This is a genomic window from Actinosynnema sp. CA-299493 (genome assembly GCF_050946825.1).
Classification (GTDB): Bacteria; Actinomycetota; Actinomycetes; order Mycobacteriales; family Pseudonocardiaceae; genus Actinosynnema.
In genome coordinates, this window is sequence record NZ_CP191993.1 from 8,749,999 (window position 1) to 8,861,761 (window position 111,763).

Sequence of the window (111,763 nt, forward strand, 5' to 3'; positions counted from 1 at the left end):
CTTCGGCTCGCTCTGCGGCGTGTCGACGGTGATCTGCACGTGGCCGTTCTCGTCCGGCTCGGTGATCTTGATCTCGTTGTCGCCGCTCTTGATGGTGACGGTCTCGGGCGGCTCTTCCTCGCCCTTCAGCCCGTCGGGCTTGCCGTCGCCGTCGAGGTCGTCCGGCTTGCCGTCGCCGTCGGTGTCGCCGGGCACCTGGAGCGCGTCCGGCTTGCCGTCGCCGTCCTTGTCCAGCGGGTTCTCGGGCTTCGGCATCTCCGGCATGGGAGGCGTGCCGCCACCACCACCGGAACCGCTGCCGCCACCGCCCGTACCGCCGCCACCGCCGCCGTTGTCGTCCCCGCGACGACCGTCGTCGCCACGACGACCGTCGTCGCCGCCCTTGTCACTGGCGGGCGCGGGGAACGGGTTGTCGAACTCCGCCATGTACTTGGCGAGCGTCTCCCACTTGGCGTCCACGGAGGACTTGGTCTCCGTGCAGCACGACTTGAACTGCTGGTAGAGCCCCCAGAACTCGCGGTTGAACGAGTCGCGGATCCACTTCTTGCACTGGTTGATCGCGTAGTCGCGGTTCTCGTCGTTGAGGCTGCAGTCGTCGGAGTTGATGCGGTCCGCGATGTTGCTGCCGGTCTTCGAGTCCACCCAGCCGGCGATCTCCGAGACGCGGTCCTTGGAGTAGTCGCCCTCGCCGCGCGCGAACGACACGACCTTCTCGGCCATGAACGTGTCCGCCTGGCCGATCTGCTCCCGGTACATGCCGAGGACCTCGTCGGCCTTGCTCTTGCACAGCGCGTACACGCCCTGGACCGCGGTGCGGGTCAGCTTGGCCGCGCCGTCGAACGCGTCGGCCAGCTCGGTGATCTTCGGTGAGATCTTGCCGGTGTAGTGCTCGTGGGACTTGGTGGCCGCCTGGCCCTCCCACTCGCCGTACAGGGCCTTGAGCTGCCCGGCCACGTCCGACTTCATCTCGTCGATCTTGGACTTGGCGGTGCTGAACTCGTCGGCTTCCATCAGCAGCTTGTGGAAGTTGATCCCGCGCTGCTCGTCGTACGGCTTCTGGATGTGCTCGGCGAAGTTGAGCGCGGTGGTGTTGCCGATGCAGTCGCCGGGCCGGTTGTTCCAGATGCCCTCGAACTTCTGGAACACCTTCAGCCCGGCCTGGCCCGCGTCGAACAGCTCGTCGGACAGCTTCACGCCCGCGCCGGAGGAGGTCGGCGGCCGGGTCGCGTCGAGCTGCGACTGGCCGTCGTCGACGGCCTTGGTCTGCTCCTGCGAGTTGTAGCTGTTGGACTCGCCCTCGGCCTTGGCCTCGTCGTAGCGGTTCTTCAGGCCGTCGTCACGGGACGCGCCGTCACCCCAGTTCCACAGGCTGGAGGTGTCGTAGCGGTCCTTGTAGGTGTTCGCCTCGTCGGGGATGTTCCACGGCGCGGTCTCGGACACGTAGGCGTGCATGAGCTCCGCCTTCTTGTCCTCCGACACGTTCGGGTCGTCGAGAACGGTCTTGATGTCGTTCCAGCCCGGATCGGCCATCAGTACTGGCTCCCCAGGTCGGCGGCGTTGGTGGATTCGACATCGCCGTAGGTCGAGGCGCCGGAAGCGATCTTCCCGGCGAATCCGCCGAGGACGCTCGTCATGTTCGCGATGCCCTTGCCGAAGTTGTCGATCCCCGTCTTGTAATTGGTGAAGTGCTGCTGGTGCGCTTCACCGAAATCACGAGCGATCGTCTGGGTCTGGCCGACGTCCTTCAACCCGTCGGCGGTCTCCTTCGCCGCATCGGAAATGCCCTTCGAGGCTTTTTGCATCGCCTCGGTACTGGTGCCGTAACCGGCCACGGCGCTCCACTCCCCTCCGCGGCCCGGGGGCCACGACCCAACTCGACGACTCGCCCCTTTTCGACGCGACGCTTCGGCGTGCGGTTCCATCGTGGCAGGCCGACGGGCCGCCGGGCGGCGGTTCCGGCCTGGTCCTTGCAGGTGTAAACGCCGACGTGCGGACTTCAGCCCTGCGGCGGCGGACCGGTCGGCGGCTGAGGCGGCTGAGGCGGCTGAGGCGGCTGGTGACCGTGGGGAGGGTACTGGCCGGGCGGCGGCCCACCCGGCTGACCGGGGAACTGCTGACCGGGATACGGCTGACCTGGGTAGGGCTGACCAGGCTGCGGCTGCCCTGGGTGCGGCTGACCGGGGTATGGCTGGCCCGGCTGCGGCCGGCCCGGGTAGGGCTGACCGGGATACGGCTGACCGGGAGGTTGGCCCTGGTAGGGGCGGGAGGCCTGCTTGCCGCCGCTCTTCTTCACCAGCACCACGATCCCCACGACGACGCCGATCACCACCACCGCGATGATCGCCATCTGGACGAAGCCGATGCCACCCATCCCCGAACCCCCGAACGACTCGCGCGTCAGTGGACCGAGGAAACCACACCGGCGAGCCGCTGGGCAGCGGACTCCGCGAGTTCGGGCGTGGCCGCCTCGACCATGACCCGGACCAGCTGCTCGGTGCCGGAGGGTCGCAGCAGCACCCGGCCGGTGTCGCCGAGCTCGGCCGTCACGGCGGCGACCGCCTCGCTGACGGCCGTGTCCTTCGCCACCGCCGCCTTGTCGCCGACGACCACGTTGATCAGCACCTGCGGCAGCCTGCGCATCACGTTCGCGAGCTCGGCCAGCGGCTTGCCGGTCTCCGCCATCCGCGACATCAGCCGCAACGCGGTCAGCAGGCCGTCACCGGTGGTGGCGTGCGCCGGGAGGATCACGTGCCCGGACTGCTCACCGCCCAGCGCGAACCCGCCCGCGCGCAGCTCCTCCAGCACGTAGCGGTCGCCGACCGCGGTGGTCTTGAGGGCGATGCCGTGCTCGCGCATCGCCAGGTGCAGGCCGAGGTTGCTCATCACGGTCGCGACCAGCGTGTTGTCGGTCAGCTCGCCGGCTTCCTTCATGCCGAGCGCCAGCACCGCCATGACCTGGTCGCCGTCGAGGTCGTTGCCGTCGGCGTCGACCGCGACGCAGCGGTCCGCGTCGCCGTCGTGCGCGATGCCGAGGTGCGCGCCGTGCTCGACCACCGCGGCGCACAGCTTCGCGACGTGGTTGGAGCCGCAGTCGTCGTTGATGTTCAGCCCGTCGGGCGCGGTGTGGATCTCCACGACCTCGGCGCCCGCGCGGCGGTAGGCGTCCGGCGCGGCCACGGACGCGGCGCCGTTCGCGCAGTCCACCACGACCTTGAGGCCCTCCAGGCGGTGCGGCGTCACCTTCAGCAGGTGCTGCACGTACTGGCCCTCGGCGTCCTCGATGTCGCGGACGCGGCCGATGCCCGCGCCGGTCGGGCGGTGGTCGCGGACGCCGAGCTTCTGCTCGATCTCGTCCTCGACCGAGTCGGGCAGCTTGTGCCCGCCCGCGGCGAACAGCTTGATGCCGTTGTCCGGCATGGGGTTGTGCGAGGCGGAGATCATCACGCCGACGTCCGCGCCGAGCGCCGACACCAGGTAGGCGACCGCCGGTGTCGGCAGCACGCCCGCGCGCAGCACGTCCGCGCCCGCCGATGTGAGGCCGGCCACCACGGCCGCCTCCAGCATCTCGCCGCTGGCCCGCGGGTCGCGGCCGACGACCGCGACCGGGCGGTGCGAGCGGTCGTGCTCGGCCAGCACCCGTGCCGCCGAGGCGGCGATGGACAGCGCGAGTTCCGGGGTCAGGTCCGCGTTGGCGAGACCGCGTACGCCGTCAGTGCCGAACAGCCGAGCCATGATCGCCGTGACCTCCATGCACACCGGGCAACAAGGGGAGAAAAAACACTGCGGGAGCAGCAGTTCGACGAAGAACTGACTGCTCCCGCAGGGTGGTGCTCGCTCGACCGGGAAAGGTCAGCGCTTGCTGTACTGAGGCGCCTTGCGGGCCTTCTTGAGGCCGTACTTCTTCCGCTCCTTGACCCGGGGGTCACGGGTGAGGAAGCCGGCCTTCTTCAGCACCGGGCGGTCCTCGGAGTCGACGGCGATCAGCGCACGCGCGATCGCGAGGCGCAGCGCGCCCGCCTGGCCGGTGGTGCCGCCGCCACGCAGGGTCGCGATGACGTCGAACGTCTCCGGCTTCTCCGTCGTCACCAGGGGCTCGCGGATGAGCTGCTGGTGCACCTTGTTCGGGAAGTAGTCGTCCATCGACTTCCCGTTCAGGGTGAACTTGCCGGTGCCGGGGAGGAGCCGCACGCGGACGATGGCCTGCTTGCGCCGGCCGACCGTCTGCGCGAGGTGGTGCGCACCCGCGTTGAGGGTGTGCCGCACGACGGGCGTGCCCTCGACCTCGGCGTCCTCGGTGGCGTCGGCCTCGTCGGCGTCGGCCTCCGGGGTCTCGGCTTCGGTGGCCTCGGCTTCAGGAGCCTCGGCTTCGGTGGCCTCCGCCTCCGGGGCCTCGGCCTCGGTGGCCTCCGCCTCGGCGGCTTCGGTCTCGACAACGTCGAGCTCGGCCTCAGGGGTCGTCACGTCGATGTCCTCGGTCTGGTGCTCGGTCACTGGGCGACCTTCTTGATCTCGAACGGCTGCGGCAGCTGCGCAGCGTGCGGGTGGTTCGGGCCCGTGTAGACCTTGAGCTTGCCCGCGATCGCGCGGCCGAGGCGGTTCTTGGGCAGCATGCCCTTGATCGCCTTCTCGACCAGCCGGTCGGCGCGGGTGTCGAGCACCTCGCCGAACGAGCGCTGGCTCAGGCCGCCCGGAAAACCGGAGTGCCGGTACACGAACTCCTGATCACGCTTCTTGCCGGTCAACGCCACCTTGTCCGCGTTGATGACGATGACGAAGTCACCGGTGTCAACGTGTGGGGCGTAAGTCGGCTTGTGCTTGCCGCGCAGCAGCGTCGCGGCCTGGGTGGCGAGCCGACCGAGCACCACGTCCTGGGCGTCGATCACGTGCCAGGTTCGGGTCACCTCGCCGGGCTTCGGGCTGTACGTGCGCACGGGTCTACCTCGTCGTCACTTGCGTCTGGGGTCATTGCGGCGGCTGCTCAGGCCAGAGACCCCAGGTGGGCAGAGGACCAGAACACGAGGTACGCACAGTACGCACCAGTTACCGCACAACAACGTAGGAAGATACCGGTTGGGGCCGGGGCGGGTCAAAACGGCCCCTCTTAAACCCTCCGGACCGGCCTCGACCGACCCGGATCACACCCTGGCGAACCGGTCGAAACACGGACGTGGGCCCCGGATCCTCGAGGATCCCGGGGCCCACTGGGGGTCGTGCGGCAGATCAGGCCCAGCGGCCCTGGTTCTTCTGCTCGGCGGCCTGGTAGGCGTCGGTCGCGGACTGGACGGCCGTACCGATCTGGGCCAGCACCTGCTGGAGACCCGCGGCGGACTCGTCCCACGCGCGCTGCGCCTCCTGGTAGCTGGCCGAGGCGCCACCGTCCCACTGCGCGATGACGGGCGCGAGGCGCGACTTGAGGTTGTCCAGCTCGGACTGGATCTTGCCGGCCTGCCCGCTGATGTCGCCCGCTGCGCTGCTCAGCTGCCCGAAGTCAACCTTGATGTTGTTGGCGTCGACCATGATCTCCCCTTGGAAGTGAAGTCAGAAAGAAGAAGGAAAGCGAAAGGAACGGAAACGCGACCTGAATTCGGATGGATCAGCCGCCGAGCCGGTTGGTGATGGCCGACATCTCCTGCGCCTGCTCCTCTTCCTGCTGGATGTAGGTCGCCGCGGAGCCGTCCATCTGCTCGGCGATGTCCATCAGGGCCTTCTGCAGCTTGTCGGCGTCCTCGCGGAAGCGCTCCATCAGCTTGTTGAAGGCGATGGCCGCCCCACCCTGCCACGCGCTGGACAGGCCGTCGATCGTGTTGCCGAGCTGCCCCAGGACGCCCTGGACGCTGCCGTTGGTGCTGACGATGTCCTTCGCTGCGCCGACGAGCTCTTCATGTCCGGTGGAGTAACCAGCCATTGGGTGCGACCCCCTTGGTCGAAGTGATCAGGCGTTCTTGGTTCGTACGCCTCTTACGACGCAGACCTTGCCATGTCCGGTTCCACGCTGTCGCGATTTCTTCGGAAGTAGTTGCGGTAGTAAACGCGACGGGCCCCCGAACGGGGTCAGTAGAGGATTCGCGCTTGCGAAAAGTCCTCGTCATCGCCTGTTTCGGGGGGAAGTTGCCCGCTCGGGCCCGCCACCGCGCGGGAACCGGTCACCGGGCGCGGCGGAACTGCATTTGCATTTGCGTCCGTTTGCTCTCGCGATTTCTCCGGCGTGAGCAGTTCCCGGCCCGAGGGCAGCTCCTCCACGGGCAGGCCGCGGTGGTGGCGGAAACCGGTGGCGACCCGTCGCACGTCCGGCGACGTCGGCGCGTGCCCGTCCGGCCGCACCTGCCGCGCCTTGGCCTGCTCGGCGAGCTGCCGGTTCCGGTCGCGCTGCGCCGCGTTCTTCGCGCCCGCGGCGTCCGCCGCGCGCCGGCCCCTGGTCACCGCCGCGTCGAGGTCCGCGCGGAACCGGGCGAAGGCCTCCGGGATGCCGGTCATCACATTTCCCCCACTCCGGTCAGCTGGTCACGGTCAGCGTGCGGACGACCTGCTCGCACGCGGGGCGGACCCGGTCGAGCCCGTCCTGCGGGTACTGGCAGCCCACGCTGACCTGCACGTCGTCCTGGAACAGCACGTACCAGTCGATGACGGCCGACTCCACCACTTCCCGGTAGTAAACGACATCCTTGGTGGCGAAGTCGGCGGAAGCGTCGAAATCGGACACGTTCGTCCGCTGGTCGTACTGGCCACGCAGCTCGGTCTCGGCCCGCGCGGGGTCTTCGGTGGCGTTGTAGTTGAGCCGCCGCTCCTCCACCGCGATGACGTCCAGGTCGGACTCGGGCGCCTCCGGCTTGATCAGCACCTTGCGGGTCTCGACCTGGCCGCCGGTCTGCTGCCAGCCGCCGGGCACGGTGAAGCTGTAGTCGTACTGCGCGATGATCCGGCCGTCGGGGGCGGCGGACGTGGCGGTGGACGTGCCGGGGGTGGTCGGCCCGCCGGTGGTGGCGTCCCCCTTGCTCAGCAGGTACGCCGTGGACGCGGCGACGACGGCGAGCACCGCGGCGGCGCCGACCACGAGCAGCGGCACGCGGCTGCGGCGCGGCGGGGCCGGCGCGGGCAAGGGGACGGGCGGCGGGAAGTACGCCGGCTGCGGGAACCCGGTGGGCGGCGACGGCGTGATCCGCCGGGTGATCTTGCGGGTCCGGTCGTCGGTGATCTTGCGGGTGACGTCGCCCTGGCCGGCGGGCAGCGCGCCGGTGCGCAGCGGGTCCACGCTCACCGCTCTCAGCGCGCCCCTGGCCACCACGGTCTCCGGCTGGTCGATGCTCGTCGGCACCACGCCGGACTGCTCCAGCACCAGGCGGGCCACCAGCGGGATGCGGCTGGACCCGCCGACGAGGAACACGCCGGCGAGGCCGCGCGGGTCGAGCCCGGCGTCGCGCACCGCCGTCACCACCAGCGCGGCGGCCCTCGTGAGCGAGGCGCCGACCAGGCGTTCCAGGTCGGTGCGGGTGACGTGGGCGTCGGGGAACGGCGGTGGCATCGGCACGTCGGTGTAGGCGTGCCGGGACAGGGTCTCCTTCGCGCCGCGCACGTCCTGGCGCAGCACCCGGCGCTTGCGGCGGTCCGCCAGCTCCCGGCCCTCCACGAGCTGCCGCCACGCGTCCGGGTCGCCGGGCGAGACCAGGGAGCCGATGTGCTCCAGCAGCGCCTGGTCGACGTCCGCGCCGCCGAAGCCGGGGTCGCCCTTGGTGGCCAGCACGCGGAACGTGCCGCCCTGGCGGGCCACCACGCTGGCGTCGACCGTGCCGCCGCCGAGGTCGAGCACGGCCAGCGCCGCGCCGTCCGGGATGGCGTGGGACGCCGAGTGGAACACCGCCGCCGCGACCGGCTCGGGCACCAGCCGCAGCTCCTGGCCGAGGCCCCGGGCGGCGTGCAGCAGCACCCTGGTGCGGATCGCGCCCCAGTCGGCCGGGTGGGTGAGCACGAGCAGGTCGACCCGCGCGCCACCGGCCACGTGCCGCGCCTCGTCGACGGCCCTGGTCAGCACGGCCCGCACGACGTCCACCACCGGCAGCACGCTGGAGCCGAGCAGCAGCTCGCCCTCGTCGACGCGGCGCTTGGGGTGCGGTTCGTAGCGGGACGGGTCCACCGCCGCCTGGCGTTCGGCCTCCTGACCGACGAACAGCGTGCCGTCGGCCGCGGCGAACACGGCGGAGGGCACGATCGGCTGGCCGTCGACCACCACGACCTGCGGTTCGCGGCCGTGCAGGGACATGGCGACGCAGGTGCTGGACGTGCCGAAGTCCACCGCCACGCGCAAGCTCATCCGTCATCCCCCTCGTCGGCCGGGGCGGGCCTGCATATGCATACCTCACGGGACCGACGGTCCGCTTCGGGGTCGGGTCACCCGCGTCGGTCACCGCCCGGGGTCGGCCGCCGTCCTCCGCCCGGGTCCGGAGTTCCGCCGCACCCGGTCGACCAAGGTGCTCGCCGGTCCGCGAGCTCCCCCGGTGGCCCGCGGCTCACGACCAGGTCAGGAGAGCAGCGCGCGTGCTTCGTCCGCCTCCGGCATCCCCATCTCCTCGGCCAGCTCCAGCGCGCGTTCCAGCGACGCCCTGTCCCCGGTGAGCCCGCCGAGCAGGAGCCACGTCCGCGCCTCGTCCGGCCGGTAGCCGTACTGCCGCTGGGTCACCAACGCCGACTCGGCCGCCGAGCGCGCCGCGGCCAGGTCGCCGTGCGCCCGGTGCACCGCGGCGGACACCGTCCTGGCCCGCGCGCCGACCATCCGCGCGCCCATGGTCGAGGCCAGCGCCACGGCCCGGCCGACGGTCGACGGGGCCGCCTCGTCCCCGGGGTCCACCGCGGCCACGCCGAGGAGCGCCTGCACCTCCCCGAGCCGGTAGCCGCTCGCCGTCGCGGCGCGCAGGGCGACGCGGTACCGCCGCGAGGCCGTGAGGTGCTCCCCCAGCCGGTGCTCGACGCCGGCCAGCGTGTTCAGCGCGTCGACCACGTTCCAGTTGTCGTCGGTCTCCTCGGCGACGGCCAGCGACTCGCGCGCGTGCTCCACCGCCGCCGGGTAGTCGCCGAGGTGGCTCGCGATCACCGCCAGGTTGTCCAGCGCCGCCGCTTGGCCCCGGCGCGCGCCGGCGTCGCGGAACAGCCCCAGCGCGCGTTCGCGGAGCTCGCGCGACCGGTGCGGGTCGCCCTCGGCCAGCTTGACCCCGCCCAGCACGTTGAGCACCACGGCCTGGCCGATCGGCGAGCCCGCCCGCACGAGCAGGTCGAGCGCCTCGCACAGGACCGCCCTCGCCTCGACCAGGTCGCCGCAGTCGTACAGGGCCGTGCCCAGGTTGGACAGGCTGACCGCCTCGCCCCTCCTCGGCCCGATCGCCCGGTCGGCGGCGTGCGCCTGCCGGTACGTCCGCGCGGCCCGGACCAGCCGCCCCTGCTGGTGGTGGACGCTGCCGAGACCACCGAGGGCGATCGCCCGGCCCTTGGGCCAGACGCCCCGGTCGCCGAGGGCGATCACCCGCTGGTAGTGCTCGGCCGCCTCCTGGGTCTGGCCCACCGAGTAGGCGTGGACCGCGAGGCACAGGCCCACGGCCATCTGCCCGACCTCGTCCGACGCCGACCGCGCGGCGGCCGAGGCGGCGCGGCCCGCGTCCGCCCAACCGTCGAAGTGCCTGCGCGCCCAGGTGAACACCCGCATCCCGAACAGCAGGCGCCAGGACAGCTCGCGGGGCCCGTGCTCGGCCGCGTCGGCGATCACGGCCACCACGTTCTGCCGCTCGGCCGCCAACCACCGCGCCGCCGCCTCGCCGTCGGTGAACGGACCCGGGTCGACCTCCGCCTCGTCCGCGGTGTGCGACGCGTGCGGGTACAGCAGCGCCGACGCCGACACGACCCGGCGGAGGTAGCCCCGGAACAGCCGCGACCGGCCCTCGGCCGCCTCCGCCTCGCCGACGAGCCCGCGCGCGTACTCGCGGACCAGGTCGTGCAGCCCGTACCGGCCCTGCCCGTCGTGCTGCGCCAGGTTGGCCGCGACGAGCCGGTCCAGCGCCCGGCCCGCGCCGTCGCCCGCGCCGGTCAGGTCGGCGACCGCGTCCCGGTCGAAGTCCGCCCCCGGCACGACGCCGAGCAGCCGGAACACCCGCTGCGCCGGGCCGTCCAACGTCCGGTAGGACAGGTCGAACGCGGTGCGCACGGCGGCCTGCGGGTCGTCCTCGACCGCGAGCCGCGCCACGCGGTCGCCGCCGCGCAACGCCGCCAGGTAGGCGCCGAGGCCGTGCGCCGCCGCGTTCGCGACCGCGATGCGCAACGCGAGCGGCAGGTGACCGCACAGCCGCGCCAGCTCCGCCAGGTCCGCCGGGTCGGCCTCGGGCATCGCCGCGCGCAGCAGGCCGCCGGACTCCTCCGGCGTGAGCACGTCCAGCCGCAGCGGCCGCGCGCCGTCCAGGGCGGACAGCCCGCGCAGCTCGTTCCGGCTCGTGACGACGACCAGGCACGAGGCCGTGCCGGGCAGCAGCGGTCGCACCTGCTCGGCCGACGCCGCGTTGTCCAGCACCACCAGGAACCGCCGGTCCGCGACCAGCGAGCGGTACAGGGCGACCAGCTCGTCCAGGCCCTCGGGGACCTGCTCGGCGGCGACGTCCAGCGCGCGCAGGAACCGGGCCAGCACCTGCTCCGGCCGCACCGGGCCGGCCGGGTCGTAGCCGCGCAGGTTCGCGAACAGCTGGCCGTCCGGGAACACCGGCCGGGCCCGGTGCGCCCAGCGCACCGCCAGCGCGGTCTTCCCGATCCCCGCCGAGCCGGTGACGGCGACGACCACGACGGAACCGGCGGCGGAGGACACCGCCTCGTCCAGCTCCGACAACTGCGGCAGCCGCCCCGCGAACCCGGCCACGTCCGGCGGCAGCTGCCGCGGCGCCGGCGCCCGCGTGACCACGTCCTCGGCCCGCAGGATCCGGTTGAACAGGTCCTGCAGCTCGGCGGACGGGTCGACGCCGAGCTCGTCGGCCAGCGCCTCGCGGACCTCGCGGTAGGCGGCCAGCGCCTCCGCCTGCCTGCCCGACCGGTACAGCGCCCGCATCAGCCGCGCCCACAGCCGCTCGCTCAGCGGGTGCCGCCGGGTCAGCGACCGCAGCTCGGCCACCAGCCCGTCCGTGCGACCGGCGTCGAGGTCCGCGTCGATGCGGCGCACGACCACGTCGAGGCGTTCCTCCAGCAACGGCACGACGTGCTCCCGGTGCAGCCAGTCCGACTCGACGTCGGACAGCGGGTCGCCCCGCCACAGCGCCAGGGCCTCGGCCGACCGGCCCCGGTCGGCGAGCTCGCGGAACACGTGCAGGTCCAGCGCGCCCGGCGGGACCTCGGCGACGTAGCCCTTGGTGGTCGTGCGGACGACGTTCGCCTCGCCCAACGCCTGCCGCAGCCGCCGCACCACCATCTGCAACGTCGCCTTGGCCCGGTCCGGGTTGGGCGCGCCGCCGTCCCACATCCGGTCGACCAGCTCGTCGGCCGTCACCGGCTGGTTGGCCCGCAGCAGCAGGATCGCCAGCAGCACCCTCGCCCGACCGGCCGGGATCGGCACGAGCCCGTCGCCGTGCCGCACCTCCAGCGGTCCGAGGACCCCGAACCCGATCACCAGACCCCCTGGACCACTCGGCGGAGAATTCCCCTGGGACACGCTTCAGGCGGCTACCTGGTTGCCCCGGCCCGGGCCGACCGCACGAAGTCCTCCCGCGCGTGCCGCCCGGAGTCCGCGAGGGATCGGAACCGGCGCGGGTCCAGCCCGTCGGCCGGCACGTCGGCGAGGCAGCCGCCGGTGACCGGGCGCACCCCGAACCCGGTCGTCATCAGGCTCACCCGCACGGTGAAGAGTGTACCGACGTGATCACGGCCCGTGACGTGACGACGACGGTCGGCTGATCACCACGCGGCGGGTGAGCCGTCGTGAGAGGACTGTGAGGCCCTTCCGCCACAGTGGGGACCGTCACCGCCGCGACCCCCAGTGGGCGCGGGACCGGCGGTTCGCACCAGGGGGGAGGCCGGTCCCGGTGGCAGGTGCTCGTCGAGGGGGGCGACGCGCCCGCCCTGCCCTCGCGCGGTGACGACCGGACCCGCGGGCTCCTCCGCTTTCTCCGCCGAGGAGCCCGCGGTGCCGTCGCGGGTCGAAGCCCTCACGGCAGACCGGCCGCCTTCGCCCGCAGCGCCTCGGCCGTGCCGTGTCCCAGCTCGTCCAGGACGTCCAGCGCCGCCCGCCACACCTCGCGGGCCGCGTCGTGGTCGCCCGCCAGCACGTGCGCGTCGCCGAGCCGTTGCAACGTCGCGGCCTCCTCGTAGCGGTCGCCGCTCTCCCGGTACCGGGGCAGCGCCTCCCGGTAGCAGCGGACGGCCTCGGCCAGGTCGTGCAGGCGGTGGTGGACGTAGCCGAGGCTGTCCCACGTCGCCGCCTCCGCCAGCACGTCGTTGACCTCGCGGAACAGCACCAGCGCCCGACCGCAGTCGGCCAGCGCCCGGTGCAGGTCCTCGCCGAGCATCGCGCGGGCCCAGCCCACGGCGTTGAGCGCGCGGGCCGTGCCCGCCCGGTCGCCCAGCTCCTCGAACAGCGCCAACGCCCGCTCGGCGTGGTGCAGGGCTTCGCGCAGCCGGTCCCACGCCTCGTACAGCCCGGCCAGGTGGCGGTGGATGTGCGCCTGGCTCTGCCGGTCGCCCAGCTCGCGCGCCAGGTCGAGCGCGGCGGTGAGGTGGGTCTCCGACTCGGCGAACCGCCGCAGGGTGATCAGGATCCGGCCGAGGGCCCGGTTGGTCGAGGCGAGCGCGACCCGGTCGTCCAGCCTCCTGGCCGCGGCCAACGCCGTGTCGAGGCACCGCGCCTGCTCGTGCCAGAACGACCGCAGCCGGGCGAACGCCGTGGTCGTCCACGCCAGCTGCCAGGCGTGGGTGTCGAAACCGTGCGCGGCGGCGTGCCCGACCGCGGCGAACAGCGACGCCTGCTCCAGGTCGAACCAGGCCAGCGCGTCGGCCCGCTCGGTCGGCTCCGCGACCACCACGCCCGGCGCCGGCTCGGCGATCGGCACCTCCTCGCGCTGCGAGTACAGCAACCGGTCGGCCGTGTTCGCGGTGTGCAGGTAGTGGTCGAGCACCCGCCGCAGGGCTTCGCGCACACCGCCCTGGTCCTCGTGCGCCGCGACCAGGTCGCGCGCGCAGGCGTGCACCAGGTCGTGCAGCGTGAAGCGGCCCGGCACCGGCTCCGCGATCAGGTGCAGCCTGCTCAGCTCGCCCAGGGCCCGGCGGGCGGCGCGCGGCGGCACACCGGCCAGGCTCGCCGCCGCCGGGATCGACACCTCGGGGCCCGCGTGCACGCCCAGCAGCAGGAACATCCGGGCCGCGGCCGGGCTCAACCGCTCGTAGGACCAGGAGAACACCGTCTTGACGCTGGTCGTCGCCTCGCCCGTGTCGAGCGCCTCCAGCCTGGTCCGCTCGTCGGCCAGCTCGCCCGCCAACGCCCGCAGCGCGAAGTCCGGGTGCGCCGCCGCGCGCGCCGCGACCACCGACAACGCCAGCGGCAGCCCGGCGCAGTGCCCGATCAGCTCGCGCACCGCGTCCGGCTCGGCGCCGACCCGCTGCGCGCCCAGCTGCCGCACCAGCAGCGCGGTCGCCTCGGCGTCGGACAGCACGCCGAGCGGCAACGGCTGCGCGCCCTCGCGCACCACCAGCCCGTCGAGCTGGTTGCGGCTGGTCACCAGGGCCAGGCAGCGCGGACCGCTCGGCAGCAGCGGGCGCACCTGCTCGCTGTCCGCGGCGTTGTCCAGCACCACCAGCACCCGGCGCTCGGCCAGCAGGCTGCGGTACAGGCCCACCTGCTCGTCCAGCCCGGACGGGACGCGCTCCGGCGCCACGCCCAGCGCGCCGAGGAAACCGCGCAACGCCTCGTCCGGGCTCATCGGCACACCCGTCGGGTCGAAACCGCGCAGGTTCACGTAGAGCTGGCCGTCCGGGAAGCGGTGCGCGCTCTGGCTCGCCCAGTGCAGCGCCAACGCCGTCTTGCCGACGCCGGCGGCGCCGTTGACCGCCGCGATCACCACCGCGCCCGCCGCGGCCGAGTCGAGCAGCTCCCACAGCGCGGCCAGCTCACCGTCGCGGCCGACGAAGAACCGGTTGCGCACCGGCAGCTGCCGCGGCTTGTTCGAGGTGCCCCTGGTGTTCGCGCGCACCACGACCGGCGCGGCGGTGAGGATCCGGTGGTGCAGCTCCCGCAACCGCGGACCCGGGTCGACGCCGAGCTGCTCGGCCAGCAGCCCGCTCACCGACCGGTAGGCGGCCAGTGCCTCGGCCTGCCGGTCCGACCCGGCCAGCGCCTCCATCAGCTGGCCCCAGAACCGCTCGCGCAACGGGTGCTCGCGGGTCAGCGACCGCAGCTCGGGCACCACCTCCGCGGACCGGCCCGCCGCCAGGTCCACGTCGAGCCGCCGCTCCAGCGCGTCGAGGCGTTCCTCCAGCAGCGGTGCGACGTCCTCGCCGTGCAGGACGTCCGACGGCACGTCCGACAGCGGCGCGCCGCGCCACAGCTCCAAGGCCTCGCCCAGCCGGTCGCGGTCGACCAGCTCGCGGAACCGGTGCAGGTCCAGCGCGCCCGGCGGCACGTCCGCCGCGTACCCGCCGGTGGCGGTGCGGACCACGTTCGCCGCGCCGAGCGACTGGCGCAGCCGGGTCACCACCATGTGCAACGTCGCCCTGGTGCGGGCCGGGTTCACCGACCGGCCGTCCCAGAGCCGGTCGACCAGGAGGTCCATCGGCACCACGCTGCCCGCCCGCAGCAGCAGGCTGGCCAGCAGCACCCGCGCCTTGCCCGAGGGCAGCGCCACCTGCCTGCCGTCGTGCCAGACCTCCAGGGGCCCGAGCACCTTGAACTCAGTCTCCACGCAACCCCCTTACGTGCGGGGGGAAGCATAAGGCAACACACCGACACTGTCCGGACACGGTGCGTCAGGAGCGGGCGCCACGACCGACGGCGGCACGGCCCGGGAACGCGGAAGGCCCCGCCGCGGCGAGGCCTTCCCGTCGTTCGCGCGACCCGTCAGTCCGGGTCGATCCACGCCAGCTGGACGCGCTGCTGCCCCAGCTTGCGGGTGACCAGCGTGCCCCGGCCGGGAGGCTGCGGCGACGCCTTGAGGTTGCCCACGATCGCCCCTTCCTCCTTCGAGCCCGAACCCACCATGATCGGCGCCGAGATCTCCTTGAGCTTGCCCAGGATGGGGTCGTACATCGCCCGCGACGCGCCACCCATGCGCCGCACCGCGATGATGTGCAGGCCCACGTCCTTCGCCTGCGGGATGAACTCCGCCAGCGGCTGCAGGGGGTTCTGCGAACCCTGCGGCGCGACCAGGTCGTAGTCGTCCACGACCACGAACAGCTCCGGCCCCTTCCACCAGGACCTGTTCCTCAACTGGTCCTGGGTGACGTCCGGGCCGGGCAGTCGGTTGGCCATCGACCCCCGGACGTCCTTGATCATGTCCGTGAGCTGCGCCGACGACACCGCGTAGGACAGCAGGTGGTCGGTCTCGATGTAGCCCAGCATGGTGCGCCGGTAGTCGACCAGCATGATCAGCGCCTCGGACGAGGTGTAGCCGGTCATGATGCCGCGCACGATGGCGCGCAGCAGGTTGGTCTTGCCCGACTCGCCGTCGGCCAGCGCCATGAAGTGCGGGTCGGCGTCGAAGTCCAGGTACACCGGCGCCAGCTCGTCCTCGTTGACGCCGATCGGCACCAGGTGGCCCCGGTTCGGCCGCTGCTGCTGCACCTGGGCCATGAAGTCCTGGTACGGGAGCAGGTCGGGCAGCAGGCGGACCTGCGGCGCGCGCGGGCCGCGCCACGCGGCGCGCACCTTGGCGATCATGTCCTGCACGCCCGCCGCCACGTTCTCCGCGTCCGACGAGGCGTCGATGCGCGGCAACGCGGTCAGGAAGTGCAGCTTCTGCGGCGACAGGCCGCGACCCGGGCGGCCCGGCGGCACGTTGACCGCGACCTTGCGGTCCACCTCGGACTCGCTGACGTCACCGAGGCGCAGCTCGAACCGGGTGCCGAGCAGGTCCTTCATCGCGGGCCGGATCTCCGCCCACCGGTTCGCCGCCACCATCACGTGCACGCCGTAGGACAGGCCCTGCGCGGCCAGCGCCTGGACCGCCGGCTCCAGCGCCTCGAACTCCTGCCGGAAGTTCATCCAGCCGTCCACGACCAGGAACGCGTCGCCGAAGTCGTCGTCGCGGATCTCGCCGCGCCGCCTGCGGTTGCGGAACTCGACCATCGAGTCGATGCCGTGCGCCCGGAACCGCTGCTCGCGCTCGGCGATCAGGCCCGACAGCTCGGCCACCATCCGGCGCGCCTTGTCCACGTCCAACCGGCTGGCGAACCCGCCGACGTGCGGCAGGTTCTCCAGCGACGCCAGCGTGCCGCCGCCGAGGTCGAGGCAGTAGAACTGCACCTCCTGCGGCGTGTGCGTCAACGCCATGGACGTGATCAGCGTGCGCAGCATCATCGACTTGCCCGACTGCGGGCCGCCGACGATCGCGCCGTGGCCGGCCGCGCCGGAGAAGTCCGCCCACAGCAGGTCGCGCCGCTGCTCGAACGGCTTGTCGACCACGCCGAGCGGCACCTGGAGCTTGCCGTTGGAGAAGAAGCCGGGCGCGGTCAGGCCGCGGTCCTCGGTCGCCTGCAACGGCGGCAGCAGCGTGTCCAGCGACGGCGGCTCGTTCAGCGGCGGCAGCCACACCTCGTGCGCCGGCGGGCCCTGGCCCACCAGCCGCTCGACGATGACCTCGAGCTCCGAGGGCTCGTTCGAGTCCTCTTCCTTCTTCTGCTGCTTGACGGGCTCGACCGGCTTGATCGGCTCCTTGGGGATCTCGATGTAGTCCGGCACGAAGTAGCGTGGCCGCTTGTCGCTGGTCACCGGCGCGGACGGGCCCGCGACCTGCAACCCGGCCGGCCGGTACGGGCCGGACACGTACAGCGCCTTGAACCGGGTCAGCGGCGAGCCCTGCACGCCCAGGTACCCCGAACCCGGGATGGGCGGCAGCTCGTAGGCGTCCGGCACGCCGATCGCGGCGCGCGACTCGGCGGCGGAGAACGTCTTCAGACCGATCCGGTAGGACAGGAACGTGTCCAGGCCGCGCAGCTTGCCCTCTTCCAGCCGCTGCGACGCCAGGAGCATGTGCATCTGCAGCGACCGGCCGACGCGACCGATCTGGAGGAAGATGTCGATGAAGTCCGGCTTCGCCGTCAGCATCTCGGAGAACTCGTCGATGCAGATGAACAACGCCGGCAGCGGGTCGAGGTCGGCGCCGTTCTCGCGCGCCTTCTCGTAGTCCCACACGTTCTTGTAGTTGCCCTTGGCCAGCACTTCCTGGCGACGCGACACCTCGCCGGCGATGGCGTCCTTCATGCGGTCGACCAGGGTCAGGTCGCCGGCCAGGTTGGTGATCGTCGCGGCGACGTGCGGCGCCTTGTCCAGGCCGAGGAACGTCGCGCCGCCCTTGAAGTCGACCAGGATCATGTTGAGCGAGGTCGACGAGTGCGTCGCCAGCATGCCCAGCACGAGCGTGCGCAGGAACTCGGACTTGCCGGAACCGGTCGCGCCGATGCACAGGCCGTGCGGGCCCATGCCCTCCATCGCCGCTTCCTTGATGTCCAGCTCGACCTGCTGACCGAACTCGCCGATGCCGAACGGCACCCGGTAGCGGTCGCGCACCGGCCGGGGCCGCCACGCCGCCTGCACGTCGAAGGTCATCGGGTCGCCCGGGATGCCCAGGAACTCCAGCAGCGGCGGGTTGTTGCTCATCGACAGCGGGTCCTCGTCGCTGCCGCCCACGTCCACGCCGCCGACCCGGTACGGCGACAACCGCCGGGCCAGCGCCTCGGCCTCGACCACGCTCAGCCAGTCCGGCGCGCCGAACCACTCCACGCCGCTCGCGCTGCGCGCGCCGAGCTTGCCGTCCTCGATCACCAGCCGCAGGCCGCGGCGGGCGGTGAGGTTGCCCAGGGACTCGGACAGGTCGAACAGCGTGACGCCGACCAGGCCCTCCTCCAGGATGATCTGCTCTTCCCGGGTGACGTCGCCGTCGTCGATCAGGATCACGATGTGCGGCTGGTCGGCGGGCGGCGGCGCGTTGCGGGTGAACCGCTGCCGGTCGCGCAGCTGCTCGTCCAGCATCTGCTCGACCTCGGCCAGCGAGCCCGCCATCATCCGCATCTGCCCGATGCCGTCGACGATCGCCGGGTGCTGCACGTGCGGCAGCCACTTCATCCACTCCCACTCGGCCTTGGTGCGGCCGGTGGTGACGACGGCGACCAGCAGGTCGTCCGGCGAGTGGAAGGTGACCATCTGGGCCAGCAGGGCGCGGGCCAGGCCGCGCTTCTCCTCGATCTCGCCGAGCAGGCCGACGGCGGCGAAGCCGCGCAGCGCGATGGAGATCGGCAGGTCGGGCACCAACGAGTGGGCGCGCACGAACCGGCGCAGCGCCAGCGTCGCGATCGGCTCCAGCTCCTCGACGGGGCCGGTCTGCGGCGGCACGAGCCGGGTGGCCAGCCGCTGCGAGCCGCGGCCCGCGCGCAGGTGGCAGAAGTCGGGGTCGTTCTGCCGGCGCTCCCACATGCGCCGGGTGGTGGCCAGCGACCACAGCATCTGCGGGTCGGGGTGGACCCACTCGCGCTCGGCGCGCTGCTCGTTGGCGGCCTCGCGGGCGCGGTCGCGCATCTGGCCGAGGTAGCGCAGGTAGTCCTTGCGGTCCTCGTTCATCTCGGCCTTCTTCTGGCCCTTGCCGCCGCCCATGCCGCCGGCCATCATGCCGATGGTCGAGACCAGCATCATGCCGGGCATGATCATCGCAGCGGGGCTGCGCCCGCTGTAGCTGAACATCAGCACCATCATGCCGACGGACGACACGATCATGACGACGGGCATCGCCTTCATCATGATGTTGCCGGGGATGACCCGCGGCACCTCGGGTGGCGGTTCGAGGTGGACCTCACCGCCGGGCGGGCGGGGAGCGGCGAGGCGTGCCGTGCGCTTGAACTGCAGCGTGCTCACCTGACAGGCACCTCTTCAGCGTCGATCCGTAAACGACCAGCCCGACTGCGCTCGAATCCGAATCCGGGCGTGTGGGCCCGCCACAGTCGCACCGACACTATGGCGCATCGGAACCCCGCACGACGGGGGGTCGGGCAAATCCGCGGCCAACGTGTTGTGACGTGTTGCGCGGAACAGCCCAGCGGCGACGCCCGCTGCCCCCATACTGGGTCCGCTCCTCTCCAGGGGCGGGCCGAAGCGCGTCCGACCGGACCAATAGGGTCGGCACGGACCACAGCACACACTCATCAGGACTTAGGGGGCGCTGGTGGCGACCGGGACGACGGTGTTCAGCCGGGTGACGGTGGTTGCGCCGCGAACGCGTATCGACGTCGCGCTGCCCGCCGACGTCGCGGTGGCCGACCTGCTGCCGATGCTGCTGGACATGGCCAAGGAGGCCACTCCGGACGGTGGCGTGCGGCACGGCGGTTGGGCGTTGGCCAAGCTGGGCGAGGGTCCGCTGGACCCCAGCCGCACGCTGGCCTCGCTCGGCGTGGTCGACGGCGAGCTGCTGCAGCTGCGCAAGCGCAACGAGAACCCGCCGCCCCCGCTGTACGACGACGTGGTCGACGCGATCGCCGAGTCGGACCCGGACAGCTTCCGCCCGTGGACCAAGGACACGGCACGCCGCTACGGCCACCTCGCGGGCGCGCTGGCGCTGATCACGGCCGCCATCGCGGTGCTGATGGCCGGTCCGCTCGCGGGCGGCGGCAACCTCGTGCCGGCGATCTGCGCGGGCGTGATCGCCATCGCCTCGCTCGTCGCGGGCGCGGTCATCGCGCGGTCCTACAACGCCACCGGCACGGGCGTGCTGGTGGCCGCGGCGGGCGGGCTCCCGATGGCCTACGTCGCGGGCCTCTACATCGTGCCCGGCGAGATCGGCCGGCCGAGCCTGCTGCTGGCCAGCGTGCTGGTGCTGATCTTCGCCTCGGCCGCGATCATGCTGATCGGCCGCGGCATCACGGTGTTCATCGCCGCCGCCACGGCGGGTGCGCTGAGCGGCCTCGCGTTCCTCATCGGCATCTTCGTGGACCACCCGGTGCAGGGCATCGCGGCGGCCACCGCGGCGGTCTCGCTCGCCGCCCTGTCCGTGCTGCCCCGGTTGACGATCCAGCTGGCCAAGCTGCCGCTGCCGACCGTGCCGGGCAGCGCCGAGGACCTCAAGGAGGACACCGGCTTCCCGGAGTACTCCGTGATCGAGCGGCGCACCGCCAACGCGCACGAGTACCTGACCGGCATGATCATCGGCTGCGGTGGCGTCGCCGCGCTGTTCGCCGTGATCGCGGCGGGCGACGGCTCCATCTGGGGCCCGCTGCTGGCGATCGTGGTGACGCTGGTGCTGCTGCTGCGCGGCCGGGCCTACGCCAACGGCGCGCAGGCGGTGGCGCTGCTGGCCAGCGGCATGGTCGCGGGCGCCGGCGTGCTGCTCGGGTGGCTGGTGCAGTCCACGCCCGGCGACCGGCTGCTGTACGTGTTCGGCACCCTCGTGGTGGTCGGTGCGGGCGCGCTGGTGCTCGGCGTGATCTTCCCCAACCAGAAGTTCTCCCCCGTGCTGCGCCGGACGGTCGACGTGCTGGAGGCCATCCTGATCGCCGCGGTGCTGCCGCTGGCGCTGGCGGTGATGGACCTCTACGTGGCCATGCGCCAGCTCATCCCCGCGTGAGGCCGTGATGCGCATCCGCAAGATCGCCGCGCTGGCCGCGGCAGCCCTCACCCTGGCGACCGCGCCCGGCGCGTACGCCCAGCCGGCGTCGACGACGACTCCGGCGGCCCCGAGCCGGCTGAACTCGCAGCCGCCGCCGGTGGACCGGGCGTTCCTGCGCGCGCCCGAACCGCCCGTCGAGGACGTCGACTACAAGCCGAAGAACCTGTGCATCAAGTCCGGCACCGACGACCGCCCCCTCCCGAACAAGCCGTGGGGCCAGATGCAGCTGCGGCTGGAGGAAGCGCACCGGTTCGCCACCGGCAAGGACGTCAAGCTCGCCATCATCGACACCGGTGTCAACAAGGACCACCCGCGACTGGCGGGACGGGTCGTGGCGGGCGGTGACTACGTGGAGACCGAGAAGCGCGGTGTCAGCGACTGCGACGGCCACGGCACCGAGGTCGCCGGTGTCGCGGCGGCCAGCCGGGACGACCAGACCGGGTTCATCGGCGCCGCGCCCGAGGCGACGGTGCTGGCGTTCCGCCAGACCAGCAACAGCTTCGAGTTCAAGGACCCGAAGGGGCAGGACAACCGACCGTCCGCGGGCAAGGTCGGCACCCTGGCGAAGGCCATCGTCTCGGCGGTGGACCAGGGCGCGAGGGTCATCAACATCTCGCTGACCGCGTGCGCCGCGCCGAGCGAGCCGAGCAACCAGGAACGCGAGCTCCAGGCCGCGATCGACTGGGCGGTGAACGACAAGAACGTCGTCATCGTGACCGCCGCGGGCAACATCGACCCGGACAGCGGCTGCCAGGGCCAGAACGACGGCCAGGACCCGAACCGGGTCAACGTGGTCGCGTCGCCGCCGTGGTACGCCGACAACGTGCTGTCCGTGGCGTCGATGAACGCGGAGGGCGGCGTGTCGCCGTTCTCGGTGTGGGGCCCGTGGGTCAGCGTGGCCGCGCCGGGCGAGAACATCGTCACGCTCGACCCGGCGGGCAACGGCCTGACCAACGCGAACTTCGAGAACGGCCGGCCCGTCGCGATCCAGGGCACCAGCTTCGCCTCGCCGTACGTGGCGGGCGTGGTCGCGCTGGTGCGCGAGCGGTTCCCCGACCTGACCGCGAAGCAGGTCATGAACCGCATCAAGTCGACCGCGCAGCACCCCGGCAACCCGAACGGCCGCGACCACAAGGTCGGCTACGGGATGATCAACCCGGTGGCCGCGCTGACTGCCGAGCTGCCGCTGGAGGAGCCGGGCGCGAAGCAGGAGACGCCGGACCAGCTGATCACCAACCTGGGTCCGCTGAACCCGCCCAGCAGCACGCCGATGATCGTGGCGCTGTCCGGCACGGGCGCGGGCGTGGGCCTGCTCCTGCTGACGCTGTTCATCGTCCACACCGTGAACCGTAACCGCGCCAGGCGCCTCCCGGCCCCGAAGCGCTCCGTGCTCTAGCCGCTCGCGCGAGTCCTACGTTCAGAACGCGTGAGTCCTACGTTCAGGACCCCCGAGTTGAACGCTCGGGACACGCGAGCGGCCCGTTGACCCGCTAGTCCTCGCCGAGCACCGGCGGGGCCGACTTCTTGGGCTTGCCGAAGACCTGCTCGGTCGAGCCGGCCAGCTGGACCTTCGACTTGTGCTCCTTGTCGCCGCCCTGCTGGCCGCCGGCGCCCATGCCGCCCATCATCCCCCCGCCCATCATCCCGGCGCCGCCCGCCGCCGGAGCGGACGGACCGCCCGCCGCGGCGGCTGCCGGACGAGGGCCGGGCTCCACCGAGTGCGGCTCGGCCACGGCCGTCGACCCACCCGGCTGCATCCGCTCCGCCGACTCACCGCCGGAGACCCCACCGCCACCGGGCACACCGCCGCCACCACCGGGCACACCACCACCGCCACCACCCGGCACGCCGCCGCCACCGGACCCGCCACCGGCACCCGCCGGCTTCGTCTCGGCGGGCGGTGCGGTCGGTGCGGGCGGTGCGGTCGGCGGCTCCGGCGCGGTCGGCTTCGCGGGCGCGGTGAACGACCAGTCCTGCTCGGGGTACTCGTGCTCCATCTTCACGTCGGCGAAGTCGTCCGAACCGGACACGCCGTCGCACAGCCGCAGGAACGCCTCCAGCACGTCCCGCACCGACTCGTGCAGCTCCTTCGCCGGGCCGTGCAGCTCGTCCAACGCCTCCACCACGCGCCGGTCGCCGTCCACCGGCAAGGCCGCCGCGGCGGACACCGCGTCGGCCGCCTCGGCGAACACCCGGGACATGTCCTCCACGATCCCGCGCACGCCCTCGGCGGTCTGGTCCAGCGCCTCGCCCATCGCGTGCATCGCGTCGGACATGTCGTGCCCGGCCAGGCCGACCTTCTGCATGTGGTCCACGAACGCGTCCGCGTCCTTGCCCTGCCACGCCGAGTCCAGCTTGCCGAGCGGCTTGGTCAGGTCACGCGTCACGTGCTCGGCGACGAGGCCGGCCTTGCGCCAGCGCTCCGCCTCCTCGGCCAGGTCGTTCCAGTCGCCCAGGACCGGCGCGAAGTAGTCCGCCACGAGGTCGCGCACGCCGAGCCGCCTGCTGATCCCGGACAGGTAGTCCAGCTCCGGCCCCACCTCGGCGGCGATCTGCCTGCCGTCCTTGCCGCGCATCAGCTCAGCCCCGCCCGCCGGTCGACCGCCTTGATCAACGCCACCGCGTCGTCGTCCTGGGCGCCGTAGTGCTCGGCCACGTCGTGCAGGCCCTTCGCCGCGGACGTCAGCACCTCGCACGCCCGGTCGAGCTGCCGGTGCAGCAGCCCGGCGGCCCGGCCGTAAGCCTCCGCGCTGCGCAACGTCCGCCCCAGCTCGCCGAAGCTCTGGGGACGCATCGGCGCCTCCCTGAGCTCGGACCGCGCGCGGGTCAGCTCCTCGGCCGCCTCTTCGACGCGCTTCGCGTACAGCTCCAGCCAGCGCGGGTCGACCGAAACCTGCCTGCCGCCCGACGGACCGCGTGTGACCTCGTTCACCCGGACACCTCCTGCACCCTCTGACGGGAACCGGCGCACGCCGGTTCCCCCAAAGGGCTCAGCAACACGGGCTCAGCCGCCCTGCTTCTGCGCCCTCTGCTCGGGCAGCAGGCCGTTGCCCTGGTCCACCTGGATGTGGTCCCAGCTGCGCGAGGCGTCGTTGCGGTTGAGCTGCGGCCCGTTGGGCAACAGCCGCAGGATCGACTCGGGTCCGGGCGTGAACCCGTCCGCGCCGAGGCCGAGCGCGCCACTGGTCGTCGTGTCCGGGACGCCGTACTTCACACCACGTCCGGTGATCAGGTGGATCGGACCGGTCTCGAAGTCCTCGGTGGAGGTCGCGCTGCGCACCACCGCCGCCTTGCCCGGCGCCATCACGAACTGGCTGACGACCTCGCCGGTCGCGCCGGCCTGGTTGATCTCCACCGGCACCGCGTTCGACGGGATCGGCAGCGACGGCGCGATGGTCACCTTGGTGTGCTGCGACTTGTTCTCCGACGACACGTTCTGCGCCTGCCAGCCGAGGCAGATCACCCGGTTGTTCGGGTTCGTGTCCACCGTCTCCGGCACGTCGGCCGGGTAGTCGGAGAAGTCGAGCAGGGTGACCTTCGCGGGCTCGTTCGTCTTCGCGATGTCGACCAGCTTCGGCTTGGCGCCCTGCGCGTAGCTGGCGCGGATGAGGTCGCCGGCGGCCTTGCTGACCTCCTGCAACCCCTCGTTGAGCACGACGTAGAAGACCGAAGGAGCACCCGTGCGCGTGACCTCGATGACGTCGCTGACCTTGAGCGCCTCGCCGGCCACGTAGCTCACGGCCTGCCCCTTGCCGGGGATGAGCGGCGCCTTGAGCTCCTTGGCCTCGGGGATCGCGTTGAGCAGGCCGGTGCTGACCGCGCGCGGGTTCTTGCCGCTCAGGTTGAGCGCGGTGAGCACGTTGGCGTCCTTCAGGTCGACCTTGGCCCGCACCGTGGACGTCGAGGTGACCTTCGAGTTCACCGGGGCCTTGTAGATCAGGTAGGCCTGCTTGTCGTCGGTGCCCGCCTGCACCAGCAGGGCGCGGTTGTCGTCGAGCGGCGCGCCGACACCGCTGAAGCCCGCCAGGACGGTGGTGGTGAACTTGCGCTCCGCCGTCGGGTCGTTCAGCGACGGGTCCAACGTCGTCGTGTCGCAGACCGACCAGTCCGCGCCGATCCGGTCGGCGGGCTTCGGCAGCACGTCCGGCCCGTCGGGGATCCCGGTCAGCCGGCCCTTGGGCAGCTTCGCCAGGGCCTTCTCGCTGACCAGCTTCGGGTCGCCGCCCGCGACCTGGGGTCCCGCGTTCACCTGGCCCGCCGCCGCGTCGGCACCCGCGACCGCCGCCTGGCCCTTGTCCGGGTTGGACCGCTGCAACAGCAGCAGCCGCGCGGAGGCGAGGTTCGTCATCGGGATCAGCGTCTTGGTCGTGCCCACCGTGTGCACGACGTAGACCTGGCCGGTCTCCTTGGAGATGGCGATCTGCGTCTGGTCGTCGACCTGGGGGTCCGGCGAGAAGAAGCCGAAGATGAGGAAGCCGAGCAGCCCGATGACGCCGAGCAGGACGCCCACCGCGGTGGCACGCGAGTGCGTGCGCATCGGGTCGTGCAGCATCACCGCGTCTCTGCGCACCAGGGCGGACTGCATCCTGCGCAGCACGAAGCGGTAGGCCTGGACCTGTGACTTGGTGGTGGGTGTTGATGCCATTCTCGGCTCGCTGCTCTCCCAGTCGCGGTACGGTCTGCACGATAGCCGGACGGCGGGTGGTCCGTGTGCGGGTTGGTCAGACCCGGTCGGCCCCACCCGGCGCACGCCGACGGAAAGAGAACCAGAGCGGATGTCCGTGACCACCCCACATCCGGGCCAGCCCAACCCCGCCGTGGCACGCGCGCAGGCAGCGGGCGGCGCCGTGCGCGCCGCGCTGCTCCGGGCGCGTCGCCGCACCGCGGGCGCGAGCCTGGGCTCCCTGCCGGTCGCCAACCTGGTCGTGCTCGAGGTCGGCGTCGCCATCGGCCTGGTCCTGCTGGCCGTCGGCGCCACCGGTGACACCGTCGCCCCCGCGCCCATGTACGTCGCGGGCGGCATCGTGCTGATCGCGTTGATCATCGCGTTCACCAGGTCGCGGGGTCGCTGGCTGACCCAGTGGATCGGCCTGGTGGTGCGCTACAGCTTCCGCTCGCACGGCCGCACGGCCAAGCGCACCGGCCCGGCGGAGATGAAGCCGCCGTCGGAGGAGGAGTCCTCGGTCATCGGCCCGGACGACCCGCGCGTGGCGTTGCTGCGCCTCGCGGTGCCAGACCTGGTGGTGGCCCGGGGGGTCGACCACGAGCGCCGCCCGCTGGGCATGGCCTGGCACCAGGGCGCGTGGACCGCGGTGCTGCTGGTCGACCCGGCGCCGGGTCTGATCACCGCCGTGGGCAGCGCGCCGTCGTTGCCGCTGGGCGCGCTCGCGCCGACGTTGGAGGACCGCGGTGTGGTGCTCGACGCGATCTCGGTGATCTGGCACTGCTACCCGGGCAGCGCGGCGCTGCCGTCGAACTCGCCCGCCCTCAGCTCGTACATGGAGGTGCTCGGCCCGCTGCCCGCGGCGGCCCGCCGGACCACGTGGATCGCGGTGCGGCTGGACCCGCGCCGGTGCGCGGCGGCGATCCGGGAACGCGGCGGCGGCGTCGTCGGCGCGCACCGGGCGCTGATCGGCGCGCTGTCCCGCGTGCGCAACGCGTTGGAGTCGACGGGTGTGTCGATCCGGCCGCTCGACCCCGACGAGCTGATCCGCGCGGGCATCTCGGCGGCCGAGCTGACCTCGGTGGCCGGGTCGAACAACTCGGTGTCGTTGCGGGAGAAGTGGTCCGGTGTGACGGCGGGCGGCGTCGGCCACGCCAGCTACGCGATCACCGGCTGGCCCTCCAAGGGCATGCGCAACAACCTGAACGCGCTGACCGGTGTCCGCGCCCTGTCCTCCACGCTGTCCATGACGATCTCGCCCAGCAGCGAGCAGGGTCAGGTCGGGCTGCGCGGCATGGTGCGGGTCAGCGCGCGCACGCCCACCGAGCTGAACCGCGCCGACGACCGGCTCAAGGCGCTGGCCGACAAGCTCGACATCACGCTGACCCCGTTGAACGGCCTGCAGGTCGCCGGGCTGGCCGCGACGCTGCCGCTCGGAGGTGTGGCGTGAGCAACTCCCGCTTGCTGGACTCGCAGAGCAAGGGCGTGGCGCCGGAGTTCCTGGTGTCGCCGCAGATGCTGGACGTGGTGAGCCCGTCCGGCGACCGCGGCGGCATGGTGCTCGGCTCGGGCCTCCAGGGCGAGCCGTTGACGATCTCGGTGCTGCGGTCCGCGCCCACCCGCATGGTCGTGGTCGGCGGGCTGTACCTGGCCCGGCAGATCGCGTTGCGGGCGATGGCGACGGGCGCGTGGATCACCATCGCGACGGGTCGCCCGGCGGCCTGGCAGCCGGTGGTGCGCGCGGCGGGCGCGGGCGCGGACGGCCGCCCCTCGCCGCTGGTGCAGCTGCGCCGGCTGAGCCCGGTCGAGCTGCCGCGCCCGTCGGAGGACAGCCCGCTGCTGGTCGTGCACGACGGCGGCCACGTGCCGCAGGAGCTGTTCCCGCCGCGGTCGCCGTGGCAGACCACGATGTACGTGCTGCCCTATTTGCACCCCCAGGCGGCGACCACCGCGAATTCCGCGGACCTCGTGCTGCTGCAACGGCTGCCGGTCGGGCAGGCCCAGCTGGCGTCGCAGATCTGGCGGCTGCCGCCGCAGATGGCGCACCAGCTCACCACGCTCAAGGACGACCAGGTGATCGCGCTCGGCACGAACCTGTGGCGGCCGTTGCGACTGGTCACCACCCCCGGTGAGCAGCAGATCCTCGGTGCGGTCCGCCGCGGCGACTGACCCGCGCGCAACACCCCCGTGCCCCCGGACGATTGTCCGGGGGCATATTTCTTGAGCGGGGTCCAGTGACTCTCCGCATCGATTCGTTCACAGCACGAATAAAACTGTGTACGAGCCGTTCGTCGGTTATTGCGGGCAAATTCTTGCGCCCCACCCGCGAGGCGAACTAGGAACAACCCACCGTGTCCGGTCGGTCTCGGGGGCGACACCGGCCGGACACCCACCCTGCGAAGAGGAGACCCCCTGCCATGGGAGACGTTCGCTCGTCCTGGACGAGACGGTTGGCCGGTGTCGGGCTGGCCACGGGCACGGCGTTCGCGGTCACGGCCGCGCTGACCACCTTCACCTCCGCCGCCGCCGAGGGCCAGATCATCGGGGTCGCCGCGCCCAACGCGGTCAAGGACAGCTACATCGTCGTGCTCAAGGACGTGAGCACGAGCAGCGTCGCCGCGTTGAGCGACAAGTACCGGGCGAACGTCAAGCACACGTACACGAGCGCGCTGCGCGGCTTCTCGGCGACGATGACCGAGTTGCAGGCCCGCAAGCTGGCCGCCGACCCGTCGGTGGCCTACGTGCAGCAGGACGGCGAGGTGTCGATCTCCGCCACGCAGGCACCGACCCCGTCGTGGGGCCTGGACCGGATCGACCAGGCCGCGCTGCCGCTGGACAACTCCTACACCTACCCGAACGAGGGTGAGGGCGTCACCGCCTACATCATCGACACGGGCATCCGGTTCTCGCACAGCGACTTCGGCGGGCGCGCCGTGACCGGTCGCGACACCGTCGACAACGACGCCGACGCCACCGACTGCAACGGCCACGGCACGCACGTCGCGGGCACGGTCGGCGGCACGAAGCACGGCATGGCGAAGAAGGCCAAGCTGGTCGGCGTGCGGGTGCTGAACTGCGCGGGCTCCGGCACGTACGCGGGCGTCATCGCGGGCATCGACTGGGTGACGGCGAACGCGGTCAAGCCGGCGGTCGCGAACATGTCGCTCGGCGGCGGCGCGGACGCCACGGTCGACCAGGCCGTGCGCAACTCCATCGCGTCGGGCGTGACCTACGGCCTCGCGGCGGGCAACGAGAACGGCGCGAACGCGTGCAACGTGACGCCGGCGCGCACGCTGGAGGCGATCACGGTCGGCTCCACGACCAACACCGACGCCCGGTCGTCGTTCTCGAACATCGGCACCTGCCTGGACATCTTCGCGCCGGGCTCGAACATCACCTCGGCCTGGTACAGCAACGACACGGCCACCAACACGATCAGCGGCACGTCCATGGCGACGCCGCACGTCGTCGGCGCGGCGGCCGTCTACCTGGCCGCGAACCCGACCGCGACGCCGGCGCAGGTGCGTGACGCCCTGGTCAACGGCGCGACGAACGGCGTGGTCGGCAACCCGGGCACCGGTTCGCCGAACAAGCTGCTGCGCCTGGTCGGCACGTCCACCCCGCCGCCCGGCGGCTGCCCGGCCAAGACCAACGCGACCGACGTGGCCGTGCCGGACCTGGGCACCGCGTCCAGCCCGATCGCGGTGACGGACTGCGGCGGCAAGGCCGGCGCGTCGGCCACCGTCGAGGTGCACGTCAAGCACACGTACCGGGGCGACGTGGTGGTCGACCTGATCACGCCGAGCGGCGCGGTCAAGCAGCTGAAGGTGCAGTCCGGTTCGGACAGCGCGGACAACGTCGACGCCACGTACACGGTGAACCTGTCGGCGGAGAACGCCAACGGCACCTGGCAGCTGCGCGTGCGTGACGCGTACAGCCAGGACACCGGCTACATCGACAGCTGGACCCTCGACCTGTAACCGGTCCACCCGCACCACCCGCACCACAGCGGCCCCTCACCACTCCCCCCGGTGAGGGGCCGCTCCGCGCCGCCACCGCTGTTCAACGTGGTCCTGGGCACCGAGTGGTACGTCGAGCGCAAACGATTGCGGGGCCGGTGAAGCCGTGAAGAGGTCCCTGCGCGTCACCGCGTCACCGCGTCACCGCGTCGCTGGCGTCACTCGGCCTGGCGGCGTGGCTGGTGGTCGCGCGGTGAGCAGGCTGCTCACGCTGGCTGTGGTCACGTCCGGCGGCGTCGGTGTCACCGAGAACGGCACCATCGCGCTGCTGATCGGCCTGGGCACGCCCGCCGCGCCGGCCGTCGCGGGCGTGCTGCTGTTCGCGTTCTTCACGTACCTGGCGGAGATACCGCTGGGCGTCGTGGCCTGGCTCAACTGGTCGGCACGCCGGGTGAACTCGCCGAACTCACCGAACCGCGCACGTTCCGCGTGACGGCGGCCCGCGCGGCGAGCTCGTCGTCGGCCGGGTAGTCGACCCGGACCAGCGACAGCCCGTGCGGCGGCGCGACCGTGACCTCGCTCGACCGCGCGGTCAGCGACAGCAGCGACGCGGGCCAGCCCACCGGCTTGCGCCCCTCGCCCACGGCCAGCAGCGCGCCGACCAGGCTGCGGACCATCGAGTGGCAGAACGCGTCCGCGGACACGTGCGCGGTCAGCACAGTGCCGTCCCGCACCCACTCCAGGCGTTGCAGCTCGCGGATCGTCGTCGCGCCCTCGCGCCGCTTGCAGAACGCGCAGAAGTCCCGCTCGCCCAACAACAACCGCGACGCGGTGTTCAACGCGTCCAGGTCCAGCGGGCGCGGCCAGGCCAACGTGTCCAGCCGGCGCAACGGGTGCGCCCCGAACGCGGCGTCGGTGACCCGGTACTCGTAGTGCCGGCGCAGCGCGGCGAACCGGGCGTCGAACTCGGCGGGCGCCACCCGCGCCGAGAACACCCGGACGTCAGCCGGCAGCGCGCGGGCCAGGCGCTTCGGCAGGCCCGCGACGTCCACCGCCGCCGGCAGGTCGACGTGCGCCACCTGCCCCGACGCGTGCACGCCCGCGTCCGTGCGACCGGCCACGGTCAGCTGCACGTCCTCGCGCAGCACCTTCGACAGGGTGTCCTCCAGGACACCGCACACCGTGCGGCGGTCGGGCTGCCGCGCCCACCCGGAGAACTCCGTGCCGTCGTAGGCCAGGTCGAGTCGCACACGAACGAGCCCGTCGTCCCCAGCGGGGACGACGGGCTCGTCGGTGAAGTGCGCGTCCGTCAGGACCCGTCCTTCTTGTCCTCGGCCTTCGGGGCCTCCGCGGCCTCGTCCGAAGCGCCCTCGGCGGGCTCCTCGGCGGCGTCCTTCGTGGCGGACTCGGGCGCGTCGGCGTCCTGGTCCTGCGCTTCCGCGTCGACCTCGGTCTCCTCGGTCGTGGCGGCCTTCGGCGCCTCGTCCTTGGCGAACTTGGTCTTGCGGGCGCGCTCCGCCTCGGAGGTGACGGTGGACTCCGCGATCAGCTCGATCACGGCCATGGGGGCGTTGTCGCCCTTGCGCGGCATCGTCTTGGTGATGCGGGTGTAGCCACCGGGGCGGTCGGCGAACTGCGGGCCGATCTCGGCGAACAGCTTGTGCACGATGTCCTTGTCGCGGATCACCTTGAGGATCTCGCGACGGTTGTGCAGGTCACCGACCTTCGCCTTGCTGATCAGCTTCTCGGCGTACGGGCGCAGCCGCTTCGCCTTGGCCTCGGTGGTCGTGATCCGACCGTGGGTGAACAGGGACGTGGCCAGGTTGGCCAGCATCAGCCGCTCGTGGGCCGGCGAGCCCCCGAGACGGGGTCCCTTGGTGGGGGTGGGCATCGAATTGCTCCTCGGATTTCTTTCTGATCCTCTGCTCCGGCCCGGCCGCTAAGCGACCTCAGAGCTGCTCGGTCTCCGCGTAGTCCTGGCCGTCGTCGTGGGTGTCCACGGCGGTGTCCGTGCCCCAGCCTTCGGCGGGGTAGTCGGACGCGGCGGCCGACGGGTCGAACCCGGGGGGGCTGTCCTTCAGCGCGAGGCCGAGACCGACGAGCTTCATCTTGACCTCGTCGATCGACTTCGCACCGAAGTTGCGGATGTCCAGCAGGTCCGCCTCGCTGCGCGAGACGAGCTCGCCCACGGTGTGGATGCCCTCGCGCTTGAGGCAGTTGTAGGACCGGACGGTGAGGTCCAGGTCCTCGATCGGCATCGCGAACGCCGCGATGGTGTCCGCCTCGGCGGGCGAGGGGCCGATCTCGATGCCCTCGGCGTCGACGTTCAGCTCGCGAGCGAGACCGAACAGCTCGACCAGCGTCTTACCGGCCGACGCGACGGCGTCGCGCGGCGTGATGGACGGCTTGGTCTCGACGTCGAGGATCAGCTTGTCGAAGTCGGTCCGCTGCTCGACACGGGTGGCCTCGACCTTGTAGGTCACCTTCATGACGGGCGAGTAGATCGAGTCGACCGGAATGCGGCCGATCTCGGCGCCGGCCTGCTTGTTCTGCACGGCGGGGACGTAACCGCGACCGCGCTCGACCACGAGCTCGATCTCCAGCTTGCCCTTGCCGTTCAGGGTGGCGATGTGCAGGTCGGGGTTGTGCACGGTGACACCGGCCGGAGGCACGATGTCGCCCGCGGTCACCGCGCCCGGCCCCTGCTTGCGCAGGTACATGGTCACCGGCTCGTCCTCCTCGGAGCTGACGACCAGCTCCTTGAGGTTGAGGATGATGTCGGTGACGTCTTCCTTCACACCGGGGACGGTCGTGAACTCGTGCAGCACACCGTCGATGCGGATGCTGGTCACGGCCGCGCCGGGGATGGACGACAGCAGGGTGCGGCGAATCGAGTTGCCGAGGGTGTAGCCGAAGCCCGGCTCCAGCGGCTCGATGACGAACCGGGAGCGGGTCTCGTTGACCGCTTCCTCGCTGAGCGAGGGACGCTGGGAAATCAGCACTGGGTTCTTCCCTTCTCACCCCGACGCCCGCTATTTGACGTCGTGGAAGCCGGTCGCGGAGACCGGCAAACGCATGCGGCACACCATTTCGCGCCGCCGCGGGACCCGACTGGAGGGGCCGCGGACGGCCCCTCCAGGAGGATCACTTCGAGTAGAGCTCGACGATGAGCTGCTCGGTGACGGGCGTGTCGATCTGCGCCCGCTCCGGCAGCTGGTGGACCAGGATGCGCAGGTTGCTCTGCACGACCTGGAGCCACGCCGGGATCGGCCGGTCGCCGAAGGAAGCACGCGCGGCCTCGAAGGGCAGCGTGGGCAGCGACTTCGGCTTCACGTCGATGATGTCGAACTTCGACACCCGGAAGCTCGGGATGTTGACCTTCTGGCCGTTCACGATGAAGTGACCGTGGCTGACCAGCTGGCGGGACTGACGACGGGTGCGCGCGAGACCCGCGCGGTACACCACGTTGTCGAGCCGGGACTCGAGGATCTGCAGCAGGTTCTCACCGGTCTTGCCGGGACGACGAACCGCTTCCTCGTAGTAGCGCCGGAACTGCTTCTCCAGGACGCCGTACGTGTAGCGGGCCTTCTGCTTCTCCTGGAGCTGGAGCAGGTACTCCGACTCCTTGATCCGACCGCGGCCGTGCTGGCCGGGCGGGTAAGGACGACGCTCGAACGCCTGGTCCCCGCCGACGAGGTCGACCTTGAGACGGCGCGAGATGCGAGTGGCCGGTCCGGTATAGCGAGCCATAGTGTCTTACTCCTCCCCGTGCCTCAGACCCGGCGCCGCTTGGGCGGGCGGCAGCCGTTGTGGGGCTGCGGGGTCACGTCCTGGATGGTGCCGACCTCGAGGCCGGCTGCCTGCAGCGAACGGATCGCGGTCTCGCGGCCGGAGCCGGGACCCTTCACGAACACGTCCACCTTGCGCATGCCGTGCTCGGCGGCCTTGCGGGCGGCGTTCTCGGCGGCCATCTGCGCCGCGAACGGCGTCGACTTCCGCGAGCCCTTGAAGCCCACGTGGCCGGCGGACGCCCAGCTGATCACGTTGCCCAGCGGGTCCGTGATGGACACGATGGTGTTGTTGAACGTGCTCTTGATGTGCGCCTGGCCGTGCGAGACGTTCTTCTTTTCCTTGCGCCGGACTTTCTTGACCCCGGCGCCCGTGCGGGACTTGGGTGGCATGTCTGGGTGAACTCCTACTTGCTAGAGACGCGAGGTTACTTCTTGCCGGCCTTCTTCTTGCCCGCCACGGTCTTCTTCGGACCCTTACGAGTGCGCGCGTTCGTCTTGGTGCGCTGCCCGCGGACGGGCAGGTTGCGACGGTGGCGCAGGCCCTGGTAGGTGCCGATTTCCATCTTGCGGCGGATGTCGGCCTGAACCTCGCGGCGGAGGTCACCCTCGACCTTGAAGTTGTTCTCGATGTATTCCCGCAGCTTCGCCAGGTCGGTGTCGCCGAGGTCCTTGACCCGGAGGTCGGGGGACAGCTCGGTGGCGGTCAGCACTTCCTTGGACCGCGTGCGACCGATGCCGAAGATGTAGGTCAGCGCGATCTCCAACCGCTTTTCGCGGGGGAGGTCTACGCCAGCGAGTCGTGCCATACGGCGCTTGCTCCTAACAGTGGTGTCGCTCCAGGTCTGCTCCTCGCCCGATTCCGGGACTGACTCGCTGTGTCAGTACCGATCGCTTTCGCGACCGGTGTCCCGGCCCCGGCCTGGAGTCCGGGGGTGTGTCCACCGGGAGATCCCGGTGGGACAGGTGCGAGGAGGCTTACTCGTGGTCGCGTCCGGTGAAGACCCGACTCGTGCTGGTAGTGCTCCGCTCAGCCCTGGCGCTGCTTGTGGCGCAGGTTCTCGCAGATCACCATGACCCGGCCGTGACGGCGGATCACCTTGCACTTGTCGCAGATCTTCTTGACGCTCGGCTGGACCTTCACGCCTGAGCTTCTCCTGCGTCAGCCGACGTGCCCGTGCTGGGGCGCGTCGGAGGTCACTTGTAGCGGTAGACGATGCGCCCGCGGGACAGGTCGTAGGGCGAGAGCTCCACGACAACCCGGTCCTCAGGGAGGATGCGGATGTAGTGCTGACGCATCTTGCCGCTGATGTGTGCCAGGACCTTGTGACCGTTCTCCAGCTCGACGCGGAACATCGCGTTGGGGAGCGGTTCGACTACGCGGCCCTCGACCTCAATGGCCCCGTCCTTCTTGCCCATGTCCTCCGCGTTTCGTGACGGTGGGTGTTACTTCTGAAGTGGGGGCACGCGGCACCCCGACTCCTCCAGGCCCTTGCGAACCCTGGCCACCTCCGGGGAAGAATCCCCGGGCATGGCGGAACCGGCGCGACGTGTGCGCCACCCGTCCATAGTACGCGGGTCAGCCCGAACGCCCAAATCGGGCCTGGTGGCCGGCCAGCAGGACCAGTCCCCACGGTCCCGTGACCCAGATCCACCACGGGTAGACGGCCTCTCCCAGGGAGAGGCTGATGATGCCCCAGATGAGGAAGTTGACGGAGCTGGCGAAGAGCCAGGCACCTGCCACCACCTTAGCCGCCGTGCTCCAACGACGTCGCACCGGCGCTGCCCCGTAGGAGGGCACTTGGCCCGTCGAGGTCCGGTAGAACGACGCTTGTCGCGTCGGAGCCTGGTAGGACGAGCGGGAACGATCGGGTCCGCGGGATTCCCGGGGCAGGTCGGCGGTCAGCGCGCCGAGCTGGGCATACGTGCCCGCCTCGTAGACGGCACGGGTGCGCTCGTCCAACTCGGCCGAGGTCAACCTGCCCTCGGCGTGGGCGCGGGTCAGCACCTCGACCGTCGCGGCACGATCGTTGTCCACCGCCCGGGTGAAGGACTCGAACGACTCGGACCGCTCGGGCTGCTCCTGGGGCTCACGCGACTCGCGGTGCTCGTTCAAGTAGCCACCTCCCTCGCCGCCATGCTACTCACCCGTAACAGCGTTACCGTTGAGGGTCCGCACTCCACCAGAGGACCCCGAGGACGGCTCCCGGCGGCACCGCCACCCAGAGGAACCACGGGTGCACGAAGCCGTCGCCACCGAGCAGGCTGACGAGCAACCAGAGGGCGAAGTTCAGCGCGCTGACGCTCAACCAGATCGTGCCGAGCACCTTCAACGCCTTGCGCCCACCGCTCGTTCTCACCGGTTCGGGGGCCGGCAGCACCACCGACGTGATCTGGGCGGGCGTGTGGAACACGTTCGGCAGGTCGACGGTGAGGGCGGCCAGGTCACCCCTGGTCTTGGCCTCCCAGGTGCGCACCACCCGGGCGTCGAACTCGACGAGGTCGAGGCTGCCGTCGGAGTGCGCGCGGTGCAGCCACTGCTGGACCAGTTCGCGTTCGGCGTCGGAGGCCCGCATGTCCTCGGGCCGCACAGGCTGGGTCACCCGGTCAATGGTGGCGGAGAGACGGCGTCCGGAACATGGGGCTAACCCCCGTTGCCACTGCCGCAAGACTTTCTCACCAGAGGGGTTCGTGTCATCCCGCCGACCTGGCTTTGCCCTACCGCGCGTGTCAAGGGGGCGTGGTGAAGGCTTGCCCGCGGCGTCGACTGGGGGCGCCCCCTTGATACGTGTGGTAGCCCGGAGGGAGGTCGGTGGGATGGCACGCACCCCGGACCCACAACGGACCCGGCGCAGGATCGCCTGGTCGGGGTCATCCTGCTGATCTGCCCGTCCGGCGAGGACATGCTTTTATCTTTCACGCTCCAACGCCAAAACGCCGGCAGACCCGAGTACGGGCCCACCGGCGCAGGAATCAACCAGCCAGTTTCAGTCAGTCGTCCAGGGCAGTCAGCACCCAAGGCCCGTCATCGGTGATGGCCACCGAGTGCTCCCAGTGCGCCGCGCGCGAACCGTCGGTGGTGATGACGGTCCAGCCGTCTTCCAGTTCGAGGGTCCGCTCGGTCCCCAGGGTGAGCATCGGCTCGATCGCGATCGCCATGCCGGGCTTGAGGCGCGGCCCCTTGCCGGGCTTGCCGTGGTTCGGCAGGAACGGGTCCATGTGCATCTTCGTGCCGATGCCGTGGCCGCCGTAGCCCTCCACGATGCCGTACTCGATGCCGTGCCGCTCACCGGCCAGGATGGTGGCCGACTCGATCGCGAACGAGAGGTCGCTGAGCCGCGCGCCGGGCACGGCCGCCTCGATGCCGGCCAGCATGGACTCCCGGGTGGCCTCGGACAGCTTCAGCTCCGCGTCGGTCACCACGCCCACCGGCAGGGTGATCGCCGAGTCGCCGTGCCACCCGTCGAGGATGGCGCCGCAGTCGATCGAGATCAGGTCGCCCTCGGCGAGCACCTGGGTGCGGCTCGGGATGCCGTGGACCACCTGCTCGTTCACCGACGCGCAGATCGACGCGGGGAACCCGTGGTAGCCCTTGAACGACGGGATGGCGCCCGCGTCGCGGATGCTCTGCTCGGCCAGCTCGTCCAGCTCGGCCGTGCTGACGCCGGCCTTCGTGTGCGAGGCCAGCAGCGCCAAGGTGCGAGCCACGACCAGCCCGGCAGCCCTCATGGCTTCGAGCTGGTCGCGGCTCTTGATCTCGATCATGCGGTCCCGACCGGGGACGATCCGACGCAGCGCATCGACAAGTCCACCGCTCACTTCAGGTCGCGCAACGCGCGGAGGGCGCGCTCGCTGATCTCGTCGACCTCGCCGACCGCGTCGATGCTCACGACGATGTCGGCGTAGTAGTCGAGCAGCGGCGCGGTCTCCGTCCGGTACACCTGCTGGCGGTGCCGGATGACGTCTTCCTTGTCGTCCGTGCGCCCGCGGGCGAGCAGGCGCTCGACCACGACGTCCTCGTCGATCCGGAACTCGAGCACGGCGTCGAGCGCGTGGCCGTCCGTCGCCAGCATCTCGCCCAGCACGCCCGCCTGGGCGGTGTTGCGCGGGAAGCCGTCGAGCAGGAACCCGTTGGCGGCGTCCGGCTGCGAGAGCCGGACGCGCACCATCTCGTTGGTCACCTCGTCCGGCACCAACTCGCCCGAGTCCAGGTACTCCTGGACTTCCTTGCCCAGATCGGTCTGCTCGCTGATGTGGGCGCGGAACAGGTCCCCGGTGGAGATGTGCGGCACGCCGAGTTCACGGCTGAGCGTTGTGGCCTGGGTGCCCTTGCCCGCACCGGGCGGGCCGACGAGAACGAGTCGCACTAGCGGAGGAACCCTTCGTAGTTGCGCTGCATGAGCTGGCTCTCGATCTGCTTCACGGTGTCGAGGCCGACACCGACCATGATCAGCACCGCCGTGCCGCCGAACGGGAAGTTCTGGTTCTGGCCCTGACCGGTGAGGTCGAGGAACAGGTTCGGCAGGATGGCGACGATGCCCAGGTAGAGCGAGCCCGGCAGCGTGATCCGCCCCAACACGAAGCGGAGGTACTCGGCGGTGGGACGGCCCGGCCGGATGCCCGGGATGAACCCACCGAACTTCTTCATCTCGTCCGCACGCTCGTCCGGGTTGAACGTGATGCCGACGTAGAAGTACGTGAAGAAGACGATCAGGAGGAAGTAGAGCGCGATGTGCACCGGGCTGGACTGGCTCACCAGGTGCGTCGCGACGAAGCTCTCCCACCAGTTCGGCGCCCCGCCGTCGGTGGACGCGGTCAGGCGCGAGATCAGGTCGGGCAGGTACAGCAGCGACGAGGCGAAGATGACCGGGATGACGCCGGCCTGGTTCACCTTCAGCGGCAGGTAGGTCGACGTGCCGCCGTACATCCGGCGGCCGATCATCCGCTTCGCGTACTGGACCGGGATGCGGCGCTGCGCCTGCTCCACGTAGATGACGCTCGCGATGATCAGCAGTGCCGCGACGCAGACCAGGAAGAACGTCAGGCCGCCGCGGTCGAGGATGATCTTGCCCTCGATCGGGATGCGCGCCGCGATGCCGGTGAAGATCAGCAGCGACATGCCGTTGCCGATCCCCTTCTCGGTGATGATCTCACCGAGCCACATGATCACGCTGGTGCCCGCGGTCATCACGACCACGAGGACGGCCAGGTTGAAGATGCTGTCGTCGGGGATGACGGGCACGTCGCAGTTCTGGAACAGCTGCCCGCGCACGGCCAGGGCGATGATGCCCGTGGACTGGAGCACCGCCAGCGCGATGGTCAGGTAGCGGGTGTACTGGGTCAGCTTGCCCTGACCCGCCTGCCCTTCCTTCTTCAGCTGCTCGAACCGCGGAATCACCACGGTGAGCAGCTGGACGATGATGCTCGCCGTGATGTACGGCATGATGCCGAGTGCGAAGATCGACAAGTTCAGCAGCGCGCCACCGCTGAACAGGTTGATCAGGGAGTAGATCCCCTGCTGGTCGACCGACTCGACACACTGTTTGACGTTCTTGAAGGAGACGCCCGGCGCGGGCATGGTGGCGCCCAACCGGTACACCACGACGATCCCGAGTGTGAAGAGGATCTTCTTGCGTAGGTCCGGCGTCGCGAGAGCCGAGCGGAATGCGCCGAGCACGCGAACCTCCATCAGCGTTGCCGCCCCACTGGGGTCGGCATCCTGCGGTGCCGGCTGTGTTGCCGGCACAGTCTTGCGGACATGCCGTCGACCATCGCCGACGGTGGCGGAAGCGACGGGTAGCCGCGACCGACCCGGAGGGCATCCGGGTTCAGCCCGCGACTTTAACAGTCGCTTGGCCGATCGCCGTAGTCAGTCTTCCCTCACACTTCGTACCCGATCGACTACCGCTGCCGGCAAGCCCCCGAATGGATCAAGTTCGACTGGTCGCCGGCAGACCGGCCATGCCGAGCAGGACGGCCGCCGTGCCCTTGTCCAGCCGGGCCTTGGCGCGCCGGGTCAGCCCGGCCTTGGGGTTGGCGATCGCCACCAGGAACTCCTTGCGCAGCGGAGTGCCCTTCCCAACCGGCGTTTCGGCGCTCTCCTCGCTGGTCAGGGAGAAGGCCGCAAGACGGCCCAGGAGCGCCACCACGGCCCGCAACGGGCCGTGGTGGACCCCGTGGTGCATGCCCAGGAGGTTGTTGGCGCCGGGGTCAGTGCGACCAGGACCGAGGCGCCGAAGAAGACCGCGAGCCACATGGGTGCACGCCAACCCGGCCGACAACCGGGTTTACGCCCTGCGCGAACACCGTCTCATCAGCGCCGGGAACGCGTATCCCCCGGCGGGATTGCCTCCTATCCCCCCGGCGGGATGCCCCCTGTCCCCCCGGCGGGACGGCCCCCGGCGGACGGCCCACGCCGAGAGCCGGGACGGCCCGCGCGAGAGCCGGCAACCGTCAAAAACCCGGGCACGCGAACGGCCCCGGAGCGGGAGGCTCCGGGGCCGTTCGGCAGTGCGTCGTGCGTCAGAGCACGGTGGTGGTGCCACCGGCGGCGGCGATCTTCTCGACCGCGCTGCCGGAGAACTTGTTCGCCACGACGTCGAGCTTGACGCCGTCCAGGTCACCGTTGCCGAGGACCTTCACGAGCTCGTTCTTGCGCACCAGGCCCGCGGTGATGAGGGCGTCCACGTCCACCCGGCCACCCTTCGGGAACAGGCGGGCGAGGTCGCCCACGTTCACGACCTGGTACTCCGTGCGGAACGGGTTGCGGAAGCCCTTCAGCTTGGGCAGGCGCATGTGCAGCGGCATCTGGCCACCCTCGAAGCGCGGGGAAACGTTCTTCCGCGCTCCGGTGCCCTTCGTGCCGCGGCCCGCCGTCTTGCCCTTGGAGCCCTCACCGCGACCGACACGGGTCTTCGCGGTCTTGGCGCCGGGGGCCGGACGCAGGTCATGGATCTTGATGGTCACGACTGGACCTCCTCGACGACCACCAGGTGGCGCACGGTGTGGATCAAACCGCGCACCTGCGGCGTGTCCTCGCGGACCACCGACTGGCGGATCTTGCGCAGACCGAGGGTCCGGAGGGACTCACGGTGGTTGCGCTTGGTACCGATACCACTCTTGACCTGGGTCACCTTGAGCTCGGCCATGGTCACACCGCCCCTGCACGAGCACGGAGCATGCCGGCGGGAGCCACATCCTCGAGCGGCAGACCGCGACGGGCGGCCACCTCCTCGGGACGCTGGAGGCCCTTCAGCCCGGCCACGGTGGCGTGCACGATGTTGATGGCGTTGTCGCTGCCCAGCGACTTGCTCAGCACGTCGTGGATGCCGGCGCACTCCAGCACCGCGCGGACGGCGCCACCGGCGATGACACCGGTACCGGCCGAAGCCGGACGCAGCATCACCTCACCAGCGGCCTTCTTGCCCGTGATCGGGTGAGGGATCGTGCCGCCGATGCGGGGGACGCGGAAGAAGTTCTTCTTCGCCTCCTCCACACCCTTGGCGATCGCCGCCGGGACTTCCTTGGCCTTGCCGTAGCCGACACCGACCATGCCGTCGCCGTCGCCGACCACGACCAGCGCGGTGAAGCTGAAGCGACGACCACCCTTGACGACCTTGGAGACGCGGTTGATCGCGACCACGCGCTCCAGGTGCGGGGTCTTCTCCTGGGCCGCTCCGCCGCGGCCACCGTCACGGCGGTCGCGGCGCTCTCCGCGCTCGCCCCCGCCGCCTTCGCGACGCGTGCGTCCTGGCATCAGGCGTCCCTCTCAATTCGGTTCATGTGCATTGTCAGAACTCCAGCCCCGCCTCGCGAGCGGCATCGGCCAGAGCGGCGATCCGACCGTGGTAGGCGTTGCCGCCCCGGTCGAAGACCACCTTGCTGATCCCGGCGTCCTTGGCACGGGCGGCGGCCAGCTGGCCGACCTTCGCCGCACGGGCCTTCTTGTCGCCGTCGATCGACCGGACGTCCGCCTCGACGGAGGACGCCGCCGCGATGGTGTGGCCGGCCAGGTCGTCGATGATCTGCACGGTGATGTGCTTCGACGAACGGTGCACGACCAGGCGCGGGCGCTCCGCCGTGCCGCTGACCTTCTTGCGGAGGCGGAAGTGACGGCGCGTCTTGGCGATGCGGCGAGTGGTCGAGATGTCCTTGCCCACCGGCTTGCGCTTCGTTGCAGTCTCGCTCATGTCACTTACCCGTCTTTCCGACCTTGCGGCGGATCTTCTCACCCGAGTAGCGCACGCCCTTGCCCTTGTACGGGTCGGGCTTGCGCAGCTTGCGGATGTTCGCGGCGACCTCGCCGACGAGCTGCTTGTCGATGCCGGCCACGGAGAAGCGGGTCGGGGTCTCCACCGCGAAGGTGATGCCCTCGGGGGCCTCCACCTTCACCGGGTGGCTGTAGCCCAGCGCGAACTCCAGGTCGGAACCCTTCAGCGCCACGCGGTAACCGACGCCGTGGATTTCCATCTTCTTCTCGTAGCCCTGCGTGACGCCGACGACCATGTTCTGCACCAAGGTGCGCGACAGGCCGTGCAGCGAACGGCTGCGACGCTCGTCGTTCGGGCGCTTCACCTCAAGGGTGCCGTCGTCCGACTTCTCGATGATGATCGGCTCGGCGAGGTTCAGCGACAGGGCGCCCTTGGGGCCCTTGACGCTCACAGCCTGGCCGTCGATGTTCACGTCGACCCCGGAGGGGACGGTGATCGGCAGTTTTCCGATGCGCGACATTGCCTAGTCCCCCTTCCTCACCAGACGTAGGCGAGGACTTCTCCGCCCACGCCTGACTTGTTGGCCTGGCGGTCGGTCAGAAGACCACCAGAGGTCGAAATGATCGCGACGCCCAGACCGCCCAGCACCTTCGGCAGGTTGGTCGACTTCGCGTACACGCGCAGGCCCGGCTTCGACACGCGGCGGAGGCCGGCGATGCTGCGCTCCCGGTTCGGGCCGTACTTCAGCTCGATCACCAGGTTCTTGGCCACGTCGCCCGGCTCATCGCGGTAGCTCGCGATGTAACCCTCGCGCTTGAGGATCTCGGCGATGTTGGCCTTCAACTTCGAGTGCGGCATCACGACCTTGTCGTGGTAAGCCGAGTTCGCGTTCCGCAGACGCGTCAACATGTCTGCGATCGGGTCGGTCATCGTCATGGTGACCTGGTCAACCTTTCTCGCTGCGGTTCCCCAGCCAGGGTCCGAGCCTGCCTTGCGGCCGGCTGGTCGTGGACGGGCCTACAGCGAAGTGATGAGACTAGAAAACCTGCCGCCGAGCCGGACTTACCAGCTGGACTTGCTCACACCGGGCAGCTCGCCCCGGTGCGCCATCTCGCGGAGGCAGATCCGGCACAGGCCGAACTTGCGGAACACCGAGTGCGGGCGACCGCAACGCTGGCAGCGGGTGTAACCCCGCACCTTGAACTTCGGCTTGGCCGCGGCCTTGTTGATCAGCGCCTTCTTGGCCATGATCAGTTCTCCTTGAACGGGAAGCCCAGGAGCTTCAGCAGCGCCCGGCCCTCTTCGTCGTTGGTCGCGGTCGTCACCACGGTGATGTCCATACCGCGGGGGCGGTCGATGGCGTCCGGGTCGATCTCGTGGAACATCGACTGCTCGTTGAGGCCGAACGTGTAGTTCCCGTTGCCGTCGAACTGCTTGCCCGACAGACCGCGGAAGTCGCGGATGCGCGGCAGCGCGATCGTCAGCAGGCGGTCCAGGAACTCCCACATGCGGTCGCCGCGCAGCGTGACGCGCGCGCCGATCGGCATGCCCTCGCGCAGCTTGAACTGCGCGATGGACTTGCGGGCCCGGCGGACCTCGGGGCGCTGACCGGTGATGATCGAGAGGTCCTTGACGGCGCCCTCGATCAGCTTGCCGTCACGGGCGGCGTCGCCGACACCCATGTTGACGACGACCTTCACCACGCCCGGGATCTGCATGACGTTCGCGTACTCGAACTGCTCGCGCAGCGAGGTGACGATCTCCTCGCGGTAGCGGGCCTTGAGCCGCGGCAGGGTCTTCTCAACGGTGGTCATCAGATGTCCTTCCCGTTACGACGGGAAATGCGGACCCGCTTGCCCTCGTCGTTCGTCCGGTAGCCCACACGGGTCGGCTTGCCGTCCGCGTCGACCACCATCACGTTGGACACGTGGATGGAGGCTTCCTGCGTGACGATGCCGCCCGACTGCGCGCCGCGCTCGGTCTGCGAGATCCGGGTGTGCTTCTTGATGCGGTTGACGCCCTCGACCAAGACGCGGTTCTCAGCGGGGTAGGCCATGATGACCTTGCCGCGAGCACCCTTGTCCTTGCCGGCGATTACGACGACAGTGTCGCCCTTCTTCACCTTCATGGTCAGAGCACCTCCGGCGCCAACGAGATGATCTTCATGAACTTCTTGTCGCGCAGCTCTCGACCGACCGGGCCGAAGATGCGGGTGCCCCGCGGCTCGTTGTCGTTCTTGATGAGGACCGCGGCGTTCTCGTCGAACCGGATGTAAGAGCCGTCGGGACGGCGCTTCTCCTTCACGGTCCGGACGATGACCGCCTTGACGACGTCGCCCTTCTTGACACCGGCGCCGGGCATGGCCTGCTTCACCGTCGCGACGATGATGTCGCCGATGCCCGCGTAGCGGCGGCCCGAGCCACCGAGAACACGGATGCAGAGGATTTCCTTCGCACCGGTGTTGTCGGCGACGCGCAGCCGCGACTCCTGTTGGATCACTTACCTGCTCCTTGACCATTCCTGGCCCGCCAGATTTCCGACCTGACGGGCTCGGTCGTACGACTGGCTACTTGGCCTTCTCGAGGACCTGCACGAGGCGCCAGCGCTTGGTGGCCGACAGCGGCCGCGTCTCCATCAGCAGGACGCGGTCGCCGACGCCGGCGGTGTTCTCCTCGTCGTGCGCCTTCACCTTGGTGGTGGAGCGCATGACCTTCGAGTACCGACGGTGCTTCTTGCGGTCCTCGACCGCCACCACGATCGTCTTGTCCATCTTGTCGGACACGACGAGTCCTTCGCGGACCTTGCGGTCGTTGCGAACCTCGGTGGTCACTTCGTTGTTCTCGCTCATGCCGCACCCTCACCAGTGGAAACCGCGTCGGGAGAGGCCGAGAGGCCCAGCTCCCGTTCCCGCATCACGGTGTAGATCCGGGCGATCTCGTGCCGGACCGTGCGCAGGCGGCGGTTGTTGTCGAGCTGCCCGGTGGCCATCTGGAAGCGGAGGTTGAACAGCTCCTCCTTCGCCTCCCTCAGGCGCAGCACGAGCTCTTCCTCGGTGAGCTCGCGCAGCTCGGAAGCGGTGGTACCCGCTGCCATCAGAACTCACCACCCTCACGCGTAACGATGCGGCACTTCATCGGGAGCTTGTGGATCGCGCGGCGGAGCGCCTCGCGGGCCACGGCCTCGTTCGGGAAGCTCATCTCGAAGAGCACCCGACCCGGCTTGATGTTGGCCACCCACCACTCCGGCGAACCCTTGCCGGAACCCATGCGGGTCTCGGCCGGCTTCTTGGTCAGCGGGCGGTCCGGGAAGATGTTGATCCAGACCTTGCCACCACGGCGGATGTGCCGGGTGATCGCGATACGAGCCGACTCGATCTGCCGGTTGGTCACGTAGGCGGGCTCCAGAGCCTGGATGCCGAACTCGCCGAAGGTGACCCTCGTGCCGCCCTTGGCAGCACCGGACCGTCCGGGGTGGTGCTGCTTGCGGTGCTTAACCCTGCGCGGGATGAGCACGACTCAGCCCTCCGTCTTCTCTTCGGTCGGCGCGGCGGCCTGGTCGCCCGCAGCGGCCCGGCCGGCCTCGGTGCTCGTCGCGGTGGTGCCGCTGGCGCCGGAACGACGCGCCCGGTTCGGGCGGTCGGCACGGTCGCGGCGAGGTGCGCGGTCGGCCGCGGGAGCGGCGTCACGCTCACGCTTGGCGCTGATGCCACCGACGATGTCGCCCTTGTAGATCCACACCTTCACGCCGATCCGGCCGAACGTGGTGCGGGCCTCGAAGAAGCCGTAGTCGATGTCGGCGCGCAGCGTGTGCAGCGGAACGCGGCCATCGCGGTAGTGCTCGGAGCGGGACATCTCGGCGCCGCCGAGACGGCCGCCGCACTGCACGCGGATGCCCTTCACCTGGGGCGAGCGCATGGCCGACTGGATGGCCTTGCGCATCGCGCGGCGGAACGCCACGCGGTTGGACAGCTGCTCGGCCACGCCCTGCGCGACGAGCTGCGCGTCCGACTCGGGGCTCTTCACCTCGAGGATGTTGAGCTGCACCTGCTTCTTGGTGAGCTTCTCCAGCTCACCGCGGATGCGGTCGGCCTCGGCGCCGCGGCGGCCGATGACGATGCCCGGCCGGGCGGTGTGGATGTCGACGCGAACCCGGTCCCGGGTGCGCTCGATCTCCACCTTGGAGATGCCGGCCCGCTCCATGCCCTTGGAGAGCAGCTTGCGGATCTTGACATCCTCGGCCACGTACTCCGCGTACTGCTTGTCGGCGTACCAGCGGGACTTCCAGTCCGTGGTGATACCAAGTCGGAAGCCGTGCGGGTTGATTTTCTGGCCCACTACCGAGCCCCCTTCCTGTCAGCGCCGGCCTTCGCGCTGGTCTTCTTCGGACGGCTCTCCACCTCGACGGTGATGTGGCTCGTCCGCTTGCGGATCCGGTAGGCGCGGCCCTGGGCGCGCGGGCGGAACCGCTTGAGGGTCGGGCCCTCGTCCACGTAGACCTTCGACACCCACAGGGTGTCGGGGTCGAGGGACAGGTTGTTCTCGGCGTTGGCCACGGCGCTCTGCAGCACCTTGCGGACCGGCTCAGATGCCGCCTGCGGCGCGAACTGGAGCACGGCCAGGGCCTCGCTGGCGCTACGACCCCTGATGAGCTCGACGACGCGACGCACCTTCATGGGCGTGTCACGGACGTAGCGAGCCCGAGCCACGGCGCGCGGGAACTCCGGCGCTTCGGCTTCGTTACGGGCGTTCATCGCTGCTTCCCCTTGCTCTTCCTCTAGTTCGTCGCCTAGCGACGGCGCGACTTCCGGTCGTCCTTGATGTGGCCCTTGAACGTGCGGGTCGGGGCGAACTCGCCGAGCTTGTGCCCGACCATCGCCTCCGAGACGAACACCGGCACGTGCTTGCGGCCGTCGTGCACCGCGATCGTGTGGCCCAACATGTCGGGGATGATCGTCGACCGGCGGGACCAGGTCTTGATGACGGTCTTCTTGCCCGACTCGTTGAGGACGTCCACCTTCTTGAGCAGGTGGTCGTCCACGAAGGGGCCCTTCTTAAGGCTGCGAGGCATCCTTCACTCCCTCCCTGCTCAGCGCTTCTTACCGGTGCGACGACGCCGGACGATGAGCTTGTCGCTTGGCTTGTTGCGGCGGCGCGTGCGGCCCTCGGGCTTACCGGCCGGGTTCACCGGGTGGCGACCACCGGAGGTCTTGCCCTCACCACCACCGTGCGGGTGGTCGACCGGGTTCATGGCGACACCGCGGACGGTGGGCTTCCTGCCCTTCCACCGCATGCGGCCCGCCTTGCCCCAGTTGATGTTCTGGTGCTCGGCGTTGCCGACCTCGCCGACCGTGGCGCGGCACCGGACGTCCACGTTGCGGATCTCGCCCGAGGGCATCCGCAGCTGGGCGTAGGGGCCGTCCTTGGCGACGAGCTGCACGCTGGCGCCGGCGGACCGGGCGATCTTCGCGCCGCCGCCGGGGCGGAGCTCGATCGCGTGGATCACCGTGCCGACCGGGATGTTGCGCAGCGGCAGGTTGTTGCCCGGCTTGATGTCGGCCTTCGGGCCGTTCTCCACCATGTCGCCCTGCTGCAACTTCGACGGGGCGATGATGTAGCGCTTCTCGCCGTCGAGGTAGTGCAGCAGCGCGATGCGCGCGGTGCGGTTGGGGTCGTACTCGATGTGAGCGACCTTGGCCGGCACGCCGTCCTTGTCGGTGCGGCGGAAGTCGATGAGGCGGTAAGCCCGCTTGTGGCCGCCGCCCTTGTGCCGCGTCGTGATCTTGCCCGAGGCGTTGCGGCCACCACGGCCGTGCAGCGGGCGGACCAGCGACTTCTCCGGCGTCGTCCGAGTGATCTCGGCGAAGTCGGAGACGCTCGCACCGCGACGACCGGGGGTCGTCGGCTTGTACTTGCGAATGCCCATCTCTACGCAGTCCTCGTCGTCATCAGGCGGCCGGGCCGCCGAAGATCTCGATCGGCTTGCTCTCGGCGGACAGCGTCACGATGGCGCGCTTGGTGTCCTTGCGCTTGCCATAACCGGTCCGGGTCCGCTTGCGCTTGCCCTGGCGGTTGAGCGTGTTGACGCTGACGACCTTGACGCCGAAGACCTTCTCCACGGCAATCTTGATCTGGGTCTTGTTCGAGCCGGGAGCCACCACGAAGGTGTACTTGTTCTCCTCGAGCAGCCCGTAGGACTTCTCGGAGATGACCGGCGCGAGCAGGATGTCCCGGTGGTCGGGGATCACTTCGCGGCCTCCTCGTCGACCTCGGACGACTCGGCGGTGGCCTCGGCGGAGCCCTGCCCGTGCTGGGCCTTGCTCGCCAGGAACACGTCGAGCGCGTCCTTGGTGAACACCACGTCGTCGTTGACCAGCACGTCGTAGGTGTTGAGCTGGTCCGGCGCGATGATGTGCACGTGCGGCAGATTGCGCAGGCTGACCCACGAAACCTCGTCGGTGCGCAGCAGCACGGCCAGCACGCGACGGGCCTCGGTCACCGACTCCAGCACCTTGCGGGCCGTCTTGGTCGACGGCGTGTCGCCCCCGACGAAGCTCGACACCACGTGCACCTGCTCGGCGCGCGCCCGGTCGGAGAGGGCGCCCCGCAGAGCAGCCGCCTTCATCTTCTTGGGGGTGCGCTGGCTGTAGTCACGCGGCTGGGGGCCGTGGACGACGCCACCACCGGCGAACTGCGGCGCGCGGGTCGAGCCCTGACGGGCGCGGCCGGTGCCCTTCTGCCGGTACGGCTTCTTGCCACCGCCGCGGACTTCGCCGCGGGTCTTGGTCGAGTGCGTGCCCTGGCGGGCCGCGGCCAGCTGGGCCACGACGACCTGGTGCAGCAGGGCCACGTTCGCCTGCGCGTCGAAGATCGCGGCGGGCAGCTCGACGGAGCCGTCGGCCTTGCCCTCCGGGGTGCGGATCTCAACGGAAGTCATGATCAGGCACCACCCTTCGCAGCGGTCTTGATGAACACGGTGCCGCCCTTGGGACCGGGCACGGCGCCCTTGATGAGCAGGAGGCCGGACTCGGCGTCCACGCGGTGCACCTTGAGGTTCTGGGTGGTCACCCGCTCGTGGCCCATCCGACCCGCCATCCGCAGGCCCTTGAACACGCGACCGGGCGTGGCGCAACCGCCGATGGAACCCGGCGAGCGGTGCTTGCGCTGCGTGCCGTGGCTCGCGCCGAGGCCCTTGAACCCGTGGCGCTTCATGACACCCGCGGTGCCCTTGCCCTTGCTGGTGCCGACCACGTCGACCACCACGCCGGCCTCGAAGACCTCAGCGGTGATTTCCTGGCCGACCGTGTACTCGGACGCATCCGTGGTGCGCAGCTCCGCCAGGTGGCGGCGGGGCGTGACGCCCGCCTTGGCGTAGTGGCCCGCGACGGGCTTGTTGACCTTGCGCGGGTCGATCGCGCCGAAGGCCAGCTGCACGGCCGAGTAGCCGTCGATTTCCTGGGTCCGAACCTGGGTTACCACGTTCGGCTCGGCCTTGACGACGGTCACCGGAACGATCCGGTTGTTCTCGTCGAAGACCTGAGTCATGCCGAGCTTGGTGCCCAGGAGGCCCTTAACCTGCCTGTCAGACATGGGTCTCGTTACTCTCCGCCCCAAATGGGATCAACACTGCCGCGTCCAACGCTTACTGGATGTTGACGTCGACGCTCGCCGGCAGGTCGATGCGCATGAGCGCGTCCACCGTCTTCGGCGTCGGGTCGAGGATGTCGATCAGACGCTTGTGCGTGCGCATCTCGAAGTGCTCGCGCGAGTCCTTGTACTTGTGCGGCGAGCGGATGACGCAGTAAACGTTCTTCTCAGTGGGCAGCGGCACAGGCCCGACGACCCGAGCGCCGGTGCGCGTCACGGTCTCGACGATCTTGCGCGCGGACGCGTCGATCGCCTCGTGGTCGTAGGCCTTGAGCCGGATGCGGATCTTCTGTCCCGCCATGATGGCTTGCCGTTCCTCTGCTTCTAGTACCGCTGCGGTGCGGGCACCTTGCACGAGGTCACGGGACCTCCGGCGCGCTCCGCCCCCTATTCAGGATTGACACCGAGCGGTGTCACGGTGCCCGGTCCACGCGGTCGGGCGTGTCGCGCCCCAACGCACAGACCGGTCCCACTGATGAAACCTGTGGGATTGTCTTGCTAGATCAAACCCCACTCGTGACGGGGCGGCCGAGTCCAGAACTCGAACCGGCCGCCCCGACGAGCAACCCGTCAATGGTCGCACACGCGGGTGCGCAGACCAAATCGGGGGGTGAGATTTAGAGCCAGGTCACTTGATGATCTTGGTGACCGAGCCCGCGCCGACGGTGCGGCCACCCTCGCGGATGGCGAACCGCAGGCCCTCGTCCATGGCGATCGGCTGGATCAGCTTCACGGCCATGGTCGTGGTGTCGCCCGGCATGACCATCTCGGTGCCCTCGGGGAGGGTCACGACGCCGGTCACGTCGGTGGTGCGGAAGTAGAACTGCGGGCGGTAGTTGTTGAAGAACGGCGTGTGCCGGCCACCCTCGTCCTTCGACAGGATGTAGACCTGCGCGTCGAACTCGGTGTGCGGGGTGGTGGTGCCGGGCTTGATGATCACCATGCCGCGCTCCACCTCCTCGCGCTTCACGCCACGCAGCAGCAGCGCGGCGTTGTCGCCCGCGCGGCCCTCGTCGAGGAACTTCTTGAACATCTCGATCGAGGTGACCGTCGTCTTCTTCGAGGTCTCCTTGATGCCGACGATCTCGACCTCTTCGTTGACCTTGACGATGCCGCGCTCGATGCGGCCGGTCACCACGGTGCCACGACCGGTGATGGTGAACACGTCCTCGACCGGCATCAGGAACGGGCGGTCGACCTCGCGCTCCGGCTCCGGGATGTTCTCGTCCACCGCGGCCATCAGGCCGAGCAGCGCCTTGCCCCACTCGGCGTCGCCCTCCAGCGCCTTCAGCGCGGAGACGCGGACGACCGGCAGGTCGTCACCGGGGAACTCGTACTCGGAGAGCAGCTCGCGGACCTCGAGCTCGACGAGCTCCAGGATCTCCTCGTCGTCCACCATGTCGGCCTTGTTCAGGGCCACCACGATGTAGGGCACACCGACCTGGCGGGCCAGGAGCACGTGCTCCTTGGTCTGCGGCATCGGGCCGTCGGTCGCCGCGACCACCAGGATGGCGCCGTCCATCTGCGCCGCACCGGTGATCATGTTCTTGATGTAGTCGGCGTGACCGGGGCAGTCGACGTGCGCGTAGTGCCGGTTCGCCGTCTGGTACTCGATGTGCGCGATCGAGATCGTGATGCCGCGCTGCTTCTCCTCCGGCGCCTTGTCGATCTGGTCGAACGGCGTGAAGGGGTTCAGGTCCGGGAACTCGTCGTGCAGGACCTTCGAAATCGCAGCGGTCAGCGTCGTCTTACCGTGGTCGATGTGACCAATGGTGCCGATGTTGACGTGCGGCTTCGTCCGCTCGAACTTCGCCTTCGCCACTGGAATGTCCTCCTGGACTTCTATTGCTTAGCCCGGCGGGCGGACTGCTGCCCGCCGGGCGTCACGTCAGGGTCGGTTGTGCGGACCCCGGGGCATCCCCCCGGAGAGCCCGCGTGGTGCTGCGGTGCTCCGGTTGGGGTTACTCGCCCGTAGCCTTCGCGATGATCTCCTTCGCGACGTTCGCGGGAACCTCGGCGTAGGAGTCAAAGGTCATCGAGTAGTTCGCGCGACCCTGGGTCCTGGACCGCAGGTCGCCGACATACCCGAACATCTCCGACAGCGGGACCAGCGCCTTGACGACACGGGCACCGCTGCGCTCCTCCATGGCCTGGATCTGGCCACGGCGGGAGTTCAAGTCGCCGATCACGTCGCCCATGTAGTCCTCGGGCGTGGTGACCTCGACCGCCATCAACGGCTCGAGGATCGCCGGGCTCGCCTGGCGAGCGGCTTCCTTGAGCGCCATGGAGCCCGCGATCTTGAACGCCATCTCCGACGAGTCGACCTCGTGGTAGGCGCCGTCGAGCAGCGTCAGCTTGACGCCCACCAGCGGGTAGCCCGCCAGCACGCCGTACTGCATCGCGTCCTGGGCGCCCGCGTCCACCGACGGGATGTACTCCCGCGGGATGCGGCCACCGGTGACCCCGTTGACGAACTCGTAGAGAGCGCCGTCCTCGGTCTTCTCCAGCGGCTCCAGGTCGATGAGGACCTTCGCGAACTGGCCCGAGCCACCGGTCTGCTTCTTGTGGGTGTAGGAGTACTTCTCCACCTTGCGGCGGATCGTCTCCCGGTACGCCACCTGCGGCTTGCCGATGTTGGCCTCGACCTTGAACTCGCGGCGCATGCGGTCCACCAGGATGTCCAGGTGGAGCTCGCCCATGCCGGCGATGATCGTCTGGCCGGTCTCCTGGTCGAGGTTGACCCGGAACGTCGGGTCCTCCTCGGCCAGCTTCTGGATCGCGGTGCCCAGCTTCTCCTGGTCGGCCTTCGTCTTCGGCTCGATCGCCACCTGGATGACCGGCTCGGGGAAGGTCATCGACTCCAGCACGATGGGCGACTGCGGGTCGCAGAGCGTCTCACCGGTGGTGGTGTCCTTCAGGCCGATGACGGCGTAGATGTGGCCCGCCATGGCCTCGTCGACCGGGTTCTCCTTGTTGGCGTGCATCTGGAAGATCTTCCCGATGCGCTCCTTGCGGTCCTTGGTCGAGTTGATGACCTGGGTGCCCGCGGCCACCTTGCCCGAGTAGACCCGGATGTAGGTGAGCTTGCCGAAGAAGGGGTGCGCGGCGATCTTGAACGCGAGCGCCGCGAACGGCTCGTCGGTCTTCGGCGCGCGGAAGGCCGGCGTCTCGCCGTCCTGGAGCGTGCCCTCGACCGGCGGGAGGTCCAGCGGGGCCGGCAGGTAGTCGATCACCGCGTCGAGCATGGGCTGGACGCCCTTGTTCTTGAACGCCGAGCCGCACAGCACCGGGTAGCCGGAGCGGTTCTTGACGATTGCGCGGATGCCCGTCTTGATCTGCTCGACGGAGAACTCCTCACCCGCGAGGTACATCTCCATGAGGGCGTCGTCGGTGTCGGCGACGGCCTCGACGAGCGCCTCGCGGTACTCGGCGGCCTTGTCGGCGAGGTCGGCCGGGATGTCCTCGACCGTGTAGTCCTCACCCTTCTGGACCTCGCCACGCCACGTCAGCGCGCGCATCTCGACCAGGTCGATCACGCCGATGAAGTCGCTCTCCGACCCGATCGGGAGCTGGATGGGCAGCGGCTTCGCGCCCAGGCGCTCCTGGATCGTGCGGACGGTGAAGTAGAAGTCCGCGCCGAGCTTGTCCATCTTGTTGACGAAGCAGATGCGCGGGACGTCGTACTTGGTCGCCTGGCGCCAGACCTGCTCGGACTGGGGCTCGACGCCCTCCTTGCCGTCGAACACGGCAACGGCACCGTCGAGGACGCGGAGGTTGCGCTCCACCTCGACGGTGAAGTCGACGTGGCCCGGCGTGTCGATGATGTTGATCTGGTGGTTCTTCCAGAAGCAGGTCGTCGCGGCCGACGTGATCGTGATGCCGCGCTCCTGCTCCTGCTCCATCCAGTCCATCACCGCGGCGCCGTCGTGGACCTCGCCGATCTTGTAGCTGATCCCGGTGTAGAACAGGATCCGCTCGGTCGTCGTGGTCTTGCCCGCGTCGATGTGGGCCATGATCCCGATGTTGCGGACCTTGGCCAGGTCGGTGAGCACGTCCTGTGCCACGGGTGTCTTCCCCTGTCTTGAGCTAGCTGGTAGCAGGCTCACTAGGGCTGGGAGAGCCCCACCGGTCCTCGGGGGACCGGTGGGGCGTCACATCACCAGCGGTAGTGGGCGAAGGCCTTGTTGGACTCGGCCATCTTGTGCGTGTCCTCGCGGCGCTTGACGCTCGCGCCCAGGCCGTTGCTCGCGTCGAGCAGCTCGTTCATCAGGCGCTCGATCATGGTCTTCTCACGGCGCTGCCGGGAGTAGGTGATCAGCCAGCGCAGCGCGAGCGTGGTCGAGCGGCCCGGCTTGACCTCGATCGGCACCTGGTAGGTGGCGCCACCGACGCGGCGGGACTTCACCTCGAGGGCGGGCTTGACGTTGTCCAGCGCACGCTTGAGCGTGACGACCGGGTCGGTGCCGTTCTTGTCGCGGGCGCCTTCGAGGGCGCCGTACACGATCCGCTCGGCCACCGAGCGCTTGCCGTCGACCAGCACCTTGTTGATGAGCTGGGTCACCAGCGGAGAGCTGTAGACCGGGTCGGTGATCAGCGGCCGCTTCGGGGCCGGTCCCTTGCGGGGCATCAGCTCTTCTCCTTCTTCGCGCCGTAGCGGCTGCGAGCCTGCTTACGGTTCTTCACGCCCTGCGTGTCGAGCGACCCGCGGATGATCTTGTAGCGGACACCGGGGAGGTCCTTCACACGACCGCCGCGCACGAGCACCATCGAGTGCTCCTGCAGGTTGTGGCCCTCACCGGGGATGTAAGCCGTGACCTCGATACCGCTCGTCAGCTTCACGCGGGCGACCTTGCGCAGCGCCGAGTTCGGCTTCTTGGGCGTGGTCGTGTAGACGCGGGTGCACACACCGCGCCGCTGCGGGCTGCCCTTGAGCGCCGCGGTCTTCTGCTTGGCGACCTTGTCCTGCCGACCCTTGCGGACCAGCTGCTGGATCGTTGGCATACGCCGGCTGCTTCTTCCCTTTACGTGCCCGCCGCGTGGGCGACGAGCCCTGTTTACTTGGTCCCTCTCTGCACCCGAGGTCGGGCGTGTCGCCGCCCTCGGCGGTGCCGAGAGTGCAACACAGCGCCCCAGGTCCGCAGGCGACATCCCAGGATGCCCCTACGCGTGGAGGTCACCGCGGCCGGCTTTCCAGCACCACTGGCGCGTAGGCACGCGGAGCGGCCCGACATGGGTCGGGCACGAGTACCAAAGATACCCCGCCTGGTTCCCACGGGTCAAAACGGATCCGCTGCCGCGCCTGATCGAGCGGGCACGCGACGCACGCCGATCAACCGCGGGAGTGGTGTCGTGACGGATCTCACCGCCGTCCGCTCGACGAGGCCGGCCTCGGGGCCGAAGAGCGACTCACCCGCAATCAGAACACGAACCGGGGAACGGCGCAGGTCGGCGTGACCGCCGTTTCACCCGATCGTGTACTCGATCGTGGAGGTGCGGGTCGCCGGCGGCCGTGACCCCGGGCCGGGCGGGGCCGGTCACACTGGACGGGTGAACTCCGATCTCATCGCGGGCATGGCCGCGCTGGTGGCCGCCGACACCTCGCCCGAGGTGCTCGCGGTGCGCGGCGACGTCGTGGTGGTCCGGGTCTCGGACGTGGTGCTCAAGGCGCACGAGCGGGGCACGGACCTGGAGGTGCTCACCGCGCGGCTCCGCCTGGCCGCCGACCCCAGGGTGGGCGGGCTCCTGCTCGCGCCGCGGTCGGCGCCCGCCGTGGTGCTCGGCCGGGTCGTCACGGCCTGGCCCGTGGGCACCCCCGTGCCGCAGAGCGAGCCCGAGGACCTGCCCATGGAGGCGGCGGGGCTCATGCTGGCCGCGTTGCACCGGTTCACCGCCGCCGACTTCGCGCCTCCCGTGCCCCTGGCCGGCGCCGTGCCCCGGATGGAGCGGGCGGTGCGCGACCTGGTGCTCGACACGCCGGCGGCCGACCTGGTGCGGCGGGCGTTCGCGACGTTGCCGGAGTTCGACGACGGCGGCGACACGCTCATCCACGGCGACTGGCACCTCGGCCAGCTGGTGTGGCGGGACGGGTACCGGTTGATCGACGTGGACGACCTCGGCGTCGGCGACCCGGCGTGGGACCTGGCCCGGCCCGCCGCGCTGCACGCGGCCGGTGTGCTCGACGCCGACGCGTGGGGGCGGCTGCTCGGCTCGTACCTGGACGCGGGTGGCGCGGGCGTGCCGCGTGACGACCCGTGGTCGGTGCTGGAAGCGCCCGCGCGCGCCCTGGTGGTGCAGATGGCGGCCCGTGCCCTTTCCGCTGCGCAGCGCGACGGAACGGAGTTGAACGACGCCCAGGAAGCGCTGATCGAGACCTGCGCCCGGATCGTGTCGGCACACGAACCCATTCGGCGCGGCTAATATCGGGTTCATCGCGTCAAGAGCAGGAGGCTCACACGATGCAGTGTCCCAAGTGTCATGCGAACATGCGCACCTTCGACCGCATGGGCGTGCACATCGAGCAGTGTGATGGCTGCCGCGGGGTCTTCCTCGACTACGGCGAGCTGGAGGCCATCACCAGGCTCGAGCAGCAGATGGCTCCCCCGCCGCCGCCCGTCGCGCCGCAGCCGCAGGTCCACTACGTGCAGCAGCCGGTGCAGCAGCCGGGCTGGGGCGCCGCGCCGGGCTACGGCGGTCACGGCGGCCACTACGGGCACCGGAAGCACCGCGGCCTGGGCGGGCTGTTCTTCTCGTCCTGATCTTCGTGGTGGTGGCCTCGCGCTCGTCGGTGCGGGGCCACCGTTGTCACTACCGGAAACAGGGTGGCGCTCGGTGGTGACCCGAGGAGGCCCGGCGCTGCTCGACGGCGACGACCTCGCCACCAGCCTGGCGCGGATGCACCTCGGTGAAGGACGCGCGGTTCGCTGATCACCGTCGTAGAAACGCCAGCCGCCGCCGTTCAGGCGGCCGGCCTGCGCAATGCGCCCAGGTCGCCTACGACAGGTTCCTGGGGTACGTGAGCGTTCGACTCGCGAGGCTTGAGGGTTCGACACGCGCTGAAAGGCCCCCGGAGCGGGAGGCTCCGGGGGCCTTTCAGCGGTCTAGCTGCTTCAGCGGTAGTCGCGGCCGAAGTCGTAGTCGTCCAGCGGGACCGCGGCGCCCGTGCCCGTGCCGAAGACGTCCGGCGTGTAGTAGCCGTCGTCGTAGCTCGGGATGGCGTACGCCGCCGCACGCGCTTCCTCGGTCGGCTGCACCTGGATGTTCCGGTACCGGTTGATGCCGGTGCCGGCCGGGATCAGCTTGCCGATGATCACGTTCTCCTTCAGGCCGATGAGCTTGTCCGAACGGCCGTTGATCGCGGCGTCCGTCAGGACCCTCGTCGTCTCCTGGAAGGAGGCCGCCGACAACCACGAGTCCGTGGCCAGCGACGCCTTCGTGATACCCATCAGCACCGGACGGCCGGCGGCGGGCTCGCCACCCTCGGCCACCACGGCCCGGTTGCCCGACTCGAACTCCGCGCGCTCGACCAGCGAGCCCGGCAGGAACTCGGTCGCACCCGAGTCGATGATCGTCACCCGGCGCAGCATCTGCCGGACGATGACCTCGATGTGCTTGTCGTGGATCGCCACGCCCTGGGCCCGGTAGACCTTCTGGACCTCACCCACGAGGTGCAGCTGGGCCTCGCGCGGACCCATCACGCGCAGCACCTCGTGCGGGTCGGGCGTGCCCTCCAGCAGCTGCTGGCCGACGCCCACGTGGTCGCCGTCCTGCAACGGGCCGGTGGCCGTGTTCGCGAGCCGCTGACGCTTGGACAGCTTCTCGAAGAGGATCTCCTCGGACCCGTCGTCCGGGATGAGGGTGATCTTCCAGAACCGGTCGCCGTCCTCGATGCGCACCCGGCCGTCGACGTCCGCGATGGGCGCCTTGCCCTTCGGCACGCGAGCCTCGAACAGCTCCTGCACACGGGGCAGACCGGTGGTGATGTCGTCACCGGCCACACCACCCTGGTGGAACGTGCGCATGGTCAGCTGCGTGCCGGGCTCACCGATGGACTGCGCGGCGACGATGCCGACGGCCTCGCCGACGTCGACCAGCTTGCCGGTCGCCATCGAACGGCCGTAGCAGGACGCGCACACACCGACCGCGGACTCGCAGGTCAGCACCGAGCGGACCTTGACCCTGGTCACGCCCGCCTCGACGAGCGTGGCCAGCGCCGGGTCGCCCAGGTCGTCGCTGCGGTTGAGCACCACGTTGCCGTTGGCGTCGGTGATCTCCTCGGCGATGGTCCGCGCGTACACGCTCGTCTGCGCGAACTCCGCCAGCACGACCTTGTCGCCCTGACGCTCACCGACCGTCATCTGCACGCCACGCGTGGTGCCGCAGTCGACCTCGCGGATGATGACGTCCTGCGAGACGTCCACCAGACGACGGGTCAGGTAACCCGAGTCGGCGGTGCGCAGCGCGGTGTCGGCGAGACCCTTGCGGGCGCCGTGCGTGGCGATGAAGTACTCCAGCACCGACAAGCCCTCGCGGAACGAGCTCTTGATCGGCCGCGGGATGTACTCGCCCTTCGGGTTGGTCACCAGACCACGCATACCCGCGAGCGAGCGGACCTGGGTCATGTTGCCCGCCGCGCCCGACATCACGATCATGCGGATCGAGTTGTCCTCGGGGAAGTTGGCCTCCATGACCTCGGCGACCTCTTCGGTGGCCTTGGTCCACACCTTGACCAGCTCGTTGTTGCGCTCCGTGTGGGAGAGCTGACCGCGCTGGTAGCGCTTCTCGACCGCGTCCGCGAGCTTCTCGTACTCGTCCAGGATGCCCTGCTTGGCTTCCGGCACGAGCACGTCGGAGATCGCGACCGTGACGCCCGACCGGGTGGCCCAGTAGAAACCGGCGTCCTTCAGCTTGTCCAGCGTCCGGGCGACGGTGACCATCGGGTACCGCTCGGCCAGGTCGTTGATGATCGTGGCCTGCCGCTTCTTGGGCATGACCTCGTTGATGAACGCGTAGTCCTGCGGCAGGACCTCGTTGAACAGCACGCGACCGAGGGTGGTCTCGGCCAGCCACGGCTGACCGGGCTCCCAGCCCTCCGGCTCCTGGCCCTTCGGCGGGTTCTTGTCCGTGATCCGGATCTTGACCATGGACTGCAGGCCCAGGACCTTGCGGTCGTACGCCATCTGCGCCTCGGCGGGCGAGGAGTAGGCCTGGCCCTCGCCGAGGTCACCCTTCTTGTGCCGGGTCAGGTGGTACAGGCCGGTCACCATGTCCAGACGCGGCATGGCCAGCGGCTTGCCCGACGCGGGCGAGAGGATGTTGTTCGACGACAGCATCAGCACGCGCGCCTCGGCCTGCGCCTCGGCGGACAGCGGCAGGTGGACCGCCATCTGGTCACCGTCGAAGTCGGCGTTGAACGCCTCGCAGACCAGCGGGTGCAGCTGGATGGCCTTGCCCTCGACCAGCTGCGGCTCGAAGGCCTGGATGCCCAGCCGGTGCAGCGTGGGCGCGCGGTTCAGCAGCACGGGGTGCTCGGTGATGACCTCTTCCAGCACGTCCCACACGGCGGGGCGCGCGCGCTCCACCATCCGCTTGGCGGACTTGATGTTCTGCGCGTGGTTGAGGTCGACCAGCCGCTTCATCACGAACGGCTTGAACAGCTCCAGCGCCATCTGCTTGGGCAGGCCGCACTGGTGCAGCTTCAGCTGCGGGCCGACCACGATGACCGAACGGCCCGAGTAGTCGACGCGCTTGCCGAGCAGGTTCTGGCGGAACCGGCCCTGCTTGCCCTTGAGCAGGTCGGACAGCGACTTGAGCGGCCGGTTGCCCGGACCCGTCACCGGCCGGCCGCGGCGGCCGTTGTCGAACAGCGCGTCGACGGCCTCCTGGAGCATCCGCTTCTCGTTGTTGACGATGATCTCGGGCGCGCCGAGGTCGATCAGTCGCTTGAGGCGGTTGTTCCGGTTGATGACGCGGCGGTACAGGTCGTTCAGGTCGGACGTGGCGAAGCGGCCACCGTCGAGCTGCACCATCGGGCGCAGGTCCGGCGGGATGACCGGGACGCAGTCCAGCACCATGCCCTGCGGGTTGTTGCGGGTCGCCTGGAAGGCGGCCACGACCTTCAACCGCTTGAGGGCGCGCAGCTTCTTCTGGCCCTTGCCGCTGCGGATGGTCTCGCGCAGCACGTCGGCCTCGGCGTCGACGTCGTAGTCACCCAGGAGGCGCTGGATGGCCTCGGCGCCCATGGCGCCGGTGAAGTAGTCGCCGTAGCGGTCGTACAGCTCGCGGTACAGCATCTCGTCCGCGATCAGCTGGGCGCGCTCGAGCTTGGTGAAGGTGGACCAGATCTCGTCGAGCCGGTCCAGCTCGCGCTGGGCCCGGTCGCGGAGCTGGCGCATCTCGCGCTCGCCGCCCTCCTTGACCTTGCGGCGGACGTCGGACTTGGCGCCCTCCGCCTCCAGCTCGGCCAGGTCGGCTTCCAGCTTCTGCGCGCGGGCCTCGACGTCGGCGTCACGCCGGTTCTCGACGCGCTTGCGCTCGACCTGCATCTCGTTCTCGAGCGTCGGCAGGTCGTTGTGGCGCAGCTCGGTGTTCACGCCCACGATGACGTAGGCCGCGAAGTAGATGATCTTCTCGAGGTCCTTGGGCGCCAGGTCGAGCAGGTAGCCCAACCGGCTGGGGACGCCCTTGAAGTACCAGATGTGCGTGACGGGCGCGGCCAGTTCGATGTGGCCCATCCGCTCGCGGCGCACCTTGGCGCGGGTCACCTCGACGCCGCAGCGCTCGCAGATGATGCCCTTGAAGCGGACGCGCTTGTACTTGCCGCAGTAGCACTCCCAGTCCCGCGTGGGACCGAAGATCTTCTCGCAGAACAAGCCGTCCTTCTCCGGCTTGAGCGTGCGGTAGTTGATGGTCTCGGGCTTCTTGACCTCGCCGAAGGACCACTGGCGAATGTCATCCGCGGTCGCGAGACCGATGCGAAGCTCATCGAAGAAGTTGACGTCGAGCACGTCTACTCTCTTCCCCTTTTTGGTTCGGTGCTGCTTGGGGTGCTGGTGGCTGGGTCACCGAGGGGGTTGATCCCGACTTCCGAGGGGAACAACCCCCTCGATGACCGGCGAGGAACTAGTTGACGACGTCGTCCACGGACGGCGACTCGGACCGCGACAGGTTGATGCCGAGGTTCGCGGCCGCGCGTTCGAGGTCTTCGTCGTCGCCGTCGCGCATCTCGATCGCGGCGCCGTCCGAGGACAGCACCTCGACGTTGAGGCACAGCGACTGCAGCTCCTTGAGCAGCACCTTGAAGGACTCCGGGATACCCGGTTCCGGGATGTTCTCGCCCTTGACGATGGCCTCGTAGACCTTCACGCGGCCGAGCACGTCGTCGGACTTGATCGTGAGCAGTTCCTGGAGCGTGTAGGCGGCGCCGTACGCCTGCATCGCCCAGCACTCCATCTCACCGAACCGCTGACCACCGAACTGCGCCTTACCACCCAGCGGCTGCTGCGTGATCATCGAGTACGGGCCGGTCGAGCGGGCGTGGATCTTGTCGTCGACCAGGTGCAGCAGCTTCAGGATGTACATGTAGCCGACGGACACCGGGAACGGGTACGGCTCGCCGCTGCGCCCGTCGAGGAGCACCGCCTTGCCGTTCTCCTTGACCATCCGCTCGCCGTCGCGGTTCGGGATCGTCGAGCCGAGCAGGCCCGTGATCTCGTCCTCCTTGGCGCCGTCGAAGACGGGCGTGGCGGTCTTGGTGCCGGGCTCGACGTCGTACAGCTCGGCGGGCAGGTTCTTCGCCCAGTCCGGGTCGCCGTTGATGCTCCAGCCCTGCTTGGCGATCCACCCGAGGTGGGTCTCCAGCACCTGGCCGATGTTCATACGACGCGGCACGCCGTGCGTGTTCAGCACGATGTCGACCGGGGTGCCGTCCTCGAGGAACGGCATGTCCTCGACCGGGAGGATCTTGCCGATGACGCCCTTGTTGCCGTGGCGGCCGGCGAGCTTGTCGCCGTCCTGGATCTTGCGCTTCTGGGCCACGTAGACGCGGACCAGCTCGTTCACGCCGGGGGGCAGCTCGTCGTCGTCCTCGCGGCTGAACACGCGGATGCCGATGACCTTGCCGTACTCGCCGTGCGGCACCTTCAGCGACGTGTCGCGCACCTCGCGCGCCTTCTCGCCGAAGATCGCGCGGAGCAGGCGCTCCTCCGGGGTCAGCTCGGTCTCGCCCTTGGGCGTGACCTTGCCGACCAGGATGTCGCCGGGCTGGACCTCGGCGCCGATGCGGATGATGCCGCGCTCGTCGAGGTCGGCCAGGACCTCCTCGGAGACGTTCGGGATGTCCCGGGTGATCTCCTCGGCGCCCAGCTTGGTGTCCCGCGCGTCGATCTCGTGCTCCTCGATGTGGATCGAGGTCAGGACGTCGTCCTGCACGAGGCGCTGCGACAGGATGATCGCGTCCTCGTAGTTGTGGCCCTCCCACGGCATGATCGCGACGAGCAGGTTCTTGCCCAGCGCCATCTCGCCGTTCTCGGTGCACGGGCCGTCGGCCAGCACCTGGCCCACGTGCACCCGGTCGCCCTCGTTCACGATGGGCTTCTGGTTGATGCACGTGCCCTGGTTGGACCGGCGGAACTTGTGCAGGCCGTAGGTCTGCCGCGAGCCGTCGTCGGCCATGACCGTGACGTAGTCGGCGGAGATCTCCTCCACCGCGCCGGTCTTCTTGGCCACCACGACGTCACCGGCGTCGACCGCGGCGCGCAGCTCCATGCCGGTGCCGACCAGCGGGGACTCGCTGCGCAGCAGCGGCACCGCCTGGCGCTGCATGTTCGCGCCCATCAGGGCGCGGTTCGCGTCGTCGTGCTCGAGGAACGGGATCATCGCGGTCGCGGCCGACACCATCTGCCGCGGCGAGACGTCCATGTAGTCCACGTCGGACGGGTCGATCTGCTCGACCTCGCCGCCCTTCTTGCGGACGAGGACCTTCTCCTCGAGGAAGTTGCCCTCGTCGTCGATCTTGGCGTTCGCCTGCGCCTTGACGTAGCGGTCCTCTTCGTCGGCCGTCAGGTAGTCGATCTGGTCGGTGACCCGACCGTCGACGACCTTGCGGTACGGCGTCTCGATGAAGCCGAACGGGTTGACCCGCCCGTAGGAGGACAGCGAGCCGATCAGGCCGATGTTCGGGCCTTCCGGCGTCTCGATCGGGCACATGCGGCCGTAGTGCGACGGGTGGACGTCGCGGACCTCCATGCCGGCGCGCTCACGCGACAGACCACCCGGACCCAGCGCCGACAGGCGGCGCTTGTGGGTCAGGCCCGCGAGCGGGTTGGTCTGGTCCATGAACTGCGACAGCTGGGACGTGCCGAAGAACTCCTTGATCGCCGCCACCACCGGGCGGATGTTGATCAGGGTCTGCGGCGTGATGGCCTCGACGTCCTGGGTCGTCATCCGCTCGCGGACGACGCGCTCCATCCGGGACAGTCCGACCCGGATCTGGTTCTGGATCAGCTCGCCGACGGTGCGCAGGCGGCGGTTGCCGAAGTGGTCGATGTCGTCGACCTCGACGGGCACCTCGGTCTCGCCGGGCTTCATCGTCGTCTCACCGGCGTGCAGGCGGACCAGGTACTCGATCGTCGTGACGATGTCGTCCTCGGTCAGCACGCCCGTGGAGATCGGGGAGGCCAGGCCCAGCTTCTTGTTGATCTTGTACCGGCCGACCTTCGCCAGGTCGTAGCGCTTGTCCTTGAAGAACAAGTTCTCCAGCAGCGCCTGCGCGGACTCCTTCGTCGGCGGCTCGCCCGGACGCAGCTTGCGGTAGATGTCGAGCAACGCCTCGTCGGTGCCCGCGGTGTGGTCCTTCTCCAGCGTCGTCAGCAGCGTCTCGCTGAAGGAGAAGCGCTCGCGGATCTGCTCGGTGGTCCAACCCAACGCCTTCAGCAGCACGGTCACCGGCTGGCGGCGCTTGCGGTCGATGCGGACACCCACGGTGTCGCGCTTGTCGACGTCGAACTCCAGCCAGGCACCCCGGGACGGGATGATCTTGACGCTGAAGACGTCCTTGTCGGTCGTCTTGTCGATCGCGGTGTCGTAGTAGACACCCGGCGAGCGGACGAGCTGGGAAACCACGACCCGCTCGGTGCCGTTGATGATGAACGTGCCCTTGTCGGTCATCATCGGGAAGTCACCCATGAACACCGTCTGGCTCTTGATCTCGCCAGTGGTGTGGTTGGTGAACTCCGCCGTGACGAACAACGGGGCGGCGTACGTCATGTCCTTGTCCTTGCACTCCTCGGTCGAGGCCTTGACCTCGTCGAAGCGCGGGTCGGAGAAGGAGAGCGACATCGAGCCGGAGAAGTCCTCGATCGGGGAGATCTCGTTCAAGACCTCCTCGAGGCCGCCCGTCGGCGCCTCGTCACCCTCGTCGACGCGGCGCTGGAACCACGCCTCGTCGCCGGTGAGCCATTCGAACGACTGGATCTGCAGGTCGAGCAGGTTGGGCGTCTGAAGCGGTTCGTGGATCTTCGCGAAAGAGACTCGCTTCGGCGCTCCGGGAATCCCCGACGTGGAGTTGGTCGCAGCAGTGGCCTTGGTCGCGCGAGAGATCGCCAAGATGCGTCCTTCCAGGGACAGGTAGCTGGCTAGTCAGCGGAACTAGCACGGCTGTCAAGGGTGCGGCGATGCCCGGCAATCCAGCTCTCGGCGAAGGGCAAACGGAAAGAGGGCAGCGCAAAGGAGCAGTCTAGCCACGCGCGCGGCAACTGTCGAGAGGCACCTGGAAGGACCTTTCTCGTGCTCACCGACAGAGTGACCCCGCCAACGCTCGCAGTCAAGATGCCACGCGGCGATCACTCCACTGGCGCAAGGTGCGATAACGCGGAGTTACCGCTGTGACCAGCGAAAATACATGGACGTGAGCAAGCCTGAACCTTTGGCGGGTGTTCAGACCCGAAGGTAGACGGTGCTGATTCCGTTCGGTCACGGGTCGAAAAAAGTGACGCGGATCACGTTGTGCTGAGGCTTGAAACCGGCTTGTCAGTCCTGAGTGGACGTCCGGCGAGGCCGTCCGGACGCCCACCGGTCAGCACTTGGCGGTTTCGGCCGCCTGGTCGCCGGTCTGGCCGAACATCTCCATGTTGTCGACCTTCCAGCGGCCGTCGACCTTCTGCGCGCCGACCCGCATCATCGCGATGCCGCCGCCGCTCTGGTTGTCGGTCGTGCGGGTGGTGACCTGGTCGAGGAACAGCAGCACGGTGGCGCGGTCGCCGTCGAGCGTGGTCACGCCGCTGGACACGGCCTTCACCGTGACCACGAGCTTCTGCTCGGGCGCGAGCGTGCGCACCGGGCCGAAGATCGCGTTGTACTGGCACTTGGCCTTGCCGACGAGCAGCTCGTTGGCGGCCTGTTCGGTGGCCGAGACGTCGGCGAAGTTGTAGGAGAACGCCTTCTCGACCGCCTCGCGCGCCTGGCCGGCGACCTCGGTCGTGCCCGCGCTGTCCACCAGGGCCTCGTTGTAGCCGACGTCGGCGGCCCGGCCCTGGAACCAGACGCCGAGGCCGACCAGGAGCGCGGCCAGCACGAGCAGGGAGATCGGCAGGACCAGGCCCGACCCGCCGGGGCGGGTCGAGCGGGCCGCGGGGTCGTCGTGCCGGGCGGCCCGGTCCTCGTCGTCGGGCTTCGCGTCAGGGTCGGTGTCGGTGTCGGCCAGGACGCTGGGCGCGACGGCCTCGCCGGTGCGCCTGCGGCGGCCGGTCGGGCGGGGGCGGGGCGCGGGCTCGACGGCCTCGGTCTCGGTCTCGTCACCCTCGTCGCCCTCGTCGTCCTCGCGGGGCTCGATCAGGCCCGTGACCTCGGCCGAACGCATGACGTCGCGGTCGGAGGGCAAGGTGTCGGCGCGGTCGGCACCCGACCGGGCAGCGGACGACTGGTCGGCGTCCGATCCAGCGCGCGACCCGTCGGCGGCGGTCGATCCGGCCGCGGTCGGTTCACCCGCGGTCGGACCAGAGGCGGTCGGTTCGGTGTCCGCGCGTTCGGGGCGCGTGTCCTCGTCCGGCGCGGTCGCGGGGGCGGCAACCCCGGTGTCGGTCTCGGGAGCGGCGGGAGCGGCGCCCGGCTCGGGGCGTTTGCGCAGGCCGGCGACGCGAGGCCGGGTGGTCGGCGTGGTCGGGACCGGGCGGCGGCGGGACGGTGGCACTGACGTCATCTCCTCGGTTCACGCGCCGCCGGCGGCGACCGGCCCCAGCGCGCTGAGCTTCCAACCGGCGTCGGTGCGGGCCAGGTCCGTCTGGTACCGGTTGACCTTCTTCACCGCCTGTCCGCCCTCCGGCGTCACCGTGGTCTCCACGACCGCGATCAGGTGCGCCTTCCCGGCCCGGGCGTCGAGCTCCGTGACGGACGCGTCCAGCACCCGGCTCACGGTCACCGTCCTGGCGTCCTCGATCTGCTTCTTGCGGTTGGCCCGGCCGTCCTCGATCTCGGCGCGCAGCTCACCGGTGGACGAGTCCAGCCACCGGTCCAGGTCCTCGTCCACCTTCTTGTAGTCGAGGGTGGTGAAGTTCGCGATCCCGACCTGCCCGACCCGCAGCACCTCGTCCCGCTCGCGCGAGAACGCCACCGAGTCGTTGGACGACGCGCTCCACCACGACACCCCCGCCCACACCGCGTAGCCGGCGGCGAGCACCGCGAGCACGGCCGCGACCGGCAGCGTCCAACGTCGAACGTCCATCCGTCCCTCCTCAGCCCGGCAGACCGAGCAACTGCCCCAGGCTGGTCAGCAGCGGCGCCTCGGGGGTGGTCTCGCCGGCGGCCGGTTCCCGGGCCGGTTGCGACGTCGCGTCACCGGTCGGGGTGGTCGCCGGGATCCCACCGTAAGGCGCGTTCTGCGCACCCCGCACGCCGGTGGCGCTACCGGGCGCCAACGCGCAGTAGGCCTGCGTGTTGAACTCGGCCGGGGTGGTGTCGGTGCCCTGCCGGATCTTGGTGGCGTCGTAGCCGACCGTGCACGGCGGCGGGTCGAACACGTTCAGGGCCAGCCCGAAGTGCGCGCCCGTGCCGTCGCCCTTGGCCACGGTGAAGCCGCCGCCGACGATGATCGGGTAGGTGACGGCGATCTGCTCCAGCCCGTTCAGCCGCGTGACCAGGATGTTCCCGGTGGTCAGCAGGTTGGCCAGCACCACGCCCAGGTTGGGCCCGGTCTCCCGCAGCAGCGCCGACACCTGCTCGGCGGCCTGCGGCGAGACGCCGATGAGCCGCCGGAGGTCGGCGTCGGAGTTCTTCAGCTGCTCCGCGAGCGCCCGCAGGTCCGACGAGAACGACCTGATCGCGCCGCCCTGCGCGGCCTGCGTGTTCAGCACGACCAGCCCGCTGTCGATCAACGCCTTGGTCTGCGGCAGGTGCTCCGCCGCCGCCTGGGTGAACACCTCCGTGCTGTCCAGCAGCACCTGGAGGTCCGGCCCGGTGCCGTTGAACGCCAGGTCGAGCTCGTCGACCACGGTCCGCAGCGACTCGGTCGGCACGGACTTGGCGAACGCGTCGAGGTTGGTCAGCAGGGTGTCCACCGGCGGCGGCGTCCTGGTGGCCGACTTCGGGATGACCGACCCGTCCGCCAGGTGCGGCCCGTCGTCGCCGCGCGGGCGCAGGTCGACGAACTGCTCGCCCACCGCCGACCGGTTGGCGACCACGGCCTCCAGGTCGGCCGGGATCGACGGCGCGCTCGGGTCGATGTCGAGGTCGACCTCCAGCCCGTCCGCGGTCAGCCGCATCTGCCCGACCCGGCCGACGGCCACGCCGCGGTAGGTGACCTCGGCGTTGGTGAACACGCCGCCGGAGTCGGCGAGCTGCATCGTCACCACGTACCCGGACGAGCCGAACACGCGGCCGAGCCCGACGTACCGCGCGCCGACGTAGCTCACGCCGACCAGCGCGATCAGCGCGAACGCGCCGATCTGGAGCTTGATCCGGCCGGGGATCACCGCCCACCTCCGAGGAGTCCGCCGAGCAGGTCGCCCAACCCGGACCCGCCCGAGAGGCCGGGCAGCGGCAGGTTCGGCAGGGGCAGCGGCAGGGACGGCGCGTTGCCGTCGACGCCGGGCAGCAGGGGCAGGTTCGGCAGGGGCGACTGCCTCGACCGGCCGAGGTTGTCCACGATCGTGCCGAGGTTCAGGTCGATGTCGGCGTACAGGTTCGTGTAGTCGCCCTTGATGGCGTCCACCGCCGAGTCCGGGAACGGGTAGGTGAGCAGCAGCTCGAAGCCGTTGGGCAGGTTCGTGCCCGCCTCGGCGAGCTTGCGCAACGTCGGCGTCAACGCCTTCAGGTCGGCCACGAGGTCGTCCTTGGACTTGTCCACCGTGTCCACCGCGACGTCGGACAGCGCGTCCAGCGACTGCAGCAGCGTGACCAGCTGCGTGCGCTGGTCGCTGAGCACCTTCAGGCCCGGCTCCAGCCCGTCCAGCACGCCGGTGATCTGGTCGCGCTGGGCGTTGAGCGTGCCGCCGAGCCGGTTGAGGCCGTCCAGCGCGCGGGTGATCTCGCCCTTGTGCGCGTCGAGGTCGCCGACCAGCGTGTTCAGGTTGGCCAGCAGCGACCGGATCTGCGGCTCGTTGCCCTCCAGGGCCGCGTTCAGCTCGCGGCTGATGTCCTGGAGCTGGGCGATGCCGCCGCCGTTGAGCAGCATGGACAGCGCGCCGAAGACCTCTTCGACCTCGGGGTTGCGGTTGGTCCGCTCGACCGGGATGACCGAGCCGCCGGTCAGGGCGCCCTCTTCGCGCCCCTCGGCGGGACCGGCCAGCTCCACGTACTTCTCGCCGAGCAGCGCGGACTGGCGCAGCCGGGCGACCGCGTTGCCGGGCAGCTTCACGTCGCCGTTGACCAGCACGGTCACCTCGGCGGTCCAGCCGTCCGCGCCCAGGTCGATCCGGTCCACCCGGCCGACCGGCACGTCGTTGACCTTCACGCCGGCCTGCGGCACCAGGTCCAGCACGTCCTTGAACCGCACCTTCACCTCGTACGGCCGGTCGCCCACGTCCGCGCCGCCGGGCAGCGGCATGTTGTAGACGCCGTCGAAGCCGCCCGAGCCGCAGCCGGTCAGCACCAGCGCGCTCGCCACGAGCACCGCGATCCGCCTCACCGGGGCACCCCCGCGAGCGGCAGGGGCAGGGGCAGCTTGCCCTGGGCGAGGTCGGTCGCGATCTCCTGGGGCGTCGGCAGCGGGAGCGCGCCGGTGAGCACCGGCTCCAGCTGACGGCACGCCTCGGCCAGCACGCCGGGCACCCGGCCCGGCTCGACGCCCTGGATCAGCTTGCACACCAGCACGATCGGCGGCTGGCTCAGCTCGTTGATGTCGGCCCGCACGTCGAGCGTGCCGGAGGCCGCGTTGTAGGCGTTCTGCAGGTTGCCCAGCGCCAGCGGTCCGACGTCGAGCGCCTCGGCCAGCGACGCGCGCTGGTCGACCAGGACCTGGGTGATGCCGGCGAGCTTGTCCACGTTGGACTTGAGCGCGGCCCGGTTGTCCTGGATGAAGCCCTGCACCTGGCCCAGGGCCGTGGCCAGCTCGGTCAGCGCGCCGCCCAGGTTCTCCCGCTCGTCGGCGAGGAACCCGGCGACCTCGGCCAGCTGCCGGTTGACGTCGCGCACCTGGCTGTCGTTGGCGGCCAGCATCCCGGTGAACTTCTGCAGGTTGTCGACGGTGCCGAACAGGTCGTCCTTCGAGCCGGACAACGTGCGGGTGGCGTCACCGAGCTGCTCGACGGTGTCGCCGAGCGCCTGCCCGTTGCCCCGGAGGTTGGCCGCGGCCGAGTCGAGCAGCTCCGACAGCGCGCCGTCGGAGTTCGCGCCGTCGGGGCCGAGCGCGGTGGTCAGCTCGTCCAGGCTGGCGTAGAGCTCGTCCAGCTCGACGGGGGTGGCGGTGCGCTCACGCGGGATGGTCGCGTTCTCGCCCATCACGTCGCCGCCGGTGTAGGCGGGCGCGAGCTGCACGTACCGGTCGCTGACCACGCTGGGCGCGACCACGACCGCCTGCGCGGCGGCCGGCACCTGCACCGTGCGGTCGAGCGACATCACCACCCGGACCAGCGCGCCCTGCGGCTCGACCTCCTCGATCGTGCCGACCCGCACGCCGAGCACCCGCACGTCCGAGCCGGGGTAGACGCCGACGGCCGCGCCGAACAGGGCGGTCACCCGGCGGCTGTCGGCGCCCGCGAACACCCACCACAGCGCCGCCGCGGCCACGATCGCGAGCACGCACGCGATCGCCGCGGCGCGGACCAGGTCGCGGCCCGTCTTCGTGGTCGCCACGTCAGTTCCCCCTCTGCACGCCGGGAGGGAGGCAGCCCTCTTCGGTGAAGCCGACCACCCCGAGGTTCACCGCCGGCGGCAGCAGTCCGCAGATGTAGGTGTCGAACCAGCGGCCGTTGCCCAGGGTGTTGGCGAACACCCGGAAGAACGGCCCCATCAGGGTCAGGCTGCGGTCGAGCGAGTCCTGGTTGCGCTGCAACATCGTGGTGACCCGCTCCAGCTGCTCCAGCGCGGGCCGCAGCTGCGCGGAGTTGTCGGCGACCAGGCCGGTCAGCTCCTTCGACAGCTGACGGGTGCCGTTGAGCAGGGCGCTGATCGCGTCCCGCCGCTTGCGCAGCTCGCCCAGCAGCAGGTTGCCGTCCGCGAGCAGCTTCTCGAACTGCTCGTTGCGGTCGGCCAGGGTCTTGGTGATCTCGTTGGTGTTGGCCAGCAGCGTCGCCAGCTGCTCGTCGCGCGACGAGATCGTCTTCGACAGCGCCGACAGGCCGTCCAACGCGCCGCGCACGCTCTCCGCCGAGCCCTGGAACGTCTCCGACAACACCCGGAAGCTGTCCGCGAGCTGCTCGATGTCGATCTGGCCGACCGTGGACGCCAGGCCGTTGAACGCCTCCTGCACGTCGTACGGAGACAGCGTGCGCTCACGCGGGATCGGCTCGCCCGGGTCCAGTGGCCGGGACCCCTGCGGGTCCAGCGCCAGGAACTTCTGCCCGAGCAGCGTCTTGATCCGGATCACCGCGGTCGTGCGGTCGCCGACCCAGGCGTCCTTCACCCGGAACGACACCTTCACCTTGTCGCCGGCCAGCTCGACCCCGGTCACCTTGCCGACCTTCACGCCGGCCACCCGCACCTCGTTGGACGGGATCAGGCCCGCCGCCTCGGTGAACTCGGCCGAGTACGTGGTGCCGCCGCCGATGATCGGCAGGTCGTCGGCGTTGAACGCGGCGAGCAGCAGCAGGGCGATCACGGTCAGGCTCACCGCGCCGACCGCCACCGGGTTCCGTTCGGTTCTCATCGGCGGCACCTCGGCTGCGTGACCGGCAGAGCCGTGATCGGGATCGGGTCGTTGATGATCGGCGGCACGGCGAGCTGCCCGGTGCCCTCGCACAGGAAGAAGTTGAACCAGGAGCCGTAGGACGCGGTCCGCGACATCGCCTCGATCTTGGTCGGCAGGCGCTGGATGACGCCCTCCACGATCGCCTCGTTGTCCGCCAGCGTCTGCGACACCAGGCCGAGCTGGGCGATGTCGTCCTTCAACGGCTGCCGCGACTTCTCGAGCAGGTCGGCCGTGGTGGTGGTCAGCTCGCCCATGGCGCTGATCGCGTCGCCGATCGGCTCGCGGTCGCCCGCCAGGCCCGTCGTCAGCTCCTGCAACGTGGTGACCAGCGTGGACACCTGCTCGGTCCGCGAGTTCACGGTGTCGAGCACCGCGTTGAGGTTGTCGACGACCTCGCCGATGACCTGGTCGCGGCTCGCCAGCGTGGACGTCAGCGACGCGGTGTGGCGCAGCAGGCTGTCGATCGTGCCGCCCTCGCCCTGCAACACCTGGATGATCTCGCCGGACAGCCGGTTCACGTCGTCCGGGTTCAGCGCCTGGAACAGCGGCTTGAAGCCGTTGAACAGCACGGTCAGGTCCAGCGCGGGCTTCGTGCGCTCCAACGGGATCACGTCGCCGGGCTTCAGCGCGGACGCGTCGCCCACGCCGTGCTCCAGCGAGACGTACCGCTGGCCGACCAGGTTGCGGTACTTGATCGTCGCGGTGACCGACGCGGGCAGCGTGCGGTCGCCCTCCAGCGAGAACTCCACCTCCGCCAGCCGCCGGTCGACCACCCGGATCCCGTCGACCTGGCCGACCCGGACGCCCGCGATGCGGATGTCGTCGCCCTCGTTGAGCGCGGTCACGTCGGTGAACCGGGCGGTGTAGCCGGTGGCGTCGTCGAAGTTGGCGTTGGAGATGGTCACCGCGAGCAGCGTGGTCGCCAGGATCGTGATCGCGGCGAACACGGCGAGCTTGATCAGCGGCGCGGCCAGGGACCTCATGCCGTCACCTCCGCTCCCCGGTACAGGGGTCCGAGCAGCAGCGCGGTGAAGCTCGGCATCTCGCGCTCCTCCAGGTCGAACTGCGGCGCGAGCAGCGCGGCCAGGAAGTCCTGCTCCTCCGGCGAGTTCGCCAGCGACGGCACGCCTCCGAACGACGACACGACCGTGCCGTCCTCCCGGATCGTGCCCGTGTTCGGCGGCAGCACGCCGTCGGTGGCCGAGCGCGCGGGCGGCGGCGACGTCGAGCCGTCCTTGACCGGGCCCTCCGGCGGGTACTGCGGGAACGGGTCCGGCCGCGGCACGATGTCGTAGCAGCGCGGGCCGCGCTTGTCGGCGTACTCCGGGTCGTCCTCGCCCGGCTCGTACTTGCCGCGGTTGGCGGTGATCTCCAGCGTGATGTGCAGGCCGGGCTCGTCGGTGCCCTTGCCGAACACCTGGTCCATGATCGGCTTGAACTCCGACAGGCCCTTGAGCAGGCACGGGTACTCGGGCGCGTACTTGGCCAGCAGGTCCAACGTGGGCCTGCTGACGTCGGCGAGCTGGATCAGGTTGTTCTTGTTCACCGCGAGGAAGCTGGTCAGGTCGAGCGAGGTGGTGGTCAGCGTGCCGTACAGGGCCAGCAGGTTGTCGCGCTGCTCGACCAGCGTGCGGCTGGTGACGGTGGCGTCCGACAGCGCCTGCACCAGGTCGGGCGCGGCGTCGGCGTAGACGTTCGAGACGTCGGCGAGGCGGCTGATGCCCTCCTTGAGCCCGGGCAGCTGCGGGTTGAACTCGCCCAGGTAGGCGTCGAGCCGCACCAGCGTCTCGCCCAGGGGCTTGCCCCGGTTCTCCAACGCCTGCGACATCGCGGTCAGCGTGGTGGCCAGCTTCTCCGGCTGCACGGCCTGGAGCACCGGCATCAGGTCGTCGAGCACGCGTTCCAGCTCGATGGCGCCGCTGGAGCGGTCCTGCTCGATGACGGCGCCGTCGGTGAGCGGGTCCTCGCGCTCCGCCGGCAGCACGAGGTTCACGTACCGCTCGCCGAACAGGGTCTTCGGCAGCAGGCGCGCGGAGACGTTGGCGGGGATGTGCCTGACCTGCTCCGGTTCGAGCGCGAGGTCGAGCTCGGCGCCGTCGCCCGAGGTCCGGATGCCCTTCACCTGGCCGACGACCATGCCGCGGACCTTGACGTCGGAGTCGACCAGCAGCTGGTTGCCGACCCGGTCGGTCTTCAGCGTCACCTTCACGACCTCGGTGAACGCGTCGTTGTACATCGCCACCGTGACGGAGAGGAAGAGGGCGATGACCGCGATGAACACGACGCCCAGGAGTCGCCGCTTCATCCCGCGATCCTCACCGTCGTCGTGGTGCCCCAGATGGCCATGCTCAGGAAGAAGTCCAGCAGGCTCGTCGTGACGATCGCCGTGCGCACCGCGCGGCCGACCGCGATGCCCACGCCCGCCGGGCCGCCGCTGGCGCGGTAGCCGTAGTAGCAGTGGGTCAGGATGATCACGACGGCGAAGACGAGCACCTTGCCGAACGACCAGAGCACGTCCACCGGTGGCAGGAAGAGGTTGAAGTAGTGGTCGTAGGTGCCCGCCGACTGCCCGTAGAACTCGACCGTGATGAACCTGGCCGCCACGTACGACGTGAGCAGGCCGATCACGTACAGCGGGATGATCGCGACGAAGCCCGCGATGATCCGGGTGGTCACCAGGTACGGCAGGCTGGGGATGCCCATGACCTCCAGCGCGTCGATCTCCTCGGAGATCCGCATCGCGCCCAGCTGCGCGGTGAAGCCGGAGCCGACGGTCGCGCTCAGCGCCAGGCCCGCGACCAGGGGCGCGATCTCGCGGGTGTTGAAGTACGCGGACACGAAGCCCGCGAACGCCGACGTGCCGATCTGGTTCAGCGCGGTGAAGCCCTGGAGGCCGACGACCGTGCCGGTGAACACCGACAGGCCCACCATCACGCCGATCGTGCCGCCGATGACGGCCAGCGCGCCCGAGCCGAAGCTCACCTCGGCCAGCAGCCGCAGCGTCTCGCGCAGGTAGCGGGTTAGCGTGCGCGGCGTCCAGCACAGGGCGCGGACGTAGAACCACAGCTGGTCGCCGAGGGTGTCCAGCACGGACAGCGGCGCGTTCGCCGCCTTGCGGAACCGGTCGTTGATCGTGGCCACCTCAGCTCCCCTTCGCCGGGACGACCTGCAGGTAGATCGTGGTCAGCACGAAGTTCACGAAGAACAGCAGCAGGAACGTGATGACCACGGCCTGGTTGACCGCGTCGCCGACGCCCTTCGGCCCGCCCGCCGGGTTCAGGCCCCGGTAGGCGGCCACGATGCCCGCGATGAACCCGAAGATCAGCGCCTTGATCTCGGAGATCCACAGGTCCGGCAGCTGCGCCAGGGCGCTGAAGCTGGCCAGGTACGCGCCGGGCGTGCCGTCCTGCAGGATCACGTTGAAGAAGTAGCCGCCCATCACGCCCACCACGCTGACCATGCCGTTGAGCAGGACGGACACCAGCATCGCGGCCAGCACGCGCGGCACGACCAGGCGGTGGATCGGCGAGACGCCGAGCACCTCCATCGCGTCGATCTCCTCGCGGATCTTGCGCGAGCCGAGGTCCGCGCAGATCGCGCTGCCGCCCGCGCCCGCGATGAGCAGGGCCGTCACGATCGGGCTGGCCTGCTGGATGATCGCCAGCACGCTCGCCGCGCCGGTGAACGACTGCGCGCCGATCTGCCTGGTCAGCGAGCCGATCTGCAACGCGATGACCGCGCCGAACGGGATCGACACCAGGGCCGTCGGCAGCACCGTCACGCTCACCACGAACCAGCACTGCTGGATGAACTCCCGCAGCTGGAACGGTCGGCGGAACGTGTTGCGCACGACGTCGATGGCCAGCGCGAACATCCGCCCCGTCTCGCGCAGCGCGCCGACGCCGGGGAACGTCGCCGGTGAGCTCACAGCACGCCCCCCTGCCGGGGCCACGGGCTGGGCGTGACCGGGTCGGCGGCGATCGGGCCCGTCCGGTCGCCCGCGTCGGCCATCAGCCGGTAGTGGCGCTGCTCGTCGGGCGTGAGGCTGGCGATGATGCCCAGCTGCGCCTCGGGCGGCAGCGTGTGCAGGATGCTCATCACCCGGTCCTTGCGCCGGCGCACCGCGCCACGCGGCGGCAGGCCGGGCGTCGGTTCCAGCTGCGGCACCACGCCGCGCACGTCCTCGTCCGGCGGGCCGTCCGCGTGACCCGCGTCGCGGTGCGCCAGCTCGGCGGCCATCGTCGCCTGGTCCTTCTCCTCCGACATGCCGATCGGACCGATGCGGCGACCGTTGAGGAACTGCTCGACCACCGGCTCGTCGCTGGTCAGCAGCACCTCGCGGGGGCCGAACATGACCAGTTCGCGGCGGAACAGCATGCCGAGGTTGTCCGGGACCGTGCGGGCCACCGTGATGTTGTGCGTGACGATCAGGATCGTCGCGTCGATCTGCGAGTTCAGGTCGATGAGGAGCTGGCTGAGGTAGGCGGTGCGGACCGGGTCGAGGCCGGAGTCCGGCTCGTCGCACAGGATGATCTCGGGGTCCAGCACCAGGGCGCGGGCGAGGCCGGCGCGCTTGCGCATACCGCCGGAGATCTCGCCGGGCAGCTTCTTCTCGGCGCCGACGAGGCCGACCATCTCCATCTTCTCGAGCACGATCCGCCGGACCTCGGCCTCGGTCTTGCGGGTGTGCTCGCGCAGCGGGAAGGCGACGTTGTCGAAGAGGTTCATCGAGCCGAACAGCGCGCCGTCCTGGAAGAGGACGCCGAACAGCTTCCGGATCTCGTAGAGCTTGTGCTCGGAGCAGCGGACCAGGTCCACGCCGTTGATGACGATCTTGCCCTGTTCCGGTTTCAGCAGCCCGACCAGGGACTTCAGGAAGACCGACTTGCCCGTGCCCGACGGTCCGAGCATCACGCTGACCTCGCCCGGGGGGAGCGTGAGCGTGACGTCCCGCCAGATGGTCTGCTTGCCGAAGGACTTGGTCAGGCCCTCGACCACCACCTCGACGCCCATCGCACCTCCAGGTACAGCGGCCGGCTTCGCCCGACGCCGGACAGGCCGGCGTCATACCGGTGCAACGAGGCCGCCCCGTCGTGGTTACTCACCAGTTGGGTTAATGCGGGTCTCGGGTGGGTAACGGTGTGAGCGACGTCATGCCGTCGTCCCGCCCAGGTCCCGATGGTGGGCCACGCCCGGTGACGTGGTCAAGATCACGGGCCCCGGACAGCACGAAGGCGGGCACCCGGATCGGGTACCCGCCTTCGCGGCAGCGGCAGCGCTAGATCACTTGAGCGAGATCTTGGCGCCGGCGGCCTCGAGCTTCTCCTTGGCGGCGTCGGCGACGTCCTTCGCCACGTTCTCCAGCAGCGGCTTCGGAGCGGACTCGACCAGCTCCTTGGCCTCCTTCAGGCCCAGGCCCGAGACGACCTCGCGGACGACCTTGATGACCTGGATCTTCTTGTCGCCGGCGCCCTCGAGGACGACGGTGAACTCGTCCTTCTCCTCCACCTCGGCGGCGGCGGGGCCGGCCGGGCCGGCAGCGGCGACCGCGACCGGAGCGGCGGCGGTGACCTCGAAGGTGGTCTCGAACTCCTTCACGAAGGCCGAGAGCTCCAGCAGGGTCATTTCCTTGAACGCGTCGAGCAGCTCGTCGGTGCTGAGCTTCGCCATGATGGCGGTCCTTTCTCTTTCAACGCCCGAACTGCGGCCGGGACGCGGAGTGTCGTCTGGGTGTGATCAGCTTTTCGGGCGTGATCAGCTTTCGGCGGGAGCGTCGGACTCGGCGGCGGCAGGCGCCTCCGCGGCCTTCTTCTCCTGGAGGGCAGCAGCCAGGCGAGCGACCTGCGAAGCGGGGGCCTGGAACAGACCCGCGGCCTTCGACAGGTTGCCCTTCATCGCGCCCGCCAGCTTGGCGAGCAGCACCTCACGGGTCTCGAGGTCCGCGATGGCGGTGACCTCGTCGACCGAGAGCGGGCGGCCATCCATGTAGCCGCCCTTGATGACCAGGGCCTTGTTGTCCTTCGCGAAGTCACGCAGGGCCTTGGCCGCGTCGACCGGTTCGCCTTCGACGAAGGCGATCGCGGTCGGGCCGACGAGCAGGGCCTCGAGGCCCTCGATGCCCGCGTCCTCGGCGGCACGCTTGACCAGCGTGTTCTTCGCAACGGTGTACGTGGTGCCCGCGCCGAGAGCGCGACGCAGCGTGGTGAGCTGCGCCATGGAGAGGCCGCGGTACTCGGTCACGACAGCGGCCGAGCTTCCACGGAACTTGTCCGTGAGCTCGGCGACAGCCGAAACCTTGCTGGGCTTCGCCATGATCGCCTCCTCTCTGGGCTGGTGACACGCCGGTCGAGTGCGATCAGGCCGCGCAAAGCAAAAACGCCCCAGCGCAGCAGCACGGGGCGTGACGGGCGTGCGAACACGCCTGGGTCTTCCTCGTTCTCCTGCGCGGGCCGCCCGCTTCGCGGGACCTTCGCTGCATGACTGGTGGCATGCACGACCAGCGGTCTTTGGTGAACCGTGGACAACACTAGCAGGGCTCTGGTGGTGACCCAAATCGGTCATGATGTGACGCGTGACCGAAGAGCCGCCGAGGAACCCGCCGCCACCGGACATCGACCCGGAACAGCTCCGGCAGTTCCAGGAGTTCCAACGGTTCCAGGAGTTCCAGCGCTTCCAGCAGGCCCAGGGCGTCGACCAGCCGAGCCTGCCCCCGGGCCCGACCCCGCCACTCGGCCTCCCCCCCGGCGCCACACCACCACCGGGCATCCCGCCGGCCACCCCACCACCACCGCCGGGCCCACCACGCCGCCCGCTGTGGCAGATCCTGCTGCGCAGCAAGCTCGTCCGCCGCCTGGTGTACCTGGTGATCGTGCTGCTCGTCGCCTCGTACTTCTACGAGCAGTACTTCGGCGGCGACGACCCCGGCGGCGTGGCGCAGGACAGCGGCGGCGTCGAGAACAACGTCATCGCGCCGGCCAACCCGTACGGCAGCAACGGCACGATCGGCCAGTTCTACAAGCACGTCGGCACCGGTGACGGTGGGCGCGCGTGCGCGTACTTCAAGAGCGACGGGCCGAAGAAGGCGTTCGCCGAGGCGTTCGGCGCGTCCGACTGCCCGGCCGCGGTGACGAAGTTGAAGGCCGAGGTGACCGACGTGAGCACCTACCGGCAGCTCGTCTTCCCCCAGAGCATGGTCAGCCCGCCGGCGTCCGGCTCGGTCGAGGTGAGCTCCTGCGCGCTGGAGGTGCGCAGCGGTCCGGAGCTGGGCAAGTTCGTGCTCACCAGGCAGCCGGGCGGCGCGTGGGCGATCACCGGCTACGAGGCCGAGCCGAGCTGCCCGTGACGACGCGAAGCGCCCCCCGGCGGGAGGCCGGGGGGCGCTTCGGGTGGTTCGGAGGAACCGCGGTCAGACGGTGGCCTCGTCGGACAGCAGGTTGCGCGTCCGGTTCGGGTCGACCGGGATGCCCGGGCCCATCGTCGTCGAGACGGTGATCTTCCTCAGGTACCGCCCCTTGGCCGCGGACGGCTTGGCGCGCAGGATCTCGTCCAGCGCGGCGGCGTAGTTCTCGACCAGCTTCTCCGGCTCGAACGACACCTTGCCGATGACGAGGTGCAGGTTGGCCTGCTTGTCGACGCGGAAGTTGATCTTGCCGCCCTTGATCTCGTTCACGGCCTTGGTGACGTCGGGCGTCACGGTGCCGGTCTTCGGGTTCGGCATCAGGCCGCGCGGGCCCAGGATGCGGGCGATGCGACCGACCTTCGCCATCTGGTCGGGCGTGGCGATCGCGGCGTCGAAGTCGAGCCAGCCGCCCTGGATGCGCTCGATCAGCTCCTCGGAGCCGACCGCGTCGGCGCCGGCAGCCTCGGCCTCGGCGGCCTTGTCACCGGTCGCGAAGACGATCACGCGGGCGGTCTTGCCCGTACCGTGCGGCAGGTTCACGGTGCCGCGGACCATCTGGTCGGCCTTGCGCGGGTCCACGCCGAGCCGGATGGCGACCTCGACGGTCGCGTCCAGCTTCACCTTGGAGGTCTCCTTGGCGAGCTTGGTTGCCTCCAGCGGCGAGTAGAGCCGCTCACGGTCAACCAGCTCAGCAGCGTTCTTGTACGCCTTGCTGCGCTTCATGCTTCTGTCCTTAAAGTGGATCAGTTGTGGTGACGAGCCAGCGCGCGGCTCTCCCACGACTACGAAAGAGAAAAGGTCAGCCTTCGACGGTGATGCCCATGGAGCGGGCGGTGCCGGCGATGATCTTCGCCGCCTGGTCCACGTCGGTGGCGTTGAGGTCGACCATCTTGTTCTGCGCGATCTCCCGCACCTGGTCCATGGTCACCTTGGCGACCTTGAGGCGGTGCGGCTCGCCCGAGCCCTTCTCCACACCGGCGGCCTTGAGCAGCAGCTTCGCGGCCGGCGGGGTCTTGAGCTTGAAGTCGAACGAGCGGTCTTCGTACACGGAGATCTCGACCGGCACGACGGTGCCGCGCTGCGACTCGGTCGCGGCGTTGTACTGCTTGCAGAACTCCATGATGTTGACGCCGTGCTGACCCAGCGCGGGACCAACGGGCGGCGCGGGGTTAGCGGCCCCGGCCTTGATCTGCAGCTTGATGATCGCTGCGAGCTTCTTCTTCTTGGGAGGCATCTCGGTTCCTTTATTGCGGTGTCCGCGCGCGGCCCTGCCAGCCGCAGCGTGGCTGCCGGCTCCTCCTGTGCGGAGGAGCCGGAGATCTTGTTGTCCTGGCTAGATCTTGGAGACCTGGCTGAACGACAGCTCGACCGGGGTCTCGCGGCCGAAGATCGACACCAGGACCTTCAGCTTCTGGCCGTCCGCGTTGACCTCGCTGATCGTCGCGGGCAGCGTCGCGAACGGGCCGTCCATGACGGTGACCGACTCGCCGACCTCGAAGTCCACCTCGACGGTCGACTTCGTCTGCGTCGTGGCGCTCTTCTTGCCGGCCGCGGGCTTCTGCTCGACCTGGGGCAGCAGGAACTTCAGCACCTCGTCGATGGTCAGCGGCGACGGCTTGGAGGTCGCGCCGACGAAACCCGTCACGCCGGGCGTGTTGCGCACCGCGCTCCACGACGCGTCGTTGAGCTCCATCCGGACCAGGATGTAGCCGGGCAGCACCTTGCGCTGCACCTGCTTGCGCTGGCCGTTCTTGATCTCGGTGACTTCCTCGGTCGGCACCTCGACCTGGAAGATGTAGTCCTCCATGTCGAGGGTCTGGATGCGCGTCTCGAGGTTGGTCTTGACCTTGTTCTCGTAGCCCGCGTACGAGTGCACGACGTACCAGTCGCCGGGCGCGCGCCGCAGTGCTTCGCGCATCTCCTCGGCGGGGTCCGCGGGCTCGGCGTCGATGTCGACGACGGCGGCCTCGACGTCACCACCGGACTCGACGTCACCACCGGACTCGACGTCACCGCCCGACTCGACGTCGTCACCGGACTCGGCGTCCTCGTCGGACTCGACATCGCCGTCCGACTCGACGTCCTCGTCGGACTCGGCCTCGACGGTGGCGGACTCCTCGGTCTCCTCCGACGCCTCCGCCTGCTCGACGTCCTCGACGCCACCGTCGAAGTCCCGCTCGTCGGTCAGGTCGTTCAGCTCCTGGGCGTCAACGCCGCCGTTCTCGGAGGTCACTGTGGGTCTCGCTTCCTCTCATGCATCACATGCTCCGCCGCCACCCGGGGCGGCAGGTGGTTCGGCTCAGCCGAACACCCTGAACATGCCCCAGGCGAAGGCCGTGTCCAGGCCGAACACCAACGCCACCATGAAGGCCACGAAGACCAACACGACTCCGGTGTAGGTGATCATCTGCTTGCGGGTCGGCCAGATGACCTTCCGCAGCTCGCTGACCACCTCGCGGATGTACCGGACGATGCGGGCGAAGAAACCGACCCGCTTCTCCGAGTCCGCCCGCGAACGCGTGGGACGGCCCTTCTTGGCCTCCTCGGCGTCGGAGTCGGCCTCGGCCGCCTTCTTCGCCTCCACGGAGTCCTTGCGGCCCGCCGGTCGCGCGGAACCACGGCGCTCGCGCCGCGCTGCGGCGGTAACCGGCCGGGACGCGCCCTCGCGCTCTTCCGGCTGGTCCTGCTCGCGGCCCTCGCTCATGCCGTCCTCCGCTCACCATCGCGCTTCGACGCAGGGGCGACAGGACTTGAACCTGCAACCTGCGGTTTTGGAGACCGCTGCTCTGCCAGTTGAGCTACGCCCCTTTGGGATCCGGCGTCCGGATCCCCTGGCTGGAGACGCCCCGCACCCTCCTCACGTGGCCCGTGAGGCAGCGACTGGACGTTCCAAGACCGGAAGCATACGGCACCAAGTGCCCCCTCTTCCAACTGGCCCGGTCAGAGGGGGTGCCGGGCGCTTGCCCGGTTGTGCGATCTGCCACGATTGGCGGCATGGGCACGCCTGAGACGACCACCGGGACCAGTACCTCCGAGCACCCGCGGATCTCGAAGCGGATCGGCGGCATCGCCGAGTCCGCCACCCTCGCGGTGGACGCGAAGGCGAAGGCGCTCAAGGCCGCGGGTCGACCGGTGATCGGCTTCGGCGCGGGCGAACCGGACTTCCCGACCCCGGACGCCATCGTCGCCGCGGCCCAGGCCGCGTGCGCGGACCCGAAGAACCACCGCTACACCCCCGCCGCCGGCCTGCCCGAACTGCGGGAAGCCGTAGCCGCGAAGACCAAGCGCGACTCGGGCTACGAGGTCACCGCCGCGCAGGTGCTGATCACCAACGGCGGCAAGCAGGCCGTCTACCAGGCGTTCGCGACGATCGTCGACCCGGGCGACGAGATCCTGCTGCCCGCGCCGTACTGGACCACCTACCCCGAGGCGATCACGCTGGCGGGCGGCGTCCCGGTGCAGGTCACGGCGGACGAGTCGACCGACTACCTGGTCACGGTGGAGCAGCTGGAGGCGGCGCGCACCCCGAAGACCAAGGTGCTGCTGCTGTGCTCCCCCTCCAACCCGACCGGCTCGGTCTACACCCGCGAGCAGATCACCGCGATCGGCGAGTGGGCGCTGGCGCACGGGCTGTGGGTGATCACCGACGAGATCTACGAGCACCTGGTGTACGACGGCGCCGAGTCGGTGTCGCTGCCGGTGGCCGTGCCCGCGATGGCGGACCGCACGATCGTGCTCAACGGCGTGGCCAAGACCTACGCGATGACGGGCTGGCGGGTCGGCTGGCTGATCGGCCCGGCGGACGTGGTGAAGGCCGCCGCGAACCTCCAGTCCCACCTGACCTCGAACGTGGCGAACGTGTCGCAGCGGGCCGCGCTGGAGGCCGTGTCCGGGCCGCTGGACGCGGCGCACGAGATGCGCGAGGCGTTCGACCGCCGTCGGCGTGCGATCGTCGACCTGCTGTCCGCGATCCCCGGCGTGGAGTGCCCGACCCCGAAGGGCGCGTTCTACGTGTACCCGTCGGTCAAGGCGCTGATCGGCAAGACGCTGCGCGGGGTGGAGATCGCGGACACCGTGCAGCTCGCGGCGCTGATCCTGGAGCACGCCGAGGTGGCCGTGGTGCCCGGTGAGGCCTTCGGCACGCCCGGCTACCTGCGGTTGTCGTACGCGTTGGGCGACGACGACCTGAAGACCGGCGTGACGCGGATGGCCGAGCTGCTGGCCGAGGTCGAGTAGCACACAGTTTCGACGCTCCGTCACGAAAGGCACCCCCGATGGGGGTGCCTTTCGTCGTATTGAGACTTATTCACGTCACGGTGGGTAGTTGTGATGTGCACCACTCTGACGGAAGCGGAGGGGTCATGTCCGACCCACAGCGCAACGGCCTCGGCACCGCCGGGTTCGTGCTCGGGCTCCTGGGCCTGGTGTCGAGCTTCGTCCCGGCCCTCGGCGTCGTCGCGTGGCCGCTGGTCCTCGCCGGGCTGGGCCTGGGGCTGGCCGGCCTGCTCCGGGTGGCCCGCGGTCAGGCCGACGACAAGGGCCTGGCCACCGCCGGCGTGGTGCTGTCCGCGCTCGGGCTCGTCGTCTGCGTCGCGTGGGTGGCGCTGTTCGGCCGGGCCACGTCCGACGCCGGGAACGCCCTGGACGACCTCCAGGAGCGGGCGGACAAGGGCGCCGTGCTCCTCTACGAGGTGACCGGCGACGCGCTGGGCGCGACCGTCAGCTACTCCACCTTCGGCGCCACCGGCTCGGCCGCCACCGCCGAGGAGGAGGTCGCCGCGCTGCCGTGGACCAAGGAGTTCACCGTCAAGGGCCTGTCCCACGGCGGGACGCTGGACGTCACGACCGGCGCGGACGGCGGCACGGTGACGTGCGAGGTGACCGTGGACGGCGTGGCGCGGAAGACCGCGACCGCGTCCGGGCCGAACGCCGTCGCGAGTTGCTCGGACTTCTGACTTAACTCCTTCGGGTGACCGGTGTAACCGTCGGTAGAACGGGACCGATGGTCCATTCAGTCGAATCGATCTTCACCCGAGGAGCGCAACCCCATGGCGGAACCCGCCCTGCCCGACCCGCCCGGGCGCCAGGGCCGCAAGTGGCTCGTGACCACCGCCTCGGCGGCGCTCGTGGTGGGCGCGGTCGCGCTCGTCGTGTGCACCGCGGCGCCGGAACCACCGGTCCGGGTCGTCTACCACGTCAGCGGCACGGCGGGCCGGGTCACCGTCACCTACTCGACCTTCCGGGACGGCGAGACGCGCCGGGAGGAGCAGGCCGCGCTGCCCTGGCGGGTGGAGGTCCTCGTCCCCGGCGAGCCCGATCACGGCGTGCTGACCGTCACGATCGGGCCCGACGGCGGTGACGTGGCTTGCGAGGTGTGGGTGGCCGAAGTCGAACGGCGCTCCGCGACCGCCACCGGGGCGCACACCAGCGCGCTGTGCGGGTTCTAGGGGAGCCGGACGATGGCCGACGCGCCGCCGAGCACGGACTTGCCCTCGAACAGGGCCGTCACGACGACCTTCAGCGTCCCGTCGTCCAGGACCTTGGTCACCTTCGCGGTCACCTCCACCACGACGCCCTTGTCGTCGTCGGGCACCGGGACGGGCCTGCCGAACCGCACGCCGTACCGGACGACCGCGCCGGGGTCGCCCGCCCACTCGGTGACGACGCGGGCGGCCAGGGCCATGGTGAGCATCCCGTGCGCGATCACGCCGGGCAGGCCGACCTCGCGGGCGAACCGCTCGTTCCAGTGGATCGGGTTGAAGTCGCCGGACGCGCCCGCGTACCGGACGAGGTCGGCGCGGGTGATGCGGATCGACAGCGGCGGCAGCTCGTCGCCGACGGAGACCTCCGACGCGCGGATCACGCGTCCTCACCCCGCACCACGAGCGTGCAGCGACCGGTGGTGACCAGCTCGCCGTCCTCGGTGCTCACCTCGGCCCGGATCGCCAGCATGTCGTTGCCCATCCGCGACGTGATGCCGTCCACGTGCAGCACGGAGGTGAGGCGGTCGCCCGCGACGATCGGGCGGTGGTGGACGAACGTCTGGTCGCCGTGCACCACGCGGCTGTAGTCCAGGCCCAGGTCGGGGTCCTCGACCAGCACGTCGTTCGCCTTCATCGACACGATGATCGCGAACGTGGGCGGCGCGATGACGTCGCGGTACCCGGCCGCGCGGGCGGCTTCGGGGTCGCGGTGCAGCGGGCTGGTCTCGCCCACCGCCTCGGCGAACTCGCGGATCTTCTCGCGGCCGACTTCGTAGGGCGGCGACGGCGGGTAGGAACGTCCGACGAACGACTGGTCGAGAGGCACGCGAAGCAGGTTATACGCGACGAGGCCCGCCCCGGATCCCGGGACGGGCCTCGTCGTGCGGTCTGGCTACCGGCTCAGCGGGTTTCCTTGTGAGCGCGGTGGGTCTTGCAGTTCGGGCAGAACTTCTTGATCTCCAGGCGGTCCGGGTCGTTGCGCCGGTTCTTCCTGGTGATGTAGTTCCGGTGCTTGCACTCCTCGCACGCGAGGGTGATCTTGGGGCGTACGTCGGTTGCAGCCACGGATCCTTGCCTTCCCAGAGCTCGTGTGCCCCGACCCGACCGGGCGACCAGTGCGGGCTTACCGCCTGGCGGGGATCTAGCTGAGTAGCGGTGGCCGGACTTGAACCGGCGACACAGCGATTATGAGCCGCTTGCTCTACCAACTGAGCTACACCGCTGAGACGACGCAGCCGCGATGCATGAGCACCGCGGCCAGTGTCGAGCCCCTTTACGGAATCGAACCGTAGACCTTCTCCTTACCATGGAGACGCTCTGCCGACTGAGCTAAAGGGGCTTGCTGTTGCTCTTGCAGCGAGGAGAACTCTACCGCAGGCGTGCCTCGGGACGGAAATCGGGGTGGCCCTTTAATGGACCAAGGTGAGCACCGTCTCATCCCGGGCTCCCCTGACCTGTACCGTCCGGGCCCGCAGCCACGCCTCGAAGCGGTCTTCGGAGAGGGGTCGGGAGATCAGGTAGCCCTGGGCCACGTCGCAGCCCATGCCCACGAGCTGGTCGCGGGCGGCGTCGTCCTCGACGCCCTCGGCGACGACGGTGAGACCCAGGGAGTGGCCGAGTTCGACGATCGAGCGGACCACCGCCATGTCGCCCAGGTCGGTGCCCATGCCCAGCACGAAACTCTTGTCGATCTTGACCTCGTCCACCGGCAGCTGCCGCAGGTAGGCCAACGACGAGTACCCGGTGCCGAAGTCGTCCACGGCCAGCACGACACCCATCTGGTGCAGCCGCCGCAGCACCGGCAGCGCCCGCTCCGGGTCGGCCATCACACCGGACTCGGTCAGCTCGAACGTCAACAGCTCCGGCGGCACCCCGTGGCGCTTCAACGCCGCCGCCACCCGGTCCGGGAACTCCTCGTCGGCCAACGTCCGCACCGACAGGTTCACCGCGATCGACATCCGCAACCCGCGATCGATCCACAACCGCACCCGCGCCAACGCCGTGTCCATCACGAAGTCCGTCAGCACGTCGATCAACCCGGTCGCCTCGACGGCCGGCACGAACTCGTCCGGGTCGACGCGGCCGAACTCGGGGTGCTTCCACCGCACCAACGCCTCCGCGCCGATCACCTGGCGGCTCGGCAGCGCGACCTTCGGCTGGTAGTGCACGGAGATCTGACCGGTCTCCAGCGCGGACCGGAACTGCGTCACCAACTGGAAGCGCCGCAGGAAGATCTGGCCCATGCTCGGCGCGTACTGGCGCAACGGCTCGTTGTCGCTGGTCGCCCGAACGGCCACGTCCGCGCGTTGCAGCAACGCGTCCGGGTCCGGCTCGTCGACCTCGCAGTCCGCCGTGGTGGCCCAGCCGACGACCGCGCCCGCCTCGACGGTGAGCCGGTCCACCGGGTAGGGCACCGACAACGCGGCGCGCAGCCGTTCGGCGATCTCCTGGATCCGCTCGGCCTGCCGCTCCAGCAGCAGCGCGGCGAACGCGCCACCCTCCAACCTGGCCAGCGGGACCTCGGGGCCCAGCTCGTCACGCAGCCGGCGGCCCGCGGCGACGACCATCCGGTTGCCCCACGCCTGACCCAGCGCGTCGGAGACGGTCGACAGCACGTCCAGGTCGATCCGGACCACCACGGACGTGGTCGCCTCGCGCATGGGCTCGTTGGCCGCCTCGCGGAAGCCGGGCCGGTTGAGCAGGCCGGTCAACGGGTCGTGGTAGGCGTCGTGCCGCAGCCGGGCCAGCAGGCGGCGGTTGTCCACGGCGGTGGACAGGTGGCTGGCCAGCGTGCGCAGGAGCTGGATGTCGGCCTTGCCGAAGCCGCGCCACCGGCTGAGCCGGTCGTGCACCTCGACCGCGCCGAGCAGCTGGGTCGCCCCGCGCAGCGGCACGACCAGCGCTTCCTGCGCGTCCCGGCGGACCAGTGCCTCGGAGACCTCTTCGCCCGCGTCCACGATGCGGAAGTACCGCACCTGGGCGCCGGGCAGCTGGAGCATGGCGTCCTCGCGCAGCACGCGCGGGTCGTCGCGGCGCATCCCCGGCGGCAGCGGCTCGCCGGCGACCAGCGTGCGCATCGGGGCCTGCGGGTCGGTGCGCAGCCGCAGCACGACCCGGTTGGCGTTGAGCTGCTCGCGGATGCGTTCGGCGATGAGCTGCCAGTCGTCGTCCTCGCCGCCGCCGTCGTCCTCTTCCTGGTTCGCGCCGTGCGGTCCGGTGACGTGGCGGCCGGAGCGGGCCACCCGCAACGAGACCTCGCTGAGCGCCTCCAGGTCGCGCTGCTCGCGCAGCAGACCGGAGTAGGCCAGGTAGATCGCCGTGATGCCGAGGAAGACCAGGCCGATCAGCAGGCCGCCCCACGGCGCCTTGTCGGCGATCTCGTAGCCGGCCAGGCCCGCGGAGGTGTTCAGCAGGGCCACCACGAGCGTCTGGAGCACCAGGCGCAGGCTCGGCGCGACCCTCATGCCCTTGCCCATGATCCGCAACGCGGTCAGGCCCAGCACGCTGGCCAGCAGCGGCACCGCGATCGTGCCGATGAACGCGCCCGCCCAGAACGGGCCGTCCGCGCCGAGGAACCGCTTCACGAGCTCGGCGACCGCGAAGGCCACCGAGATCTCCATGAACATCAGGCCCGCGTTGTAGACGGCGCGGTCGAGCACGCGGCGGCCGAGCAGCGTGCCGACGCCCGCGACCACGTGCGCGGCGAGCACGATCTCGAACGGCGCGACGAGCAGGCCGAGCACGAGCGGGATCTCGGTGAACGAGATGGTCCAGGCCACCCCGCTGCGCACGTCGACGTTGATCGCCAACTGCTCGGCGAGCAGGAACCCGATCACCAGCAGCGGACCGGTCCACCACAGGTCGACGTCGGGGTCCGTGTCCGGCAGCCAGCTGCCGACCAGGAACGCGGACAGCGCGCCCGCGACGAGGAGCAGGACCGCGAACACGCTGAACGCGCGGTTCGTGGACCGGGTCGGCGCGCTGGGCGCCGTGGCCGACGCGTGGTCGGACATCCAGCCTCCTCGTCGGCCGTCGTCGCGGTGGGCCGGGTCGCGGCCTACGGGCTCCGGGCGTGACTGAGGGGCCCCGAACACTGACCAGGACCCCTCCAAGGCTGCCAATGTACCCCGGTCGGGGGACGAAATGGCAGGTCGTGTAGCGGAACGCCACCAGAAGTAACAGATCGGATCACACGATCAGTCGGCCCCGGATCACCGTGACGGCCTGTCCGGCGAGCCGCACGCGATCTTGGTCCAGAGTGGTCCGGACCAGCCCTCCGCGGGCCGACGCCTGCTCGGCCAGCAGGTTCGCCCGACCGAGCCGCGGTGACCACCACGAGGCGAGCGTGCAGTGCGCGGAACCGGTTACGGAATCCTCCGGGACTCCGTAGGAGGGGTAGAAGCACCGGCTCACGACGTCGAGGCCCGGCCGGTCGCCCGGTGCGGTCACGATCACACCGCGACCGGGCACCTCGGCGAGCGCGGCGAAGTCCGGGCGGAGCTCGCGGACCTCGTCGGCGGAGGCGGCTTCGACCAGGACGTCGGACACCGCCCGCGCGACGGCCCTCACCGTGACGCCCGGCAGGCCCGCGCGCAGCGGGGTGGTCATCCCGATCGGCTCCGCCGGGTCGGCCGGGAAGTCCATCTCCACCCAGCCGTCCGCGGCCGTGCAGGTGAGCACGCCGCTGCGGGTGTCGAAGCCGCGGGTGCCGCCGAGCACGTGCGCGGCGGCCAGGGTGGCGTGACCGCACAGGTCGACCTCGGCGACGGGCGTGAACCAGCGCAGCGGCAGCGGGTCCGCGCGGTCGACGCGCACGAACGCCGTCTCGGCGTGCTTCATCTCGGCGGCGACGGCCCGCATCCACCGCTCGTCCGCCGGGCCGTCCAGCAGCACCACGCCCGCCGGGTTGCCCGCGAACGCGCGGTCGGTGAACGCGTCGACCACGTAGAGGTCCACGGCGGGCAATGTACGTCGCGGAGGGGTTGGCCGGCCGGCGTGGACCCGTTGCTGCCCGACCTCGCCCCCGTCGACGACCCGTACTCGTTCACCGAGCTGTCCGCGGACGACCTGAACGCCTCGTGGGGCGCGCCGCGCCGCCCGTTGGACCTCGTTGGACCTGTTGGACCCCTCAGACCAACACCTGTTCGTGGCGCTCGTGCCGCAGGCCGTCGCGGATCTCGTCCAGCACGAGGCGGGCCCGGGTGGCGGCGACGTGCTGCGCCGCGCCGCTGCCGATCGCGTCGCGCAGCGCCAGCCAGACCGCGGCCTCGTCCTCCCGGACCGCGGTGAGCAGGTCGCGCTGCTCGGGGTAGGGGTGCAGGGCGATCTTGTCGGTGTGCGCCCTCAGCGTGGCCAGGGTCGCCCTGGGCACCTCGCCGGTCGAGGCGACGCGGTCGAGCTTCGCGGGCAGGTCCACCGAGGCGAGCTCCGACAGCGACAGCGGGCCGAACTCGAGCACGGTGTTCAGGCCGTACTCCAGGTCGTCGGCGGCGTGGAGCAGTTCGCGCGCGTCGGCGGCCCGGGGCGCCCGGCGCCGGCCGGCGGACCGGACGGCCAGGCCGAGCCCGACACCGGCCGTGAGGGCGGCGAGGGCGACGAGGAATTCGCTCATGCGTGCCAGTCTCACCGCCCCACTGGCCCCACCTGCGCCAACGGACGACAACGGGTCGATCCGAGCGCCGGCCGGTCACGGGTAGTTCGGTTGGGCTGATCGGCGCAACCGGTCGGCGTGGCGTCGCCGCCCGAACGGCGCAGGAGGGGACAGTGGGTGAAGCCCTCGTCCACCCGAGTGAACTTGTCCGGGCGGGGTACTCGAAGCTCAGGTCCAGACCTCTTAGTAGGTGAGGAAGCAGGAACGGGAAGGACGGGCGAGGGGGCCGCCATGAACGTTGCGAGGGAGCTGTCCAGCCGGGCGAAATCCATGCTCCGCGCCGTTGCCGCTGGTCGGGCCGAGTTGTCGGGGGGACGCGAGCCGGACCTGTACGTGGACGGGTTGCCTTGCTGCGACCAGATGGTCACCCACGACCTGGTCCACGCGGGACTGCTGCGGGCGCGGCGGGCGGTGGGTCTGGACGAGCGAACGGACGCCGAGCTGACCGAAGCGGGGCGAGCCGCCATCGCGTAAACCTCGAACAGGCGTTCGATATAGGTTATGCTGCACACGAGGCCGGCACGCAAGCGAGAGGAAGCGCTTGCGCGTCGGCCTCACCTACGTCCACGGCCTGCTTCGCGCCCGCCGGAACGCCACCAGCCGACCGACCACCCCGCGGACAACGCCCGGAGCAGCACCCACCGGGGGTGGTCTGGGGGGGTCGCGCCCCGATGGGCACAACGCAAAACCCCTGCTCGCGCTTTACGCGAACAGGGGTTTTGCGTTTACGTGGCGGGTAGAGGATTCGAACCTCTGTAGCTTTCGCGACGGATTTACAGAGTCCCGCGTAGACCATGCCTGACCAGCTCTTACAGCTCTCGGCACAGCCACCTCGGTACACACTCGGCACAGACGTCGGCTGGAGCCCTCTCCGGGCGCTTGTCCACAGCGCCAGGCGAGGCGCGGACAACACCGGCCGTCCAGTCTGCATCTGGCGATACGAGCCCACTGCGGTCGGTGTACGCCCTGGTGCGCACAGGTAAGTACGGGAGGACGTGCACAGCAGCGGTCGAGAGCGGGTACGGATCGACGTCAAGTTCGTTGAGCTCTGGGGTTGAGCTGCGGAGGCCGACGGCCGTGGGACGAGTGGATATCGCGGTTACGCGTGGTTTCGGTAGCGGTGGGCGGGTGGGATGCGATCATCGGGTATCGGTCCGTGGGCGCTGTAGCCCTTGTGGGTTGAGGGGGTTGTCGTGGTGGTCGCTCGGAGCCGTGCCTGGTGGGTGGCCGGTGGCGCCCTGGTCGGCGGTGGTGTGGTGTGGGTGGTGTTGCGATTCGGTGTGCCGGTCTTCCTGGCCGACCAGACGCATCCGGTGCGGCCGGTCCTGGAGGGGTTGAGCTGGATCGCCGGCATCGGCGGCCTGGTGGTGGCGTTAGTGGCGTTGGCGGTGGCGTTGCGCCAGGGGCGTGACCGCGCCGCTGCCCGGGAGGTGGCTCCGCCTGCGGCATCACAGACTGCCACCGGCGGCGGAGTAATTCTCAACGGCGGCGTGACCGGCGGCTCGGGCTCCGGGACGACGACCGGGGTGCACATCGACCGAGTGGGCGGCCCTCCGGACCCTCCGGTGCCGACGCGGCCTTAGGCCACGCCACGTCGGCAGCACCAATCCCGGCCGCACCGGCAGCCTCGGTCACCGGGAACGTGACCGGTACCGGCGGGACCACGATCGGCGCCCTGCAAGGCACCGTGGTGCAGGGTGATCTGGTGGTCGGCGGACCGGATATGCCCGCCATGGAGTCGATCCCCGCGACGCCCGGGCTGGACAGGATTCCGGCCGGTTCAGAGCTGTTCGTGGGGCGGTCGAGTGAGCTGGCGCGTCTGGACGCGGCGGTGGCGGGTTCGGGGCGCGCGGTGGTGGTCACGGTCCACGGGTTGGGCGGGGTCGGCAAGAGCACCCTGGCCGCTCGCTTCGCCCACCTGCACACCGACCGCTACACACCGGTCTGGTGGATCACCGCGGACTCCCCGTCCGCGATCGACACCGGCCTAGCCGACCTGGCAACCACCCTCGCTCCCCAGTCTGCGGATCTACCGCTGGAGCAGCGCACCGAACTGGGCCTGCGGTGGCTGGCCACCCATGACCGGTGGCTGCTCGTGCTGGACAACCTGACCACGCCCGCCGACGCGGCGGGGCTGCTGGAACGGGTCCGGACCGGCACGATCGTGATCACCTCACGCCAGGGCACCGGCTGGCGGGGCGTCGCCACGGTCCCGCTGGACGTGCTGCCCGCCGAGGAGGCCGTGGAGCTGCTGACCCGCATCGTGCGGGCGGAGCAGCCCGACGCAGACCTGACCGACGCCGACCGACTGTGCGAAGAGTTGGGGTGGCTGCCGCTGGCGATCGAGCAGACGGGCGCCTACCTCGCCCAGACCCGCATCACCCCGGCCGCCTACCTGGACCTGTTGAAGCGGTACCCGACGCGGATGTTCACCGCGACCGCGGAGGGTGGAGACGCCCAACGCACCATGGCCAGGGTCTGGCACGTCACCCTGGACCGCCTCGCCGACACACCCCTGGTCGGACGGGTGCTGCGGCACCTGGCCTGGTACGCCCCCGACGCCATCCCCCGCGCCCTGCTCGCGGGGGTATTCGACGAGCCGGACCTGTCGGAGGCGCTGGGCCGGCTGGCCGCCTACAGCATGATCACCCTCACCGGCGACACCGTCGGCGTGCACCGCCTGGTCCAAGCCCTCACCCGTACCCCCGACCTCACCGACCCACACCGACAACCCACGGACATCGCCCACGCCCGCGACACCACCGCCACCGCCCTCGCCACCGCCCTCACCGGAACAGACCCCGGCCTGCCCGCCGACTGGCCCGTCTTTCAGACGGTGCTGCCCCACGCGCGGGCGCTGCTCGACCACACCGACACCGACACCGACACCGACACCAAACCGCTTTGCTACCTCGCCGACCGCCTCGGCGTCTACCTCAACGGCCAGGGCGACACAACCACGGCCATTGCACTGCACACCCGCAGCGCCCACAGCCACCAACGTCTCTACGGCCCCGACCACCCGAACACGCTGACCTCACGCAACAACCTGGCCTACGCCTATAAGTCGTCGGGCGATCTGGGGCGGGCGATCCCGCTGTACGAGGCGACACTGGCTGATACCGAGCGGGTACTGGGCCCCGACCACCCGAACACGCTGGGCTCACGCAACAACCTGGCCAGCGCCTACGAGTCGGCGGGTGATCCGGGGCGGGCGATCCCGCTGTACGAGGCAATGCTGGCTGATACCGAGCGGGTACTGGGCCCCGACCACCCGAACACGCTGATCTTACGCAACAACCTGGCCAGCGCCTACGAGTCGGCGGGTGATCTGGAGCGGGCGATCCCGCTGTACAAGGCAATGCTGGCTGATACCGAGCGGGTACTGGACCCCGACCACCCGAACACGCTGATCTCACGCAACAACCTGGCCTACGCCTATAAGTCGGCGGGTGATCTGAGGCGGGCGATCCCGCTGTACGAGGCGACACTGGACGATCGGCAGCGGGTACTGGGCCCCGACCACCCGGACACGCTGACCTCACGCAACAACCTGGCCAGCGCCTACGAGTCGGCGGGTGATCCGGGGCGGGCGATCCCGCTGTACGAGGCGATACTGGCCGATGCCGAGCGGATACTGGGCCCCGACCACCACCTGACTAGAAAGATCCGCTCGATTCTCGATACTACGACAAGCGACCCCGACTGACCCGCCACCTCAATCCAGCGCCTGGCGAGTTCCTGTCCTGCGTTATCGCAACCTCTTCCAGGATCGGTAACTTCGGTAACCGTTCGACCCAAGGGCTTGTAGCTCGGTACCGATCTGCAAGGTTCCTGACTCGCACAGTTACCCAAGCTTCCGATCCCAGAGACGGCCACGCATGGACCGCTAAGCATGTGCCGCTCCGCCGAGTCAGTTCGGCCCGGCTGGCGACTGATCCCAGGCTCCTACACGAACCAGACTGACCAGCACTTATAGCTCACAGCATCGTCACCTCGGCACGCATCCGGCACAGGTACAGCGGGCGAACCCTGGCGACTTTAGAACCACGTCGCGAGCGCCCGATAGATCCGCTGAGAAGCCCGCTGCCGTAGCCCGCACGTCGCCTTCTCCAGGATCGGTAACCTCGGTAACCTCGGTAACCGTGCAGGTCAGAGGCCTCCCGGGAGGTAACCGACCAAGATCGGGTTACCGATCAAACGGTAACCAGCCACCCCGCAGGCTTCTCGGCGCTGGCCAACACCCGTCGACTCCGCCGAGCAAGCAGCCCTCACCGACCGCCAAGGCCGGTTACCCTCGATCAGTAACCCGGCTATGTTCGGTTACCCTTGCGCAGGCCTCTGACCAGCGCGGTTACCGAGGTTACCGAGGTTACCGACCCTAGAGACGGCTTGTGATGGTGCCTTAGCGTGTGCCATCTGCTGTACCGCCCAACTTGCACGCCTGAACCAGTTCACGCAATTCATCCGGACTGAGCCATAGCTTACCGCGATGGATCATTCTATGGCAGTTAGCGCACAGAATAACGAGGTCTTTTAGGCGTGTATTTGTTGGACCGGAGACATGGAGAGGAGTCGCGTGATGACACTCGACATAACCTTTTCCACGCTCGCCATAGGTTCGCTCGAAGTCAAACCCGCAGACTTCACACTCCAAGCGCCCCTGCTCGGCGAGAACTGACTTGACTTTCCTTTCCCGCAATTTAGGGTCACGCTCACGAGCGAAGTAACGCCTCTCAAGAAGCCTGCCTTCCAGAGCATACCCATCGTCTTCATATGGACCGGTCGGTAAGTCGTTGAACTCACCGGAGGCAACACCGATACGTAAGGACTCCGCAGCCGCTGCCATCCGCTCAGGTTGCTCAAGGAACTCCATGAAGACTTCTTCGGTAAGCCGCCCACCATTAGTCTTCTTTCCTCGGTAATCTGGATGTAATGTCGCAATGTCCGCCGTTTTACGCTCAACACCATGCGCGTTCCGAAAGTCAGGTCCACGACTAGCGTTCGAATGAATTGGCAGTGATCGCAATAGTTCGGAAAGCTCGACAACTTGACGGTCTTCAGCAGGTATGACCCTCCAGTTGTTACGCATGACTAAGTCACAGGCGAGAATCAGCTCATCCCTCACCCAGTCAGGGTTACGCTTTCTGGTGGCACTCACAGCTACGTTCAATCTCCTTAAGCGTTACAGTGTCTACATTACCCAGAGACGAGCATGTCCCGGATTAACTCGGCATGCGCATAACCACTCATGCTCCAAATCTGGACGCACTCGAAGAGCACTCACTGCGTAGGTCGCCCGTAGGCCCTGACGCTACCGTTCGCCTCCTCTTCCAGGGTCGGTAACTTCGGTAACCTCGGTAACCGTGCAGGTCAGAGGCCTGCCGGTAGGTAACCGGCCAAGATCGGGTTACCGATCGAACGGTAGTCAGGCCGCGCCGCTGACACCTCAACGCCCAGCAGTACCGCTAGAGCAACGGGCGACCGCCTCCACCGACCACCACATCGGCCTAGTTACTCCTCGATCGGTAACCGGACCATGACCGGTTACCCATACATAAGCCTCTGACCTGCACGGTTACCGAGGTTACCGAAGTTACCGATCCTGGAGACGGTCGTGTACTGGCCGCCTGAAGTCTGTCTCGTGCTCGCGTCATCGCGCCACGGCGTTGGAAGGCACGTCACCAGCAGCCAAGGTCCGGATCTGCTCCACAGCGACCGAGTAGCACAAACTGTTGACACCTGGAACCGTACATGCGGAGCGAGGGCCCGAAGGAGTGACCGCAATCAGACGGTCACCCCTCAGGTGTGGTCTCATCTAGAATCCACTTAAGGTACTTTGGATTCCCTCCAACTATCGGCAATTCCGCAACACAGGCCACTTCGTAAGGATGCTCGTGCTCTACCCGTTCGACAATTCGAGGCACGAGGCTGGTCCGCGTATGTAGAACTACCCGCGTTTCTCCGACGTCGTACAACTCCCCCTTCCACCAGTAGTCCGACCTTATCGCCTCAAAGGTATGCACAGCAGCACAGAGGCGATCAGCAAGCAGTCGTCTACAGAACGTTGCAAGCCACTCCGGATCCGGAGCCGTAATCACGACTTCGCACACATCAGCCGACACTTTCACTGGACAGCCGACACTTTGAGCTGCTCAATAATCTCACGTGCGTCATCCTCACCTTTCCCCATGCCGCCCCAACCCGTCATGATTTTTCCGTCATAACTGAGACCAACCCAGCGACCCGACATCGAAACGCCGTGGGGGTGAAGGACAAAGTACATTGTCCCTTTGGACCGCACGGCCCCATCATTGGCTGCATACCACCCCATAAGCAGCTCATTATCCCAGAGCTTCAACTCGCCATGCCAGTGGTAGCCACCATCTTCCACTGCGATGCCGCGCGTGGTGGTACGAACGTCGATCAGTTCTCCCTGCTGACTGAGCCGCACCTCCTGAGCGGTGACGACCTCTACCCCGTCTTTGAACGTCTGCCACGACGCCCACCAGTCGCCAGAGAGGTTCAACCGGTGGCTCGGCATGCCCGCGAGTTCCCCGACCGTGACTCGAAGAGCCTCAGCTATCTGCACCGCAACGGGCAGCACAGGGTGCTGCTCACCTGCTTCGTAGCGCCTGATCTGACGTACGGCTACGCCCGCCGCTGCGGCTAGCTCCGCCTGCGACATGTTGAGTTCACTCCTGCGCCGGCGCATGACCTCTGCCATCTCCATGGACCCATCATAGGTCTTCTTAGTCCTTGACAGGGGACCGAGAGGTCCGCCACAGTAGGGGACGTAAGAGTCCTCACAGGGGACTTAAACGTCCAATCGAAGGTGGCGAGACGCCCGGTGTACATCGACGAAGACAGCCAAAGGTTCAGCCCGGATGGGCTGACGGAAGACGCGATCGACGCGCTGATCAGGGACGTTGCGGACGAGCTGGCCGACGAGTCGGCGGAGCTGGCCGCGGCCATGTTGGCGCTGGCGGACGGCCCGACGCACAACCGCGCCGTGCGGCGCACCACGGAGCGCAAGCTCGGCAGCATCGTGCGGGTTCTCCGCGTGCACGGCCCGGTCAACGACACGGCCGTGACCGAGGCTGCGTGATGAGCCGCCTCACCTTCCTGACCACCTCGGACCGGCGGCCGACTCCGGCCAAGAAGACACCGCCGGTCCAGGTCTCCAGCACCCAGCAAAGCAGGCAGGAGAGCACCAGCATGTCCGACAGGGCATCCGAGCACCAGCCGACCCAGGACTTCACCGCCGCGAACTTCCCGACGCCGCACCTGGCGTTGCGCGGCACGGCCGACGACGTGCAGGTGCGCGGGTTCGCCGAGGAGCAGGCTCGTGCGGCGCGTACGTTGCTGCCGCGTGTGTCGGCTGCGCTGGCGCTGCCGAGCACCGGGCACCGCGTCGAAGTGCTGACCCTGGCCTACGACGCAGTGGTGCGGTGGCGGCGTGCGCTGGCCGCCGCTGCCGAAGACGCCCGTTACGGCGTCACGGGCCGTCCGGCTGTGTCGCGGTACGCGGTGACGTTGGACGACGACGGCCCGAACTACGACCGGTTGGGCGACGTGGGCAGGCTGCGTGCCGGTGCCCGCTGGGATGCCATCACCGGCCGGTGGACCGGTGGCACCGACACTCCGGCCAGTCGCATCCTGGCCGTCTACGGGCTGGCCGCACGCCGACGGTTCGCGGTGGAGTGCGCCAGTTCCGTGGACCGGCTGGCCAACGAAGTCGGGTTGCCGATCAGTGACCGGCTGATCCTGGGTAACACGCTGCTGCGTGGTGACGCCGCCCGTGAGGTGGCGGTCCGGTTGGCCGCCCGACTCGGTGAACGGCGCGGTGTTGCCGAGGTAGAGACCACCGGTGACCTGCTCTACGTGGTCACCGCCGACTCGGACGCGCGTCGAGCGGCGTTCCGTGAAGCCATGCTGGTGCTCTCCATGGCCGAGCGGGGCGACTGGTCGGCGTGGTGGTCGGCTACCTACCTGCTCTACCAGGCCCCGCTGTTCAAGAAGGGCAGCGACGCCACCAACCGCGTGTTCCTCGCCGCGGTTGGCGCGGCCCTGCTGGGTGAGGCCCCGGTGATCCCGCACGACATCGACTTGCGGTGCATGGTGCTGGGGCAGAACGCGGTCATGGCCACGCCGCTGCTGTGCGGGCAGGTGACGGCATGACCACCGTGCCCGTTCCCGTCCTACTGCTGGCCGTCGCGCTGGCGCTGGTCGCGGTGGTCCTGCTGTGGAAGCTGTTGGTCACCGCCGGTCTGATCGGCTTGGCGCAGTGGGCCGTGATCACCCAGACCGAGAACACGACGGCCGTCATGGTCGCGGTCGGTGTGCCCGCCATCGTGCTGACGATTCTGCTGCGCCGCGCCACTCGAACGCACCGCAACAGCTCGTTCTCCCGTTCCCCGCTGTACCTGCGCCGTCAGGAGGCGACTCGATGAGCACCTACGCCGAGAACCGCCGGGCCGACCGAGTGACTGCGGCTGAGCAGCGCCGCGCGGACCAGGCGCTGTTGTTCGAGCAGCGTCGTGCCGACCAACAGGCTGCGGCCAAGCTCTCGCAGGCCCGGAAGAACGCCACTCGTGCACGCCGTGCCGCGCTGTGGTCGGCGCTGACCGGATGGCTGCGCGCCCACACTCTCGACCTGCTGTTCGTGCCGGTGATCGTGGTTCCGGCGGTGCTGGCGTGGACTGCGATGGCCGAGTACGGCCGAGAGGTGTTCGGGCCGGTCGGCACGCTGTTGCCGCTGTTCTCCGAAGGCGCGATGTGGACGTTCGCGTTCGCCGTGCCGATGGCACAGCGTGCGGGCCGGTCGACCGGGTGGCTGCACCTGGGTACATGGGTGTTCGCCGCGGTGGCCGCTGTCTTGAACTACGTGCACGGCTCGACCGTGGCGCACGGCATCGTCATGGCGCTGGTGTCGGTCGGTGGCGTCATCGTCCACCAGCTCGTCACCGCCTCCCCTGCCGGTAAGCGTCGTACCCGTGCCGAGCGGGACGCACAGCGGCTCGACCGGCAGGCCGCTCGGCGGGTGCTCGCGGTTCGCCGCGCGGCGCTGGACCAGGCGGTGGCCGAGCTGTCCGCAGACGGAACCGCCACGCTCGTGCACCGCCCCGGCCTGGTCGCGTACCGACGCCGGTGGGGACGCGCCCGCCTGGTGCCGACCACCGTTCCCGGTCTGCCGCTCGCCGACTCCGGCGACGACTGGACCGCCGAAATCGCCGAGTACCTAGCTGCCCTCCCCGCGTCCCGACCGGCCGTCGAGCGGAACAGGCGGAACGGGTCCGGTAGTGCGGAAACGCCGCCGACGGAGATCACGGACAAGGTCGCGACGTACGCGGCGAAGGTTCGTGCCGCGATCGACGCCAAGCAGCTTCCCGCCCGTCCGTCGCAGACCCAGGTGCGCAAGTTCCTCCGCATCCGGGGAGCGGTGGCCGTGGAGGTGCACCGCGTGCTGTTCCCGACTCACACCGACCCCGGTGACGATGACCCCCGTCAGGCGGTGACCGCATGAGCACGCCCAACCCGATCGGCGACGACATGGGCAACGTGGTGCCCCTGCGCCGCGCCGAAGCGACCCGCACCACCGCGCCCGGCGCGGTCCTGGAGACGGACACGGCGGTGGCCGGTGAGCTGCTGACCGCCGAGCGTGAAGCCGAACTGGCCCGCCAGCGCACCACCGACAGCGACTCCCGCACGCGGACCGAGGTGGCTCGCGCCGCCGCGACGACGGTCGGCAAGGCCATGATGCGGGCCGGATACCGGGTGTACCGGGGTCACGAGCAGTGGCTGACGCACGCGGTGCAGGCCGCGACCTACGCCCACTACCGCGAGCGCATCGCGGCAGCACGAGCGCAGGGTGACGCGGCCGGTATCGCCGAGTGGCAGGACCGGTTGCGGCAGGCGAAAGCCGACCGGCGGGACCGGATCACCGGCGCTCCCCGCACGGTGCTGGCGCTGGTGCGCACGGTGCTGCTGGCCGTGATCGTGCTGTTCGCGGTGCTGCTCATGGTCGGTGTGGCCGTGCACCTGTGGGAAGGCGGCTGGACCTGGTCGGAGTGGTGGGGCTTCGTCACCGCCACCGGCGACGTCATCGGCACCGTGGTCATGCTCGGCGTTCAGGCCGCGATCATCGGCGTTCCGGCCGTGTGGCTGCTGGGCGCGCACCGCGCCGGAGCGTCCGCCACCGACGTGCCCGCTTGGGCCATGTCGCCGACGCAGCGGGAGGAGACGCACCGCGTCGTCACGCCTGGCGGCATCGGCGAAGCCCTGGTTCACCTGGGCATTCCCGCGCTGAACAAGGCCATCAAGGCAGGTTGGACGGTCGAGTTCGCCACTCCGCCGGTACGGGTGAACCAGCGCGGCTACCAGGCCACGTTCTCCCTGCCGCTCGGCGTGACCCCGGACATGATCAGCGACAAGCGGGACGTGTTGGCGCGCAACCTGCACCGCGACCCAATGGAGGTCTGGCCGAACGCGGCGGAGCGTGCCGGGTTCGTGGACCTGTGGGTGGCCGATCCCGGTCTGTCGACCAAGGCAGCGCCGCCTTATCCGCTGCTCAACGCCGGTACCGTCGACGTGTTCACCGGTGTGCCGCTGGGTGTGTCGCAGCGCGGTGACGTCGTCCAGCCTCCGCTGGTCTCGTCCAACGTCGTGTTCGGCGGGATGATGGGGCAGGGCAAGTCCAACGCCGGTCGCGTGGTCATGCTCGGCGCGTCCCTGGACCCGCTGGCCGAGCTGTGGGTGTTCGTGTTCGCGGGCAACGGTGACTTCGACGCCTACCGGCCCCGTCTGGCGCGCTACGAGCGCGGCACCGACGCGTCCGTTGTGGACTCGGCGGTGGAGTCGCTGCGGGAGCTGTACGACGAGGTCGGCCGCCGTGAGGCGCGGCTTGCCGAGTTGGGCGCGAAGAAGGTCACGCGCGGACTCGCCGAGAAGCACCCGGACCTGCGGCCGATCGTGGCCCTGTTCAGCGAGTGCCACGAGCTGTTCGGCAGCGCCCAGGGCGAGGAAGCCGCGGAACTGGCGGTGCAAACCCTGCGCCGCGCCCGCAAGACCGGCATCATCCTGGGCTTCGACACCCAGTCGTCACGGGCTGACGCCATCCCGCCGAAGATCGTGGAGTTGGTGCAGCTCAACGCTTGCTTCGCCGTGAAGTCGTGGCGCAGCAACGACGGGTTCCTCGGCGACGGGTCGTTCCAGGCCGGTATCCGGGCGACCGAGCTGCGCGCGGGCAAGGACCGGGGGACGTCCATCCTCACCGGCGCGACCGCCGAGCGGTTCGAGGTGCTGAAGTGGTTCTTCATCCAGGTCAACGACGACACCGGGTGGGACGCCGCGACGGACGTCATCGAGCGCGCCATGACGAAGGTGCACCCGGCCGTGGTCGTCGGCACACCGGAACGTGCCGCGCCGCCAGCTGCCCGCGACCTGCTGGAGGACGTGTCCGAGGTGCTGGGCCACGACACCGTGCCCGCGGCTGACGTGCCCGCGCTGCTGGCCAAGCTCGCGCCCGACTGGGCTCCGTACCGCAAGCTCACCGGCAAGCAACTGCGCGAACTGTTGGCCGACCAGGGCGTCAAGGTGCCCTCGACCGGCAACCGCTACCCGGTCGATCCGGTCACGGTGCGTGAAGCACTGGCCAAGCGCTCCACTCGCGACTTGGACGACGAGGACTAGCCACCATCGTCACCGGGTTAGGTCCCGCAGACCTCTCCACGGGTCTCCAGAGCGGCCCTGAACAGGGTTTCCACGGCGGGACCTAACCCGGCTGACCGGCTAACTAACTCCAGCTCAAGCCCATGATCACGCCACCGGTCCCGACGAGTTACGAACCTAACTCCGTACCGGTGAGCTAACTCCACCCCACACCGCTCCGCGCGACCGACGCGACACCTGCTCCTGGTGCTCGTGTCGACCTTGCGCACCCACACATCGTCACACACAGTGACAGAGAGGTCGTCATGAGCGACGACAACCTGATCCACCTCCAGGTCAAGCGCTCCTGGTGGGACGGCAGCGCCCTGACCGCGTGCGGCCTTCGCGTCGAGAAGCCCGAAGGCGTCTGGACCTGGTTCACCGACCTGACCTGGTGCCCGACCTGCAAGGCCGCGGACAAGGCGAGGCGCAAGTGATCACGCACCACGTCGCCGACGCCCACCAGCCCACCACTTGCCAGGGAGACCGGTCATGAGCACCCAGGCCCGACGCCCGTTCTGCGACCCGGACGCCGTCCGCCCGTGGAACCGCACACCGAGGTTCGACCTCGACGCCGTCCGCCGGTGGGCCGAACCGCTGCTGCGCCGCGCCTACGCCGCCGCGCCGCGCCGTCCGCTCACCGGCCCGCACAGCCTCATCCCGCTGGCCGGTAGCCCGGAGTGGATCGCACTGGCCGACTCCGACCCGCGCAAGCCAGCCGCCTTGGTGCTGGCCGCCTTGGCGCGGCTGGAGGAGTCCACGGCGGACGCCATCGCACAGCGCGTGGCCGCCGACTGGGCCGACGCTCAGGTTGGCCACCGCGAGCGCGTCCGTGCGGTCGCCACCGCGCCGGACCAACTCCCGCACATCGCCGGACACCAGCCGTTCTGCTTGTCCGCCAAGCGCAAGCTCGTCAGCGACCTCCCCTGTGGACACGCCGGGTGCACCGCGCTCGTGCGGTTCGTCCACCCGCTGGCCGACGAGTTGGCCGCGCGCCTGCCGGACACGTCGTGGGTGCGCTGCGTCCGTCACGACGGCACCACGCAGTTGGCGGTGGCCGCGTGAACGGCCACGCACCGCACTCCACCGACCCAGGTTCGCCGCTCGTCACCTGGGAGACCGTCGAGCACCAGGCCCGGAAGGAAGTCGGCATGAGCACCGCCACCGGCACCACGGTGACGCACCACGGCGAGGTTGACCGGCCAGGGCTGCGGCTGCTGACGCCCGAGACCACCATGGGCGCCGGTCCCCAGCTCGACGGCGCGAAGGTGCTGGACGATGTCCGGGAGTTCCTGGCCCGCTTCTCGGCGTTCCCGCACGAGCACTGCGCCCCGATGCTGGCGCTCTGGTACGCCCACACATGGGCCGTGGAGCAGTTCTACGTCACGCCGCGGCTCGTGCTGTCCTCCGCCGAACCCGGATCCGGCAAGACCCGCGTCCTGGAGGTCGCCCAGTACCTGGTCAAGTCGCCGGAGATGACGTTCTCGGCGAGTCCGGCCGCGCTGTTCCGCATGGTCAGCAACGCGCCGATCACGATCCTGTTCGATGAGGTCGACGCGATCTTCACGCGCAACGGCAGCGGGAACGAAGACCTCCGCGCGCTGCTCAACGCCGGGTACAAGCGGTCCGCCACGGTGGCCAGGTGCAAGGGCGACGCCAACAACATGGTCGTGGAGCGGTTCGCGGTCTATGCGCCCGCTGCGCTGGCCGGAATCGCCGGTGGAATGCCCGCCACCATCACCACGCGTGCCATCACGATCAACCTGCGTCGCCGACGCCGTGAAGAGCGCGTGGACGCGTTCCGCGAACGTCTGGTGGCCATCGAGTCGGCACCGATCCGCGAAGCGCTCGCCGAGTGGATGACCAGCGTCGGTGAGCAGGTCGGCACGGCCACGCCGGTGATGCCAGAGGGTGTCACCGACCGACCGGCGGAAATCTGGGAACCGCTGCTGGCGATTGCCGACGCGGCCGGTGGGCACTGGCCGGAGACCGCACGGGCCGCGTGCCGGTACTTCGTCGCCGAAGCCACCGCCGTGCCCGTGTCGGACGGTGTCCGGCTGCTCTCCGACCTGCGGACGCTGTTCGCCGAGCGGCGCACCGACCGGATGACCACGGTCGAGATCCTGCTGGCGCTTCACGAGCTGGACGAATCGCCGTGGGCCGACTTCAACGGCAGGCCGCTGAACGCCCGCGCGCTGTCAGCCGAGCTGCGGGCCTACGGCGTGCGGACGAAGACGTTCAAGCACAACGGCGGTTCGGCCAAGGGCTACATGGTCAACGGCGAGAACGGTCTGGCCGACGCCTGGTCGCGGTACCTGCCCGCTGCGCACGAGGGGGAGAACTAGCCATGGCTCGACGTGAGTTGCTGACGGTCGCCGAGTTCTGCGCCGAGTTCAAGGTGGCCCGTTCGACCTTCTACGACTGGCTGGCTAAGGGCACTGCGCCGCGCGTACGGAAGCTGCCGAACGGTCAGTTGCGGCTGGACCGCCGGGACATCGACACGTGGTTCGACGGACAGGAAGTGGCCGCATGACCGACACGAGCTATGACGTGCGGATTTACGTCATCGACGTCTACAAGGGCAAGCAGAAGACGACCCATTGGGTTCAGTGGTCGGTGGCACGGAAGCGGTTCAAGGAGCCGTTTCGGACGTCTGCGCTGGCGAACAGCTTTCGCTCGGAGTTGCTGAGTGCGACCAACAAGGGCGAGGCGTTCGACCGGGATAGCGGGCTCCCGGTGTCGATGGTGCGCAAGACGAACGCCACGTCGTCGTGGTTCGCGTTCTCGTGCATGTTCGTCGACATGAAGTGGCGGGACTCATCACCGGGGCAGCGCCGGACGATTGCCGACGCGTTGACGCCCATCACTTCGGCGCTGCTCACGGGAACGCGAGGCAGGCCGGACGGGGACGTGCTCCGCCGCGCAATGCGGGTGGCGTTCAACACCAGTCGCCGTGACGCCCGACAGCCAGCGGACGTAGCCGCAGCGCTGGCGTGGCTGTCGCAGAACACTCGGCCAGTGTCCGACCTGGCGAAACCGGACGTGCTCCGGGCGCTGCTGGCCGATGTCGAACGGAAGCTGGACGGCACGCGGGCAGCGCCGGACACGATTCGACTGCGCCGGATCACGCTCGGCAGCGCGCTGAACTACGCGGTGGAGAAGGAGCTGCTGAGCGCGAACCCGCTGAAGGAGGTGACGACGAAGAAGCGGAAGAACGTCGCCCACCAGGTCGACCGGCGTTCGGTGGCCAACCCTGTCCAGGCCCGGACGCTGCTCCAGGCCGTACCCGGCATCGGGCGGACCGGTCGCAAACTCGTGGCGTTCTTCGGCCTGATGTACTTCGCCGCTCTGCGTCCTGAGGAAGCCTCCGTACTGCGTCGCAGCGACCTGGTCATGCCACCACGGGAGTGGGACCAGGAGGCGGGCCGGTGGTGGGTCACTCAGTGGGGTGACATCCACCTGGCCAAGGCCGCGCCCGAGATCGGGGCTGAGTGGACCGACAGCGGCCGACGCAGCGAAGAACGAGGGCTGAAGCACCGAGAGGACGGCGAGGGCCGCACGGTGCCGCTCTCCCCCGATCTGGCGGTGCTGCTGTACGACCACTTCGACCACTTCGGTACCGCGCCCGGTGGGCTGCTGTTCGTCGCCGAGCGCGGTGGACGCATCGGCAGTTCGACCTACGGGCGGGTGTGGGCGCTGGCACGCGAAGCGGCGTTCACGCCCGACGTGGTGGCGTCACCGCTCGCCAAGCGGCCCTATGACCTCCGTCACGCCTGCGTCTCAACCTGGCTCAATGCGGGTGTGGAGGCACCGCGAGTAGCCGAATGGGCCGGACACAGCCTCAACGTCCTAATGCGGGTGTACGCGAAGTGCCTCGACGGTGGGGAGGAACGAGCGCGTCAGCTCGTCCAGGCCCGACTAGGTGCCGCGTAGCGAACAGAGCTTCGGTACGTCCTCGGTACAGCCACCCGTAGAACGTCGGTTCTGGCCGTACACAGCCGGACAACACGAGAAAGCCCCTGTGACCAGTCTTGCCTGGTCACAGGGGCTTCTCGCTGATGTGGCGGGTAGAGGATTCGAACCTCTGTAGCTTTCGCGACGGATTTACAGTCCGCTCCCATTGGCCGCTCGGGCAACCCGCCCCGCCCCCGGTGGTGCCGGGTGCGGTGGAGACAATACATAAGCCCGTGGGGGGATGCGCAACCGGGTTCCCCGGTAGGCTTCCGGGCGGTTCCAGACCCCACCTACGCGGAGGTACCGAGCACGTGGCAGACCCGTCGTTCGACGTGGTGAGCAAGGTCGACCGCCAGGAAGTCGACAACGCGCTCAACCAGGCCGCCAAAGAGCTGAGCACCCGGTTCGACTTCCGCGGCACGGAGACGCAGGTGTCGTGGGCCGGCGAGGAGGCGATCACCTTCCAGTCCGAGACCGAGGAGCGCTGCCGGGCCGCGATCGACGTCTTCCAGGAGAAGCTGGTCAAGCGCGGCATCTCGATGAAGGCCTTCGAGATCGGCGACCCGGCCCTGTCGGGCAAGGTGTTCAAGGTGACCGGCAACCTGGTCCAGGGCATCTCGAGCGAGAAGGCCAAGGAGATCGCGAAGAAGGTCCGCGACGAGGGCCCCAAGGGCGTGCAGGCGCAGATCCAGGGCGACCAGCTGCGCGTCACGGGCAAGAAGAAGGACCACCTGCAAGACGTGATCGCCCTGCTCAAGAGCTCCGACTTCGGCATCGCCATCCAGTTCACCAACTACCGATGAAGGGGATCGTCCTCGCGGGCGGCAGCGGGACGCGGCTGCACCCCATCACGCAGGCGGTGTCGAAGCAGCTGCTGCCGGTGTACGACAAGCCGATGGTGTACTACCCGCTCTCGGTGCTGATGCTGGCGGGCGTGCGCGAGGTGCTGCTCATCTCGACCCCGGTGGACCTGCCGCTGTTCCGGCGGCTCCTCGGTGACGGCTCGCAGTTCGGCCTGAGCATCTCCTACGCCGAGCAGGCTCACCCGAACGGGCTGGCGGAGGCGTTCGTCATCGGCGCGGACTTCATCGGCGACGACGACGTGTCGCTGGTGCTCGGCGACAACATCTTCTACGGCCACGGCTTCTCCCGCGTCCTCCAGGACAACGTCGCCAACCTGGACGGCTGCGTGCTGTTCGGCTACCCGGTGAAGGACCCGGAGCGCTACGGGGTCGGCGAGGTCGACGCGGGCGGCAGGCTGATCAGCATCGAGGAGAAGCCCGCGCAGCCGAAGTCGAACAAGGCCATCACCGGCCTGTACCTCTACGACAACGGTGTCGTGGACATCGCCAAGTCGCTCGCGCCGTCGCCGCGCGGCGAGCTGGAGATCACCGACGTCAACCTCGCCTACCTGCGGGAGGGCCGGGCCAACCTGGTCGACCTCGGCCGGGGGTTCGCGTGGCTGGACACCGGCACGCACGACTCCATGCTGGAGGCGGGCCAGTTCGTGCAGGTGCTGGAGCACCGGCAGGGCGTGCGCATCGCGTGCCTGGAGGAGATCGCGCTGCGGATGGGGTTCATCAGCGCCGAGCAGTGCTACGCACTCGGCGAGAAGCTGGCCAAGTCCGGCTACGGCCAGTACGTGATGAACGTCGCACTGGAAGCCCGCTAGGCCGCCCGCACCGCTGGACGCGCGCTAGGAGCGGCGGGCCATCTCCTCCAGCCGGCGCACGCGGTCCTCGATCGGCGGGTGGGTGGAGAACAACTTGACCCGGTTCTCCCCCGCCCGGAACGGGCTCGCGATCATCAGGTGCGACTGCGCGACCACGGCCGGCTCCGGCGCCAGCGGCGCGGCGCGCGTGCCCAGGTCGATCTTGCGCAACGCCGAGGCCAGCGCCAGCGGGTCGCCGGTCAGCTCCGCGCCGGACGCGTCGGCCTGGTACTCCCGGGACCGGCTGACGGCCATCCGCACGATCACCGCCGCGATCGGGCCGAGCACGGCGACGAGCAGCACCGCGAACGGGTTGGGCCGGTCCTCGTCACCGCCGCCGTCGCCGCCGAAGACGCTCGCGAAGATGGCCAGGTTCGCCACCGTGCTCACCGCGCCGGCCAGCGCCCCCGCCACGCACGAGATGAGGATGTCGCGGTTGTAGACGTGCGACAGCTCGTGCCCGAGCACCGCGCGCAGCTCGCGTTCGTCCAGCAGGTCGAGGATGCCGGTGGTGCAGCAGAGGGCGGCGTTGCGCGGGTTGCGGCCGGTCGCGAAGGCGTTCGGCGCGGCGGTGGGGCTGACGTAGAGGCGCGGCATGGGGCGGCGCGCGGCCATGGCCAGCTCGCGGACGATCCGGTACATCGCGGGCTGCTCCACCTCGGACACCGGCCTGGCGCGCATGGCGCGCAGCGCGAGCTTGTCCGAGTTGAAGTAGGCGTAGGCGTTCACGGCCAGCGCCAGCAGCAGGCCGAGGACCAGGGCGGTGCGGCCGAACAGCGAGCTGATCGCCACGATCGCCCCGCTCGTGGCGGCGAGCAGCAACGCGGTCTTCAACGCGTTGAAGTGCTGGTGCACGCTTCGCCTCCGGCTGTCCCTACGTCCCCTCCCTCAACGCGCCCGGTCGGCGCGTGGTTCCGGTACCGGGGCGTGCCGCGCGTGTGGCGGTGGTCTCGGGCGCGGGTTCGGCGTCCGCGTCCAGCGGCGGTGGCGGCGGCACGTGCGTGACCCACGTGGCCAGCACGTCGCGCTCGTGGACGAGTTCGGCGACCGCGCCGTCGCCGTCGAGGCCGCCCGTGCCGGGGTAGGAGAAGTCCGGCGCCCAGTGCAGGGCGTCGAACGGGCACGCCTCCACGCAGATGCCGCAGTACAGGCACTGGCCGTAGTCGATGGCGAACCGGTCGAGCACGTTGCGCGCGCGGGGCCGGGCCGAGCCGGGCTGCTGCTCGACCTCGGTGTGCGAGTCGATGTGGATGCACCAGTCGGGGCACTCGCGGGCGCAGATCATGCACACCGTGCAGTTGGCCTCCAGCAGCGCGATGACGCCTCGGGTACGCGGTGGCAGCTCAGCCACGGGTGTCCTCCTCAGAGCGCTCGTAGCGCGGTCCCCAGGACGGGTCGGGCACGCCGGGTGGCGCGGCCCGCCTGCGGCTGGGCGCCGACGTGCCGTCCTCGCCCGGTTCGAGCCTGCCAGGCCACGGGCGCACCACGCGGGAGGCCAGCACGAAGTCCTTGCGCAGCGGGTGGCCGCTGAAGCTGTCGGGCAGCAGCAGGTGGGCCGGTTCGCCGTCGGCGAGGGCGATGCCGAACATCTCCGCGGCCTCGCGCTCGTGCCACGCCGCGCCCGCCCACTGGGCGGCCACGCTCGGCAGCACGTCGTCCGGGCCGAGTTCGGTGCGCAGCAGCACGCCGTCCTTGGTGTCGGGGTCGAGCACGTGCAGCAGCACGGCGTGCCGCTGCCCGACCGCGCCGGGACGTCCCGCGTCCTCGACGCCGAGCCAGTCGAACTGCGTGCAGCCCAGCTCGTCGCGCGCGTGGCGGGCGGCTTCGGACCACGCGTGCAGCGGCACGTGCGCGGTCGTCTGGCCGAACGCGGTCTTGACCTGGGCGTCGGGGATCCGGGAGGCCAGGGCCTGCGACGCGGCGCTCACGACACCATCCGGTGCAGCGCGGCGAGGCCGTCGAGCAGGGCCTCGGGACGCGGCGGGCAGCCCGGCACGGCGACGTGCACCGGCAGCGCCTGGTCGATGCCCTTGGTGACGCTGTAGGAGTCCCAGTACGGCCCGCCGGTGTTGCTGCACGCGCCGACGGAGATCACGTAACGCGGTTCCGGCATCTCCTGGTAGGTCGCGATCACCGCGGGCAACATCACGTCGGTGACCGTGCCGGAGACGACGAGCACGTGCGCCTCACCCGCCGCGTGCACCGGATCGACCCCCAGTGCCTCCAGGTGTTCCGGGCGGTGGCCCTCGAGCGCCGCCATGACCTCGACGCCGCAGCAGGCCAGGCCGAGGTCGAGCACGGTGACCCGGTACGTCGTGCCCCAGTCCAAGGTGGAAACCGTCACACGGGTGAGGTTAATACGTGGGGGCCCGCCGGGCTGCTGCCCGGCGGGCCCCCAACCCCCCAATACCCCCCTGTTTGCTCCCACGTGAACAAGCACCTGGTTGCGGCTGAAGTCTCTTACGGATCGCGTATACCTGTCCAGGGAAATGCGACAAGATCTTCGGATAATTTCAGCGCGAACTGTGGTCAAGTTCAGTACAACTAATCGGTAGAACATCACGCCCCGACCCGAGAGGCCCTGCATGTCGACCTCGGCCCAACTGCTCCTGCCCGCGGGCAACAAGCTCAGCAGGCTCCTGCACACCTCGCCGTTGCTGATGGACACCACGTTGGACCAGCTCAGAACCCTGATCGCGGTGTACGAGACGCGATCGGCGCTGCGCGCGGCGCGGGTGCTCGGCCGTGAGCAGTCCAGTGTGCAGAAGCAGATCGACACGCTCAACCGCAACTTCAAGTCGTTGTGCGGCGAGCCGCTGGTCGTCAAGCAGGGCCGGGGAAAAGACGTGCTGATCACGCAGACCGGCGAGGCGTTGGTTGAATTGGCACGTACCACCTTGACCGAGTGGCTGGATTCGATTCACGAGTGCCGGCGCAAGCTCGGCACCACGGTCACCGTCGGCACGACGCGGTTCATGCTCGACTCGCTGGCCAAGGCGTGGCACCACGTCGCGGACGACTTCCGCCGGCGCGACGTGGAGCTGAAGGTCGTGCACATCCGCACCAAGGACATCTGGAAGAGCCTGAAGTCGAAAGAGGTCGACATCGTGTGCGGCAGCGTGGTCACGCACGCGGGCCGCAACAGCGGGGTCGAGGACTTCGACGTGATCGAGTGGCGCCGGGGCGGGTTGGCGCTGCTCACGAACCTGCCGGAGAGCAGGCTCGGCGGGAGCGTCGGCACCGGGGAGTTGCCGAAGCTGCCGCTGGTCGTGCCCGGTGACGGGTTGATCGCGGAGTTCCTGCGCGGCTGGTTCGGTCCGGACTACCGGAACGAACTGGACATCGCGGCGGAGATCGACGAGATCCAGTACGGCATGTCGCTGTTGCGGTCCGGGCTGGTGGAGGGCTGCATGATCGTCACGTCGGGTCTCGGCGTGGTGGCCGCGAACAACGAGCTGCGCGAGGGGTCGGGCCTGCGGGTGGTCGAGCTGACGAACGACCGGAAGCCGCAGCTGGAGCGCTTGGTCGGGGTCTTCGCCCGCAAGGAGGAGCGGGCGAAGTTCCCGGCCGACCACCCGTTGAACCTGCTGTGGGCGGCGTTCCAGCGCGAGGTGTCCGACTAGCGGTGGCGGACTAGCGCGCCGGGCCCGACGGGCGTTCCTCACGACGCCCCTGGGCTTGGCGCACCAGCCACTCCAGTCCGGTGAGGGGCTTCGGCTCCTCGGGCTTCTGCCGTTCCACGGTCTCCTCCTGCTCCTGCTGCGGTTGGGGCGACGGACGCTGGGCGTCGAGGTCGTTCATGGCGCGCTCCCTACCTTGGTCGACAGCGAGTGCCGTCGATCGGAGCACCGACCGGGGTCGGTCCGCTAGGGCGATCAGCCCTATGGGTGACGACGGACGGTTCAGCGCCGGCCGGTGGCGAAGGCGCCACCGTAGCGGTCGGCGTACCGGGTGGGGGTCTCCCCGACCATGGCGGTGAAGTCGCGGACGAAGTGCGGTTGGTCGGCGTAGCCGAGGTCGGCCGCCAGCGCCGCCCAGTCGATCCGGCCACCCCCCTCCATGCGCTCGGTCACCTCGCGCAGGCGGTAGCGGCGGATCACCCACTTCGGGCCGACGCCGACGTGCTCGGCGAACAGGCGTTGCAACTGCCGGACGCTGCCGCCGACCTCGCGGGCCAGCACGTCGACGCGCGTCATCAGGGGGTCCTGGACGATCCGCTCGACGATCTCCGCCGCCTCCGCCGCCTTCGGGTCGGGTTCGGGCAGGCAGCGGCGGAGCGCGGCCTCCACGCGGTCGACGTCGGCGTGGGCGGGCAGGTGGTCGAAGAGTGTCGCGGCGGGGACGGTCCGGTCCGTGAGCGACTGGACCGGCGCGCCGAGGAACGGCCGGAAGGCGCCCGGCCGGAAGGCCACGCCGAAGACCCGGCCCACGCCGTCGAGCTCCTTGGACACGTGCCCGCTGGACACGCCGGCGACCACGGCGGTGTCCACGGCGGCGTCCCCGTGGAACGTCAGGTGCACGTTCGGGTAGGGCACGATCAGCTGGCGGTACGGCCGGTCGTAGTGCCACCGCACCACCCAGTACCGCGCCACGTGCGCGGCCAGGTCGGGCGAGGGCTGGTGGAACTCGTGGCTCTGGTGCCGCCGCCACGCCAACTCGCGCTCGTCCCTCGTCACGCCCGCGAGCGTATGTCGCCTTTGTTCAATACACCCGCGACGGGCGTTCCTACGGTGGGCGGCATGTCACGAGAGCAGTTGATCGGCAAAGCCGTGGCGACCGCGTTGGAGGTCGTCGGGAACATCGCGCCGGACCAGTTGGGCGCGCCGACGCCGTGCGCCGGGTTCGACGTCCGCGGACTCGTCAACCACTTGTTGTTCTGGGGTCCGTCGCTGAACGCCGCCGCGCGGGAGGAGCCGGTGCCGCCGCCCGCCGCGTCGGAGGCGGACGTCGATCTCACCGCGGGCGACTGGGCCGCCGACCTGGGCGCGCAGCTGCGGGACCGCGAGGTCGCGTGGAGCGAGCCGTCGGCGTGGACGGGCACGACGACGGTCGGCGGCCCGCAGCGGATGCCGGCCGAGGTGATCGGCGCGATGGTGCTCGGCGAGACGGTCGTGCACGCGTGGGACCTGGCCCGGGCGACCGGTCAGGCGCCGTCGTGGGACGAGGGGTTGCTGGAGTTCATCCACGCGGACCTCGTCCTGAGCGCGCCGGTGGGGCGTGACATGGGCCTCTACGGACCCGAGGTGCCGGTGCCGTCGGACGCGCCCCTCATCGAGCGGGTCCTCGGCCTCACCGGTCGCACGCCGTAGCCTTTCCGACGCATTCCGTGCGCGTGTCGTGCGCGTGCCGGGACGGCGGCGCCGGCGCGCGTGCGGACAATTCACGCCGGCCATCGGGAATGCCGATGGCCGGCATTGTCGGGACCGTTCTTCTTTGGCGGGACGTGGGGCACC

Annotated in this window: 119 protein-coding genes and 4 tRNA genes (1 of these 123 cut by a window edge); 29 read left to right on the top strand and 94 right to left on the bottom strand. The window is 69.8% G+C overall.

Annotation, left to right across the window (positions count from 1 at the left end; translation table 11 throughout):
• The 14 genes from ACQPYE_RS37580 to eccCa form a co-directional block, all read right to left on the bottom strand.
• On the bottom strand, positions 1-1,530 hold the 5' portion of the coding sequence (locus ACQPYE_RS37580) for a WXG100 family type VII secretion target (RefSeq protein WP_498717864.1). It extends 1,323 nt beyond the left edge of the window; 1,530 of the gene's 2,853 nt are visible here — the first part of the coding sequence; it begins with the start codon at positions 1,528-1,530; its stop codon lies off the left edge, out of view.
• Entirely contained in the window at positions 1,530-1,832 is a 303-nt protein-coding gene (locus tag ACQPYE_RS37585; RefSeq protein WP_498717865.1) for a hypothetical protein, read from the bottom strand. Before ACQPYE_RS37585 ends, ACQPYE_RS37580 begins: the two co-directional genes overlap by 1 nt.
• 164 nt (positions 1,833-1,996) lie before the next feature.
• The gene (locus ACQPYE_RS37590) at positions 1,997-2,371 is read right to left on the bottom strand and encodes a hypothetical protein (protein WP_498717866.1); all 375 of its coding nucleotides are present in this window, start codon (positions 2,369-2,371) and stop codon (positions 1,997-1,999) included.
• A 26-nt stretch (positions 2,372-2,397) separates the two neighbouring features.
• The gene (gene glmM / locus ACQPYE_RS37595; protein ID WP_498717867.1) at positions 2,398-3,732 is read right to left on the bottom strand and encodes a phosphoglucosamine mutase; all 1,335 of its coding nucleotides are present in this window, start codon (positions 3,730-3,732) and stop codon (positions 2,398-2,400) included.
• Between the two features lie 117 nt (positions 3,733-3,849).
• A complete protein-coding gene (gene rpsI, locus ACQPYE_RS37600) occupies positions 3,850-4,491 on the bottom strand; it encodes a 30S ribosomal protein S9 (protein WP_498717868.1) in 642 nt (213 codons plus the stop codon).
• On the bottom strand, positions 4,488-4,931 hold the full coding sequence (gene rplM, locus ACQPYE_RS37605) for a 50S ribosomal protein L13 (protein ID WP_053718450.1): 444 nt from the start codon (positions 4,929-4,931) through the stop codon (positions 4,488-4,490). The genes rpsI and rplM overlap by 4 nt, the downstream gene beginning before the upstream one ends.
• Before the next feature lie 289 nt (positions 4,932-5,220).
• Positions 5,221-5,517, bottom strand: a complete 297-nt coding sequence (locus ACQPYE_RS37610; protein ID WP_498717869.1) for a WXG100 family type VII secretion target — start codon at positions 5,515-5,517, stop codon at positions 5,221-5,223.
• Between the two features lie 76 nt (positions 5,518-5,593).
• Positions 5,594-5,905, bottom strand: a complete 312-nt coding sequence (locus tag ACQPYE_RS37615; protein ID WP_498717870.1) for a WXG100 family type VII secretion target — start codon at positions 5,903-5,905, stop codon at positions 5,594-5,596.
• A gap of 146 nt (positions 5,906-6,051) precedes the next feature.
• The gene (locus tag ACQPYE_RS37620; RefSeq protein WP_498717871.1) at positions 6,052-6,474 is read right to left on the bottom strand and encodes a hypothetical protein; all 423 of its coding nucleotides are present in this window, start codon (positions 6,472-6,474) and stop codon (positions 6,052-6,054) included.
• Between the two features lie 19 nt (positions 6,475-6,493).
• Positions 6,494-8,305 (bottom strand): type VII secretion-associated protein, encoded by a 1,812-nt coding sequence (locus ACQPYE_RS37625; protein WP_498717872.1) that lies wholly within the window; start codon positions 8,303-8,305, stop codon positions 6,494-6,496.
• A gap of 207 nt (positions 8,306-8,512) precedes the next feature.
• Positions 8,513-11,623, bottom strand: coding sequence for an AfsR/SARP family transcriptional regulator (locus tag ACQPYE_RS37630; protein WP_498717873.1), 3,111 nt, complete (start codon positions 11,621-11,623; stop codon positions 8,513-8,515).
• A gap of 53 nt (positions 11,624-11,676) precedes the next feature.
• A complete protein-coding gene (locus ACQPYE_RS37635) occupies positions 11,677-11,850 on the bottom strand; it encodes a hypothetical protein (RefSeq protein ID WP_498717874.1) in 174 nt (57 codons plus the stop codon).
• A 308-nt stretch (positions 11,851-12,158) separates the two neighbouring features.
• Positions 12,159-14,903, bottom strand: a complete 2,745-nt coding sequence (locus ACQPYE_RS37640; protein WP_498717875.1) for an AfsR/SARP family transcriptional regulator — start codon at positions 14,901-14,903, stop codon at positions 12,159-12,161.
• 155 nt (positions 14,904-15,058) lie between these two features.
• Positions 15,059-19,063, bottom strand: a complete 4,005-nt coding sequence (gene eccCa / locus ACQPYE_RS37645; protein ID WP_498717876.1) for a type VII secretion protein EccCa — start codon at positions 19,061-19,063, stop codon at positions 15,059-15,061.
• 307 nt (positions 19,064-19,370) lie between these two features.
• On the opposite strand from eccCa, the gene eccD reads away from it, so the two are divergent.
• Entirely contained in the window at positions 19,371-20,765 is a 1,395-nt protein-coding gene (gene eccD, locus ACQPYE_RS37650; RefSeq protein WP_498717877.1) for a type VII secretion integral membrane protein EccD, read from the top strand.
• Positions 20,766-20,772: 7 nt separating this feature from the next.
• On the top strand, positions 20,773-22,203 hold the full coding sequence (mycP, locus tag ACQPYE_RS37655) for a type VII secretion-associated serine protease mycosin (protein WP_498717878.1): 1,431 nt from the start codon (positions 20,773-20,775) through the stop codon (positions 22,201-22,203).
• Between the two features lie 94 nt (positions 22,204-22,297).
• Here mycP and ACQPYE_RS37660 read toward each other — a convergent pair whose 3' ends face one another.
• The 3 genes from ACQPYE_RS37660 to eccB form a co-directional block, all read right to left on the bottom strand.
• Complete coding sequence (locus ACQPYE_RS37660) at positions 22,298-23,383, bottom strand: WXG100 family type VII secretion target (RefSeq protein ID WP_498717879.1); 1,086 nt, start codon at positions 23,381-23,383, stop codon at positions 22,298-22,300.
• On the bottom strand, positions 23,383-23,739 hold the full coding sequence (locus tag ACQPYE_RS37665) for a hypothetical protein (protein ID WP_498717880.1): 357 nt from the start codon (positions 23,737-23,739) through the stop codon (positions 23,383-23,385). Before ACQPYE_RS37665 ends, ACQPYE_RS37660 begins: the two co-directional genes overlap by 1 nt.
• 72 nt (positions 23,740-23,811) lie before the next feature.
• Positions 23,812-25,452 (bottom strand): type VII secretion protein EccB, encoded by a 1,641-nt coding sequence (gene eccB, locus ACQPYE_RS37670; RefSeq protein ID WP_498717881.1) that lies wholly within the window; start codon positions 25,450-25,452, stop codon positions 23,812-23,814.
• 130 nt (positions 25,453-25,582) lie between these two features.
• Between eccB and eccE the strand changes: the two genes are divergently transcribed.
• The 4 genes from eccE to ACQPYE_RS37690 all read left to right on the top strand — a co-directional run bounded on the left by eccE (position 25,583) and on the right by ACQPYE_RS37690 (position 29,922).
• Positions 25,583-26,920, top strand: coding sequence for a type VII secretion protein EccE (gene eccE, locus ACQPYE_RS37675; protein WP_498717882.1), 1,338 nt, complete (start codon positions 25,583-25,585; stop codon positions 26,918-26,920).
• Positions 26,921-26,985: 65 nt separating this feature from the next.
• The gene (locus tag ACQPYE_RS37680; RefSeq protein WP_238598838.1) at positions 26,986-27,639 is read left to right on the top strand and encodes a hypothetical protein; all 654 of its coding nucleotides are present in this window, start codon (positions 26,986-26,988) and stop codon (positions 27,637-27,639) included.
• Between the two features lie 248 nt (positions 27,640-27,887).
• On the top strand, positions 27,888-29,450 hold the full coding sequence (locus ACQPYE_RS37685) for a S8 family peptidase (RefSeq protein WP_498717883.1): 1,563 nt from the start codon (positions 27,888-27,890) through the stop codon (positions 29,448-29,450).
• A gap of 232 nt (positions 29,451-29,682) precedes the next feature.
• Positions 29,683-29,922: a hypothetical protein gene (locus ACQPYE_RS37690; RefSeq protein ID WP_498717884.1), complete on the top strand. Its 240-nt coding sequence runs from the start codon at positions 29,683-29,685 to the stop codon at positions 29,920-29,922.
• Here ACQPYE_RS37690 and truA read toward each other — a convergent pair.
• From truA to rpsL, 39 genes are all read right to left on the bottom strand, one after another.
• Positions 29,861-30,679, bottom strand: a complete 819-nt coding sequence (truA, locus tag ACQPYE_RS37695; RefSeq protein ID WP_498717885.1) for a tRNA pseudouridine(38-40) synthase TruA — start codon at positions 30,677-30,679, stop codon at positions 29,861-29,863. The genes ACQPYE_RS37690 and truA overlap by 62 nt on opposite strands.
• Before the next feature lie 59 nt (positions 30,680-30,738).
• A complete protein-coding gene (gene rplQ, locus ACQPYE_RS37700; RefSeq protein ID WP_498717886.1) occupies positions 30,739-31,320 on the bottom strand; it encodes a 50S ribosomal protein L17 in 582 nt (193 codons plus the stop codon).
• Positions 31,321-31,378: 58 nt separating this feature from the next.
• Positions 31,379-32,431 carry a DNA-directed RNA polymerase subunit alpha gene (locus ACQPYE_RS37705; RefSeq protein WP_123745287.1) on the bottom strand — a complete coding sequence of 351 codons (1,053 nt, stop codon included), beginning with the start codon at positions 32,429-32,431 and terminating at the stop codon, positions 31,379-31,381.
• A gap of 142 nt (positions 32,432-32,573) precedes the next feature.
• Positions 32,574-33,179: a 30S ribosomal protein S4 gene (gene rpsD / locus ACQPYE_RS37710; protein WP_498717887.1), complete on the bottom strand. Its 606-nt coding sequence runs from the start codon at positions 33,177-33,179 to the stop codon at positions 32,574-32,576.
• Between the two features lie 23 nt (positions 33,180-33,202).
• Positions 33,203-33,610, bottom strand: coding sequence for a 30S ribosomal protein S11 (gene rpsK, locus ACQPYE_RS37715; RefSeq protein WP_015105236.1), 408 nt, complete (start codon positions 33,608-33,610; stop codon positions 33,203-33,205).
• Positions 33,611-33,645: 35 nt separating this feature from the next.
• Positions 33,646-34,026: a 30S ribosomal protein S13 gene (gene rpsM, locus ACQPYE_RS37720; protein WP_498717888.1), complete on the bottom strand. Its 381-nt coding sequence runs from the start codon at positions 34,024-34,026 to the stop codon at positions 33,646-33,648.
• A 221-nt stretch (positions 34,027-34,247) separates the two neighbouring features.
• Positions 34,248-34,361 (bottom strand): 50S ribosomal protein L36, encoded by a 114-nt coding sequence (rpmJ, locus tag ACQPYE_RS37725; RefSeq protein ID WP_010148647.1) that lies wholly within the window; start codon positions 34,359-34,361, stop codon positions 34,248-34,250.
• Between the two features lie 53 nt (positions 34,362-34,414).
• Positions 34,415-34,636: a translation initiation factor IF-1 gene (gene infA, locus ACQPYE_RS37730; RefSeq protein WP_005166804.1), complete on the bottom strand. Its 222-nt coding sequence runs from the start codon at positions 34,634-34,636 to the stop codon at positions 34,415-34,417.
• A 160-nt stretch (positions 34,637-34,796) separates the two neighbouring features.
• Positions 34,797-35,333, bottom strand: a complete 537-nt coding sequence (locus ACQPYE_RS37735; RefSeq protein ID WP_498717889.1) for a DUF1707 SHOCT-like domain-containing protein — start codon at positions 35,331-35,333, stop codon at positions 34,797-34,799.
• 43 nt (positions 35,334-35,376) lie between these two features.
• Positions 35,377-35,820 carry a DUF1707 SHOCT-like domain-containing protein gene (locus ACQPYE_RS37740; protein ID WP_498717890.1) on the bottom strand — a complete coding sequence of 148 codons (444 nt, stop codon included), beginning with the start codon at positions 35,818-35,820 and terminating at the stop codon, positions 35,377-35,379.
• A gap of 388 nt (positions 35,821-36,208) precedes the next feature.
• Positions 36,209-36,982 (bottom strand): type I methionyl aminopeptidase, encoded by a 774-nt coding sequence (gene map / locus ACQPYE_RS37745; protein WP_498717891.1) that lies wholly within the window; start codon positions 36,980-36,982, stop codon positions 36,209-36,211.
• A 50-nt stretch (positions 36,983-37,032) separates the two neighbouring features.
• Entirely contained in the window at positions 37,033-37,584 is a 552-nt protein-coding gene (locus tag ACQPYE_RS37750) for an adenylate kinase (RefSeq protein WP_498717892.1), read from the bottom strand.
• Positions 37,584-38,894: a preprotein translocase subunit SecY gene (secY, locus tag ACQPYE_RS37755; protein ID WP_123748288.1), complete on the bottom strand. Its 1,311-nt coding sequence runs from the start codon at positions 38,892-38,894 to the stop codon at positions 37,584-37,586. The genes ACQPYE_RS37750 and secY overlap by 1 nt, the downstream gene beginning before the upstream one ends.
• A gap of 253 nt (positions 38,895-39,147) precedes the next feature.
• A complete protein-coding gene (locus ACQPYE_RS37760; RefSeq protein ID WP_498717893.1) occupies positions 39,148-39,402 on the bottom strand; it encodes a hypothetical protein in 255 nt (84 codons plus the stop codon).
• Positions 39,403-39,739: 337 nt separating this feature from the next.
• Positions 39,740-40,183, bottom strand: coding sequence for a 50S ribosomal protein L15 (gene rplO, locus ACQPYE_RS37765; RefSeq protein WP_498717894.1), 444 nt, complete (start codon positions 40,181-40,183; stop codon positions 39,740-39,742).
• Positions 40,180-40,365, bottom strand: coding sequence for a 50S ribosomal protein L30 (rpmD, locus tag ACQPYE_RS37770; RefSeq protein ID WP_498717895.1), 186 nt, complete (start codon positions 40,363-40,365; stop codon positions 40,180-40,182). The genes rplO and rpmD overlap by 4 nt, the downstream gene beginning before the upstream one ends.
• Positions 40,366-40,367: 2 nt before the next feature.
• Positions 40,368-40,973, bottom strand: coding sequence for a 30S ribosomal protein S5 (rpsE, locus tag ACQPYE_RS37775; RefSeq protein ID WP_184925483.1), 606 nt, complete (start codon positions 40,971-40,973; stop codon positions 40,368-40,370).
• Positions 40,974-41,007: 34 nt separating this feature from the next.
• Positions 41,008-41,406: a 50S ribosomal protein L18 gene (gene rplR / locus ACQPYE_RS37780; protein ID WP_498717896.1), complete on the bottom strand. Its 399-nt coding sequence runs from the start codon at positions 41,404-41,406 to the stop codon at positions 41,008-41,010.
• Position 41,407: 1 nt separating this feature from the next.
• Positions 41,408-41,947, bottom strand: a complete 540-nt coding sequence (gene rplF, locus ACQPYE_RS37785) for a 50S ribosomal protein L6 (RefSeq protein WP_498717897.1) — start codon at positions 41,945-41,947, stop codon at positions 41,408-41,410.
• A 17-nt stretch (positions 41,948-41,964) separates the two neighbouring features.
• The gene (rpsH, locus tag ACQPYE_RS37790) at positions 41,965-42,363 is read right to left on the bottom strand and encodes a 30S ribosomal protein S8 (protein ID WP_498717898.1); all 399 of its coding nucleotides are present in this window, start codon (positions 42,361-42,363) and stop codon (positions 41,965-41,967) included.
• A gap of 126 nt (positions 42,364-42,489) precedes the next feature.
• Positions 42,490-42,675 (bottom strand): type Z 30S ribosomal protein S14, encoded by a 186-nt coding sequence (locus ACQPYE_RS37795; protein WP_053715226.1) that lies wholly within the window; start codon positions 42,673-42,675, stop codon positions 42,490-42,492.
• Positions 42,676-42,677: 2 nt separating this feature from the next.
• Entirely contained in the window at positions 42,678-43,241 is a 564-nt protein-coding gene (gene rplE, locus ACQPYE_RS37800; protein WP_498717899.1) for a 50S ribosomal protein L5, read from the bottom strand.
• Positions 43,241-43,555, bottom strand: a complete 315-nt coding sequence (gene rplX / locus ACQPYE_RS37805) for a 50S ribosomal protein L24 (protein ID WP_123745277.1) — start codon at positions 43,553-43,555, stop codon at positions 43,241-43,243. Before rplX ends, rplE begins: the two co-directional genes overlap by 1 nt.
• A 2-nt stretch (positions 43,556-43,557) precedes the next feature.
• Complete coding sequence (rplN, locus tag ACQPYE_RS37810; protein WP_498717900.1) at positions 43,558-43,926, bottom strand: 50S ribosomal protein L14; 369 nt, start codon at positions 43,924-43,926, stop codon at positions 43,558-43,560.
• Positions 43,927-43,993: 67 nt separating this feature from the next.
• Entirely contained in the window at positions 43,994-44,275 is a 282-nt protein-coding gene (rpsQ, locus tag ACQPYE_RS37815) for a 30S ribosomal protein S17 (RefSeq protein ID WP_498717901.1), read from the bottom strand.
• Positions 44,272-44,520 carry a 50S ribosomal protein L29 gene (gene rpmC, locus ACQPYE_RS37820; protein ID WP_033428581.1) on the bottom strand — a complete coding sequence of 83 codons (249 nt, stop codon included), beginning with the start codon at positions 44,518-44,520 and terminating at the stop codon, positions 44,272-44,274. The genes rpsQ and rpmC overlap by 4 nt, the downstream gene beginning before the upstream one ends.
• Positions 44,520-44,939, bottom strand: a complete 420-nt coding sequence (rplP, locus tag ACQPYE_RS37825; RefSeq protein WP_123745275.1) for a 50S ribosomal protein L16 — start codon at positions 44,937-44,939, stop codon at positions 44,520-44,522. Before rplP ends, rpmC begins: the two co-directional genes overlap by 1 nt.
• A 3-nt stretch (positions 44,940-44,942) precedes the next feature.
• Positions 44,943-45,761 (bottom strand): 30S ribosomal protein S3, encoded by an 819-nt coding sequence (gene rpsC, locus ACQPYE_RS37830; protein WP_053715231.1) that lies wholly within the window; start codon positions 45,759-45,761, stop codon positions 44,943-44,945.
• Positions 45,761-46,177, bottom strand: a complete 417-nt coding sequence (rplV, locus tag ACQPYE_RS37835; RefSeq protein ID WP_053715232.1) for a 50S ribosomal protein L22 — start codon at positions 46,175-46,177, stop codon at positions 45,761-45,763. The genes rpsC and rplV overlap by 1 nt, the downstream gene beginning before the upstream one ends.
• Positions 46,178-46,212: 35 nt before the next feature.
• Positions 46,213-46,494, bottom strand: coding sequence for a 30S ribosomal protein S19 (rpsS, locus tag ACQPYE_RS37840; protein WP_033436717.1), 282 nt, complete (start codon positions 46,492-46,494; stop codon positions 46,213-46,215).
• Between the two features lie 18 nt (positions 46,495-46,512).
• Positions 46,513-47,349, bottom strand: coding sequence for a 50S ribosomal protein L2 (gene rplB, locus ACQPYE_RS37845; RefSeq protein WP_077011035.1), 837 nt, complete (start codon positions 47,347-47,349; stop codon positions 46,513-46,515).
• 22 nt (positions 47,350-47,371) lie between these two features.
• Positions 47,372-47,671 carry a 50S ribosomal protein L23 gene (gene rplW, locus ACQPYE_RS37850; RefSeq protein WP_053715234.1) on the bottom strand — a complete coding sequence of 100 codons (300 nt, stop codon included), beginning with the start codon at positions 47,669-47,671 and terminating at the stop codon, positions 47,372-47,374.
• On the bottom strand, positions 47,668-48,360 hold the full coding sequence (rplD, locus tag ACQPYE_RS37855; protein ID WP_498717902.1) for a 50S ribosomal protein L4: 693 nt from the start codon (positions 48,358-48,360) through the stop codon (positions 47,668-47,670). The genes rplW and rplD overlap by 4 nt, the downstream gene beginning before the upstream one ends.
• Positions 48,361-48,362: 2 nt before the next feature.
• Complete coding sequence (gene rplC / locus ACQPYE_RS37860; RefSeq protein ID WP_498717903.1) at positions 48,363-49,013, bottom strand: 50S ribosomal protein L3; 651 nt, start codon at positions 49,011-49,013, stop codon at positions 48,363-48,365.
• A gap of 52 nt (positions 49,014-49,065) precedes the next feature.
• Positions 49,066-49,371 carry a 30S ribosomal protein S10 gene (rpsJ, locus tag ACQPYE_RS37865; RefSeq protein ID WP_003938093.1) on the bottom strand — a complete coding sequence of 102 codons (306 nt, stop codon included), beginning with the start codon at positions 49,369-49,371 and terminating at the stop codon, positions 49,066-49,068.
• A 327-nt stretch (positions 49,372-49,698) separates the two neighbouring features.
• Positions 49,699-50,892 carry an elongation factor Tu gene (gene tuf / locus ACQPYE_RS37870; RefSeq protein WP_498717904.1) on the bottom strand — a complete coding sequence of 398 codons (1,194 nt, stop codon included), beginning with the start codon at positions 50,890-50,892 and terminating at the stop codon, positions 49,699-49,701.
• Positions 50,893-51,031: 139 nt separating this feature from the next.
• Entirely contained in the window at positions 51,032-53,134 is a 2,103-nt protein-coding gene (gene fusA / locus ACQPYE_RS37875; protein ID WP_498717905.1) for an elongation factor G, read from the bottom strand.
• Positions 53,135-53,226: 92 nt separating this feature from the next.
• Complete coding sequence (gene rpsG / locus ACQPYE_RS37880) at positions 53,227-53,697, bottom strand: 30S ribosomal protein S7 (protein ID WP_184925513.1); 471 nt, start codon at positions 53,695-53,697, stop codon at positions 53,227-53,229.
• Entirely contained in the window at positions 53,697-54,071 is a 375-nt protein-coding gene (gene rpsL, locus ACQPYE_RS37885) for a 30S ribosomal protein S12 (RefSeq protein ID WP_030473471.1), read from the bottom strand. The genes rpsG and rpsL overlap by 1 nt, the downstream gene beginning before the upstream one ends.
• A 546-nt stretch (positions 54,072-54,617) precedes the next feature.
• Between rpsL and ACQPYE_RS37890 the strand changes: the two genes are divergently transcribed.
• Both ACQPYE_RS37890 and ACQPYE_RS37895 read left to right on the top strand, forming a co-directional pair.
• Positions 54,618-55,487 (top strand): phosphotransferase, encoded by an 870-nt coding sequence (locus tag ACQPYE_RS37890; RefSeq protein ID WP_498717906.1) that lies wholly within the window; start codon positions 54,618-54,620, stop codon positions 55,485-55,487.
• Between the two features lie 38 nt (positions 55,488-55,525).
• Positions 55,526-55,825 (top strand): TFIIB-type zinc ribbon-containing protein, encoded by a 300-nt coding sequence (locus ACQPYE_RS37895; RefSeq protein ID WP_360464696.1) that lies wholly within the window; start codon positions 55,526-55,528, stop codon positions 55,823-55,825.
• 351 nt (positions 55,826-56,176) lie between these two features.
• Here ACQPYE_RS37895 and ACQPYE_RS37900 read toward each other — a convergent pair whose 3' ends face one another.
• The 15 genes from ACQPYE_RS37900 to rplJ all read right to left on the bottom strand — a co-directional run bounded on the left by ACQPYE_RS37900 (position 56,177) and on the right by rplJ (position 76,716).
• Complete coding sequence (locus ACQPYE_RS37900) at positions 56,177-60,073, bottom strand: DNA-directed RNA polymerase subunit beta' (protein WP_498717907.1); 3,897 nt, start codon at positions 60,071-60,073, stop codon at positions 56,177-56,179.
• A gap of 115 nt (positions 60,074-60,188) precedes the next feature.
• Positions 60,189-63,671, bottom strand: coding sequence for a DNA-directed RNA polymerase subunit beta (rpoB, locus tag ACQPYE_RS37905; RefSeq protein ID WP_498717908.1), 3,483 nt, complete (start codon positions 63,669-63,671; stop codon positions 60,189-60,191).
• A 469-nt stretch (positions 63,672-64,140) separates the two neighbouring features.
• Positions 64,141-65,262 (bottom strand): hypothetical protein, encoded by a 1,122-nt coding sequence (locus ACQPYE_RS37910; protein ID WP_498717909.1) that lies wholly within the window; start codon positions 65,260-65,262, stop codon positions 64,141-64,143.
• A 9-nt stretch (positions 65,263-65,271) separates the two neighbouring features.
• The gene (locus ACQPYE_RS37915; RefSeq protein ID WP_498717910.1) at positions 65,272-65,784 is read right to left on the bottom strand and encodes an Rv1363c family protein; all 513 of its coding nucleotides are present in this window, start codon (positions 65,782-65,784) and stop codon (positions 65,272-65,274) included.
• 10 nt (positions 65,785-65,794) lie between these two features.
• Entirely contained in the window at positions 65,795-67,030 is a 1,236-nt protein-coding gene (locus ACQPYE_RS37920; RefSeq protein ID WP_498717911.1) for an MCE family protein, read from the bottom strand.
• Positions 67,027-68,184: an MCE family protein gene (locus tag ACQPYE_RS37925; protein WP_498717912.1), complete on the bottom strand. Its 1,158-nt coding sequence runs from the start codon at positions 68,182-68,184 to the stop codon at positions 67,027-67,029. Before ACQPYE_RS37925 ends, ACQPYE_RS37920 begins: the two co-directional genes overlap by 4 nt.
• A complete protein-coding gene (locus ACQPYE_RS37930; protein ID WP_498717913.1) occupies positions 68,181-69,350 on the bottom strand; it encodes an MCE family protein in 1,170 nt (389 codons plus the stop codon). The genes ACQPYE_RS37925 and ACQPYE_RS37930 overlap by 4 nt, the downstream gene beginning before the upstream one ends.
• A gap of 1 nt (position 69,351) precedes the next feature.
• Positions 69,352-70,362 (bottom strand): MCE family protein, encoded by a 1,011-nt coding sequence (locus ACQPYE_RS37935; RefSeq protein WP_498717914.1) that lies wholly within the window; start codon positions 70,360-70,362, stop codon positions 69,352-69,354.
• Entirely contained in the window at positions 70,359-71,387 is a 1,029-nt protein-coding gene (locus ACQPYE_RS37940) for an MCE family protein (protein ID WP_498717915.1), read from the bottom strand. The genes ACQPYE_RS37935 and ACQPYE_RS37940 overlap by 4 nt, the downstream gene beginning before the upstream one ends.
• Positions 71,384-72,709, bottom strand: a complete 1,326-nt coding sequence (locus ACQPYE_RS37945; RefSeq protein ID WP_498717916.1) for an MCE family protein — start codon at positions 72,707-72,709, stop codon at positions 71,384-71,386. Before ACQPYE_RS37945 ends, ACQPYE_RS37940 begins: the two co-directional genes overlap by 4 nt.
• On the bottom strand, positions 72,706-73,545 hold the full coding sequence (locus ACQPYE_RS37950) for an MlaE family ABC transporter permease (protein ID WP_498717917.1): 840 nt from the start codon (positions 73,543-73,545) through the stop codon (positions 72,706-72,708). Before ACQPYE_RS37950 ends, ACQPYE_RS37945 begins: the two co-directional genes overlap by 4 nt.
• A 1-nt stretch (position 73,546) precedes the next feature.
• Positions 73,547-74,278 carry an MlaE family ABC transporter permease gene (locus ACQPYE_RS37955; RefSeq protein WP_498723070.1) on the bottom strand — a complete coding sequence of 244 codons (732 nt, stop codon included), beginning with the start codon at positions 74,276-74,278 and terminating at the stop codon, positions 73,547-73,549.
• A gap of 50 nt (positions 74,279-74,328) precedes the next feature.
• Complete coding sequence (locus ACQPYE_RS37960; RefSeq protein ID WP_498717918.1) at positions 74,329-75,417, bottom strand: ABC transporter ATP-binding protein; 1,089 nt, start codon at positions 75,415-75,417, stop codon at positions 74,329-74,331.
• 270 nt (positions 75,418-75,687) lie between these two features.
• The gene (gene rplL / locus ACQPYE_RS37965) at positions 75,688-76,074 is read right to left on the bottom strand and encodes a 50S ribosomal protein L7/L12 (protein WP_123745251.1); all 387 of its coding nucleotides are present in this window, start codon (positions 76,072-76,074) and stop codon (positions 75,688-75,690) included.
• 84 nt (positions 76,075-76,158) lie between these two features.
• Positions 76,159-76,716, bottom strand: a complete 558-nt coding sequence (rplJ, locus tag ACQPYE_RS37970) for a 50S ribosomal protein L10 (RefSeq protein ID WP_123745250.1) — start codon at positions 76,714-76,716, stop codon at positions 76,159-76,161.
• A 259-nt stretch (positions 76,717-76,975) separates the two neighbouring features.
• On the opposite strand from rplJ, the gene ACQPYE_RS37975 reads away from it, so the two are divergent.
• Entirely contained in the window at positions 76,976-77,746 is a 771-nt protein-coding gene (locus ACQPYE_RS37975; RefSeq protein ID WP_498717919.1) for a hypothetical protein, read from the top strand.
• Positions 77,747-77,809: 63 nt separating this feature from the next.
• Here the strand turns inward: ACQPYE_RS37975 and rplA are convergent, their stop codons facing one another.
• From rplA to ACQPYE_RS38000, 5 genes are all read right to left on the bottom strand, one after another.
• Positions 77,810-78,526, bottom strand: a complete 717-nt coding sequence (rplA, locus tag ACQPYE_RS37980; RefSeq protein ID WP_498717920.1) for a 50S ribosomal protein L1 — start codon at positions 78,524-78,526, stop codon at positions 77,810-77,812.
• A 76-nt stretch (positions 78,527-78,602) separates the two neighbouring features.
• The gene (gene rplK, locus ACQPYE_RS37985) at positions 78,603-79,037 is read right to left on the bottom strand and encodes a 50S ribosomal protein L11 (protein WP_498717921.1); all 435 of its coding nucleotides are present in this window, start codon (positions 79,035-79,037) and stop codon (positions 78,603-78,605) included.
• A 99-nt stretch (positions 79,038-79,136) separates the two neighbouring features.
• A complete protein-coding gene (gene nusG / locus ACQPYE_RS37990; RefSeq protein ID WP_498717922.1) occupies positions 79,137-80,036 on the bottom strand; it encodes a transcription termination/antitermination protein NusG in 900 nt (299 codons plus the stop codon).
• 66 nt (positions 80,037-80,102) lie between these two features.
• Complete coding sequence (gene secE / locus ACQPYE_RS37995; RefSeq protein WP_123745245.1) at positions 80,103-80,507, bottom strand: preprotein translocase subunit SecE; 405 nt, start codon at positions 80,505-80,507, stop codon at positions 80,103-80,105.
• Positions 80,508-80,538: 31 nt separating this feature from the next.
• Positions 80,539-80,611, bottom strand: a tRNA-Trp gene (locus ACQPYE_RS38000).
• 186 nt (positions 80,612-80,797) lie between these two features.
• On the opposite strand from ACQPYE_RS38000, the gene ACQPYE_RS38005 reads away from it, so the two are divergent.
• The 3 genes from ACQPYE_RS38005 (at position 80,798) to ACQPYE_RS38015 (ending at position 83,250) form a co-directional block, all read left to right on the top strand.
• A complete protein-coding gene (locus ACQPYE_RS38005; protein ID WP_498717923.1) occupies positions 80,798-82,039 on the top strand; it encodes a pyridoxal phosphate-dependent aminotransferase in 1,242 nt (413 codons plus the stop codon).
• Between the two features lie 125 nt (positions 82,040-82,164).
• Positions 82,165-82,758, top strand: a complete 594-nt coding sequence (locus ACQPYE_RS38010; protein WP_498717924.1) for an MmpS family transport accessory protein — start codon at positions 82,165-82,167, stop codon at positions 82,756-82,758.
• Positions 82,759-82,851: 93 nt separating this feature from the next.
• Positions 82,852-83,250, top strand: coding sequence for an MmpS family transport accessory protein (locus ACQPYE_RS38015; protein ID WP_498717925.1), 399 nt, complete (start codon positions 82,852-82,854; stop codon positions 83,248-83,250).
• On the opposite strand, the gene ACQPYE_RS38020 is transcribed toward ACQPYE_RS38015, so the two are convergent.
• The 8 genes from ACQPYE_RS38020 to ACQPYE_RS38055 all read right to left on the bottom strand — a co-directional run bounded on the left by ACQPYE_RS38020 (position 83,247) and on the right by ACQPYE_RS38055 (position 88,897).
• A complete protein-coding gene (locus ACQPYE_RS38020) occupies positions 83,247-83,666 on the bottom strand; it encodes a MaoC family dehydratase (RefSeq protein ID WP_498717926.1) in 420 nt (139 codons plus the stop codon). The genes ACQPYE_RS38015 and ACQPYE_RS38020 overlap by 4 nt on opposite strands.
• Positions 83,663-84,112 (bottom strand): FAS1-like dehydratase domain-containing protein, encoded by a 450-nt coding sequence (locus ACQPYE_RS38025; protein WP_498717927.1) that lies wholly within the window; start codon positions 84,110-84,112, stop codon positions 83,663-83,665. Before ACQPYE_RS38025 ends, ACQPYE_RS38020 begins: the two co-directional genes overlap by 4 nt.
• 74 nt (positions 84,113-84,186) lie before the next feature.
• Positions 84,187-84,351, bottom strand: coding sequence for a 50S ribosomal protein L33 (gene rpmG, locus ACQPYE_RS38030; RefSeq protein ID WP_015105301.1), 165 nt, complete (start codon positions 84,349-84,351; stop codon positions 84,187-84,189).
• Between the two features lie 85 nt (positions 84,352-84,436).
• Positions 84,437-84,509: transfer RNA gene (locus ACQPYE_RS38035), tRNA-Met, on the bottom strand.
• A gap of 43 nt (positions 84,510-84,552) precedes the next feature.
• Positions 84,553-84,625 (bottom strand) — tRNA-Thr (locus tag ACQPYE_RS38040).
• 70 nt (positions 84,626-84,695) lie between these two features.
• Positions 84,696-87,299, bottom strand: a complete 2,604-nt coding sequence (locus tag ACQPYE_RS38045) for a putative bifunctional diguanylate cyclase/phosphodiesterase (protein ID WP_498717928.1) — start codon at positions 87,297-87,299, stop codon at positions 84,696-84,698.
• 175 nt (positions 87,300-87,474) lie between these two features.
• Positions 87,475-88,242 (bottom strand): PhzF family phenazine biosynthesis protein, encoded by a 768-nt coding sequence (locus ACQPYE_RS38050; RefSeq protein ID WP_498717929.1) that lies wholly within the window; start codon positions 88,240-88,242, stop codon positions 87,475-87,477.
• Positions 88,243-88,414: 172 nt separating this feature from the next.
• Positions 88,415-88,897: a hypothetical protein gene (locus ACQPYE_RS38055; protein ID WP_498717930.1), complete on the bottom strand. Its 483-nt coding sequence runs from the start codon at positions 88,895-88,897 to the stop codon at positions 88,415-88,417.
• Between the two features lie 270 nt (positions 88,898-89,167).
• Between ACQPYE_RS38055 and ACQPYE_RS38060 the strand changes: the two genes are divergently transcribed.
• From ACQPYE_RS38060 to ACQPYE_RS38070, 3 genes are all read left to right on the top strand, one after another.
• A complete protein-coding gene (locus ACQPYE_RS38060; RefSeq protein WP_498717931.1) occupies positions 89,168-89,410 on the top strand; it encodes a hypothetical protein in 243 nt (80 codons plus the stop codon).
• Between the two features lie 719 nt (positions 89,411-90,129).
• Positions 90,130-90,519, top strand: a complete 390-nt coding sequence (locus tag ACQPYE_RS38065; RefSeq protein WP_498717932.1) for a hypothetical protein — start codon at positions 90,130-90,132, stop codon at positions 90,517-90,519.
• 59 nt (positions 90,520-90,578) lie between these two features.
• A complete protein-coding gene (locus ACQPYE_RS38070) occupies positions 90,579-92,645 on the top strand; it encodes a tetratricopeptide repeat protein (RefSeq protein ID WP_498717933.1) in 2,067 nt (688 codons plus the stop codon).
• A 696-nt stretch (positions 92,646-93,341) separates the two neighbouring features.
• Here ACQPYE_RS38070 and ACQPYE_RS38075 read toward each other — a convergent pair.
• From ACQPYE_RS38075 to ACQPYE_RS38085, 3 genes are all read right to left on the bottom strand, one after another.
• Positions 93,342-94,064, bottom strand: coding sequence for an HNH endonuclease (locus tag ACQPYE_RS38075; RefSeq protein ID WP_498717934.1), 723 nt, complete (start codon positions 94,062-94,064; stop codon positions 93,342-93,344).
• Between the two features lie 667 nt (positions 94,065-94,731).
• The gene (gene cutA / locus ACQPYE_RS38080) at positions 94,732-95,067 is read right to left on the bottom strand and encodes a divalent-cation tolerance protein CutA (RefSeq protein WP_498717935.1); all 336 of its coding nucleotides are present in this window, start codon (positions 95,065-95,067) and stop codon (positions 94,732-94,734) included.
• Complete coding sequence (locus ACQPYE_RS38085; RefSeq protein WP_498717936.1) at positions 95,064-95,669, bottom strand: helix-turn-helix domain-containing protein; 606 nt, start codon at positions 95,667-95,669, stop codon at positions 95,064-95,066. The genes cutA and ACQPYE_RS38085 overlap by 4 nt, the downstream gene beginning before the upstream one ends.
• Positions 95,670-95,786: 117 nt before the next feature.
• Here ACQPYE_RS38085 and ACQPYE_RS38090 point away from each other — a divergent pair, with 117 nt between their 5' ends.
• From ACQPYE_RS38090 to ACQPYE_RS38135, 10 genes are all read left to right on the top strand, one after another.
• Positions 95,787-96,044 carry a hypothetical protein gene (locus tag ACQPYE_RS38090; RefSeq protein ID WP_498717937.1) on the top strand — a complete coding sequence of 86 codons (258 nt, stop codon included), beginning with the start codon at positions 95,787-95,789 and terminating at the stop codon, positions 96,042-96,044.
• On the top strand, positions 96,044-97,117 hold the full coding sequence (locus ACQPYE_RS38095; RefSeq protein WP_498717938.1) for a hypothetical protein: 1,074 nt from the start codon (positions 96,044-96,046) through the stop codon (positions 97,115-97,117). The genes ACQPYE_RS38090 and ACQPYE_RS38095 overlap by 1 nt, the downstream gene beginning before the upstream one ends.
• Positions 97,114-97,389, top strand: a complete 276-nt coding sequence (locus ACQPYE_RS38100; RefSeq protein ID WP_498717939.1) for a hypothetical protein — start codon at positions 97,114-97,116, stop codon at positions 97,387-97,389. Before ACQPYE_RS38095 ends, ACQPYE_RS38100 begins: the two co-directional genes overlap by 4 nt.
• On the top strand, positions 97,386-98,462 hold the full coding sequence (locus ACQPYE_RS38105) for a DUF2637 domain-containing protein (RefSeq protein ID WP_498717940.1): 1,077 nt from the start codon (positions 97,386-97,388) through the stop codon (positions 98,460-98,462). The genes ACQPYE_RS38100 and ACQPYE_RS38105 overlap by 4 nt, the downstream gene beginning before the upstream one ends.
• Complete coding sequence (locus ACQPYE_RS38110; RefSeq protein WP_498717941.1) at positions 98,459-100,627, top strand: hypothetical protein; 2,169 nt, start codon at positions 98,459-98,461, stop codon at positions 100,625-100,627. The genes ACQPYE_RS38105 and ACQPYE_RS38110 overlap by 4 nt, the downstream gene beginning before the upstream one ends.
• 284 nt (positions 100,628-100,911) lie before the next feature.
• Positions 100,912-101,082, top strand: a complete 171-nt coding sequence (locus ACQPYE_RS38115) for a hypothetical protein (RefSeq protein ID WP_201437735.1) — start codon at positions 100,912-100,914, stop codon at positions 101,080-101,082.
• Between the two features lie 55 nt (positions 101,083-101,137).
• Positions 101,138-101,710: a DUF2742 domain-containing protein gene (locus tag ACQPYE_RS38120; RefSeq protein WP_498717942.1), complete on the top strand. Its 573-nt coding sequence runs from the start codon at positions 101,138-101,140 to the stop codon at positions 101,708-101,710.
• Between the two features lie 86 nt (positions 101,711-101,796).
• Positions 101,797-102,990: a DUF3631 domain-containing protein gene (locus tag ACQPYE_RS38125; RefSeq protein ID WP_498717943.1), complete on the top strand. Its 1,194-nt coding sequence runs from the start codon at positions 101,797-101,799 to the stop codon at positions 102,988-102,990.
• A 2-nt stretch (positions 102,991-102,992) separates the two neighbouring features.
• Positions 102,993-103,178: a helix-turn-helix transcriptional regulator gene (locus ACQPYE_RS38130; protein WP_141980258.1), complete on the top strand. Its 186-nt coding sequence runs from the start codon at positions 102,993-102,995 to the stop codon at positions 103,176-103,178.
• Positions 103,175-104,578 carry a tyrosine-type recombinase/integrase gene (locus tag ACQPYE_RS38135; RefSeq protein WP_498717944.1) on the top strand — a complete coding sequence of 468 codons (1,404 nt, stop codon included), beginning with the start codon at positions 103,175-103,177 and terminating at the stop codon, positions 104,576-104,578. The genes ACQPYE_RS38130 and ACQPYE_RS38135 overlap by 4 nt, the downstream gene beginning before the upstream one ends.
• Positions 104,579-104,706: 128 nt before the next feature.
• On the opposite strand, the gene ACQPYE_RS38140 is transcribed toward ACQPYE_RS38135, so the two are convergent.
• Positions 104,707-104,787: transfer RNA gene (locus tag ACQPYE_RS38140), tRNA-Tyr, on the bottom strand.
• Positions 104,788-104,910: 123 nt separating this feature from the next.
• Between ACQPYE_RS38140 and ACQPYE_RS38145 the strand changes: the two genes are divergently transcribed.
• On the top strand, positions 104,911-105,402 hold the full coding sequence (locus tag ACQPYE_RS38145; RefSeq protein ID WP_498717945.1) for a YajQ family cyclic di-GMP-binding protein: 492 nt from the start codon (positions 104,911-104,913) through the stop codon (positions 105,400-105,402).
• Positions 105,399-106,271, top strand: a complete 873-nt coding sequence (gene rfbA, locus ACQPYE_RS38150; RefSeq protein ID WP_498717946.1) for a glucose-1-phosphate thymidylyltransferase RfbA — start codon at positions 105,399-105,401, stop codon at positions 106,269-106,271. The genes ACQPYE_RS38145 and rfbA overlap by 4 nt, the downstream gene beginning before the upstream one ends.
• Before the next feature lie 24 nt (positions 106,272-106,295).
• Here the strand turns inward: rfbA and htpX are convergent, their stop codons facing one another.
• Genes htpX through ACQPYE_RS38170 form a run of 4 tightly spaced genes read right to left on the bottom strand, consistent with a single transcriptional unit; the run spans position 106,296 to position 108,654 of the window.
• A complete protein-coding gene (gene htpX / locus ACQPYE_RS38155; RefSeq protein ID WP_498717947.1) occupies positions 106,296-107,165 on the bottom strand; it encodes a zinc metalloprotease HtpX in 870 nt (289 codons plus the stop codon).
• A 19-nt stretch (positions 107,166-107,184) separates the two neighbouring features.
• A complete protein-coding gene (locus tag ACQPYE_RS38160) occupies positions 107,185-107,661 on the bottom strand; it encodes a 4Fe-4S binding protein (protein ID WP_498717948.1) in 477 nt (158 codons plus the stop codon).
• On the bottom strand, positions 107,654-108,238 hold the full coding sequence (locus ACQPYE_RS38165) for an NADH-quinone oxidoreductase subunit C (RefSeq protein ID WP_498717949.1): 585 nt from the start codon (positions 108,236-108,238) through the stop codon (positions 107,654-107,656). The genes ACQPYE_RS38160 and ACQPYE_RS38165 overlap by 8 nt, the downstream gene beginning before the upstream one ends.
• A complete protein-coding gene (locus tag ACQPYE_RS38170; protein WP_498717950.1) occupies positions 108,235-108,654 on the bottom strand; it encodes an NADH-quinone oxidoreductase subunit B in 420 nt (139 codons plus the stop codon). Before ACQPYE_RS38170 ends, ACQPYE_RS38165 begins: the two co-directional genes overlap by 4 nt.
• 241 nt (positions 108,655-108,895) lie before the next feature.
• Between ACQPYE_RS38170 and ACQPYE_RS38175 the strand changes: the two genes are divergently transcribed.
• Positions 108,896-109,933: a LysR family transcriptional regulator gene (locus tag ACQPYE_RS38175; RefSeq protein WP_498717951.1), complete on the top strand. Its 1,038-nt coding sequence runs from the start codon at positions 108,896-108,898 to the stop codon at positions 109,931-109,933.
• A 10-nt stretch (positions 109,934-109,943) separates the two neighbouring features.
• Here the strand turns inward: ACQPYE_RS38175 and ACQPYE_RS38180 are convergent, their stop codons facing one another.
• Positions 109,944-110,111 (bottom strand): hypothetical protein, encoded by a 168-nt coding sequence (locus ACQPYE_RS38180; protein WP_498717952.1) that lies wholly within the window; start codon positions 110,109-110,111, stop codon positions 109,944-109,946.
• 101 nt (positions 110,112-110,212) lie between these two features.
• Positions 110,213-110,986 (bottom strand): DUF6597 domain-containing transcriptional factor, encoded by a 774-nt coding sequence (locus ACQPYE_RS38185; protein ID WP_498717953.1) that lies wholly within the window; start codon positions 110,984-110,986, stop codon positions 110,213-110,215.
• A gap of 63 nt (positions 110,987-111,049) precedes the next feature.
• Here ACQPYE_RS38185 and ACQPYE_RS38190 point away from each other — a divergent pair, with 63 nt between their 5' ends.
• A complete protein-coding gene (locus ACQPYE_RS38190) occupies positions 111,050-111,619 on the top strand; it encodes a TIGR03086 family metal-binding protein (protein WP_498717954.1) in 570 nt (189 codons plus the stop codon).
• The last annotated feature ends 144 nt before the right edge of the window (positions 111,620-111,763 follow it).

Excerpts from the sequence above, each read along its gene's own strand:
- ACQPYE_RS37590 (WP_498717866.1), bottom strand. The coding sequence starts at position 2,371 with ATGGGTGGCATCGGCTTCGTCCAGATGGCGATCATCGCGGTGGTGGTG.
- glmM (WP_498717867.1), bottom strand. The coding sequence starts at position 3,732 with ATGGCTCGGCTGTTCGGCACTGACGGCGTACGCGGTCTCGCCAACGCG.
- ACQPYE_RS37610 (WP_498717869.1), bottom strand. The coding sequence starts at position 5,517 with ATGGTCGACGCCAACAACATCAAGGTTGACTTCGGGCAGCTGAGCAGC.
- ACQPYE_RS37615 (WP_498717870.1), bottom strand. The coding sequence starts at position 5,905 with ATGGCTGGTTACTCCACCGGACATGAAGAGCTCGTCGGCGCAGCGAAG.
- ACQPYE_RS37620 (WP_498717871.1), bottom strand. The coding sequence starts at position 6,474 with ATGACCGGCATCCCGGAGGCCTTCGCCCGGTTCCGCGCGGACCTCGAC.
- ACQPYE_RS37625 (WP_498717872.1), bottom strand. The coding sequence starts at position 8,305 with ATGAGCTTGCGCGTGGCGGTGGACTTCGGCACGTCCAGCACCTGCGTC.
- mycP (WP_498717878.1), top strand. The coding sequence starts at position 20,773 with ATGCGCATCCGCAAGATCGCCGCGCTGGCCGCGGCAGCCCTCACCCTG.
- ACQPYE_RS37660 (WP_498717879.1), bottom strand. The coding sequence starts at position 23,383 with ATGCGCGGCAAGGACGGCAGGCAGATCGCCGCCGAGGTGGGGCCGGAG.
- eccB (WP_498717881.1), bottom strand. The coding sequence starts at position 25,452 with ATGGCATCAACACCCACCACCAAGTCACAGGTCCAGGCCTACCGCTTC.
- eccE (WP_498717882.1), top strand. The coding sequence starts at position 25,583 with ATGTCCGTGACCACCCCACATCCGGGCCAGCCCAACCCCGCCGTGGCA.
- ACQPYE_RS37680 (WP_238598838.1), top strand. The coding sequence starts at position 26,986 with ATGCTGGACGTGGTGAGCCCGTCCGGCGACCGCGGCGGCATGGTGCTC.
- ACQPYE_RS37685 (WP_498717883.1), top strand. The coding sequence starts at position 27,888 with ATGGGAGACGTTCGCTCGTCCTGGACGAGACGGTTGGCCGGTGTCGGG.
- rplQ (WP_498717886.1), bottom strand. The coding sequence starts at position 31,320 with ATGCCCACCCCCACCAAGGGACCCCGTCTCGGGGGCTCGCCGGCCCAC.
- rpsD (WP_498717887.1), bottom strand. The coding sequence starts at position 33,179 with ATGGCTCGCTATACCGGACCGGCCACTCGCATCTCGCGCCGTCTCAAG.
- rpsK (WP_015105236.1), bottom strand. The coding sequence starts at position 33,610 with ATGCCACCCAAGTCCCGCACGGGCGCCGGGGTCAAGAAAGTCCGGCGC.
- rpsM (WP_498717888.1), bottom strand. The coding sequence starts at position 34,026 with ATGGCACGACTCGCTGGCGTAGACCTCCCCCGCGAAAAGCGGTTGGAG.
- infA (WP_005166804.1), bottom strand. The coding sequence starts at position 34,636 with ATGGGCAAGAAGGACGGGGCCATTGAGGTCGAGGGCCGCGTAGTCGAA.
- map (WP_498717891.1), bottom strand. The coding sequence starts at position 36,982 with ATGATCGAGATCAAGAGCCGCGACCAGCTCGAAGCCATGAGGGCTGCC.
- ACQPYE_RS37760 (WP_498717893.1), bottom strand. The coding sequence starts at position 39,402 with ATGCACCACGGGGTCCACCACGGCCCGTTGCGGGCCGTGGTGGCGCTC.
- rpmD (WP_498717895.1), bottom strand. The coding sequence starts at position 40,365 with ATGGCCGAGCTCAAGGTGACCCAGGTCAAGAGTGGTATCGGTACCAAG.
- rpsE (WP_184925483.1), bottom strand. The coding sequence starts at position 40,973 with ATGCCAGGACGCACGCGTCGCGAAGGCGGCGGGGGCGAGCGCGGAGAG.
- rplR (WP_498717896.1), bottom strand. The coding sequence starts at position 41,406 with ATGAGCGAGACTGCAACGAAGCGCAAGCCGGTGGGCAAGGACATCTCG.
- rplF (WP_498717897.1), bottom strand. The coding sequence starts at position 41,947 with ATGTCGCGCATCGGAAAACTGCCGATCACCGTCCCCTCCGGGGTCGAC.
- rpsH (WP_498717898.1), bottom strand. The coding sequence starts at position 42,363 with ATGACGATGACCGACCCGATCGCAGACATGTTGACGCGTCTGCGGAAC.
- ACQPYE_RS37795 (WP_053715226.1), bottom strand. The coding sequence starts at position 42,675 with ATGGCCAAGAAGGCGCTGATCAACAAGGCCGCGGCCAAGCCGAAGTTC.
- rplE (WP_498717899.1), bottom strand. The coding sequence starts at position 43,241 with ATGACCACCGTTGAGAAGACCCTGCCGCGGCTCAAGGCCCGCTACCGC.
- rplX (WP_123745277.1), bottom strand. The coding sequence starts at position 43,555 with ATGAAGGTGAAGAAGGGCGACACTGTCGTCGTAATCGCCGGCAAGGAC.
- rpsQ (WP_498717901.1), bottom strand. The coding sequence starts at position 44,275 with ATGAGCGAGAACAACGAAGTGACCACCGAGGTTCGCAACGACCGCAAG.
- rpmC (WP_033428581.1), bottom strand. The coding sequence starts at position 44,520 with ATGGCAGCGGGTACCACCGCTTCCGAGCTGCGCGAGCTCACCGAGGAA.
- rplV (WP_053715232.1), bottom strand. The coding sequence starts at position 46,177 with ATGAACGCCCGTAACGAAGCCGAAGCGCCGGAGTTCCCGCGCGCCGTG.
- rpsS (WP_033436717.1), bottom strand. The coding sequence starts at position 46,494 with ATGCCTCGCAGCCTTAAGAAGGGCCCCTTCGTGGACGACCACCTGCTC.
- rplB (WP_077011035.1), bottom strand. The coding sequence starts at position 47,349 with ATGGGCATTCGCAAGTACAAGCCGACGACCCCCGGTCGTCGCGGTGCG.
- rplD (WP_498717902.1), bottom strand. The coding sequence starts at position 48,360 with ATGACTTCCGTTGAGATCCGCACCCCGGAGGGCAAGGCCGACGGCTCC.
- rplC (WP_498717903.1), bottom strand. The coding sequence starts at position 49,013 with ATGTCTGACAGGCAGGTTAAGGGCCTCCTGGGCACCAAGCTCGGCATG.
- rpsJ (WP_003938093.1), bottom strand. The coding sequence starts at position 49,371 with ATGGCGGGACAGAAGATCCGCATCCGGCTCAAGGCCTACGACCACGAG.
- rpsG (WP_184925513.1), bottom strand. The coding sequence starts at position 53,697 with ATGCCCCGCAAGGGACCGGCCCCGAAGCGGCCGCTGATCACCGACCCG.
- rpsL (WP_030473471.1), bottom strand. The coding sequence starts at position 54,071 with ATGCCAACGATCCAGCAGCTGGTCCGCAAGGGTCGGCAGGACAAGGTC.
- ACQPYE_RS37895 (WP_360464696.1), top strand. The coding sequence starts at position 55,526 with ATGCAGTGTCCCAAGTGTCATGCGAACATGCGCACCTTCGACCGCATG.
- ACQPYE_RS37910 (WP_498717909.1), bottom strand. The coding sequence starts at position 65,262 with ATGACGTCAGTGCCACCGTCCCGCCGCCGCCCGGTCCCGACCACGCCG.
- ACQPYE_RS37915 (WP_498717910.1), bottom strand. The coding sequence starts at position 65,784 with ATGGACGTTCGACGTTGGACGCTGCCGGTCGCGGCCGTGCTCGCGGTG.
- ACQPYE_RS37935 (WP_498717914.1), bottom strand. The coding sequence starts at position 70,362 with ATGAGAACCGAACGGAACCCGGTGGCGGTCGGCGCGGTGAGCCTGACC.
- ACQPYE_RS37940 (WP_498717915.1), bottom strand. The coding sequence starts at position 71,387 with ATGAGGTCCCTGGCCGCGCCGCTGATCAAGCTCGCCGTGTTCGCCGCG.
- ACQPYE_RS37945 (WP_498717916.1), bottom strand. The coding sequence starts at position 72,709 with ATGAAGCGGCGACTCCTGGGCGTCGTGTTCATCGCGGTCATCGCCCTC.
- ACQPYE_RS37955 (WP_498723070.1), bottom strand. The coding sequence starts at position 74,278 with ATGTTCGCGCTGGCCATCGACGTCGTGCGCAACACGTTCCGCCGACCG.
- ACQPYE_RS37960 (WP_498717918.1), bottom strand. The coding sequence starts at position 75,417 with ATGGGCGTCGAGGTGGTGGTCGAGGGCCTGACCAAGTCCTTCGGCAAG.
- rplL (WP_123745251.1), bottom strand. The coding sequence starts at position 76,074 with ATGGCGAAGCTCAGCACCGACGAGCTGCTCGACGCGTTCAAGGAAATG.
- rplJ (WP_123745250.1), bottom strand. The coding sequence starts at position 76,716 with ATGGCGAAGCCCAGCAAGGTTTCGGCTGTCGCCGAGCTCACGGACAAG.
- rplA (WP_498717920.1), bottom strand. The coding sequence starts at position 78,526 with ATGAAGCGCAGCAAGGCGTACAAGAACGCTGCTGAGCTGGTTGACCGT.
- rplK (WP_498717921.1), bottom strand. The coding sequence starts at position 79,037 with ATGCCTCCCAAGAAGAAGAAGCTCGCAGCGATCATCAAGCTGCAGATC.
- secE (WP_123745245.1), bottom strand. The coding sequence starts at position 80,507 with ATGAGCGAGGGCCGCGAGCAGGACCAGCCGGAAGAGCGCGAGGGCGCG.
- ACQPYE_RS38005 (WP_498717923.1), top strand. The coding sequence starts at position 80,798 with ATGGGCACGCCTGAGACGACCACCGGGACCAGTACCTCCGAGCACCCG.
- ACQPYE_RS38010 (WP_498717924.1), top strand. The coding sequence starts at position 82,165 with ATGTCCGACCCACAGCGCAACGGCCTCGGCACCGCCGGGTTCGTGCTC.
- ACQPYE_RS38015 (WP_498717925.1), top strand. The coding sequence starts at position 82,852 with ATGGCGGAACCCGCCCTGCCCGACCCGCCCGGGCGCCAGGGCCGCAAG.
- ACQPYE_RS38045 (WP_498717928.1), bottom strand. The coding sequence starts at position 87,299 with ATGTCCGACCACGCGTCGGCCACGGCGCCCAGCGCGCCGACCCGGTCC.
- ACQPYE_RS38055 (WP_498717930.1), bottom strand. The coding sequence starts at position 88,897 with ATGAGCGAATTCCTCGTCGCCCTCGCCGCCCTCACGGCCGGTGTCGGG.
- ACQPYE_RS38060 (WP_498717931.1), top strand. The coding sequence starts at position 89,168 with ATGAACGTTGCGAGGGAGCTGTCCAGCCGGGCGAAATCCATGCTCCGC.
- ACQPYE_RS38085 (WP_498717936.1), bottom strand. The coding sequence starts at position 95,669 with ATGGAGATGGCAGAGGTCATGCGCCGGCGCAGGAGTGAACTCAACATG.
- ACQPYE_RS38095 (WP_498717938.1), top strand. The coding sequence starts at position 96,044 with ATGAGCCGCCTCACCTTCCTGACCACCTCGGACCGGCGGCCGACTCCG.
- ACQPYE_RS38100 (WP_498717939.1), top strand. The coding sequence starts at position 97,114 with ATGACCACCGTGCCCGTTCCCGTCCTACTGCTGGCCGTCGCGCTGGCG.
- ACQPYE_RS38105 (WP_498717940.1), top strand. The coding sequence starts at position 97,386 with ATGAGCACCTACGCCGAGAACCGCCGGGCCGACCGAGTGACTGCGGCT.
- ACQPYE_RS38110 (WP_498717941.1), top strand. The coding sequence starts at position 98,459 with ATGAGCACGCCCAACCCGATCGGCGACGACATGGGCAACGTGGTGCCC.
- ACQPYE_RS38115 (WP_201437735.1), top strand. The coding sequence starts at position 100,912 with ATGAGCGACGACAACCTGATCCACCTCCAGGTCAAGCGCTCCTGGTGG.
- ACQPYE_RS38120 (WP_498717942.1), top strand. The coding sequence starts at position 101,138 with ATGAGCACCCAGGCCCGACGCCCGTTCTGCGACCCGGACGCCGTCCGC.
- ACQPYE_RS38125 (WP_498717943.1), top strand. The coding sequence starts at position 101,797 with ATGAGCACCGCCACCGGCACCACGGTGACGCACCACGGCGAGGTTGAC.
- ACQPYE_RS38130 (WP_141980258.1), top strand. The coding sequence starts at position 102,993 with ATGGCTCGACGTGAGTTGCTGACGGTCGCCGAGTTCTGCGCCGAGTTC.
- ACQPYE_RS38135 (WP_498717944.1), top strand. The coding sequence starts at position 103,175 with ATGACCGACACGAGCTATGACGTGCGGATTTACGTCATCGACGTCTAC.
- rfbA (WP_498717946.1), top strand. The coding sequence starts at position 105,399 with ATGAAGGGGATCGTCCTCGCGGGCGGCAGCGGGACGCGGCTGCACCCC.
- ACQPYE_RS38175 (WP_498717951.1), top strand. The coding sequence starts at position 108,896 with ATGTCGACCTCGGCCCAACTGCTCCTGCCCGCGGGCAACAAGCTCAGC.
- ACQPYE_RS38180 (WP_498717952.1), bottom strand. The coding sequence starts at position 110,111 with ATGAACGACCTCGACGCCCAGCGTCCGTCGCCCCAACCGCAGCAGGAG.
- ACQPYE_RS38190 (WP_498717954.1), top strand. The coding sequence starts at position 111,050 with ATGTCACGAGAGCAGTTGATCGGCAAAGCCGTGGCGACCGCGTTGGAG.